Origin of the sequence: Bradyrhizobium oligotrophicum, assembly GCF_051168495.1 — a bacterium.
GTDB lineage: Bacteria > Pseudomonadota > Alphaproteobacteria > Rhizobiales > Xanthobacteraceae > Bradyrhizobium > Bradyrhizobium oligotrophicum_A.
The window spans coordinates 112,339-227,681 of the sequence record NZ_JBNPVB010000014.1; the positions used below are offsets into that span (position 1 = coordinate 112,339).

General features: G+C 65.7%; 103 protein-coding genes and 1 tRNA gene (2 of these 104 only partly in view). 54 read left to right on the forward strand and 50 right to left on the reverse strand.

Annotation, left to right across the window (positions count from 1 at the left end; translation table 11 throughout):
• From ACQR1B_RS24620 to ACQR1B_RS24645, 6 genes are all read right to left on the reverse strand, one after another.
• Positions 1-22: the start of a hypothetical protein gene (locus ACQR1B_RS24620; protein WP_434836372.1), read on the reverse strand. 1,034 nt of this gene lie to the left of the window's left edge; only the first 22 of its 1,056 coding nucleotides appear in the window; its start codon is at positions 20-22; the stop codon falls past the left edge of the window.
• Positions 23-207: 185 nt separating this feature from the next.
• On the reverse strand, positions 208-933 hold the full coding sequence (locus ACQR1B_RS24625) for an HAD family hydrolase (RefSeq protein ID WP_434836463.1): 726 nt from the start codon (positions 931-933) through the stop codon (positions 208-210).
• A gap of 32 nt (positions 934-965) precedes the next feature.
• Positions 966-1,853: an oxygen-dependent coproporphyrinogen oxidase gene (gene hemF / locus ACQR1B_RS24630; RefSeq protein ID WP_434836371.1), complete on the reverse strand. Its 888-nt coding sequence runs from the start codon at positions 1,851-1,853 to the stop codon at positions 966-968.
• 89 nt (positions 1,854-1,942) lie between these two features.
• Positions 1,943-2,311, reverse strand: coding sequence for a 6-pyruvoyl trahydropterin synthase family protein (locus ACQR1B_RS24635; RefSeq protein WP_434836462.1), 369 nt, complete (start codon positions 2,309-2,311; stop codon positions 1,943-1,945).
• 17 nt (positions 2,312-2,328) lie between these two features.
• Entirely contained in the window at positions 2,329-2,961 is a 633-nt protein-coding gene (queE, locus tag ACQR1B_RS24640; RefSeq protein WP_434836370.1) for a 7-carboxy-7-deazaguanine synthase, read from the reverse strand.
• Positions 2,958-3,443: a tRNA (cytidine(34)-2'-O)-methyltransferase gene (locus ACQR1B_RS24645; protein ID WP_434836369.1), complete on the reverse strand. Its 486-nt coding sequence runs from the start codon at positions 3,441-3,443 to the stop codon at positions 2,958-2,960. The genes queE and ACQR1B_RS24645 overlap by 4 nt, the downstream gene beginning before the upstream one ends.
• Before the next feature lie 287 nt (positions 3,444-3,730).
• Here ACQR1B_RS24645 and petA point away from each other — a divergent pair, with 287 nt between their 5' ends.
• From petA to ACQR1B_RS24665, 4 genes are all read left to right on the forward strand, one after another.
• The gene (gene petA, locus ACQR1B_RS24650) at positions 3,731-4,261 is read left to right on the forward strand and encodes a ubiquinol-cytochrome c reductase iron-sulfur subunit (RefSeq protein WP_434836461.1); all 531 of its coding nucleotides are present in this window, start codon (positions 3,731-3,733) and stop codon (positions 4,259-4,261) included.
• A 62-nt stretch (positions 4,262-4,323) separates the two neighbouring features.
• Positions 4,324-6,390 carry a cytochrome c1 gene (locus ACQR1B_RS24655; RefSeq protein WP_434836368.1) on the forward strand — a complete coding sequence of 689 codons (2,067 nt, stop codon included), beginning with the start codon at positions 4,324-4,326 and terminating at the stop codon, positions 6,388-6,390.
• 399 nt (positions 6,391-6,789) lie between these two features.
• Positions 6,790-7,122, forward strand: a complete 333-nt coding sequence (locus ACQR1B_RS24660; RefSeq protein WP_434836367.1) for a YnfA family protein — start codon at positions 6,790-6,792, stop codon at positions 7,120-7,122.
• Positions 7,123-7,283: 161 nt separating this feature from the next.
• Positions 7,284-7,958 (forward strand): dienelactone hydrolase family protein, encoded by a 675-nt coding sequence (locus tag ACQR1B_RS24665; RefSeq protein ID WP_434836366.1) that lies wholly within the window; start codon positions 7,284-7,286, stop codon positions 7,956-7,958.
• A 44-nt stretch (positions 7,959-8,002) separates the two neighbouring features.
• Here ACQR1B_RS24665 and ACQR1B_RS24670 read toward each other — a convergent pair whose 3' ends face one another.
• Entirely contained in the window at positions 8,003-8,221 is a 219-nt protein-coding gene (locus ACQR1B_RS24670) for a hypothetical protein (protein WP_434836365.1), read from the reverse strand.
• A gap of 378 nt (positions 8,222-8,599) precedes the next feature.
• Between ACQR1B_RS24670 and ACQR1B_RS24675 the strand changes: the two genes are divergently transcribed.
• The 5 genes from ACQR1B_RS24675 (at position 8,600) to ACQR1B_RS24695 (ending at position 15,013) form a co-directional block, all read left to right on the forward strand.
• Positions 8,600-9,652 (forward strand): hypothetical protein, encoded by a 1,053-nt coding sequence (locus tag ACQR1B_RS24675; protein WP_434836364.1) that lies wholly within the window; start codon positions 8,600-8,602, stop codon positions 9,650-9,652.
• Between the two features lie 367 nt (positions 9,653-10,019).
• The gene (locus ACQR1B_RS24680; protein WP_434836578.1) at positions 10,020-10,244 is read left to right on the forward strand and encodes a hypothetical protein; all 225 of its coding nucleotides are present in this window, start codon (positions 10,020-10,022) and stop codon (positions 10,242-10,244) included.
• Positions 10,245-10,264: 20 nt separating this feature from the next.
• Positions 10,265-11,386 carry a DUF3658 domain-containing protein gene (locus ACQR1B_RS24685; protein WP_434836579.1) on the forward strand — a complete coding sequence of 374 codons (1,122 nt, stop codon included), beginning with the start codon at positions 10,265-10,267 and terminating at the stop codon, positions 11,384-11,386.
• A gap of 771 nt (positions 11,387-12,157) precedes the next feature.
• Positions 12,158-14,320 carry an anthranilate synthase component I gene (locus ACQR1B_RS24690; RefSeq protein WP_434836580.1) on the forward strand — a complete coding sequence of 721 codons (2,163 nt, stop codon included), beginning with the start codon at positions 12,158-12,160 and terminating at the stop codon, positions 14,318-14,320.
• Positions 14,321-14,473: 153 nt separating this feature from the next.
• Entirely contained in the window at positions 14,474-15,013 is a 540-nt protein-coding gene (locus ACQR1B_RS24695; RefSeq protein ID WP_434836581.1) for an adenine phosphoribosyltransferase, read from the forward strand.
• A gap of 12 nt (positions 15,014-15,025) precedes the next feature.
• On the opposite strand, the gene ACQR1B_RS24700 is transcribed toward ACQR1B_RS24695, so the two are convergent.
• The 9 genes from ACQR1B_RS24700 to ACQR1B_RS24740 form a co-directional block, all read right to left on the reverse strand.
• Positions 15,026-15,694, reverse strand: a complete 669-nt coding sequence (locus tag ACQR1B_RS24700) for a hypothetical protein (RefSeq protein ID WP_434836582.1) — start codon at positions 15,692-15,694, stop codon at positions 15,026-15,028.
• A 56-nt stretch (positions 15,695-15,750) separates the two neighbouring features.
• A complete protein-coding gene (locus ACQR1B_RS24705; protein ID WP_434836583.1) occupies positions 15,751-16,512 on the reverse strand; it encodes a hypothetical protein in 762 nt (253 codons plus the stop codon).
• 255 nt (positions 16,513-16,767) lie between these two features.
• The gene (locus ACQR1B_RS24710; RefSeq protein ID WP_434836584.1) at positions 16,768-17,967 is read right to left on the reverse strand and encodes a M48 family metallopeptidase; all 1,200 of its coding nucleotides are present in this window, start codon (positions 17,965-17,967) and stop codon (positions 16,768-16,770) included.
• A 33-nt stretch (positions 17,968-18,000) separates the two neighbouring features.
• Positions 18,001-18,558 (reverse strand): LemA family protein, encoded by a 558-nt coding sequence (locus ACQR1B_RS24715; RefSeq protein WP_434836585.1) that lies wholly within the window; start codon positions 18,556-18,558, stop codon positions 18,001-18,003.
• A gap of 177 nt (positions 18,559-18,735) precedes the next feature.
• On the reverse strand, positions 18,736-19,161 hold the full coding sequence (locus ACQR1B_RS24720) for a COG4315 family predicted lipoprotein (protein WP_434836586.1): 426 nt from the start codon (positions 19,159-19,161) through the stop codon (positions 18,736-18,738).
• Between the two features lie 144 nt (positions 19,162-19,305).
• Entirely contained in the window at positions 19,306-20,292 is a 987-nt protein-coding gene (locus ACQR1B_RS24725) for a small ribosomal subunit Rsm22 family protein (protein ID WP_434836587.1), read from the reverse strand.
• Positions 20,293-20,355: 63 nt separating this feature from the next.
• Positions 20,356-23,820 carry a chromosome segregation protein SMC gene (smc, locus tag ACQR1B_RS24730; protein WP_434836588.1) on the reverse strand — a complete coding sequence of 1,155 codons (3,465 nt, stop codon included), beginning with the start codon at positions 23,818-23,820 and terminating at the stop codon, positions 20,356-20,358.
• Between the two features lie 254 nt (positions 23,821-24,074).
• Positions 24,075-24,731: a DsbA family protein gene (locus tag ACQR1B_RS24735; RefSeq protein WP_434836589.1), complete on the reverse strand. Its 657-nt coding sequence runs from the start codon at positions 24,729-24,731 to the stop codon at positions 24,075-24,077.
• 118 nt (positions 24,732-24,849) lie between these two features.
• Positions 24,850-25,329 (reverse strand): DUF721 domain-containing protein, encoded by a 480-nt coding sequence (locus tag ACQR1B_RS24740; protein ID WP_434836590.1) that lies wholly within the window; start codon positions 25,327-25,329, stop codon positions 24,850-24,852.
• 125 nt (positions 25,330-25,454) lie between these two features.
• Here ACQR1B_RS24740 and mutY point away from each other — a divergent pair, with 125 nt between their 5' ends.
• Complete coding sequence (gene mutY / locus ACQR1B_RS24745) at positions 25,455-26,558, forward strand: A/G-specific adenine glycosylase (protein WP_434836591.1); 1,104 nt, start codon at positions 25,455-25,457, stop codon at positions 26,556-26,558.
• A gap of 430 nt (positions 26,559-26,988) precedes the next feature.
• Here mutY and ACQR1B_RS24750 read toward each other — a convergent pair whose 3' ends face one another.
• On the reverse strand, positions 26,989-27,921 hold the full coding sequence (locus ACQR1B_RS24750) for a LysR family transcriptional regulator (RefSeq protein ID WP_434836592.1): 933 nt from the start codon (positions 27,919-27,921) through the stop codon (positions 26,989-26,991).
• 95 nt (positions 27,922-28,016) lie between these two features.
• Between ACQR1B_RS24750 and ACQR1B_RS24755 the strand changes: the two genes are divergently transcribed.
• Both ACQR1B_RS24755 and ACQR1B_RS24760 read left to right on the forward strand, forming a co-directional pair.
• Positions 28,017-28,442, forward strand: coding sequence for a nuclear transport factor 2 family protein (locus ACQR1B_RS24755; RefSeq protein WP_434836593.1), 426 nt, complete (start codon positions 28,017-28,019; stop codon positions 28,440-28,442).
• Between the two features lie 34 nt (positions 28,443-28,476).
• Positions 28,477-28,902 carry a nuclear transport factor 2 family protein gene (locus tag ACQR1B_RS24760; RefSeq protein ID WP_434836594.1) on the forward strand — a complete coding sequence of 142 codons (426 nt, stop codon included), beginning with the start codon at positions 28,477-28,479 and terminating at the stop codon, positions 28,900-28,902.
• A gap of 265 nt (positions 28,903-29,167) precedes the next feature.
• Here ACQR1B_RS24760 and ACQR1B_RS24765 read toward each other — a convergent pair whose 3' ends face one another.
• Positions 29,168-30,289 (reverse strand): hypothetical protein, encoded by a 1,122-nt coding sequence (locus tag ACQR1B_RS24765; RefSeq protein ID WP_434836595.1) that lies wholly within the window; start codon positions 30,287-30,289, stop codon positions 29,168-29,170.
• Positions 30,290-31,637: 1,348 nt separating this feature from the next.
• Here ACQR1B_RS24765 and ACQR1B_RS24770 point away from each other — a divergent pair.
• From ACQR1B_RS24770 to ACQR1B_RS24795, 6 genes are all read left to right on the forward strand, one after another.
• Positions 31,638-32,633: an MBL fold metallo-hydrolase gene (locus tag ACQR1B_RS24770; RefSeq protein ID WP_434836596.1), complete on the forward strand. Its 996-nt coding sequence runs from the start codon at positions 31,638-31,640 to the stop codon at positions 32,631-32,633.
• Between the two features lie 81 nt (positions 32,634-32,714).
• Positions 32,715-33,332 (forward strand): glutathione S-transferase family protein, encoded by a 618-nt coding sequence (locus tag ACQR1B_RS24775; RefSeq protein ID WP_434836597.1) that lies wholly within the window; start codon positions 32,715-32,717, stop codon positions 33,330-33,332.
• Positions 33,333-33,511: 179 nt separating this feature from the next.
• Entirely contained in the window at positions 33,512-34,105 is a 594-nt protein-coding gene (locus ACQR1B_RS24780; RefSeq protein ID WP_434836664.1) for a biliverdin-producing heme oxygenase, read from the forward strand.
• Complete coding sequence (locus ACQR1B_RS24785) at positions 34,102-36,672, forward strand: HWE histidine kinase domain-containing protein (RefSeq protein ID WP_434836598.1); 2,571 nt, start codon at positions 34,102-34,104, stop codon at positions 36,670-36,672. The genes ACQR1B_RS24780 and ACQR1B_RS24785 overlap by 4 nt, the downstream gene beginning before the upstream one ends.
• Before the next feature lie 59 nt (positions 36,673-36,731).
• Complete coding sequence (locus ACQR1B_RS24790) at positions 36,732-37,061, forward strand: hypothetical protein (protein WP_434836599.1); 330 nt, start codon at positions 36,732-36,734, stop codon at positions 37,059-37,061.
• Positions 37,062-37,858: 797 nt separating this feature from the next.
• Positions 37,859-38,200 (forward strand): hypothetical protein, encoded by a 342-nt coding sequence (locus ACQR1B_RS24795; protein WP_434836600.1) that lies wholly within the window; start codon positions 37,859-37,861, stop codon positions 38,198-38,200.
• Positions 38,201-38,202: 2 nt separating this feature from the next.
• On the opposite strand, the gene ACQR1B_RS24800 is transcribed toward ACQR1B_RS24795, so the two are convergent.
• Positions 38,203-39,336 (reverse strand): site-specific DNA-methyltransferase, encoded by a 1,134-nt coding sequence (locus ACQR1B_RS24800; RefSeq protein WP_434836601.1) that lies wholly within the window; start codon positions 39,334-39,336, stop codon positions 38,203-38,205.
• Positions 39,337-39,722: 386 nt separating this feature from the next.
• Here ACQR1B_RS24800 and ypfJ point away from each other — a divergent pair, with 386 nt between their 5' ends.
• Positions 39,723-40,643 (forward strand): KPN_02809 family neutral zinc metallopeptidase, encoded by a 921-nt coding sequence (ypfJ, locus tag ACQR1B_RS24805; protein WP_434836602.1) that lies wholly within the window; start codon positions 39,723-39,725, stop codon positions 40,641-40,643.
• A gap of 11 nt (positions 40,644-40,654) precedes the next feature.
• Entirely contained in the window at positions 40,655-41,215 is a 561-nt protein-coding gene (moaB, locus tag ACQR1B_RS24810) for a molybdenum cofactor biosynthesis protein B (RefSeq protein ID WP_434836603.1), read from the forward strand.
• Between the two features lie 31 nt (positions 41,216-41,246).
• Here moaB and ACQR1B_RS24815 read toward each other — a convergent pair whose 3' ends face one another.
• From ACQR1B_RS24815 to ACQR1B_RS24845, 7 genes are all read right to left on the reverse strand, one after another.
• Positions 41,247-41,597: a hypothetical protein gene (locus ACQR1B_RS24815; protein WP_434836604.1), complete on the reverse strand. Its 351-nt coding sequence runs from the start codon at positions 41,595-41,597 to the stop codon at positions 41,247-41,249.
• Between the two features lie 230 nt (positions 41,598-41,827).
• On the reverse strand, positions 41,828-42,757 hold the full coding sequence (locus ACQR1B_RS24820) for a bifunctional helix-turn-helix transcriptional regulator/GNAT family N-acetyltransferase (protein ID WP_434836605.1): 930 nt from the start codon (positions 42,755-42,757) through the stop codon (positions 41,828-41,830).
• Between the two features lie 66 nt (positions 42,758-42,823).
• Positions 42,824-43,396 carry a glycosyl transferase gene (locus ACQR1B_RS24825; RefSeq protein ID WP_434836606.1) on the reverse strand — a complete coding sequence of 191 codons (573 nt, stop codon included), beginning with the start codon at positions 43,394-43,396 and terminating at the stop codon, positions 42,824-42,826.
• Between the two features lie 116 nt (positions 43,397-43,512).
• A complete protein-coding gene (locus tag ACQR1B_RS24830) occupies positions 43,513-45,111 on the reverse strand; it encodes a PEP/pyruvate-binding domain-containing protein (RefSeq protein ID WP_434836607.1) in 1,599 nt (532 codons plus the stop codon).
• A gap of 9 nt (positions 45,112-45,120) precedes the next feature.
• On the reverse strand, positions 45,121-46,596 hold the full coding sequence (locus ACQR1B_RS24835) for a hypothetical protein (protein WP_434836608.1): 1,476 nt from the start codon (positions 46,594-46,596) through the stop codon (positions 45,121-45,123).
• 59 nt (positions 46,597-46,655) lie between these two features.
• Positions 46,656-47,045: a hypothetical protein gene (locus ACQR1B_RS24840; protein WP_434836609.1), complete on the reverse strand. Its 390-nt coding sequence runs from the start codon at positions 47,043-47,045 to the stop codon at positions 46,656-46,658.
• A 73-nt stretch (positions 47,046-47,118) separates the two neighbouring features.
• Entirely contained in the window at positions 47,119-49,530 is a 2,412-nt protein-coding gene (locus tag ACQR1B_RS24845) for a phosphoketolase family protein (protein ID WP_434836610.1), read from the reverse strand.
• Between the two features lie 190 nt (positions 49,531-49,720).
• On the opposite strand from ACQR1B_RS24845, the gene ACQR1B_RS24850 reads away from it, so the two are divergent.
• From ACQR1B_RS24850 to ACQR1B_RS24865, 4 genes are all read left to right on the forward strand, one after another.
• A complete protein-coding gene (locus ACQR1B_RS24850; RefSeq protein ID WP_434836611.1) occupies positions 49,721-50,914 on the forward strand; it encodes a PA0069 family radical SAM protein in 1,194 nt (397 codons plus the stop codon).
• Between the two features lie 30 nt (positions 50,915-50,944).
• Entirely contained in the window at positions 50,945-51,394 is a 450-nt protein-coding gene (locus ACQR1B_RS24855) for a VOC family protein (protein WP_434836612.1), read from the forward strand.
• A gap of 71 nt (positions 51,395-51,465) precedes the next feature.
• Entirely contained in the window at positions 51,466-52,326 is an 861-nt protein-coding gene (locus tag ACQR1B_RS24860; protein ID WP_434836613.1) for a ribonuclease HII, read from the forward strand.
• A 196-nt stretch (positions 52,327-52,522) separates the two neighbouring features.
• Entirely contained in the window at positions 52,523-54,031 is a 1,509-nt protein-coding gene (locus tag ACQR1B_RS24865; RefSeq protein ID WP_434836614.1) for a glycosyltransferase family 39 protein, read from the forward strand.
• A 108-nt stretch (positions 54,032-54,139) separates the two neighbouring features.
• Here ACQR1B_RS24865 and ACQR1B_RS24870 read toward each other — a convergent pair whose 3' ends face one another.
• Positions 54,140-54,961: a uracil-DNA glycosylase gene (locus tag ACQR1B_RS24870; RefSeq protein WP_434836615.1), complete on the reverse strand. Its 822-nt coding sequence runs from the start codon at positions 54,959-54,961 to the stop codon at positions 54,140-54,142.
• A 303-nt stretch (positions 54,962-55,264) separates the two neighbouring features.
• Here ACQR1B_RS24870 and ACQR1B_RS24875 point away from each other — a divergent pair, with 303 nt between their 5' ends.
• From ACQR1B_RS24875 to ACQR1B_RS24885, 3 genes are all read left to right on the forward strand, one after another.
• Complete coding sequence (locus ACQR1B_RS24875; RefSeq protein ID WP_434836616.1) at positions 55,265-56,923, forward strand: electron transfer flavoprotein-ubiquinone oxidoreductase; 1,659 nt, start codon at positions 55,265-55,267, stop codon at positions 56,921-56,923.
• A 244-nt stretch (positions 56,924-57,167) separates the two neighbouring features.
• Positions 57,168-58,964 (forward strand): tetratricopeptide repeat protein, encoded by a 1,797-nt coding sequence (locus tag ACQR1B_RS24880; RefSeq protein WP_434836665.1) that lies wholly within the window; start codon positions 57,168-57,170, stop codon positions 58,962-58,964.
• A gap of 163 nt (positions 58,965-59,127) precedes the next feature.
• Positions 59,128-60,030 (forward strand): 4-(cytidine 5'-diphospho)-2-C-methyl-D-erythritol kinase, encoded by a 903-nt coding sequence (locus ACQR1B_RS24885; RefSeq protein ID WP_434836617.1) that lies wholly within the window; start codon positions 59,128-59,130, stop codon positions 60,028-60,030.
• A gap of 256 nt (positions 60,031-60,286) precedes the next feature.
• Here the strand turns inward: ACQR1B_RS24885 and ACQR1B_RS24890 are convergent, their stop codons facing one another.
• Positions 60,287-61,297 carry a polyprenyl synthetase family protein gene (locus ACQR1B_RS24890; RefSeq protein ID WP_434836618.1) on the reverse strand — a complete coding sequence of 337 codons (1,011 nt, stop codon included), beginning with the start codon at positions 61,295-61,297 and terminating at the stop codon, positions 60,287-60,289.
• Positions 61,298-61,424: 127 nt separating this feature from the next.
• Here ACQR1B_RS24890 and ACQR1B_RS24895 point away from each other — a divergent pair, with 127 nt between their 5' ends.
• From ACQR1B_RS24895 to glyS, 6 genes are all read left to right on the forward strand, one after another.
• Positions 61,425-61,652 (forward strand): DUF2007 domain-containing protein, encoded by a 228-nt coding sequence (locus ACQR1B_RS24895; RefSeq protein WP_434836619.1) that lies wholly within the window; start codon positions 61,425-61,427, stop codon positions 61,650-61,652.
• Positions 61,645-62,409, forward strand: coding sequence for a tRNA1(Val) (adenine(37)-N6)-methyltransferase (locus ACQR1B_RS24900; RefSeq protein WP_434836620.1), 765 nt, complete (start codon positions 61,645-61,647; stop codon positions 62,407-62,409). Before ACQR1B_RS24895 ends, ACQR1B_RS24900 begins: the two co-directional genes overlap by 8 nt.
• A 243-nt stretch (positions 62,410-62,652) precedes the next feature.
• Positions 62,653-63,555, forward strand: a complete 903-nt coding sequence (locus ACQR1B_RS24905) for a S49 family peptidase (RefSeq protein ID WP_434836621.1) — start codon at positions 62,653-62,655, stop codon at positions 63,553-63,555.
• A 104-nt stretch (positions 63,556-63,659) separates the two neighbouring features.
• Complete coding sequence (locus tag ACQR1B_RS24910; RefSeq protein WP_434836622.1) at positions 63,660-63,851, forward strand: hypothetical protein; 192 nt, start codon at positions 63,660-63,662, stop codon at positions 63,849-63,851.
• 126 nt (positions 63,852-63,977) lie between these two features.
• Entirely contained in the window at positions 63,978-64,928 is a 951-nt protein-coding gene (locus tag ACQR1B_RS24915; protein ID WP_434836623.1) for a glycine--tRNA ligase subunit alpha, read from the forward strand.
• A 228-nt stretch (positions 64,929-65,156) separates the two neighbouring features.
• A complete protein-coding gene (gene glyS / locus ACQR1B_RS24920; RefSeq protein ID WP_434836624.1) occupies positions 65,157-67,262 on the forward strand; it encodes a glycine--tRNA ligase subunit beta in 2,106 nt (701 codons plus the stop codon).
• 550 nt (positions 67,263-67,812) lie between these two features.
• Here the strand turns inward: glyS and ACQR1B_RS24925 are convergent.
• On the reverse strand, positions 67,813-68,166 hold the full coding sequence (locus ACQR1B_RS24925) for a DUF1236 domain-containing protein (protein ID WP_434836666.1): 354 nt from the start codon (positions 68,164-68,166) through the stop codon (positions 67,813-67,815).
• Positions 68,167-68,408: 242 nt separating this feature from the next.
• Here ACQR1B_RS24925 and ACQR1B_RS24930 point away from each other — a divergent pair, with 242 nt between their 5' ends.
• From ACQR1B_RS24930 to ACQR1B_RS24945, 4 genes are all read left to right on the forward strand, one after another.
• Positions 68,409-68,564, forward strand: a complete 156-nt coding sequence (locus ACQR1B_RS24930; RefSeq protein WP_434836625.1) for a DUF3096 domain-containing protein — start codon at positions 68,409-68,411, stop codon at positions 68,562-68,564.
• 93 nt (positions 68,565-68,657) lie between these two features.
• Entirely contained in the window at positions 68,658-71,633 is a 2,976-nt protein-coding gene (ppdK, locus tag ACQR1B_RS24935; RefSeq protein ID WP_434836626.1) for a pyruvate, phosphate dikinase, read from the forward strand.
• 238 nt (positions 71,634-71,871) lie between these two features.
• Entirely contained in the window at positions 71,872-72,120 is a 249-nt protein-coding gene (locus tag ACQR1B_RS24940) for a hypothetical protein (protein ID WP_434836627.1), read from the forward strand.
• 99 nt (positions 72,121-72,219) lie between these two features.
• Positions 72,220-73,704, forward strand: coding sequence for a cell wall hydrolase (locus ACQR1B_RS24945; protein WP_434836628.1), 1,485 nt, complete (start codon positions 72,220-72,222; stop codon positions 73,702-73,704).
• A gap of 6 nt (positions 73,705-73,710) precedes the next feature.
• On the opposite strand, the gene ACQR1B_RS24950 is transcribed toward ACQR1B_RS24945, so the two are convergent.
• Entirely contained in the window at positions 73,711-75,309 is a 1,599-nt protein-coding gene (locus ACQR1B_RS24950) for an L-aspartate oxidase (RefSeq protein ID WP_434836629.1), read from the reverse strand.
• Positions 75,310-75,880: 571 nt separating this feature from the next.
• Between ACQR1B_RS24950 and ACQR1B_RS24955 the strand changes: the two genes are divergently transcribed.
• The 8 genes from ACQR1B_RS24955 (at position 75,881) to ACQR1B_RS24990 (ending at position 87,433) form a co-directional block, all read left to right on the forward strand.
• A complete protein-coding gene (locus ACQR1B_RS24955; protein WP_434836630.1) occupies positions 75,881-77,167 on the forward strand; it encodes a PepSY-associated TM helix domain-containing protein in 1,287 nt (428 codons plus the stop codon).
• Positions 77,168-77,568: 401 nt separating this feature from the next.
• Entirely contained in the window at positions 77,569-79,551 is a 1,983-nt protein-coding gene (locus tag ACQR1B_RS24960) for a TonB-dependent siderophore receptor (RefSeq protein ID WP_434836631.1), read from the forward strand.
• Between the two features lie 334 nt (positions 79,552-79,885).
• Positions 79,886-81,133 carry an MFS transporter gene (locus ACQR1B_RS24965; protein WP_434836632.1) on the forward strand — a complete coding sequence of 416 codons (1,248 nt, stop codon included), beginning with the start codon at positions 79,886-79,888 and terminating at the stop codon, positions 81,131-81,133.
• Between the two features lie 66 nt (positions 81,134-81,199).
• Positions 81,200-82,186, forward strand: a complete 987-nt coding sequence (acuI, locus tag ACQR1B_RS24970; RefSeq protein WP_434836633.1) for an acrylyl-CoA reductase (NADPH) — start codon at positions 81,200-81,202, stop codon at positions 82,184-82,186.
• 114 nt (positions 82,187-82,300) lie between these two features.
• Entirely contained in the window at positions 82,301-82,915 is a 615-nt protein-coding gene (locus tag ACQR1B_RS24975) for a hypothetical protein (RefSeq protein ID WP_434836634.1), read from the forward strand.
• A gap of 179 nt (positions 82,916-83,094) precedes the next feature.
• The gene (locus tag ACQR1B_RS24980; RefSeq protein WP_434836635.1) at positions 83,095-83,328 is read left to right on the forward strand and encodes a DUF6894 family protein; all 234 of its coding nucleotides are present in this window, start codon (positions 83,095-83,097) and stop codon (positions 83,326-83,328) included.
• 536 nt (positions 83,329-83,864) lie between these two features.
• Positions 83,865-85,553 (forward strand): methyl-accepting chemotaxis protein, encoded by a 1,689-nt coding sequence (locus ACQR1B_RS24985; protein ID WP_434836636.1) that lies wholly within the window; start codon positions 83,865-83,867, stop codon positions 85,551-85,553.
• Positions 85,554-85,747: 194 nt separating this feature from the next.
• Complete coding sequence (locus ACQR1B_RS24990) at positions 85,748-87,433, forward strand: methyl-accepting chemotaxis protein (protein ID WP_434836637.1); 1,686 nt, start codon at positions 85,748-85,750, stop codon at positions 87,431-87,433.
• Positions 87,434-87,436: 3 nt separating this feature from the next.
• Here ACQR1B_RS24990 and ACQR1B_RS24995 read toward each other — a convergent pair whose 3' ends face one another.
• The 8 genes from ACQR1B_RS24995 to ACQR1B_RS25030 form a co-directional block, all read right to left on the reverse strand.
• Entirely contained in the window at positions 87,437-90,124 is a 2,688-nt protein-coding gene (locus ACQR1B_RS24995; RefSeq protein WP_434836638.1) for a DUF2339 domain-containing protein, read from the reverse strand.
• A 179-nt stretch (positions 90,125-90,303) separates the two neighbouring features.
• On the reverse strand, positions 90,304-90,810 hold the full coding sequence (locus ACQR1B_RS25000) for a tyrosine phosphatase family protein (RefSeq protein ID WP_434836639.1): 507 nt from the start codon (positions 90,808-90,810) through the stop codon (positions 90,304-90,306).
• Positions 90,811-90,898: 88 nt separating this feature from the next.
• Entirely contained in the window at positions 90,899-91,123 is a 225-nt protein-coding gene (locus ACQR1B_RS25005; RefSeq protein ID WP_434836640.1) for a hypothetical protein, read from the reverse strand.
• Complete coding sequence (locus tag ACQR1B_RS25010; RefSeq protein WP_434836641.1) at positions 91,120-91,431, reverse strand: hypothetical protein; 312 nt, start codon at positions 91,429-91,431, stop codon at positions 91,120-91,122. The genes ACQR1B_RS25005 and ACQR1B_RS25010 overlap by 4 nt, the downstream gene beginning before the upstream one ends.
• On the reverse strand, positions 91,406-92,740 hold the full coding sequence (locus ACQR1B_RS25015; protein WP_434836642.1) for a hypothetical protein: 1,335 nt from the start codon (positions 92,738-92,740) through the stop codon (positions 91,406-91,408). The genes ACQR1B_RS25010 and ACQR1B_RS25015 overlap by 26 nt, the downstream gene beginning before the upstream one ends.
• A 168-nt stretch (positions 92,741-92,908) precedes the next feature.
• Positions 92,909-93,520, reverse strand: a complete 612-nt coding sequence (locus ACQR1B_RS25020) for a YfbR-like 5'-deoxynucleotidase (RefSeq protein WP_434836643.1) — start codon at positions 93,518-93,520, stop codon at positions 92,909-92,911.
• Positions 93,517-94,143, reverse strand: coding sequence for a DNA-3-methyladenine glycosylase I (locus tag ACQR1B_RS25025; protein ID WP_434836644.1), 627 nt, complete (start codon positions 94,141-94,143; stop codon positions 93,517-93,519). Before ACQR1B_RS25025 ends, ACQR1B_RS25020 begins: the two co-directional genes overlap by 4 nt.
• Before the next feature lie 10 nt (positions 94,144-94,153).
• A complete protein-coding gene (locus ACQR1B_RS25030) occupies positions 94,154-95,041 on the reverse strand; it encodes a YgfZ/GcvT domain-containing protein (RefSeq protein WP_434836645.1) in 888 nt (295 codons plus the stop codon).
• Between the two features lie 198 nt (positions 95,042-95,239).
• Here ACQR1B_RS25030 and ACQR1B_RS25035 point away from each other — a divergent pair, with 198 nt between their 5' ends.
• Complete coding sequence (locus ACQR1B_RS25035; protein WP_434836646.1) at positions 95,240-96,574, forward strand: dihydroorotase; 1,335 nt, start codon at positions 95,240-95,242, stop codon at positions 96,572-96,574.
• Positions 96,575-97,937: 1,363 nt separating this feature from the next.
• Here the strand turns inward: ACQR1B_RS25035 and ACQR1B_RS25040 are convergent.
• From ACQR1B_RS25040 to ACQR1B_RS25055, 4 genes are all read right to left on the reverse strand, one after another.
• Entirely contained in the window at positions 97,938-98,204 is a 267-nt protein-coding gene (locus tag ACQR1B_RS25040) for a hypothetical protein (RefSeq protein WP_284419599.1), read from the reverse strand.
• A 170-nt stretch (positions 98,205-98,374) separates the two neighbouring features.
• The gene (locus ACQR1B_RS25045; protein WP_434836647.1) at positions 98,375-98,785 is read right to left on the reverse strand and encodes a TIGR02301 family protein; all 411 of its coding nucleotides are present in this window, start codon (positions 98,783-98,785) and stop codon (positions 98,375-98,377) included.
• 33 nt (positions 98,786-98,818) lie between these two features.
• The gene (locus ACQR1B_RS25050; protein WP_434836648.1) at positions 98,819-99,250 is read right to left on the reverse strand and encodes an NUDIX hydrolase; all 432 of its coding nucleotides are present in this window, start codon (positions 99,248-99,250) and stop codon (positions 98,819-98,821) included.
• Positions 99,251-99,322: 72 nt separating this feature from the next.
• Positions 99,323-99,844: a hypothetical protein gene (locus tag ACQR1B_RS25055; protein WP_434836667.1), complete on the reverse strand. Its 522-nt coding sequence runs from the start codon at positions 99,842-99,844 to the stop codon at positions 99,323-99,325.
• Between the two features lie 86 nt (positions 99,845-99,930).
• On the opposite strand from ACQR1B_RS25055, the gene ACQR1B_RS25060 reads away from it, so the two are divergent.
• Positions 99,931-100,701: an SOS response-associated peptidase gene (locus tag ACQR1B_RS25060; protein WP_434836649.1), complete on the forward strand. Its 771-nt coding sequence runs from the start codon at positions 99,931-99,933 to the stop codon at positions 100,699-100,701.
• A 157-nt stretch (positions 100,702-100,858) separates the two neighbouring features.
• Here ACQR1B_RS25060 and ACQR1B_RS25065 read toward each other — a convergent pair whose 3' ends face one another.
• The 4 genes from ACQR1B_RS25065 to ACQR1B_RS25080 are packed head-to-tail and all read right to left on the reverse strand — an operon-like array spanning position 100,859 to position 104,368.
• Positions 100,859-101,440 (reverse strand): NUDIX domain-containing protein, encoded by a 582-nt coding sequence (locus ACQR1B_RS25065; protein WP_434836650.1) that lies wholly within the window; start codon positions 101,438-101,440, stop codon positions 100,859-100,861.
• A 9-nt stretch (positions 101,441-101,449) separates the two neighbouring features.
• Positions 101,450-101,905, reverse strand: a complete 456-nt coding sequence (locus ACQR1B_RS25070) for a GNAT family acetyltransferase (RefSeq protein WP_434836651.1) — start codon at positions 101,903-101,905, stop codon at positions 101,450-101,452.
• A 15-nt stretch (positions 101,906-101,920) separates the two neighbouring features.
• Entirely contained in the window at positions 101,921-103,348 is a 1,428-nt protein-coding gene (locus tag ACQR1B_RS25075; protein WP_434836652.1) for an FAD-binding oxidoreductase, read from the reverse strand.
• An 18-nt stretch (positions 103,349-103,366) separates the two neighbouring features.
• Positions 103,367-104,368: an L-threonylcarbamoyladenylate synthase gene (locus ACQR1B_RS25080; RefSeq protein ID WP_434836653.1), complete on the reverse strand. Its 1,002-nt coding sequence runs from the start codon at positions 104,366-104,368 to the stop codon at positions 103,367-103,369.
• Between the two features lie 230 nt (positions 104,369-104,598).
• On the opposite strand from ACQR1B_RS25080, the gene ACQR1B_RS25085 reads away from it, so the two are divergent.
• Together ACQR1B_RS25085 and ACQR1B_RS25090 are read left to right on the forward strand one after the other, a co-directional pair.
• A tRNA-Pro gene (locus tag ACQR1B_RS25085) sits at positions 104,599-104,675 on the forward strand.
• A 310-nt stretch (positions 104,676-104,985) separates the two neighbouring features.
• A complete protein-coding gene (locus tag ACQR1B_RS25090) occupies positions 104,986-105,873 on the forward strand; it encodes a LysR family transcriptional regulator (protein ID WP_434836654.1) in 888 nt (295 codons plus the stop codon).
• 35 nt (positions 105,874-105,908) lie between these two features.
• Here ACQR1B_RS25090 and rfbA read toward each other — a convergent pair whose 3' ends face one another.
• From rfbA to rfbC, 4 genes are read right to left on the reverse strand one after another with little or no spacing between them, the layout of a single operon-like run.
• On the reverse strand, positions 105,909-106,778 hold the full coding sequence (rfbA, locus tag ACQR1B_RS25095; RefSeq protein WP_434836655.1) for a glucose-1-phosphate thymidylyltransferase RfbA: 870 nt from the start codon (positions 106,776-106,778) through the stop codon (positions 105,909-105,911).
• 3 nt (positions 106,779-106,781) lie between these two features.
• Complete coding sequence (rfbD, locus tag ACQR1B_RS25100) at positions 106,782-107,687, reverse strand: dTDP-4-dehydrorhamnose reductase (RefSeq protein WP_434836656.1); 906 nt, start codon at positions 107,685-107,687, stop codon at positions 106,782-106,784.
• A gap of 8 nt (positions 107,688-107,695) precedes the next feature.
• A complete protein-coding gene (rfbB, locus tag ACQR1B_RS25105) occupies positions 107,696-108,745 on the reverse strand; it encodes a dTDP-glucose 4,6-dehydratase (RefSeq protein WP_434836657.1) in 1,050 nt (349 codons plus the stop codon).
• 2 nt (positions 108,746-108,747) lie between these two features.
• Positions 108,748-109,335 carry a dTDP-4-dehydrorhamnose 3,5-epimerase gene (gene rfbC / locus ACQR1B_RS25110; protein ID WP_434836658.1) on the reverse strand — a complete coding sequence of 196 codons (588 nt, stop codon included), beginning with the start codon at positions 109,333-109,335 and terminating at the stop codon, positions 108,748-108,750.
• A gap of 637 nt (positions 109,336-109,972) precedes the next feature.
• Here rfbC and ACQR1B_RS25115 point away from each other — a divergent pair.
• The 5 genes from ACQR1B_RS25115 to ACQR1B_RS25135 form a co-directional block, all read left to right on the forward strand.
• Positions 109,973-110,698: a helix-turn-helix transcriptional regulator gene (locus ACQR1B_RS25115; protein WP_434836659.1), complete on the forward strand. Its 726-nt coding sequence runs from the start codon at positions 109,973-109,975 to the stop codon at positions 110,696-110,698.
• An 841-nt stretch (positions 110,699-111,539) separates the two neighbouring features.
• Positions 111,540-112,292: a helix-turn-helix transcriptional regulator gene (locus ACQR1B_RS25120; RefSeq protein ID WP_434836660.1), complete on the forward strand. Its 753-nt coding sequence runs from the start codon at positions 111,540-111,542 to the stop codon at positions 112,290-112,292.
• Positions 112,293-112,616: 324 nt separating this feature from the next.
• Positions 112,617-113,219, forward strand: a complete 603-nt coding sequence (locus tag ACQR1B_RS25125) for an acyl-homoserine-lactone synthase (protein WP_434836661.1) — start codon at positions 112,617-112,619, stop codon at positions 113,217-113,219.
• Between the two features lie 51 nt (positions 113,220-113,270).
• Positions 113,271-113,480 carry an MbtH family protein gene (locus ACQR1B_RS25130; protein WP_434836662.1) on the forward strand — a complete coding sequence of 70 codons (210 nt, stop codon included), beginning with the start codon at positions 113,271-113,273 and terminating at the stop codon, positions 113,478-113,480.
• A gap of 67 nt (positions 113,481-113,547) precedes the next feature.
• On the forward strand, positions 113,548-115,343 hold part of the coding region annotated (locus ACQR1B_RS25135) for an AMP-binding protein (protein WP_434875136.1) (this coding region is incomplete at its 3' end). 616 nt of the annotated region lie beyond the right edge of the window; 1,796 of 2,412 annotated nt are visible.

Genomic DNA, 115,343 nt, shown 5'->3' on the forward strand with positions numbered 1-115,343 from the left:
CGACGGAGGTCGGGTGTGACATGATCCGTGAGCCTTCGCTCGCCTGAGCGTGGCTGACGGATATCACAATCTTCGGATGTGATCCACGAGGTCGCGCGCGTCTGCCGGTGTCGCGGGCGCAGAGTCGTCGTGGAAATGATCGCGGCGGAGCTTGGCCTCGCTCGCGCCGCGAGCATGGACATGGCCGAGCCGCAGCGCTCCGCCGCTTCAGTCCGGCACCAGCTCCGTCAGCGAGCGGATGATACGGTCGGGCTTGACATGGGTGCCTTCGGGCAGGCCGTCGCCGTGGACGTCGATCCAGATCGAATAGATACCGAGCCGCTGCGGCGCCTCGATCTCCCATTCCAGATTGTCGCCGATCATCCAGGTGTCCTCAGGGCCGACGCCGAGCCGCTCCATTGCGTGCCAATAGGCGCGCTCCTCCGGCTTGCCGAAGCCGTGCTCGCCCTCGATCTGGATGTGGTCGAAACGGTGCGCCAGCGCGAAGCGCTCGATCTTGGCGCGCTGTTGTCCGGCCTCGCCGTTGGTGACCAGCGCGAGCCGGACGCCGCGCGCCTTGAACGCGTCGATCGCCTCATGCGCGCCCGGGAAGACGAACATCTGCTCGTCGCGATAGCGGGTGAAGCGGTCGGCGATGCGGAGCGCGAGTTCGGTCGGCAGCGCCGGCCCTGTGTCGCTCAACGCCGCGAAGCCGCCCTTGACCACTTCCTGACGCGCCTGGATCAGTTTCATCCGCCATTCGGCGCCGGCCACCGACCAGAAGCGGCGGGCCGAGGCGAGGATCGCTGCGGCCACTGCCTGCGACGTATGCGGTGCGAGTTCATCGGCGAATTCGGTCGTGACGATGTTCCAGGCGATCTCGGGCCGGCCGTAGGCCGACAGGATGGTGTCGTCCATGTCGATCAACATGGCGCGGGGCAGGGGGGCGGTCATCTCCTGGGTACGCGGCAGCGTGGCTGAGGGTTTCAGGGCCATTTCACCTCGGGCGGCATCGATGACAGGATGGAGTCGACATTGCCGCCGGTTTTCAGCCCAAATGTGGTGCCGCGGTCATAAAGCAGATTGAATTCGACATAGCGGCCGCGGCGGATCAACTGCTCCTCGCGGTCGGCCTCGGTCCAGGGCGCGCTGAAATTGCGCCGGACCAGCTCCGGATAGACCTTCAGGAAAGCGCGGCCGACATCCTGGGTGAAGGCGAGATCGGCGTCCCAGTCGCCGGAATCGTGATGGTCGTAGAAGATGCCGCCGATGCCGCGCGACTCCTTGCGATGGGGCAGATAGAAGTACTCGTCGCACCAGCGCTTGTATTTGTCGTACGACGCCACGGCCGCGTGCGCGTCGCAGGCGCTCTTCATTGCCGCGTGGAAGGCGAGAGTATCCGGGTCCTCCTGGGTTCGGCGGCGGTCGAGCACCGGCGTCAGGTCGGCGCCGCCGCCGAACCAGGCCTTGGTGGTGACGACGAAGCGGGTGTTCATGTGCACCGCCGGCACGTGCGGCGACCACAGATGCGCGATCAGCGAGATGCCGGAGGCCCAGAACCGCGGGTCCTCGGCGGCGCCGGGAATCTGGCTGCGGAATTCGGGCGCGAACTCGCCATGCACGGTCGAGCAGTGCACGCCGACCTTCTCGAACAGCCGGCCGTGCATCATGCTCATCACGCCGCCGCCGCCATGCCCGCCACCATGGTCGGTGCGCTCCCAGGGCGTGCGCACGAAGCGGCCGGCGTCGCGCGGATAGAGCGCAGGCGGCGCCTCGTCCTCGAGCCGCTCGAACGCCGTGCAGATCTGGTCGCGCAGGTTCTCGAACCAGGCGCGGGCGCGGGCCTTGCGATCCTCGATGGCGGCAGTGGTCATGGACGTTCCCCGGGGCTGGTTTTCTTTCACCCTCCCCTGGAGAGGGAGGGATCGCTCATGGCGCTACACCTGGCTACTACCATATGCGATCAGCCCTGCGGGCCAAAATAGGTGCAGGTCTCGCGGCAGCTGTCGCGGTGGACGCTGACCTTGGTGACGTGGCCGATGTGGCGGACGCGCTCGTAGATGAAGCGCGACAGGTTCTCCAAGGTCGGCAGCCCGATCGCCTCGATCCTGTTCAGAAACTTATGGTCGAGCATGGCCTGGATCTCGCCCAGGCGCTGCGTCAGCACGCCGAAATCCACCACCATGCCGGTCTCGGGATTGGTGGTGTCGCCGCGCACCGTCACCTCGGCGCGGAAGGAATGGCCGTGGATCTCCTGGCTGGCTTCGCCGAGCGTCGTGATCGGCAGCGTGTGCGCGGCCTCGAAGGTGAACGATTTCGTCAATTCCCACATCGGTTCAGTCACAATCCCTATCTGATGCCGATCATCTTGTGCGTCTGCAGGCTGAGCCGCCATTGCGGATGATGCTGGCAGTAATCAATCGCGCGTGCCGTGTTCGCGGCCGCATCGGGCCCGTCCATCGGCTGCAGCGAGAAGCGGCTGAAGGCCAATCCTGCGAACCGCTCCGGCTCGGCACCCGCCTGCGGATAGACCAGCTTCAACTCATGGCCCTGCCGGAGCTTCAGCTCGGCGCCGGCCTTCGGGCTGACGCAGATCCAGTCGATGCCGTCGGGCGGAACGAGCGTGCCGTTGGTCTCGATCCCGACCGCGAAGCCGCGGGCGTGGAGTGCGGCGATCAGGTCCGCATCGACCTGCAGCAGCGGCTCGCCGCCGGTGAGGATCGTATAGCGGTCCGCGGCGCCGCCTGTCCATTGTCCGGCGATGGTCTCGGCCAACGCCGCGGCGCTGTCGTAACGCGCGCCCAGCGTGCCGTCGGTGCCGACGAAATCGGTGTCACAGAACCGGCAGGTCGCGCTGGCGCGGTCGGCCTCGCGGCCGCTCCACAGGTTGCAGCCGGCGAAGCGGCAGAACACGGCGGCACGGCCCGCCTGGGCGCCTTCGCCCTGCAGGGTCATGAAGATTTCCTTGACCGCGTAACTCACTGTTGGGCTCCTTGCGCCGATTGCAATTGGACGAAATGTCCAGTCTGGCGCAGCGCCTCGCCCGCGGCGATCGCCGCGGCCATGGCGACGTTGAGCGAGCGCAGGCCCGGCTGCAGCGGAATCCGCAGTCGTGCGTCGGCGGCCTCGGCCACCGTCTCAGGTACACCCGCGCTCTCGCGCCCGAGCAGCAGGATGTCGCCCGGCCTGTAGCTGAAATCCAGATGCGACGTCGCGGCCTTGGTCGTCAACAGCAGCAGCCGGTGGTCCTGCGCCGCCCGCCAGCTTTCGAAGGCGTCCCAGGAATCATGCCGCCGCCAGTCGAGCCGATCGAGATAATCCATGCCAGCGCGCCGGAAGTGCCGGTCCGACACCGGAAAGCCGGCCGGTTCGATGATGTGGGCTGCGAGTCCGAGGCAGGCGCACAGGCGCAGAATCGTTCCGGTGTTTTGCGGAATGTCGGGTTGGTAGAGTGCGATCTGCATGCGAATTGGTCTTAAGGCTGATGCGGAAAGTCCGCTTGCCGAGCGGGAATTGGTGCATGGCGTGCTGCGGGGCCGATAGCGGGCTTGCGCTCGTATCGCAAGGGTGCCAATAGAACGATTCTGGACGGCTTGTTCCCACCGGGGCGGTGGAATGAGTTGTTTTCTGCCGCCGCGGGGGACGCGGGCGCCGGCAGGCATCTCCCGGTCACGTGATCTCCAACGAAAGAGATCCCAGGACGTCGAGCGGGACGGTTCCTCCGGCTGCAACGAAGGAAGAAAGGGTTGGAATCGTGACAGCGTCTACTGCGGATCATCCGACACGCCGGGATTTTCTCTTCGTCGCCACGGGCGCGACCGCAGCGGTCGGTGGTGTCGTCGCCCTGTGGCCCTTCATCTCCCAGATGAATCCCGATGCCTCGACCATCGCGGCCGGTGCGCCGATCGAGGTCGATCTCACGCCGGTCGCCGAAGGACAGGACATCAAGGTGTTCTGGCGCGGCAAGCCGATCTACATCTCCCACCGCACCAAGAAGCAGGTCGAGGAAGTCCGCGCGGTTCCGGTATCGAGCCTGCCGGATCCGGCGACCGACCAGTCCCGCACCAAGGATGGCCACGAGCAGTGGCTGGTGGTGATCGGCATCTGCACCCATCTCGGCTGCATCCCGATCGCGCACGAAGGCAACTATGACGGCTTCTTCTGCCCGTGCCACGGCTCGCAATACGACGCCTCCGGGCGCGTCCGCCAGGGGCCGGCGCCGCTCAACCTTCCCGTCCCGCCCTATCAGTTCGTTTCCGACACCAAGATCCAGATCGGCTGAGCGGACGTTCTGTCCGCAAGCTCACGCTCGATCATGCAAGATAATTTCTTCAGGAACGCATCATGAGTGGACCTTCCAACTACCAGCCGAGCCACCCCGCCTTGCAGTGGCTCGAGCAACGACTTCCGATCATCGGCCTGGTCCATTCGTCCTTCATCGCCTATCCGACGCCTCGGAACCTGAACTACTGGTGGACCTTCGGCGCCATCCTCTCGATGATGCTGGGCGTGCAGATCGTCACCGGCGTCATCCTGGCGATGCACTACACGCCGCATGCCGACCTCGCCTTCAAGTCGGTCGAGCTGATCGTGCGCGACGTGAACTACGGCTGGCTGCTGCGCAACATGCACGCCTGCGGCGCGTCGATGTTCTTCCTCGCGGTCTACATCCACATGTTCCGCGGTCTCTATTACGGGTCGTACAAGGCGCCGCGCGAGGTGCTCTGGATCCTCGGTGTCATCATCTATCTCCTGATGATGGCGACGGGCTTCATGGGCTACGTGCTGCCGTGGGGCCAGATGAGCTTCTGGGGCGCCACCGTCATCACCAACCTGTTCTCGGCCGTGCCTTATTTCGGCGAGAGCATCGTCACCCTGCTGTGGGGCGGCTATTCCGTCGGTAATCCCACGCTGAACCGCTTCTTCGCGCTGCATTACCTGCTGCCGTTCCTGATCGCGGGCGTGGTCGTGCTGCACGTCTGGGCGCTGCACGTCGCCGGCCAGAACAACCCGGCCGGCGTCGAGCCGAAGACCGAAAAGGACATGGTGCCGTTCACGCCCTATGCCACCATCAAGGACTTCTTCGGCGTCACCTGCTTCCTGATCTTCTATTCCTGGTTCATCTTCTACATGCCGAACTATCTCGGCGACGCCGACAACTACATCCCGGCGAATCCGGCCGTGACGCCGGCGCACATCGTGCCCGAATGGTACTACCTGCCGTTCTACGCGATCCTGCGCTCGGTGCCGAACAAGCTCGCCGGCGTCATCGCGATGTTCTCGGCGATCATCGTGCTGGTGTTCCTGCCCTGGCTCGATGCGGCCAAGACCCGCTCGAACAAGTACCGCCCGCTCGGCAAGCAGTTCTTCTGGATCTTCTTCGTGGTCTGCGTGCTGCTCGGCTATCTCGGCGCGCAGCCGCCGGAGGGCATCTACGTCATCGCCGGCCGCATCCTGACGGTGCTGTACTTCGCCTACTTCCTGATCGTGCTGCCGCTGCTCGCCCGCATCGAGCGGCCGCGCCCGCTGCCGAACTCGATCGCCGACGACGTGCTGGCCAAGAGCGGCAGGAAGGCCGTTGCGACGGCTGTCATTGCGCTGGTGGCCGGCGCAGCCCTGCTCGGCGCCGGCATGGGCGAGGCCCGTGCCAGCGAGGGCCAGGAGAACCCGCCGTCGGCCAGCTGGTCGTTCGCCGGTCCGTTCGGCAAGTTCGATCGCGGCGCCGTGCAGCGCGGCCTGAAGGTCTACAAGGAGGTCTGCGCCAACTGCCACGGCCTGTCCTATGTCGCGTTCCGCAATCTGTCGGAGCCCGGCGGCCCCGGCTACTCGCCGGCGCAGGCGGCCGCGTTCGCGTCGGAGTACAAGATCAAGGACGGTCCGAACGACGCCGGCGACATGTTCGAGCGTCCGGGCCGGCCGGCCGACTACTTCCCGTCGCCGTTCCCGAACGAGCAGGCGGCGCGTGCGGCCAATGGCGGCGCGGCTCCTCCCGATCTGTCGCTGATCGCCAAGGCGCGCTCCTACAAGCGCGGCTTCCCGTGGTTCCTGATCGACTTCTTCACCCAGTTCCAGGAGCAGGGCCCGAACTACGTCAACGCGCTGCTGCAGGGCTATGAAGAAACCCCGCCGCACGGCGTGACCATTCCGGACGGCTCGTACTACAACAAGTACTTCCCCGGCCATGCGATCAAGATGCCGCCGCCGCTGTCCGATGGCCAGGTGACCTTCGACGACGGCTCGCCGGCCACCGTGAAGCAGTATGCCCACGACGTCGCGACCTTCCTGATGTGGACCGCCGAGCCGCATATGGAAGCCCGCAAGCGTCTCGGCTACCAGGTGTTCATCTTCCTGATCATCTTCGCCGGCCTGATGTACTTCACCAAGAAGCGGGTCTGGGCCGCCGCGCATTGAGCGCAGCGATCGAACACAGCCGAATTTGAAAAAGCCCCTCCGGGGGCTTTTTTGTTGGCTATCGATTGAACTCGGGCCTTCGCCGCACGGTTGCTGCGCTCCCTCTCCCCGTTCTTCACGGGGAGAGGGTCGGGGTGAGGGGCAGCCGCACGAGCGGTGCGTGTGGTGAAAGCTGTGAGTCAGGGGCAGACGCGCGAGACGTGTGCGCGGAGAGACCTGTACCCGCTCACTCGGATTGCATCTGACGATGCAATCCGACCTCTCCCCGCCCTAGCGAAGCGTCGCTTCGCCCTGGCGGGGCGAGGTGCACCGAGCGAGCTATGGAGATCGGGCCAACATGTAACGCCGATCGCCGGCCGCGTGCGCTAGCCTCGCCAGCGGGAACCCGGAGTCCATCCCATGCCCTCACTCCTCGCCTTCGCCGGCGCCGCCGTGCTCGAGATCGGCGGCTGCTTCGCCTTCTGGGCCTGGCTGCGCCTCGGCCAGTCGCCGCTGTGGCTGCTGCCGGGACTGGCCGCGCTGGCCGGCTTCGCGGCGCTGCTCACCGTGGCCGACAGCCCGCTCGCCGGCCGCGCCTATGCCGCCTATGGCGGCATCTACATCGCGGCCGCGCTGCTGTGGGGCTGGCTGGTCGAAGGCCATCGCCCCGATCTCTGGGACGTCGCCGGCGCGCTGATCTGCCTGATCGGGATGGCCGTGATCCTGTTCGCGCCGCGCTCGCTGCCGGTGTAGCGCGCGACGCTGGCGATGATCCCGGATGCCGCTTTCGCTCATCCGGGCGATGCGTCCGCCCTCACGTTCAAGAGAAAGCCGGCCGCCTGCCGTCGCGCCACGACCGGATTTGCGGTAAACCGCGCTTCTGAGCATCCCAACAAAAACTGCGGAGGACCACCATGGGCACACTCATCGGCTTCAAGCGCCCCGACGGCCAGGAGGCCAAGGGCTATCTCGCCAAGGCCGCAGCAGCCGACGCGCCGGGCGTCGTGGTGATCCAGGAATGGTGGGGCCTGCAGGACCAGATCAAGGGCATGGCCGACCGCTTCGCGCTCGCCGGCTTCAACGCGCTGGCGCCCGATCTCTACAAGGGCACGGTGGTGCCGTATCACGACACGGATGCCGCCGGGCGCGAGATGAACTCGCTCGACTTCATGGACGCGACCACGCAGACCGTGCGCGGCGCCGCGCAATTTCTCGCGCGCAACGGCGCCAAGGTCGGCCTCACCGGCTTCTGCCTCGGCGGCGCGGTGACGATCATCGGCGCCACCAAGATCGACGAACTCTCCGCCGGCGTCGTGTTCTATGGCATCCCGCCGGAGCAGGCGGCCAAGCCTGCGGACGTCAGGATCCCGCTGCAAGCGCATTTCGCCAACACCGACGATTGGTGCACGCCGGCGCTGGTGGACGGCTTCGAGGCGGCGATGAAGGCGGCAGGCAAGTCGCTGGAGCTCTATCGCTACGATGCCGAGCATGCCTTCGTGAACGAGCAGCGCATGACCGTGCACGACCGTGCCGCAGCCGAGCTTGCCTGGGGCCGCGCCACCGCGTTCTTCCGTAAGCATCTCGGCTGAGGCGGGGCGGCGGCGGGCCGGCCCGGAGACCGCGCCGCGCGGAGTCAAACCGCGCGGGCGGTCGTGATCTCGGTCGGCGGCTGGCCGGCCTCGTCGAGGTCCGGAGCGTCATTCGCGGAAGAAAGGGGATCTGCGCTGGTCGGCCCGTCGGCGGAGCGCCGTCGGCGCTTCATCCTCTTCGCCTGCGCTTCGAGAAAGCAATCGAGCAGCGTCTGCTGCTTCGGGAGCGCATGCGACACGGAAGGCTGTTTGCCGCGGGCCATGGTAACCAAGGTAATTCAATATGGTTAACCAATCATTGCCACACTATTGCAGATAGACAACAGTGTTGCCCTCGCGCCCGGCCAAGTTATGTAACTTTTTGGGATCTTGGCAACCTGTGGTAGGTGGATAGTGGGTGCTGCACGCGCGCAATATGAGGTTGTGACATTCGTCACACCCCTTGGCTGCAGCTTTTGGCAGGCCAGACGCGGTCATATGCCCGCGAATCACCTTTGATTTGCGGGCCTTTTGATCATCGATCGCGTTCGCGCACGACCTTGCCTGTTCGATCTGGGAACGCGACGCCTTGCTCTCTGTTGCGTTGCCGAAACAATCTGAGGTAGCATTCTCCGGCCCTTCTGCTAACGGAGAAGACAAGCGTGCGTGTAGCCTTTGCGCTCGCCGGGCTGGGCGGCTTGAACGCCCATGGCGCCGGCTTCCTCGATACCGCCCGTGCCTGGGGCGTCACGCCGGACCTGGTCACGGCGACGTCGGGGCAGATCCTGGTGCTGGCGGCCTGGCTGCAGGGCCTCGACCTGCGCCACCAACTGATTTCCTCCGACCGCATGGCCGATCCCGCGGCGCAGGTGCGCACCGTGATGTTCGGCTATCCCGGCGTGTTCCGTCCAGCCTATGCCGAAGCGCTGGCGCGCTTCGCCTCCTGGCCGGATTGGCGCGACGGCCCGTTCAACGTCTTCGCCGACCGGCTGCTGCCGGCGCAGCAATATGTCCCCGTGCGCAGCGACGCGGACTTCGACCAGGCTGCCGCGACGCTCAACGGAACATCGATCGGCGTCGTGTTTAACACCTACGATCCAGAGACCGGCACCGGCTGCCTCTATGGCAACGATGCAGCGCGCGCGCTGCTGCCGTCGGAGAAGTCGATCCGCAACGCCCACGCCGTCAAGGCGCGGCATTCGCCGGCCAAGCGCGACCTGCGCTACGCCTCCGACGTGCTGGCCGAGCGCGCCATCCGTCCGATCACGCCCGAGGCGATCAAGGCCGCGCTGTGGCTGTCGCTGTATGGCTTCACCAAGCTGCCCGATGGCCAGATGGACGGCGCCTATCACCGCGCCAGCATCATCTCCGAGCTGCACGGCTTCGACCGCGTCTTCGCCGTCCGCCCGCTCGCCCAGGGATGGCAGGGCCATGCGCCGCAGAACTGGTTCGAGGTCCAGGACTGGACCACTGAGATGTGGTTCTCGGTCGGCTACAAGGCCGAGGTCGACGCGCTCAAGCGCATCAACGACCTGATCGAGGCGGGCGTGATCACCGACCCGAAATACAAGCGCGTCGAGCTCGTCGAGATCCAGCCGGAGACGCCGGCCGGCTACTTCAACTACTTCGTCGAGCGCGGCGAGGTGTACGAGAATGCGGTGGTCGCGACGGAGCAGAAGTTCGGGGAATTGGGGCTGGTGAAGCCGGGAGGCTGATGTGACGGTGCGCTCCGCGCGCGGGGGCATCTTCGCAAGCTTGAATGCGAACATCAGTGGGCTCACCGCAAGGGCAGGGCTATCGCATATGACCAATCTGAGTTTTTCGCGAAACCGTTTCCACATCGTCATGCCCGGGCTCCGTCCCGGGCATCCACGTCGTTCCCAGTATGCCGGACGACGTGGATGGCCGGGACAAGCCCGGCCATGACGATGTGGGGACAGACGAGCGCCACACTTCGATCGTGAAATGCGATAGCCCTGACCGCAACGGGGAGGGGAGCCCACCGCCATCTTGGCGGCACGGTGGCTCTCACGACATCTCGATATCTGCTAACCTGGTCTATCAGCCGATCCAGGATCCCGCATGACCATCGACCCGATCAGGTTCGCAGACACGGCCTCCGGCGACGAGGCATGCGTGCTGGTTCGCGTCGTCGGCGACAGCATCGGTTTGGCGCTGTCGTTGAGGACTGAAGGCGACATCGAGGTCTTCCTGGCGGCCGAAGAGCTCGATCGAGTCATCGGTGCGCTTCAGCAAGCTTGCATGGCGATGAGGCGCGAGGGAAACGGCTGGACCAGTCCCAGCTGAACGCACCGCTGGCAAAGGAGATGACGATTTCCCACTCCATCCTTCATGTCGTCTTCAACATGTCCGCCGCCGCCACGTTGCGCGCTGCGCTCCAGCACGCCGGCCGCGACGACCGCGTCATTGGACTTGCCGACAGCCTGAGCTTCGGCCCGATCGATCCTCCCGATCCGGCGTTGCAAACCGCCTGGGTGGACCAGGAATTGGAAGTGTCCGGCTGGGATGAGGTCGGCGGACAGGCCACATCATTTTGGGACGAGGCGCTCTCGCGCACCCACGGCAGGGTTGCCTGGCTCACGCGGCGGTCGACCCAGGAATATGCCGGCTTCCTCGAACTCCTGTGGCGGCTCGGCGATGCGCCGGTCGAGATCGTCGATCTCGCTGACGCTGTCGCGAGGGCAGGGGATCCTGGCGCGCCCAATCTGCACCGGGTGTTCAGCCTGGGCGAGCTGAAGCCCTCCATCGTCAGCGACAATCAACTCTGGAGTTTTGGGCAGCACCTCACATCGGACATGCGCGCTGCGTGCCGCGAACAGTGGGCGCACCTCAAGGCGGAAAACGCGCCTTTGCGGATTCTCCGCGATGGCGCGCTCGTCTCGGCCCCGATGACGTATTTCGATCCCGTGCTGCTGTCCTGCGCCACCGCCGAATGGACGAAGACGGCGAGGATCATCGGCGAGGCGCTCTGCGAGAGCTGGACCGAGGGGATGCAGATCGGTGATATCGAGCTGTTCGCGCGTGTCCGCGCACTGGTCGCGGCAGGTCGCCTGCAGTGTCGTGGCGATCTGCTCGATATGCATCGCGGCGCGTTGCGGTTGCCCGCTGAGGCTGGAGATGATGTGCCGGGCGCGTGTGTTTGGTGGATGCGCGCAGCGGCGAAAATCGCAAGCCATCTCAAGCTGATTTGGCCTGTCCAGTCCTTTGCCTTAAAAGATTTGTGTTTCTTTTTTACAGAAATCATGCTCTTATCCACGCGTCCCACCCCGGCACGAGGGGCGTATCGCGATCGTCACGAGACGCGGGGTGGAGATGCGGTGGGCGCTCGATGTCGCAGCATGGCCTTTGGCAGTGCGGACGAACGGCTTGGGCGCACGGTGAAGTCGCATGGTCCTGGCCTCCCGACGCTGAGGCTACGCTGGTGGTGATGATGATCCGCCGGTCACGGGGGCAAGACAGCCCGGTCCCCGGGGAGAATGCGTATAATCCGTCAAACCATCGCGCAGGGAAGGCCGGTCGTCCGGCTGACCTGTGGTGACTGCCGCCTGCTTTTTTTGCTGCAGGCGGGCCACGGGCATCAGCCGATGCCCGGCCTTCCCTGCGCCCTCGACTCAGAGAGGGCGGTGTTGGTGATCATGACTCGGGCCGATGTGTCGCGAGAATGCAGCTGCATGTTCCGCTTTCGCCCAGCCAAGGCTCTCGCCGTCGCCTCACCGCTGGTCGTGACTGCGCCCTCGCCCCTTGTGGGCCCCCTTGTGGGAGAGGGCATGTAGGACAGTCCGACAAACGCGGTTGGGTGAGGGGTCTCTCTCCGCGAGTGACGCTCGGAGAGGCATACCCCTCACCCAACCGCATTCGCGGACGGGCCGCACATGCCCTCTCCCACAAAGGGGCGAGGGCGCTGTATTGGGCAGCCGACTCGCGGCGCCTCCGTTGATCGGCTGCCGCATCCCAGGCCCAAGCTCACTCTCCCTTGTGGCCCCGCCGCCCTTGACCCCGGCCGTTCCCCGTGGTCATTTCCGCCCCATGAGCACCCTCGTCCGCCCAGCCCGTCTCTGGTGGCGCACCTCCTAAGAGGTGGCCGGTGCGATTTGTCTGACATCCAATCGCAGAGGGGCCGCCACGCAGCGGCGGCTTCCGGTTGGTCCTGTGTGGCGTTTCCTCGGCAAATTCCGTAAGAGGACGCCCGAGAGGACCCCATGAACAGGACCGTTTTCGCCCTTCCGGCCCGCAGCGACTACCGCACCTCCAGCGGGCTCGCGATCACGCGCGCCGTCGAGCAGTTTTCCGGCGGCGCCAGCCGGCTCGACGATCTGATCGACCTGCTCGACCGCCGCCGCGGCGTGGTGCTGTCCTCGGGCACCACCGTGCCCGGCCGTTATGACAGCTTCGACCTCGGTTTTGCCGATCCGCCGCTGGTGCTGGAGACCAAGGGCACCGACTTCGCCCTGCAGGCGCTGAACCGGCGCGGCGAGGTGCTGATCGCGTTCCTCAAGGACACCTTGCGCGAGCCCTGCGTGGTCATCACCGAGGCCTCGCCGGCGCGGCTGGCCGGCCACATCGTCCGCGGGCCGGCCCCGGTCGAGGAGGACCAGCGCACCCGCCGTGCGAGCGTGATGTCGCTGGTGCGGGCGATGATCGCGGCGCTGTCGGCCAATGACGACCCGCTGCTCGGCCTGTTCGGCGCCTTCGCCTACGACCTCGTGTTCCAGATCGAGGACCTCGTGCAGAAGCGGATGCGCGAGAAAGACCAGCGCGACATCGTGCTCTACGTGCCGGATCGCCTCTTGGCCTATGACCGCGCCACCGGCCGCGGCGTCGTGCTGTCCTATGATTTTTCCTGGAACGGCCAGTCGACCTCCGGCCTGCCGCGCGACACCGATGCCAGCATCTACCTGAAGGAGCCGCGCCAGGGTTTTGCCGACCATGGCCCCGGCGAGTACCAGGCGACGGTCGAGAAGGCCCGCGCGGCGTTCGCCCGCGGCGATCTGTTCGAGGCGGTGCCCGGCCAGCTGTTCGCCGAGCCCTGCGAGCGCTCGCCGGCAGAAGTGTTCCAGCGGCTCTGCCGCATCAACCCGTCGCCCTATGGCGCGCTGATGAATCTCGGCGACGGCGAGTTTCTCGTGTCGGCCTCGCCGGAGATGTTCGTGCGCTCCGACGGCCGCCGGGTCGAGACCTGCCCGATCTCCGGCACCATCGCGCGCGGCCGCGACGCCATCGGCGACGCCGAGCAGATCCGCCAGCTCCTGAACTCGGAGAAGGACGAGTTCGAGCTCAACATGTGCACCGACGTCGACCGCAACGACAAGGCGCGCATCTGCGTGCCCGGCACCATCAAGGTGCTGGCGCGCCGCCAGATCGAGACCTATTCGAAGCTGTTCCACACGGTGGATCACGTCGAGGGCATGCTGCGGCCGGGCTTCGACGCGCTCGATGCGTTTTTGACCCATGCCTGGGCGGTGACCGTGACCGGCGCGCCAAAACTGTGGGCGATGCAGTTCGTCGAGGACAATGAGCGCTCGCCGCGGCGCTGGTACGCCGGTGCGATCGGCGCCGTGAACTTCGACGGCTCGATCAATACCGGGCTGACCATCCGCACCATCCGCATGAAGGACGGTCTCGCCGAGGTCCGCGTCGGCGCCACCTGCCTGTTCGATTCCGATCCTGCGGCCGAGGATCGCGAGTGCCAGGTCAAGGCGGCGGCCTTGTTCCAGGCGCTGCGCGGCGATCCGCCGCCGCCGCTGTCCTCGACCGCGCCGGATGCCACCGGCTCGGGCAAGAACGTGCTCTTGATCGACCATGACGACAGCTTCGTGCACATGCTGGCCGACTATTTCCGCCAGGTCGGCGCCAACGTCACCGTGGTGCGCTATATTCATGCGCTGACGATGCTGGCCGAGCGCAGCTGGGACCTGATCGTGCTGTCGCCGGGGCCGGGCCGCCCCGAAGACTTCAAGATCTCGACGACCATCGATGCCGCGCTCGAAAAGAAGCTGCCGATCTTCGGCGTCTGCCTCGGCGTGCAGGCGATGGGTGAGTATTTCGGCGGCCGTCTCGGTCAGCTCGGCCAGCCCGCGCATGGCCGGCCGTCGCGGGTCCAGGTGCGCGGCGGGCGGCTGATGCAGGGGCTGCCGAACGAGATCGTCATCGGCCGCTACCATTCGCTGTTCGTCGAGCGCGACAGCATGCCCGAGGTGCTGACGGTGACGGCGGCGACCGAGGATGGCGTGGCGATGGCGATCGAGCACAAGACGCTGCCGGTCGGCGGCGTGCAGTTCCACCCGGAATCGCTGATGTCGCTCGGCGATGCCGTCGGGTTGAGGATCGTGGAGAATGCGTTCCGGCTCAATCGGCCGGGGTAAAGGTGGTCGCCGTCATCGCGAGGAGCGTGAGCGACGAAGCGGTCCAGGGTTGTTTGCGAGACCCTGGATTGCTTCCGCCTTGCCCGAGTGGGCTTCGGCGGACACGTCGCTTCGTTCGCAATGACGCCAAACAGTAGAGTGGATGAGAGCACGATGACGTTCGATCTGGACATCAAGAACACGGTCCGCACCATCAAGGACTATCCGAAGCCCGGCATCCTGTTCCGGGACATCACGACGCTGCTGGCGGACGCGCGCGCGTTCCGCCGCGCGGTGGACGAACTGGTGCACCCCTGGGCCGGCTCGAAAATCGACAAGGTCGCCGGCATCGAGGCGCGCGGCTTCATCCTCGGCGGCGCGGTGGCGCATCAGCTCTCGGCCGGCTTCGTGCCGATCCGCAAGAAAGGCAAGCTGCCGCACAAGACGGTTAGCATGTCCTACGCACTGGAATACGGCACCGACGAGATGGAGATGCATGTCGACGCGGTCGAGCCCGGAGAGCGGGTCATCCTGGTCGACGACCTCATCGCCACCGGCGGCACGGCCGAAGGCGCGGTGAAGCTGCTGCGGCAGATCGGCGCCACCGTGGTGGCGGCCTGCTTCATCATCGATCTGCCGGATCTCGGCGGCGCCGCCAAGCTGCGCGCGCTCGACGTGCCCGTGCGCACGCTGATCGCGTTCGAGGGCCACTGACGCGAAGCGGCGTCAGGAGCGCTGCATCAGAAGCTCGGTCTCGATCTCGCGCAGCGCGTAATAGTTGCGCCGGATCCATTGATAGAGCTCCGTCGACGGATCCCGTTCCTGGCGCAGATAGCCGGTGAAGGAGAACGAGTAACGCTCGATATAGGTCTTCAGGAACGCCGGCAGGGCCGCGATCTTGAGATGCTTGCTGCGGCTGTACAGCTGGGGCAGCTCCTCGCGCAGAACGTGGTCGTTTTCGACCACGATCAGCTGGGACCGCGGAATCTGCCGCCGCAGGGCGTCATAGGACCGTATCGACACCCGGTCGCCCTCGGCGCAGTACAGCACGATCGGGACCACGTTCCGCCGCGCGGCCTCCTTCAAAAAGCCGATCTGTTCGGACATCTTGAAGAACTCGTCGAACGAGTAGTAGCCGAGATCGATCACCTTGGGGATGCCGTCGTTGAGGATCACCCGGTCCATCAGCTGGATCTTGCCGTAGGTGTCCTCGATCGTCGCCGTTTCCGTCACCTGCGGCAGGAAGTCGAGCAGCGACGGCTCGCGCAGGGTCACGTCGAAGGCGAGCACCTGGCCGTTCTTCAACAGCAGGAACTCGCTCAGGACCCGCGCAAGCAGCGTCTTCCCGGACTGCGGCCGGGGCGAGCAGACGATGTAGACGGGCGTCGTGGGCATCAGACCTATATCAGGTCAAATGCGGTTGCGATAAAGTCCCATGATCCACGGACGCGCTATTTTTCCCCGGCCGGCCGCGGCGCCGGCGGCTTGGTCGAGCCGACGATGTCGGTCAGCTTGATGCGGTCGTACTCGCTCCAGACGTTGGCGAGCCAGTGCCGGACATAGCCGCGCAGCACGAAGGAGTAGTTGGCGGCCTCGTCGCGCGGACCCTTGTTGGCGACGAATTTCAGGAACGGCACCGAGGCGACCTCGACCTGCTCGAACGCCATCTCGTTGAGCTTGGGGATGGTCAGCTCGGTCGCATCCTTGATGCGGTGGAAGTAGGAATTGTAGGTCGACTGGTCCCACTCGAAGAAGCTGGTGTTGTTGATGAAGTTCTTCACCAGGAAATATTTCGCGCCGATCATGTAGCTCGCGGTCTCGGCGATCTCGTCGAGCGAGGCAATCGACGAGCCCAGGATGTGGAACACCGCGAAGGTGATCTGGCCGGAGCGGGCGGCGTCGAGGAAGCCGATGTCGCGGAGCGCCGCCAGCGTCGGCGACATCAGGCCGGCGCGGACGTCGATCACGGTCACCGAGGGCGCCACCGCGCTCAAGGTGTCGAAGATCTTCATCTGGTCCGGCGTCGAGTTCATGTCGACGATCTCGGTGATCTCGGGATGGAAGCGTTTGAGCGTGCCGCGCGGATGCTCGGTGTCGAACGCCCGGGTCGGGACGTTGTTGGCGCTGAAATAATCGAGCAACGTCCGCGACACCGTGGTCTTGCCGACCCCGCCCTTGTCCGCGCCCACCACAACCACTGCCGGTTTCGCCATGGAAAGTCCTTCAGCCCTTGAGGCCGGCCAGGGGGGCCGGCGCATTCATCCTGCTTTGGGCGCGAACATGGCAGAAACGCTGGAGAATTCAAATTCATTGCAGCACGGGATCGGTGAATTCTCCACCTCCGCGACAACGGTCCGAAGCAATCAGCCCGAAACGTCCCGCTTTGGTACGCATGAAGCTGAGAGCGAGTGGCAGGACGACGTTCGCGGTGCGGGCGCGCGTCCCGAATCGAGACGTGGCGATGGCGCCTAGTGCCGGCCCCAGGGGCCTGCGGCGGGCGTCGTCCAGGGGCCGCCTTGCGCGGCCGGACCGGGCGATGGGGTCTGGCCGCCGGGATCGCTCCACGGGCCGGCCGGGGGCAGCGGCGGCGGAGCGTTGCCGTCGGCGGCTTCGGTCGCGGTCGTGTCCGACTGTGCCTCGTCCGACGGCAGCGCCAGCGGGCCGGGGTCGTGGCCGCCGGCGAACTTGATCAGCGCCTGGATGCGGGCATCGACGGAGGGGTGGGTGGCGAACAGGTCGGCAAACCCCTCGCGCGGATTGTCGACGCACAACTCCATGACCGCCGAGGTGGCGCCGGGCAGCTCGCCGCGGCCCTCGATCTTGCGCAGCGCGCTGATCATGGCGTCCGGGTTCTTGGTCAGCTCGACGGCGCCGGCATCGGCGAGATATTCGCGGGTGCGCGACAGGGCCAGCTTGACGACCTGGGACAGCAGCCAGGCCAACACGATCAGCACGACCGCAATGATCACGACGATGATGGCGCCGCCGCCGGAGCCCTTGCGGTCGGAATCCGACGACGATGACGAGGAGGAGGACGACGATCGCCCCCAGCCACCACCCCAGCTCATGTTGGTGAACAGGCGGAAGAACAATTCGCCGAAGAACCCGACCACGCCGGCGATGATCACCGCCACCACCATCAGTTGCACGTCGCCGTTGCGGATATGGGTGAGCTCGTGGCCGAGCACCGCCTCGATCTCCCGGTCGTCGAGCGCGTCGAGCAGGCCGGTGGTGACGGTGACCGAATATTGCCGCGGGTTCAGGCCGGTCGCGAAGGCGTTCAGCGCCGGGCTATCCATGATCTTCAGCTTCGGCATGGTGATGCCGCGCGAGATGCAGAGATTCTCGAGCAGATTGTACAGCCGCGGCTGCTCCTGGCGGGTCACGGCCTCGCCGCCGGTCACGGCGTCGATCATCTTCTGATGGAAGAAATAGGCGATCACGATCCAGGCCGCCGCGCCGATCGTGGCCCAGGGCAGCGCCTTGATCAGGTCGCGCGTGGCGGCGTTCATGTAATAGGCGACGCTGCCATTGCCGTTGGCCATGACTTCCGCGATCAGCGCGCCGGCGAACACCAGCACGTAGATCAGCAGGAACAGGCCGCCGAGCAGCAGCACCGAGCGGGTCTTGTTCGATGCGATGTGGGTGTAGAGACCGTAGGCGGCCATGGCGTCGGGCCCTTCAGCCGAGAGGGCGCGGGCTCAGAACTTGACGCTGGGGGCGGCCTCGACCTCGGTCCGGCTCGCGCCGAGATCGAAGAATTCCTTGCGGGTGAAGCCGAAGGTGCCGGCGAACAGCGCCGCCGGCATCTGCTGGATGCCGGTATTGTATTCCTGCACGGCGTTGTTGAAGAAGCGGCGGCTGGCGGCGATCTTGTTCTCGATGTCGGACAGCTCGCTGGCGAGCTGCTGGAAATTGGCGTTGGCCTTGAGGTCCGGATAGGCCTCCGACAGCGCGATCAGGCGTCCGAGCGCGCCGGACAGCTGGCCCTCGGCGGCGGACACTTGGGAGGGGCCCTGGGCCGACATGGCGGCGTTGCGCGCCTTGATCACCTCGTCCAGGGTGCCGCGCTCATGCGCGGCGTAGCCCTTCACGGTCTCGACCAGGTTCGGGATCAGGTCATGGCGCTGCTTGAGCTGGACGTCGATGTCGGCAAAGGCCTGGCCGACCCGCTGGCTGAGGGCCACCAGCCGGTTGTAGGCGCTGAAGGCGAACAGCACGAGAACGACGATGACGCCGAGGACGATCCAGCCGGACATGACGGGCTCCGAGGGAGAGGGCGGGAGAACGAGGCGGCCGGCACGCGGCGTCGCCGCCGGTCCGCAGGTCGACCGGCGTGCATTGGTCGCATCAGAGGGGAGACCCGTTCAAGCCGCCTCGCGCCGACGAGCCCGTTCGGTGGCCGGTCGGGCGGGCCTGGCAACGATGCGGAGGGCTCAATAGGGCCGGGCGACGCGCCATTGCTGGGTCGGATCGTTACCCTTCATATCGCCGGGCGCGCTATCGAGCTGCGAGGTGTAGAGCGGCCGGTAGCGATAGGCCCACATCTTCTTGCCGTCGCTGCGGGTTATGACGGTGAAGTCGCCGCTGGCGGTCGCGTTGTCGGGCGCGATCAGCGGCGGACGCTTCTGGGCGCAGTCGCCGTCGCAGGTCGACTTGGTGCCGGTGGTGTCGCGCTCGAAATAATACAGCGTCATGCCCTTGGGATCGACCAGGCGCGGGCCGTTCGTGCCGATGATCGCCTTGGCCGGCGGACCCTCCTGCTTCGGCGGGGGCGGCGCGGATTCACCACCGTGGCCGTTTGCCAGGGCCGTTCCTGCCGAAGCCAGCAAGGTGGCGGTGATCATCATCGTCCTGAACATCGAAACGCATTCCCATGTGAGCGGCGCATTCAGCGCCCGTTGCAGCTCACCGTAGCAAACGCCGATTTCTCGCGGGTTTCGCGAAGTCGCAAAAACGAGCGGCAGCGATGACCCACCATTAACCATGGGCCGCCGGCAGCACCGTCACGAACCGGGCGGCTCCACGCCGTCGCCCCAGTCCCAGCGCCGTGCGGCGGCAAAGGCCGGCTTGTTGCGGCGGGGGATGTCGATGGTCCGGGCAACGCCGTCGGCCTCGCACAGCTTCGCCGTCACGGCGACCTTGTTGAGCAGCGGCGGAGCCAGCACGCGCGCGGCCGGTCGCCGCGTCACCGGCGCCCGGGCGAGGGCGATGAAGCTGAACTTCTCGTCCTCGAACGGCACGTCCGCGCCCTTCAATTCGCGATGCGCCCGCGACCGCGCCAGCCGCTGGACGAAGTGGCACCAGTCCGGCGCGATCAAGGGGCATGCGGCCGCGTGCGGGCAGGGCGCTGCGACATGGGCTCCGGCGGCGATGAGGCGGTCGCGCGCGGCGATGATGCGCTGGTAGCCGGCGGGCGTGCCGGGCTCGACGATCAAGAGGGTGTCGTCGGCCTTGGCCCACAGCGCATCGACGACCGCCGAGCGCTCGGAATCGGTCAGCTCGCCGATCATATAGCTGGCGATGACGAGATCGGCGCTTCCGGCTCGATCGAGCTGTACCCGCGCCGGTCCGAGCGTATAGGCGAGATCGCGCAGGCGCATCGTCTCGTCAGCGAGCGCAAGCGCCAGCATGCGCAAGGCGGGATTTGCGTCGATGGCGTTGAACGACGCCAACGACGAAAAGGCTTCAGTCGCTGCAAAGCTCGCGGTGCCCGGCCCGGCGCCGACATCGAGCAGCGAGGCGGGGGCGAAGTCCGGACTTGCCTGCATCAGGGCATTCAGGCTTGCGGCAACGGCCGCGTAGGTCGCCGGCATCCGCACGGTGGCATAGGCGACGGCGTCGGCTTCACTCGTGATCGTTGCGGAATTGCCGCCGCCGCGATAGGTGGCCGAGATGCGGCCTGCGCGCTGTCCGGCGTCCCGTCGCGACCGCCCGTGCATCCGTTCTTCCAAGGCGGCCTTGAGCGCGGCGGGCAGATCGGGAGAGATCATCGATCCTCTCCGCACGTCATTCCGGGCGCCGCGTTAGCGGCGATCCGGAATGAGGGCGCACAATCACGCCACCTGCTGATCGAGGATCTTCACGGCCTCGTCGAGCGCGACCGAGACGAGCTGCGACACGCCGCGCTCGGCCATGGTGACGCCGAACAGCCGGTTCATGCGCGCCATGGTGATCGGGTTGTGGGTGATGATGATGAAGCGGGTCTCGGTCGAGCCCTTCATCTCGTGCAGCAGGTTGCAGAAGCGTTCGACGTTGTGGTCGTCGAGCGGCGCGTCGACCTCGTCCAGCACGCAGATCGGCGAGGGGTTGGTCAGGAACACCGCGAAGATCAGCGCCATCGCCGTCAGCGCCTGCTCGCCGCCCGACAGCAGCGACAGCGTCTGCGGCTTCTTGCCCGGCGGCTTGGCGATGATCTCGAGGCCGGCCTCGAGCGGATCGTCGCTCTCGATCAGATGCAGCGCGGCCTCGCCGCCGCCGAATAACTCTGTGAACAGCCGCTTGAAGTGGTCGTTGACGGTCTCGAACGAGGACTGCAGCCGTTCGCGCGCCTCCTTGTTGAGGCTCTGGATGCCCTGGCGCAGCCGCTTGATGGCTTCGACGAGATCGTCGCGCTCGGTGGTCAGCGCGGTGTGCGAGCCCTCGACCTCGGTGAGTTCTTCTTCGGCGCGCAGGTTGACGGCGCCGAGCCGCTCGCGGTCACGGCGCAGCTTCTCCAGGCTCTCTTCGATCTCGTGCAGCGGCGGCAGCTGGGTGTCCGGGCCGATCTCGGCCATCGCGGCAACCGCATTCGGCTCGCATTCGAGCATGTCGTGGATCTCGCGCTCGACATCGGCGACGCGGCGCTTGGCGCTCTCCAGCCGCTCCTCGGCGCGGGCGGCGGCCTCGCGCGACTTCGACAGCGCTTCCAGCGAGGCCTTGGCGGCGCGGTCGGTGTCGCCCATCGCGGTCTCGGCTTCGGCCAGCGCGTCGGCCGCGACCTGGCGCTCCTCCTCGGCGATGGCGAGCTCGTCGATCAGCGCGCTGCGCTTCTCGGCGAAGATCTCCGGCGCATTCTCCAACTCGGCGCGCTCGTCCTTCACCTCGGCGATGCGCGCCTCGATGGTGGCGATCTGCGAGCCGGCGCCGCGGATGCGGTTGAACCAGTCGTTGCGCTCGTTGATGATCGCCTGGACGCGGCGATCGGCGAGCTCGGCCTCGCGGGCGAGCGCCTGCGCCTCGGCGCGAACCTGGGCTGCGGCGCGGCGCTTGGTCTCGATGTCGGCGCGCACGGCTGCCAGCCGGCCATCGGCCTCGGTGGTCGCCGGCAGCTCCTCGATCGCCTCCAGCGCATTCTGGTGCAGCTCGGCGATCTCGGCGCGGTCATGGGCGAGGCGGGTCGAGGCCTCGACCAGCGCGGACTTGCGCGCCGAATGGCGGTTGATCTCGCGCTCGGCATTGGCGTGGCGCTCGCGCGCCGAATTGACCTCGCGCTGCGCGGCGCGCCAGGCTTCGCGTGCAGCACTCTCGGCTGATGTGGCGGCCCTGACCTCGGCCTCGGCGCTCTCCAGCGCCTGGCGCTTGCTGGTCGCATCGATGCGCGCCTGCTCCAGCTCGGCCTCGATGTCGATCAGGCGGGCGCGCTCGGCGAGACGCCGGGCGGCGCCGGTCGGCGCGTGCGCCGCGGCGATGAAGCCGTCCCAGCGCCAGACGTCGCCTTCCGGCGACACCAGCCGCTGGCCGGTCTTGAGCTGCGCCACCAGCTGGGCGCCGCGATCGCGTGTGACCACGCCGATCTGGGCGAGGCGGCGCGACAGCTCCGGCGGCGCCTGGACATAGGCCGCGAGCGGCTCGACGCCGTCGGGCAGCGCGGGGTCGGTGACCTCGGCGCCGGCAACGGTCCAGTGCATCGGCGCGGAGGCATCGACCGGCGCATCGAGATCGTCGCCGAGCACGGCGCCGAGCGCCTTCTCATAGCCCTTCGCAACCGTGACGCCGTCGATGATCGGCGGCCACAGATTCTTGGTCTCGCTGTTGACCATCTTGGAGATGGTGCGCGCCTCGGTCTCGAGCCGCTGCGCCCGCTTCTCGGCGTCGGCCAGCGGCGCGCGTGAGGCTTCGAGCCTCTGCCGCGCGGCGGCCTGCGCCTGCTCGTTGGTCTGCACGGCGGCCTCGGCCTGCGCCTCGGCCTCTTCAGCAGCTTCGAGCGCGGCGGCGAGCGTATCGAGATCGCCGAGATGGGCGGTCTCCTGCGCCAGCCGCTCCTCATCGGCGCGGACATTGGCGATGTCCTGGTCGAGACGGGCGAGACGCTCGCGGTGGCTGCGGACGTTGGCCTCGAGCTGGTTGCGGCGCGCCGTGAGATCGGCGAGCTGCGTCGTCAGTTCGGTGAACTGACGCTCGGTCTCGGTGAGAAGGGCTTCGGCCTCGGCGACGCGCTCGTCGACGCCGCTGCGCATCTCGACGCGCGCCTTGATCTCTTCCTTCAGCTCCGCGTCTTCAGTTTCAAGACGTTGCAGCGCGACCTGCGCGTCCTGGTTCTGCTGCTGCTCGCGGGCGACGTCGGCGGTGAGCTGCATCAGGCGGCGGTCGAGCTCGCCGGTGCGCTCCTTGGCGCGCACCTCCTCGCGGTCGAGCAGGTCACGGGCGTTCTTCAGCCGCTGCATCGTCGCCGCCGCACGGGCCTCGGCCTCGCGCAGCGCCGGCAGATGCGCGGAGCGGATCGCCTGGATGCGGGCCGATTCGGCCTGCTCGCGGGTCCGCTCGGCCATCTCACGGACGCTGACATCGTGCGTATGCGCGGCGTCGTTGAGATCGGCATGCGCGCCCATCCAGCGCATGTGATAGAGCGTCGCTTCCGCCTTGCGCACCTTGGCCGCGACCTCGCGGTAGCGGATCGCCTGGCGCGCCTGCTTGCGCAGGCCTTCCATCTGGCCGGAGAGCTGGCCGATCACGTCCTCGACGCGCAACAGATTCGTCTCGGCCGCCTTCAGCCGCAGCTCGGCCTCGTGGCGGCGCGCATGCAGGCCGGCGACGCCGGCGGCGTCTTCCAGCACGCGGCGGCGCTGTTCAGGCTTCGCTTGAATGATCTCGCCGATCTTGCCCTGGTGGACGAGCGCGGGCGAGCGCGCGCCGGTGGCGGCGTCGGCGAACAGGATCTGCACGTCGCGGGCGCGCACGTCGCGGCCGTTGATGCGGTAGACCGAGCCGGCCTCGCGCTCGATGCGGCGCGAGATTTCGAGAATGTCGCGGTCGTTCACGGCCGCAGGCGCGGTGCGATCGCTGTTGTCGATCGTCATCACCACTTCGGCGTGGTTGCGCGACGGGCGCGTGTTCGAGCCGGAGAAGATCACCGCGTCCATGTCGGCCGCGCGCAGCGATTTGTGTGAGGTCTCGCCCATCGCCCAGCGCAGCGCCTCGACCAGATTCGACTTGCCGCAACCATTCGGTCCGACGACGCCGGTGAGGCCGGGTTCGATCACGAAGTCAGTCGGTTCGACGAACGTCTTGAAACCGTGGAGACGAAGACGCGTGAGTTTCATGCACAGATTCTCTGTTGGCGGGAGACGAATCTCGCAGTCCCGACAATACCATGGAAGGCAATGTCAATGTGGACTGAATAGCCGTGGCGCCCCATTCTGAGGGCGGGACAATGGCGAGACCGGTCCTTGAGGGCAACCCGCCGGCCCTGCTTTTCCAAGGCTTTCTCATGGCCATCGGCCCTTCAAACAGAAACGGCCCCACGAAGGGGCCGCGCTGTGTCTCATAAGACTCAGTGGTTTTGAGTTGATTCGAATCAGCTCTTGAGAAGCGGGTTGATCCGCTTCTGAAACTCCTCGATCGAAGATTCGCCCTTGATCTTCTCGCCGTTGATGAAGAACGTCGGCGTCGAATCCACTTTAAGAACGTCGCTCGCGTATTTCTGGTCGGCGGCGATCTTGTCGAGCAGCGCCTGGTCCTTCAGGCAGGCCTCGACCTGCTGCTGGCTGAGGCCGGCCTGCTTGCCGATCCGCGTCAGGGTTTCGGTGGTGTTCTTCACCACCCAGTCGTTCTGCGAACGGAACAGCATGTCGGTGACCGCGAAATACTTCTGCGCGTCGTCCTTGGCGATGCAGCGCGTCAGCATCGAGCCGGCGGCGGCTTTGATGTCGAGCGGGAACTCGCGGAAGATGTAGCGCACCTTGCCGGTATCGATGTATTCGGCCTTCAGCTTCGGGAACACGGTGGCGTTGAACGCCGCGCAATGCGGGCAGGTCATCGAGGCGTATTCGATGATGGTGACAGTGGCGTCCGCCGGGCCGATTCCCATGTCGGGCAGCGACTGCGGCTTGGCCACATCGGCGGCGCTCTGCGCCATGGCGTCCGAGATCAGCCGCAGCGGGGACAAGCCGGCGAGCGCGGCGAGGCCGGTCAGCGACAGGGCAGCGGTGAAGGCGCGGCGGGTGATGATCAAGGGTCTGCTCCGGAATGGGCGCATCTCGCGCCTGAAACACTCGTAACGTGGCTTTTCGCTAGCTGGAAACCCACCCTGAGGCAATGCCGGGCCGCAACGCGGGATCAATCGGAAAGCGTCAATTTCGCTTGATGGCGACACCCAGGCGCGCCAGCGCGTCGCGCAGGGCGTCGTCCTCGATTGCGGTCAGGCTCTCGGCGACCTTCGCCACCGCCTTGGGATCGGGCGGGACGGGGCGGCGCTTCGCCGGCGGCCGCGTCAACGGGCCCTGGCGCAGCGCCAGCTTGCCGACCGCGTGCCAGCCGAAGAAGCGGTTGACCCGCTCCAGGATCACGTCCGACGAATGCTGGATCTCCAGCGCCATCGGCCCCTCGACACGCAGAATCAGCGTCGCCGGCTCCTGCGGCTGGCCCTCGACCGGCCGCGGCCATTGCATCTTCAGCGGCTGCGCGTGCTCGGCGATGTCGCGCCCGGCGATCTCCGGCCAGCGCGTCACCAGCTCCCGCGCCGCAAACCCCTGCTTGGCATAGGCAGCCGTCAGCACGTCGCCCATCATCAGCGACAGCGGTTTCGCGGTGAGGCGGCCGGGCTTTGCCATGGGTGCAGGCTTCTCGTGGTCTGCCGCCCGTTCGAGCCGCCGGGGCTCGAAGAAAGCCGTGGATGCCGCAGACGAGACGGCGGTCCAGCGGGCGACGATGGCTCCTGACGTACTAGATTAAGCCAATGGTGTCATCAGCCCTTCCTTCCAAGCGCAAGAGCCAGCCAGAGACTCGCGGCTCCGCCGAGCGCCCCGCGCAACTGCTCGCCTGGTACGACCGCCACCGTCGGCGGCTGCCGTGGCGGGCGCCGGCGGGGCAGCGCTCCAATCCGTACCGGGTGTGGCTGTCGGAGATCATGCTGCAGCAGACCACGGTGAAGGCGGTCGGGCCGTATTTCGAAAAATTCCTGGCGCGCTGGCCGGATGTCTCGGCGCTCGGCAGGGCCGACCTCGAGGACGTGCTGCGGATGTGGGCCGGGCTCGGCTATTACTCGCGGGCGCGCAACCTGCACGCCTGCGCGGTGACCGTGCTGCGCGAGCACCGCGGCGTATTCCCGGACACGGAAGAGGGCCTGCGCAAGCTGCCCGGCATCGGCCCGTACACGGCGGCCGCGATCGCGGCGATCGCGTTCGATCGCCAGACCATGCCGGTCGACGGCAACATCGAACGCGTGACGACGCGGCTGTTTCGGATCGAGGAGGCGCTGCCGCAGGCCAAGCCGCAGATCCAGGCGCTCGCCGCGACCCTGCTCGGCCCCTCGCGGGCCGGCGACAGCGCCCAGGCGCTGATGGACCTCGGCGCCACCATCTGCACGCCGAAGAAGCCGGCCTGCGCGCTATGTCCATTCAACGAGGACTGCGCCGCACGCGACCGCGGCGACCAGGACACGTTCCCGCGCAAGGCCGCCAAGAAGACCGGTACGCTCCGCCGCGGCGCCGCCTTCGTCGTGGTGAGAGGCGACGAACTGCTGGTGCGCTCCCGCCCCGCCAAAGGCCTGCTCGGCGGCATGACCGAGGTCCCCGTCTCGGACTGGCTCGCCGGCCAGGACGATTCCGACGCGCTGGCGCAGGCGCCGGAACTCACGAGCGTGAAACGCTGGCACCGCAAGCTCGGTGTCGTCACCCACGTCTTCACGCATTTCCCGTTGGAGCTCGTGGTCTACACCGCGAAGGTGCCGCCGCGGACACGCGCCCTGGACGGCATGCGCTGGGTCCCGATCGCGACGCTCGACGGCGAGGCGCTGCCCAACGTGATGCGCAAGGTCGTCGCGCATGGGCTGGGGGAATGAGGCCACGCCACGCTGCCGGCGTTCGTTGCAACTCTCTCACGCGCCGTGCCCACCATTGGCGCCGTCATGCGCGGATGCACGGTGGGCACGCCACCGCCTTCGGCGGCCGCTTTGCCCACCCTACGGCAGCTGTCTCGATCAACTCCACTGTCGTCCCGGCCTTGAGCCGGGACCCATACCCACAGGGAGCCGTTTGAGGCACGCCGGTCATTGGCCTTTTGCCCATCACGACCGCCGCAGCGTATGGGTCCCGGATCGGCGCCGCGCCGCGCTGCTGCGCGTCACGGCTTGTCCGGGACGACAGCGGTGGATGAGGCGGGGTCACGGTGCCCGAGGTCGCACTCGACGGCTTCGCATAATACGAGCCTCAGTTGTATCAACGCATGTCGCTGCTGCCGGCCTGCCAGAGCACGACGAGCGGGCGCGGACTCTACCTTGGCTTCGTCGCACGTCCCGGCGTCCCGCCGAGTTCGCGGCCGGTTTCCAGCATCAAGGTGCGTAGCCAGATCGAGCCCGGCTCGACCTGCGCCCTGGTCGGATAGAACATGTATTGGTTGTCGATGCCGGGATCGAGCGGTGGCGCGACGGTCGACAGCGACAGGGGCTGCGCCAGCGTGGCGATCAGGCGGCGCGGCACGAAGGCGACGAGATCGGTGCGGGCAGTGACATGCAGCGCCTCGATGTAGCTCGGCACGACCAGCGCGATCCGCCGCTCCCAGCCCTTGCTGCGCAGCCAGCCGTCGATCAGGTCCTCAGCTTGGCCGCGCAAGACTACCGCGACATGCCGGGCGGCCAGGAAACCGTCCCGCCGGTTCAGCCGCCGGCCGATCGGGTGACCGCGCCGCACCGCCAGCGCATCGCTGTCGGTGTAGAGCAGCTGGCGATGGAAGCCCTTGAAGGCGTTGCCGATCGAGATCACCATGTCGATAGTGCGGGCGAACTCGGCGTGGAAGATCGCTGGTCCCCGCCACGGCACGACGTCGATGCGGACGTTGGGCGCGGCACGCGTCACCTTGGCCATCAAGGACGGCATCAGCAGCTCGACCGCGAGATCGGGCATCATCAGGCGGAACTGACGCTCGCTGCTGATGGCGTCGAAGACGTCCGGCGTGAACAGGCCGCGCACCTGATCGAGCGCCAGCGCCAGCGGGGCCTGCAGCGCAAGTGCGCGCGGGGTCAGCTCCATCCGCGCGCCGGTACGGACCAGCAGCGGATCGCCGAGCAGGTCGCGCAGCCGCTGCAACGCGTGGCTTGTGGCCGGCTGGGACAGCCCGATCCGCAGCGCGGCCCGGCTGACGCTGCTCTCGCGGAGCAGCGCGTCGAGCGCCACCAGCAGATTGAGGTCGAGCGCGGCCAAATTCATAGGATGAATTAATATCATATCCGATATCGATTGGAAGAATGCACCGCCACCCGTCATGCTTCGTCCATTGCAGAAGAGATCGGGAGACGGATGTCATGACCTTAAGCGCCAACAAGCAATTGATGCAGGACCTCCTCGCCAAGGCCGTTGCCGGCGACCGCTCGGCCTATGTCGCGGCCATCGCCGACGACGTCACGATGGTGATCACGGGGCAATATTCGTGGTCGCAGACGATCAGGGGCAAGGAGGCGCTGCTGCGCAATCTCCATGGTCATCTCGCCAGCCTGCTGACGGAGGGACGCCGCGCCGTTCCGCTGCGCTTCATCGCGGAGGATGATCTCGTCGTGGTCGAGGCCAAGGGCGAGATGCGCACCCGGGCCGGCAATCCCTACAACAACGACTATTGCCTGATCTATCGGCTGCACGCGGGGCGCATCGTCGAGATCCGCGAATATTGCGATTCGGCGCTGACGGAAGCGGTGCTGGGACCGTTTCCGGCCGCGCTCAGGCAGACGGGTTGATTCGACCATGACCGAATTAAAGGAGGGTTTGCCGATGAGCGCCGCAGAAGTCACGGGTTCTGACAACAAGCGGATCGTGCAGTACGTGTTCGACGAACTGGCGAGGAGCAATCCGCAGCCGCTGCTCGATCGTCTCGCGGATGATTTCCGCTTCGTCATCATGGGCAGCGGATCCTGGTCGCGCAGCTATGACGGCAAGGCGATCGTTCTCGCCGAGTTGTTCGCGCCGCTGCGGGCGCGGCTCGGCCGCATCACCACCATCCCGATCCGGCTGACGGCCGAGGACGACCGCGTCGTCGTCGAGGCGCGCGGCAACAACACGACGAGCGACGGCAAGGTCTACAACAACAGCTATTGCAACGTCCTTCGCCTCAGGGACGGTTGCATCGTCGAATGGATCGAATATTGCGACACGCTGCTGATCGAGACCACACTCGGTCCGCCGGCGCCGACGGCATGAGACGGTCAGGCCTGTGACGTGGTACGACGTCCGGGACACACTCGGGCGGTCCGTAGGGTGGGCAAAGGCGCGCCCAACACTACGTGAGTCATCCCGCCCTCTCGCGCGCCGTGCCCACCATCTCGAGCGCGAGGGCGTGGATCGACGGTGGGCACGAGCCGCCTCGCGGCGGCTCTTTGCCCACCCTACGATTTGCGTCGTTCATTCCATCGCGGTGTTGCTGCGCGCGAAGTATCAACGGCTTCATCTGGGCTTGTCGGTCGATCTATTTTATGCAGCGTCGCAACAGCCGGACGAGGACGCGTGCGAGCTTTTGCCCAAAGATCTTGAGCGATAATGGTCTATTCGCGAAATCGTCTTCACGGAATTTCCCGTCCGCTTGTGCTGAAACTTCTCTGCAGGCGAAGAGCCCGCGCGGAAATGGACGCTCAGCCCAATAGTTGTGGACTATAAGGGGGGCGCCGTCGTTCCGGACATAAAGCACAGCGCTGGTCGTCCGGTTCTTGTCTGGATTCCAAGCGCCATCTTTGTCCATTATTAGCTTGCCGTCCCCGAGGTTATCGCCGGAAAAGGAGAATTTCAGATCGCCGTAAAGCGCGCTTTTGATGATGGTATCGTCCGGCACGTCCAAGCCTTCGTGGAAGATTGCCAGCAGGCAAGGAGCCTTCCTATAGCGTAATCCGTTTTTGAATTGACCGTTTGCATCATTGAGCACGTCCCTAATGCGTTCCGGATTGCGAAGCCGCTTGATCGGTCCTGCGCGTGCAGCGGTCATTAGTGTAAATTTTTCAGAGCGTTTCTGAGCAACGATGGCGACTAGAAAATTCTGTCCAGGCGCAACCACGCTGCCAGCAATGAATGACTTCTCCACTTCTGTTGAAAAACGCAGGGTCGTTTTCTGCTCGTAGGGCTCGGCGTGAATACCGTCCGGACTGCCGTAAATTCCGGTCGGTGCGGTACAGCTGTGAAATTCAACGGTGCCGTGCGTCTTCGTGGAGATTGCAAACCGGACAAATTCTTTTCGATGGGGATTCATCGGTACGAGCGCGACGACCGTATCCGGAGCGTCGCAATCGGTAAAACGCTTCAGCGCCCGTTTTAGAAGGTGGACAACGTTCTTTGCGTCGCGATTCGAAAAGTCTTCGTGAATATAGGCAAAGCCTTGGCCGGTCAGATCAAGATTGCCGGTTCGAGCACTTAGTTCATTGAAGGATTTACTGAGACGCTGTGAGTCTTCTAGGCGTTCGAGGTCCTTTACCTCGCACCAGAAAGGGGATCTGCCGCTGCAGTAAAAGTCCGGCTTTCGACCTTTCGCAATCCAGTCGGGCTCGTGTTCGAACGGAATGCCGGCCTTCCTGAAAAGAGTTTCGGCTCTTGAGTGGCTCAAATCTCAGCTCCCGAGACTAGGGCATACAAAAATTTGAATCTGATAAACGTGCACAAAACTTGCTGCTTGAACAGTGCCGATGAGGCAGTTGCCTCCATTGCCACGTATCGTGGTTTCCTGAATTGACCAACTTTCTCAGTAACCCTGACCCGCCACCAAGTATCGTAGTTGGAAAAAATATTCGATTTTTCAGAATTCTCCTTGACTCTCCTCCCAAATCAGGTGTCTTATCAGCCCCGTTCCGTCCCGGCAGGAGGGGCGTACGCGTCGTCACGACACGCGGGGCGGGATGCGGTGGCTGCGACGGCGTCGTCAGGACGAGCGATGTCGACCGGTCTCGTGCAGGGCTGCGGCGGCTTGCCGTCGTGGTGCGGGTGCGGGGTCTTTCGCGGACGTTGAAATCGTGCGGTCCTGGCATCCCGATGCTGATGTCAACTCGCGTCGAGGCTTTCGCTTCGCGCGGGGATGGTGGCCAGAAAGCCCGGCGCACCAGGGAGACCACGTATAAGACGGAAGCCCATCGCGCAGGGAATGCCGGATGTCCGGCTGGACCTGTGGTGACTGCCGCCTGCTTTTCTTGTCGCAGGCGGGCCATGGGTTGCGGCCAGCGCCCGGCATTCCCTGCGCCCTCTTCTCTGTGAGGGTCCTTCTCGGCATCAACTCGGGCGCGTCGCGCCGCGAGAGCGGTGAGGTCATGTCTGACGTCATCTCGCGATCGATCTCTTGGGCGAGCATCCGTTTCCGCGCTGGTCTCGCCTGCGACATGAACCGTCCAGCATCTGAAGATGCTGCCTGCGCGGCGACGGTTGCGGCCATCGACATTGCGGCCGGTCACGGGCGATGCACGGAGCTTCGCGACTGCAGCGCTGAATCCTTTCGCTCGGCCTGTCTTTTACGTTGCGACTGCCTTGCGGATGTAGATAATCTAAGATTGTGGTTGAAGGTCATGCTCCTGGAGCGAGCGGATCGGTTCCGAGCTGGCGATCCTCTGTTGACCCTCACCCTGAGGAGCCCGCCGCAGGCGGGCGTCTCGAAGGGCGAGGCCTACGCTGGGGCCTCATGGTTCGAGACGCGCCGCGCCCGAGTTGGTCTCGCTTCGCATCCGGCTGCGTGCGGCGCGGCGCTCCTCACCATGAAGGGCAAAAGCCGAGGCACTGCACACCGGACCATGAACACGCCGAGAGGCGTGTTCATGGAGAGAGGGGTGAGCGCCGAGGTTGGAGTTGCAGATTGACCGTGGGCAGCGCGCTCATGGAGAGAAGTGAGGCATCGGCAACTCGGTGAAGTCACGACAACGTTCTCAATAGCTCGGACCAACGCGAGCGTAGATCGGTTTGGGGAGGTGGTGATGACGAAGATTGAGGGATTTTCACGTCGTTCGATGCTAGGCCTGGGTGCCGCGGCCGGGCTTTACGGGCTGTCCGGGATGACGAGCCCGATGCTGGCGAAGGGGCCGTTCCTCAACACCCAGGCGCCGACCTTCTTCCGTTTCAAGCTCGGCTCGGCCGAGGCCACCATCATCTCCGACGGCGTGCTGCCGCTCGGCGATCCTCATGCGGCGTTTCTCGGCATCTCGCCCGGTGACCTCGATGCGATGCTGACGAACAACTTTCTGCCGGTCGGCGCCGCGACGCTGGAGCAGAACATCCTCGTGCTCAACACCGGCGACAAGATCATCATCTTCGACAACGGCATGGGCGTCTCGAAGCTGTTCGGCGACACCACCGGCAAGATGCTGATGACATTGAAGCAGGCCGGCATCGACGCCAAGGACGTCGATGCGCTGGTCATGACGCATGCGCATATCGATCATTGCGGCGGCGTCATCGGGCCGGACGGCAAGCCGAGCTTCCCCAATGCCGAGCTGTTCATCTCCGAGGCCGACTTCACCTATTGGACCGACGAGGCGAAGGTCGGCCCCAACTACAAGGCGTTCTACGAGCAGGCGGTGCGCAATCTCGTCCCCCTGAAGGACCGCATCACCTTCTTCAAGGACGGCCAGGAGTTCCTGCCGGGCGTGCAGGCGATGTTCACGCCGGGCCATACGGTCGGGCATACGATCTTTCTGATCCAGTCCGGCAAGGATCAGCTCGCCTATATCGGCGACATCTCGCATCATCCGGTGCTGCTGATCGAAAAGCCGCTGATCGAGTTCGCCTACGACACCGACCCGAAGCAGGCCGCCAAGACCCGCGTCCGCGTGCTCGACATGCTCGCGACGAACCGGACGCGCATCCTCGGCTATCACTTCTCGTGGCCGGGTATCGGCTACATCGGCAAGCTCGGCGACGGCTTCCGTTATTTTCCGACCGCGGTGCATACGATGGACGTGGCGCCGATCTAGCCCGAGGCGAAGGGGGAGGCGCGGGGGTGGACGGCCGACGGCGCCGCGGCTAGTTTGGCCTCGCCTCATTCAGGGATCATCATGCTCAAGCTCTATGTCGCGCCAGGCACCTGCGCGCTCGCCACGCACATCACGCTCGCCGAAACCGGCGCCGATTACGTCGCCGAAAAGATCAGCTTCAAGACCAACCAGCAGAACAGCCCCGACTATCTCGCCATCAATCCCAAGGGGCGGGTGCCGGCGCTGGTGACCGAGCAGGGCGTGCTGACCGAGACGCCGGCGATGCTCGCCTATCTCGCGCAACGCTTTCCGGCGGCGCGCCTCGCTCCGCTCGACGATCCCTTCGCCTTTGCGCAGGTGCAGTCCTTCACCAGCTATCTCTGCTCGACCGTCCACATCGCCCACGCCCACAAGATGCGCGGCTATCGCTGGGCCAACGAGGAGTCGTCCTTCGCCGACATGAAGCGGAAAGTGCCGGAGACGATGGGCGCCTGCTTTGCGCTGATCGAGCAGACGATGCTGCGCGGGCCCTGGGTGATGGGCGAGCAGTACACGATCTGCGATCCCTATCTGTTCACCATCGCGCAATGGCTCGACGGCGACGGCGTCGACATCAACGCCTTCCCGAAGGTGGCCGAGCACGTTCGGCGGATGTCCGAGCGGCCGGCCGTCAAGCAGGCGCTCGCCGAACTGGGCTGACGAACGTTCGGCCGCGGCGCCGCATCGTACCGATAAGGTATGCGGCGGCGTGCGCCCGGCGATGGCCGCGACATCGCGTCGGAAAAATGGGGGTGGAGCGGGAACTCGGCTCATTTGGCAACGTTGCGTTAAGTCGCGGCATGCCTGCGTCCGATCACTCCCTCGTTCGAGCTCCTTTGATGTCGCTGGCTGCCATTTCCGATGACCGACTTCACGCTGGCGTCGACCAAGGCCTGCGGTACAGATTGAAAGCAGCGACCGAGGCCGCCCACCATGCGCTGGACGAGCGGCTCAGCCAATTCGACCTCACCACGACCGCGCATTATCGCCGCTTTCTGCAGGCCAGCGCCGCAGCCCTGTTACCCCTGGAGCAGGCGCTCGATCAGGCCGGCGTTGGCGAGGTGCTCGGCGACTGGGCGCGCCGGCGCCGCGCCGAGGCGATCAGGGCCGACCTGGCCGACCTCGGCGGCACCATCGTTCCGATCGACCTGCGAGGGCAGCCGCTCGATCGTCCCTCGGTGTTCGGAACGCTCTATGTCCTGGAAGGATCGCGGCTCGGGGCGGCCTATCTGCTCCGCGTCGTGACCGCCTCGGCAGACCCGATCGTGAGACGCGCGACGCGTTATCTGCGTCACGGCGCGGGCGAACGTCTGTGGCCCAGCTTCCTGTCTGAGCTTGCACGAGAGCCGCTGACGCCGGACGACGAAGTCAGGATGATTGCGAGTGCGCGCGCCGCGTTCGCGGTGTTTGCGAAGGCGATGGCATCAGCATGAACGAGCCGGTCAATCTCACCAATTGCGATCGCGAGCCGATCCATGTTCCCGGCAGCGTCCAGCCTTTCGGCTTCCTGCTGGTGCTGGTGTCGGACTTCACCATTTGCATGGCCTCGGAGAACGCACCCCGCTATCTCGGGGTCGAGATCGATCGGCTGCTGCAGCAGCCGGTCGAGGCCGTGCTCTCGGAGGAGGCCGTCACGGCGATCCGCGCGCGCGTCGACTATCTGAGCGGCCCGGACGCCGTCGAGCGCGTGTTCGGCGTCGACCTTCAGGGCGAGGGCCGGCTGTTCGATCTCGCCATCCACTTCTCGGGCGCGTATCTCGTCGTCGAGGCGGAGCCCAGCCTGATCGAGACCGGCGTCAATTCCGGCGAACTGGTGCGCCTGATGCTCGGCCGCATCCGCAAGACGACGGGCACGCTGGACCTCGCGCAGGAGGCGGCGCGCCAGCTCAAGCTGCTGACCGGCTTCGACCGCATCATGGTGTATCGCTTTCATCCGGACGGCTCCGGCGAGGTGATCGCGGAAGTCGCCAGTTCCGGCCTGGAGCCATTCCTCGGGCTGCATTATCCGGCGTCCGACATTCCGCGGCAGGCGCGGCAGCTCTATCAGCGCAACTGGCTGCGCATCATCGCGGACATCAATGCGGTGCCGGCGCCGCTGACGTCGACGCCGGCGCACAATGCAGGGTTGCTCGATCTGTCGATGAGCGTGCTGCGTTCGGTCTCGCCGATTCATATCGAGTACCTGCGCAACATGGGCGTGGCCGCGTCGATGTCGGTCTCGATCCTGCGCGACGGCAAGCTGTGGGGGCTGTTCGCCTGCCATCACTATGCGCCGCATCATCTGTCGTTCGAGAAGCGCACCGCGGCCGAGCTGTTCGGCCAGATGTATTCCTGGCTGCTGGAGTCGCGCGAGCGCGAGACCGACGTCGCCTACGAGACGCGCGCGCATCAGGTCCAGGAGCGACTGATCGAGCGCGCGGCCGCGCAGGCCCACAGCAAGCGCGCCATCCTCGATTTCGTCGCCGACTATCGTCAGATGATCGCATGCGACGGCATCGCCGTGTGGTCGGACGAGGAGATCACGCTCGATGGCGAGACGCCGACCGAGGAGGAGGTCCACGATCTCATCGGCTTCATCAACCGCACCTCGCCGGGACGCATCTGCGCCAGCGCCGAGATCGCCAAGGTCTATGCGGCCGGCGAATCGTTCCGCGACCGCGCCGCCGGCTTTCTGGCGATTCCGATCTCGCGGGCGCCGCGTGACTGCCTGATCTTCTTCCGCCGCGAGGTGCTGCGATCGGTCAATTGGGCCGGCGATCCCAACAAGACCTATTCGGAGGGCCCGCTCGGCCCGCGGCTCACGCCGCGCAAGAGCTTCGAGTTGTGGCGGCAGACCGTGGAGGGGCAGTCGAAGCCGTGGACCGCGGCCGACCTGCGCATCGCCGAGAGCCTGCGCGTCACCTTGCTCGAGGTCATCCTGCAACTGGCGGAGCTTGCCGCTCGCGAGCGCCGCGGTGCGCAGGAGCGACAGGAACTGATGATTGCCGAACTCAATCACCGCGTCCGTAACATCCTGAGCCTCGTGCGCGGCCTGGTCGCGCAGAGCAAGGATACGGCGACGTCGATCGAGGAGTTCGCCTCCGTGCTCGGCGGCCGCATCCAGGCGCTGGCGCGGGCGCACGACCAGATCACGAACCTGAACTGGGCGCCGGTGGCGCTGCGCTCGCTGCTCGAGTCGGAGGCCGGCGCCTATCTCGGCGTGCGGGCAGGGCGGGTGCGGATGGAGGGGCCGGATGTCGCGCTCGACCCGAAGGCGTTCGCGACGCTTGCCCTCGTCGTGCACGAGATGATGACCAACTCGGCGAAATACGGCGCGCTCGCCGATTCGACCGGCCAGGTCCAGGTGATCTGGCGGCTCGATCCCGGTGCGAGCCTCGTCATCGACTGGAAGGAAACCGGCGGGCCGCCGGTGCAGCCGCCGTCGCGGCGCGGCTTCGGCACCACCATCATCGAGCGCTCGGTGCCGTTCGATCTCCGGGGCGACGCCGAGATTCGCTTCGATCTGCTCGGCGTTCAGGCGCGCTTCGTGATTCCCGCCAATTTCGTGCAGATGGTGCCGGCGATGGCGGGGGCTCCGTCGCATCATCAAGCGAAGCATGAGCAGACGCCGCGTCTTTCGGGCACGGCGCTGATCGTCGAGGACAATCTGATCATCGCGATGGGCGCCGAAGTGATCCTGCTCGAACTCGGCGCGCGGCACGTCGACACGGCGGCGTCCGTCAACCAGGCGCTGAAGTCGATCGAGCGCGCGGTGCCGAGCTTCGGGCTGCTCGACATCAACCTCGGCGCCGAGAGCAGTCTCGCGGTGGGACACAGGTTGAAGGAGCTTGGTGTCCCCTTCATTTTCGCCACCGGCTACGGCGAACGCGCGCCGATTCCTCCCGAGCTGTCCGACACGCCGGTGATCCAGAAGCCGTATACCCGCGAGCTGGTCGAGAAGGCGCTGTCGAAGATGATCAAGCAGGCCGAATCTGCCGGGCACGACGGACCGGGCGATTGAAGCCGGTAGATCGATCATTGCCCGGACCTCGAGGAGACGGGCGACCGTCGGGGCGGTTGTTGTCGATCGCGCTGATCGACAACCGACACGGCGGCATCCGCGAATCGATCGTGCTGCGACATCAACCTCTGCGCGGAGGAGATTCTTTGCGTAGGACGCAAGTTGAAGAATCACTGCGCGACTTTTCATGTTCGCCGGCCGATTGCGAGCAGCGCGCGCGGTCGGCCGTGATTGGCATGCAAAATTTCATACTAGCTCGATTCACATCCCCGTGTTGTCGCAAGCGCAACGATACGCTGATGAGCAGCACATCGGCGCTTATCCATCTGTTGCTGCGACAAAACAGCCCGGAAAAATTAGAACGCATCCAAAGGACACCGCTGTTCTAACATTGTTTCGACAAATGGAACTTCAGCAGCCTTATTCCGAACGAAGTCATCGCCGAAACGGCGCAGCGGGGGCGCGTTGAATCGTCGGAGGTCTGATGACGAATCGAACGACGAGTTTGTTGCCGTGTGTTGCGGCCGCCATGCTGGCGGGAGCGGCTGCGGTGACGATCGAGTTTACACCGGCATCGGCCGCTGACGAATGCCTGACGAAGCCGAAGGAGACACCCGCGGGGAAGCATTGGTTCTATCGCGTCGACCGGACGACGAAGAAACAGTGCTGGTATCTCCGCGAGGACGATCGCGCCGCTCAGGGCGCGTCTCTCGTCACACGAAAATTGGCATCGCATCGGGATCGCGCGACGCTGTCGTCGGCGGCGGCCGATGCGCGCGCGGAAATTCAATCACCGCCCACGCAGGCTGGTGACGAGACGAAGGTCGCACCGTCGAGCCCTGCTGCTCGGTCCTCTGCGACGTTCCCCCCGGTCGCCGCGTTTCCGACCGCGGCTGCGCCAGTGGCCGCGCCGTCCCCCGCAACGGCGGATGCAACGCATAGTCCGGCGACCTCGGGGCCTGCGGCTTCTGAGCCGGTGGCCGATGTTGCCGCGAGCGATTCTGCGGTTGCGACGCGTTGGCCTGATTCGTCTGGCACGCTGCAGGCGCAGCCCGCGCCAGCGCCACGGGCGTCATCCTACACACTCGCGGCGGCGTCGAGCGATGCTGCGCCGGCTGAGACCGCCGCTCCCGTTGCCACCTCACAGGCGGTGGTCGAGGCGACTCCAGCGACGTCCGTCGGCGGCATGAACGATGAGGCAGCGCGGACCCGGCTGTTTGCGTTTCTTGGAGCGGTCGCCGTTGCAGGCTTCTCGACCAGCGTCCTGCTCGCCCGCGCCCGTGCCAAGCGCCAGCTTCGCATCGAGCCGGTCGCGGCGCGCCGTGTGACCCGCTGGCCTGCCGAACCCGAGCTCGATCGGATGCATCTGCCGCCGGTGGGCGGCATCCGTCCCGGAGCGGCGCGTCCTCAGCCGCAGCGCGCGGCGCGGATCTCGGTCGTGCCGCGCGACGACGCTCGCTACGACGAGCAGTACGAGGTCGAAGACCTGCTGGCGCGCTATTCCGGGCCGGGCCGCCGGACGTCCTGACGTCAGGCGGCGCTCATCTCGGAGCGGATTTCGGCGCGCAGTTCGTCGATCAGCCTGAGGCCGCTCTTGGTCTCCACGTGCCAGAACGTCCAGCCGTTGCAGGCCGGCAGTCCCTGGGCGACCGCGCCGATGCGGTGGATCGAGCCGACCTTGTCGCCGAGCATGATGGCGCCATCGGCGCGCACCAGCGCGCCGTAGCGCCGCTTGGAGTCGACGAGCTTGGCGCCGGGCACGATCATGCCGCGCTCGATCAACTCGGAAAATGCCACCCGCGGCGCTTCGCGCGCCGTCATGAACGGCGCGAGCGTGGCTTCCGGCAACGGTTCCACCGCGGCGATGCGGCGCTCGGCCGCGTCGGCATAGGTCCTGTCGCGCTCGAAGCCGAGGTAGCGGCGGCCGAGGCGTTTCGCCACTGCGCCCGTCGTGCCGGTGCCGTTGAACGGGTCGATCACGAGATCGCCGGGCTTCGACGATGACAGCAGCACGCGCGCCAGCAGGCCCTCCGGCTTCTGCGTCGGATGAATCTTCTTGCCGTCGCCGTCCTTGAGCCGCTCCTCGCCGGTGCACAGCGGTATCAGCCAGTCCGAGCGCGCCTGGACGTCCTCGTTCGAGGCCTTCAGCGCCTCGTAGTTGAACGTGTAGCCCTTCGCCTTCTCGTCGCGCGCGGCCCAGATCATGGTCTCGTGCGCGTTGGTGAATCGGCGGCCGCGGAAATTCGGCATCGGGTTGGACTTGCGCCAGACGATGTCGTTCAGGATCCAGAAGCCGAGATCCTGCATGATCGCGCCGACGCGGAAGATGTTGTGATAGGAGCCGATGACCCAGATCGTCGCGCTCGGCTTCATTGCGCGGCGCGCGGCGAGCAGCCATGCGCGGGTGAAGTCGTCATAGGCGGCGAACGAGGAGAACTTGTCCCAATCGTCATTGACGGCATCGACCTGCGATTCGTCGGGACGCTTGAGCTCACCCTTGAGCTGCAGATTGTACGGCGGATCCGCAAACACGAGGTCGACGGATGCGGCCTGCAGTTTCGACATCTCGGCGACGCAGTCGCCGACGATGACTTGATGCTGCTCAAGGGGCTGAAATTTAGTGCGGGGCGCCTTTGCAGACGCCCCGCGACGCGACTCTACCATGACTCAAGAACTCTGACTCAGGCGACGCTGTCGGCGACGCGGGACCTAACAACCGACTGGCCACACATTGACGTGGCAAAGTAAAAATGGACTTAACCCGGAAAATTTTTCGCATTCCCGCACACGTATTGATCACGCGCAACGCCGGTCAATCGCGCATCGTCGATGCACGGTGGGGTTCGCGCAAGATGACGATTACGATGGACTTTTTCGTGCCGTTGCGCGCAGGCGCAGCCGTCGGCGCTGCAAGCTGCGTGCGGGTTTCTCGGACGGCGCTAGGCAAAATTTGCCGGCCGGGTTATTGATTAACACAGTGGAAATTTTACCTGTTTGCCGCGTTAGGCATATCGCGCAGAGCCGCGCAGGATCATGAGGAAAAGGCCGCCATGCGTTACGATGATTTCCGTCGCAGCGACGACATCGACGACCGTCGCGACGAAGGCGGCGGGATGGGCGGTGGTATGGGTCTGCCGATCGGCGGCGGCGGGCTCGGCATCGGCACCATCATCGTGCTCGGCCTGATCGGCTACGCCTTCGGCATCGATCCGCGCATCCTGATCGGCGGCGCGGAGATGCTCGGCCACGGCGGCGCGCCGACCCAGCAGGCGGACCGCCGTTCGCCGGGCAAGACCGGGGCGCCGAAGGACGAGATGGGCGACATGATCTCCGGCGTCCTCGGCGAGATCGACGACCGCTGGACGGAGATCTTCCAGGCCAGCGGCCAGAATTATACCGGACCCAAGATCGTACTGTTTCGCAACAGCACCAATGGCGGCCGCTGCGGCATGGCGCAGTCGGCGATGGGGCCGTTCTACTGTCCGCCGGACCGGCAGATCTTTCTCGACACCGGCTTCTTCCGCGAAGTCGAGACGCGCTTCCGGGGATGCTCGGGCAGCGCCTGCAAGTTCACGGCAGCCTACATCATCGCGCATGAGGCCGGACACCACATCCAGAATCTGCTCGGTATCCTGCCTCGCGTGACGCGGCTGCAGCAACAGTCGGGCAGCAAGGCCGAAGCCAACGCATTGCAGGTCAAGGTCGAGTTGCAAGCCGACTGCCTGTCCGGCGTCTGGGTCAATCGCGAGGCCAAGAAGCGCCCCGGGTTCCTCGAGGATGGCGACATCGACGCCGCACTCACGACGGCGTCGGCGATCGGTGACGACACGTTGCAGCGCCAGGCGACGGGACGCGTCGTGCCGGATTCGTTCACCCACGGCTCGGCCGCGCAGCGCAAGCGCTGGTTCATGATCGGCTATCAGCAGGGTACGGTGCAGGCCTGCAATACGTTCGCGGCCAATTCACTGTAAGGAATCCTGAGATGGCGATCGACGAAAGCAAGCACTTCATCCCCCTCAATATCGCCGTGCTGACGATGTCCGACACGCGGTCGCTCGCCGACGACAAGTCGGGGACCACCCTGAGCGATCGCCTGACGGCGGCCGGGCACAGGCTGGCGGCGCGCGAGATCGTCACCGACGACGTCGAGAAGATTCGTGCGGTCGTGAAGGCGTGGATTGCCGATTCGGGCGTCGACGTCGTGATCACCACCGGCGGTACCGGTTTCACCGGCCGCGACGTCACGCCCGAGGCGATCGAGCCGCTGTTCGAGAAACGCATGGACGGGTTTTCGATCGCCTTCCACATGCTGAGCCACGCCAAGATCGGCACGTCGACGATCCAGAGCCGCGCCACCGCCGGCGTCGCCGGCGCGACCTACATCTTCTGCCTGCCGGGATCGCCCGGTGCCTGCCGCGACGCCTGGGACGGCATCCTTGCCGCCCAGCTCGACTACCGCACCCGTCCCTGCAATTTCGTCGAGATCATGCCGAGGCTGGACGAGCATCTGCGCCGGCCCAAGGCGATGGGCGCGACGGCCTGACGCAGCACGTTGGCGAGCCGCTTCACGCGGCTCACTTGGCTGGAACGATCTCGAAGGCGCCGCCTCCTTCGATCGCTGCGCCGATCAGGCCGCCCATCATGTTGGCTGCAAAATTCTGGCCGCGCGGGCCGACCAGCATCCGATAGGTCTTGCCGGGAACGGCGGTGAAACGGATGTTGGATGAGCCCGGCGAGGACCATGTCGAGACGGTGATCGTCGTGGGGCCCGGCGCAAGCGGGCCGCCATAGCTCTCGCCGCGGCCAAGGCTCGCCACCTTGGCGCCATTGATCTCAATCGCGGCAGGCGCCGCGAGATACAGAAAATCCGTCGTGCGTGTGATCGCGACCGTCGCGCGGCCCTTTGGCGCAGCCTGAGCCGCCATGCCTTGCGCTGCTTCAAACCCGCACATGCCCGCCAGCGCAAGACACGCGGCAAGCTTCGATCGACTCGCCAAACTGATCACTGGTGACACCCCACGCTCTGTCTCGGCGGGATACTACCGAAGAATGGGAACGCCGCAATCAGCCGGTGCAGGGTGTTGAAGCGCTCGAGCGACTCTACGGCCGGTTGCCATCGCGTTGGGCGACCGGCATCGGTGCGCGCCTGCGTGGGCTACAGATCCAGCCGCCACGTCTCGCCCATGAGCTGGACGCCAAACGAGGCGTGCGGCTCCTCTGCGACCTTGCGAAAGCCGGCGCGCGCGTAGATGTCGCGCGCCGCGGTCAGAATACTCTGCGTCCACAGCTCGACCGTCTTGTAGTTTTTCTCCCGGGCAAAGCGGATGCATTGTTCGGTCAGGGCCCGGCCGACGCCGAGCCCGCGGGCCTTCTTCTCGACCAGCAGCAGCCGCAGCTTGCCGACATCGTCGCTGCCCTTGACCAGGAAGATCGAGCCGACCGGCTCGCCGGCGAGCTCCGCGATCCAGCAATGCTCGCGGGCCGGATCGTAGCGCTTGATGAACTGCGCGCCGATCTCCGCGACCAGCGCCTCGAACGAGATGTCCCAGCCATATTCCTCGGCATAGACGGCGCCATGCCGTGAGATGATCCAGCCGATGTCGCCGGGCCGGTGGCTGCGCAGCAGGATCGGCGAGCGGTCCGGCTGCCGCGGCTCCAGCGCGGTCGCGATGGTGCTCATCGCACCCACCAGTCGCTCGCGGACGGCCGGCGCCAGCGGTGCGAGCATGGCCGCGATTTCCTTCTGAGAGCTGCGATCGAGCCTGGCATAGGCCTGCCGCCCTTTCGCGGTGAGGCCGAGCTGCTGCTGCCTTCGATCCGACGGCAGCGGTGTGCGGCTGATCAGGCCGTTCTCGTCGAAGCTCTGTACGATGCGGCTGAGATAGCCGGCGTCGATCCCGAGCAAAAGGCCGATCTCCTTGGCCGACACCGCGTCGCGGTGGGCGAGTTCGTAGAGCACGCGGGCCTCGGCCAGCGAAAACGGGCTGTCGAGCAGATGCTGGTCGAGCGCCCCGAGCTTTCGCGTGTAGAAGCGGTTGAAGGCGCGGACGGCGGCGACCTCGCTGTCGGAGGGGAAAGTCGTCATGGGTCGAATCTCCAATATTTGCCATTGTCAATCAATTGGTTGACTTTAGCAAGTATCGGCCCGGCGCTAGACCATGACGATCCGGCTGCGCAGCACGGTCCGAGAGGACCGGCCGAGCTGACGCAGCAGCCGCGTTTCGGCCCGTTTGGCGTCCGGCTCGTAGCCGCCGATCTGCCGGTAGTGCTCGCGGGCGATCAGGAGGCCCTGATCCCCGAGCGGCCCGGCCACGGCGCGCGCGACCGAGCGGAGACGGTCGCGCAGGCTGACGGTGGCGTAGGGCGATCGGGCGTAGCGAAACACGCCGGCGCGCGGCCGGCCGCCGGCCGCGACGCTCTGGGCGAATTGCATCGTCTCGTCGATCCAGCCTGCATCGAGCACGGCGCCCGCGGGCAGAAACATCAGCCAGGGCGCACGCGCCTTCGCCGCTCCCGCGGCCAGCGCAGCGGCATGGGAGCCCTCGAATTTCATGAAATGGCAGCCGGCGACGTCGGCGACCCGCTCGATCACGCTGGAGTCGTTGGAGCGGTCGATCAGCAGCACCTCGCTGACGACCCCGGCCGCAGCGCCCGGCACCAGCGCGGACAAGGTGGCCACGGCGGTCTGCTCGACTCCTGTGGTCGGGATGATCACGCTCAGCATGAACCGGGCATCGTTGTTCGTAGCGCCTCCGGCAGGATTGTTATCACCTTGTCATATCCGAATCAGCCCGCTGCGCTGCGGAATTTTGCGGCAGGCCGATCCGGCGCGAGGGGCCGTCAGGCGGTCAGCCGCGTGGCAGGCCGTATCTTGCCGCTTCGCCAAGCCCGGACCTCCGCGAGCTCCGCGTCCGGCCGCGCGGTCACGATCTCCAGCCGTCCCGGATAGACATGGCCCCCGTCGCCGTCGATGGTCACCCAGTCGCCGCTTCCGATCGGCGTCGCGCCGAGCATCGCGCTGCCGGACGCAATGGCGAGCCCGTCACAGCCGACGACACAGGGCTTGCCAAGCTGCCGGGCGACCAGCGCCGCGTGTGCGGTGCGTGCACCAACCGACGTCACGATGCCGGATGCGACCGCGAAGCCCGCAACATCGGCCGTGGACGTGTCCGGGCGCATCAGGATGACGGGCTCGCCGCTCGCCGCCAGCCGCTTCGCGCTGTCGGAATCGAACGCCGCGCGGCCGGCCGCAATGCCGCCGGAGGCGGCGATGCCGGTCACGGCCGGCGCGCCGGCCCCGACCAGCGAGGTCTCGACCAGCCGGTCCAGATCGATGTCGGCCAGACGCTCCAGGGCCTGCTGCGGCGAGATCAGACCCTCCCGAACGAGGTCGACTGCGATCCTGAGCGCCGCGCGTGGCGTGCGCTTGGCGGCGCGGGTCTGGAGGATCCACAAGCGGCGCTCTTCGACCGTGAACTCGATGTCCTGCACGTCGGCGAACTCCGTCTCGAGTTGCCGCAGCACGGCGCCGAGTTCATGCGCCAGCCCTGGAAGGGCGCGTGCGATGGTCTCGGCGCTATCCGGCGTGCGGCGGCCGGACACGACGTCTTCACCTTGCGCATCGAGCACGAGGTCGATCATCGGGTGCGGCGCGCCGGTCGAGGGATCGCGCGAGAACGCGACGCCCGCGCCCGATGCGAGCCCGCCATTGCCGAACACCATGGCCTGCACGGTGACCGCGGTGCCGCGCAAGTGCTCCAGGTTCTGCAGCCTGCGGTAGGTCTGCGCACGCTCGCTGCTCCACGACTGATAGACGGCGCAGGCTGCGGCCGTGAGCTGCGCCTCGGCGTCCTCAAGCCAGTCGTCATGTCCAACCTCGACGAGGGCCTGCTCGTCGGCTGCAAGCCGCGCAATGGCCTCGCTGTCCAGTTCCCGGTCGTTGGCGACGCCTTCGCTCGCCGCCAGCGCATCGCGCTGCGCTGCGAGCGCGGCAGCGTCGAAGCCGAGCACGGTTTCGGAAAAGCTCTCGATGAAGCGGCGGCGGCAGTCGAAGGCGAGCCGCGGCCGTCCGGTGCTGCGGATCAGTCCGCGCACCGCACCCGACGTGCAGCCGACATTGAGCACGGTGTCGAGCATGCCCGGCGTCGAGCGCGCCGCACCGGAGCGGACCGATACCAGCAGAGGACGGCGATGATCGCCGAACACCTTGCCGGTCGCCTGTTCGAGGAAACGGATGCCGCCGCGCAGGCCATCGCGCAGCCGCTGCTCGGCGTCAGCCCGGTGGGCGATGATGTCGGCGCAGAGCTCGACGGGAAGCACAAAGGCCGGCGGCACGGGCAATCCGAGCGCGGCCATGCGTGCCAGATTGGCGGCCTTGGCGCCGACGGTCTCCGCCGGGCACGGTGCGGTGTCTTTGCCGAAGATGCGAACGATGGACATGGCAATTTCCTAGCCTGCGAGATCGATCATGACGTATTGGCGCAGCAGATGTCCGAAGCTCGCCAGCCGGTCGGTCGCGCGCTCGATGGCGCGCGCCAGTTCGAGCGTCGACAGCGAGGTGGCGACATCGAAGCCGCTGGTGAACACCAGAGCGGTGATGGTCCGCTCGTGCGCGTCCGCTGCGTGCTCGCTGTCCATCAGACTGAGCAAAGCGGCGAGCGCATCGTCGGAATCCGCCCGTCGTCCTTCGGGGATGTCGGCCGCGGCCGACAGTCCGCTCGCTGCGGCCTCGATGCCGCCGATCGCCACCTTGCAAAGCTCGATCAACGCCAAAGACAGCGCCGGCGGCATCGCCGCGGGCACCAGAGATGCAATGAAGGCCGCCTGCTCGAGTTCGTCGATGGTCTCCTCGACCCGGTCGACCAGCTGTGCGATCAGCGGCTCGGCGTTGAGCCGGGCGATCTCCTGGCGGGCCTCGATGGCGATGCGATCGGCCTTCTGTTCAATTCTGGCTGCGCGAGCGGCCAGCAGTTGGCGATCAGCCAGCAGTCCGGACGGCAGCGTGGTGAGGTCGCGGCTCAACGCCGCGGCGAGGTCATGGGCAAGGCCGAGCTGGCGCATCACGATCGCGAGCAGGCCGCCATCGACGCGATCGAGGTGCCGCACCAGGTCGGCTTCGATCTGGTCGCGGACCAGGCGGACCGAACGTCCGGCGAGCAGGCCCTCGGTCGCGGCGCGCAACGCCGCCTTGAGAAATTCGATCGCAGCGGTGCGGCCCAAGGCGCGATCCAGACGCTCGCCGAAGCCGATGCGGTTGGGGGCCGCATTGCGGACGGCTGCGCCCAACAGCTCGTTGCCGCCGAGCTCGAGGAAGGCGCGGTGGCCGATGCGGCTGCGTGCCGCCCAATCCAGAATCCCGACGGCGTCATCCTTGGCAACCCAGGTTCGCAGCAGCTTGCGCGCCTTGTTCCAGTCGATCAGGAACACCAGCGCAGCGCCCAGAGCCGCGAGAAATTGGTCGCGCGCCTCCGCGCTGTCGCCGTGAAACTGGCCGGTGACCAGAAAGAACGCGTTGTCGTCGGCGAGGTTCGCCCCGGTGTGGCGATCGAGGCCGCTCCAGGCGGCTGCGAAGCCATCGAACAGGCGGATGAAGAACTTCGCGCGCGCCAGATGGACGTCGGTGTAGGTGATCGTGACGGAGAGCCCGTTGACCGCGATCACCATGACATGGGCATCGGTGGTGCCGATGTCGTTCTGGATCAGCAGGCGCTCGCCCGTGCGCGTCGCCATCGTGTCGAGGCCGGGATGGTCGAATTTGAGCGCGCGGGTCGCGTTGAGGCCGCGCATGAAGGCTGAGATGACGGGACGGTCGTCATTCGCGAGTCCGAAGGCATGGGCGCCGTCGATTGTTTCCTCGGCGCAGCCGGCGGCGATGCGGTTGATCGCCTTGTGCAGGTCCATCACCAGGCGGTGGAGGCTGTCCAAATCCTCCCGGGCGCCGGTCAGGCGCGCGACGTGGTCGACGTCGATGTCTTCGGCCGCAGTCAGCGGCCAGCCTGGCGAATCGTCTCCAGCCGCCGTTCGGCCGACTGTCCCTCGGCTGGCCGTCCGGCGTCGACGGCGCGGATCATCGCGCGTGTATCATCTTCGATCGCTGCGATGAGCCTGGCGAGGCCGGGAGCGGCGAGGCGTCCGGTCGCGGTGCGATGCGCGCCGGCGATCAGGCTCGCGAGGTCGGCCGCAGAGATCCCCGCTGCGCGGCACTCGGTCGAGAGATCGGTGGGCCGTTGCTCTGGCGTCAGAGCATGCTGGGCAGCGGCCTGAAGCGCGCTCATGCGCACCTTGACCCGGTCGTTTGCGGCGAGGCCGTCGGCGATCAGCGACGGCAGCAGGATGTCGGCTTGGCCGAGCTCCTTGATGATCTGTGATTTCATGACGGCACGATCTGGTTTCGATGCCGTCAATGTGCCGCAGCGCCGCGACGACGTAGTTGCGTTAGATCATTCATCAAACCGTCACATCACGGCGCTCGCCGCTGCCGTAGGGCCAGACCCAGTCGCGGATCTCCGGCATGTCCTCGCCATGGGCGCGGATGTAGCGACGATGCTCGATCAGCGCGTCGCGGAATTTCTGCGTCACATGTGCCGCTGAGACGCCGAGCCCCGGCACGCGTTCGATCGCCTCGATCGCAAGATGAAAGCGGTCGAGCTCGTTCAGCACCACCATGTCGAACGGCGTCGTCGTCGTGCCTTCCTCGATGAAGCCGCGCACATGCAGGCCGGCGTGGTTGGTGCGGTTATAGGTCAGGCGATGGATCAGGTGAGGATAGCCATGATAGGCGAAGATCACCGGCTTGTCGGTCGTGAACAGGCTGTCGAATGCGCGATCGCTCAAGCCGTGCGGATGCTCTTCCTTCGGCTGCAGGGTCATGAGGTCGACGACATTGATGACGCGGATCTTGAGGCCGGGCAATTCCTTGCGCAGCAGATCGACGGCCGCGAGCGTCTCCAGCGTCGGAACGTCGCCGGCGCACGCCATGACCACGTCGGGCGCCTCGTCGGCCGGCTCGGTGCCGGCCCACGACCAGATGCCGATGCCGGCGTCGCAATGCGTCGCGGCGTCCTGCATCGACAGCCATTGCGGCGCCGGCTGCTTGCCGGCGACGATGACGTTGATGCGGTCATAGGTGCGCAGGCAATGATCGGCGATCCACAGCAGGGTGTTGGCGTCCGGCGGGAAGTAGATGCGGACGATGTCGGCCTTCTTGTTGGCGACGAAGTCGACGAAGCCCGGGTCCTGATGGCTGAAGCCGTTATGGTCCTGGCGCCAGACATGCGAGGTCAGGAGATAGTTCAGCGACGCGATCGGGCGCCGCCACGGCAGCTCGCGCGAGACTTTCAGCCATTTGGCGTGCTGGTTGAACATCGAATCAACGATGTGGATGAAGGCCTCGTAGCAGGAGAACAAGCCGTGCCGGCCGGTGAGCAGATAGCCTTCGAGCCAGCCCTGGCAGAGATGCTCGCTCAGCACCTCCATGACGCGGCCATCCCGGGCGAGGTGGACGTCGTAGGGCTCGATGCCTTCCATCCAGACGCGTTCGGTAACATCGAACACCGCGTCGAGCCGGTTCGACGCGGTCTCGTCCGGACCCATGATGCGGAAGTTTCGGGTCTCCGCATTCAGCGTGATCACATCGCGCAGGAATTTTCCAAGCTCGCGCGTCGCCTCTGCGATGGTCTGGCCGGGAACGGGCACATTCACGGCGAAGGCGTGATAGTCCGGCAGTTTGAGCTCGCGCCTGAGCAGTCCGCCATTGGTATGCGGATTGGCGCCCATGCGCCGCGGCCCCTTCGGCGCCAGCGCCTGCAGCTCCGGCACCAGCCGGCCCTGCGCGTCGAACAGCGTCTCCGGTTCGTAGCTCTTCATCCAGGCTTCGAGCAGGGCGAGATGCTCGGGCTTGCCGCGCGGATTTGAGATCGGCACCTGATGCGCGCGCCAGAAGCCTTCGACCTCGAGGCCGTCGACCTCCTTCGGTCCGGTCCAGCCCTTGGGGCTGCGCAGCACGATCATCGGCCAGCGCGGCCGTTGGATCGTTGCATCCGGCTGACGCGCGTTCTGCTGGATCGAGCGGATGCTGGCGAGCGCGACGTCGAGTGCATCGGCCATCTGCCGATGCATCGCCTTCGGCTCGGTGCCTTCGACGAACAGCGGCTCGTAGCCGTAGCCCTCGAACAGGCTCTTGATCTCGGCGTCGCTCATCCGCCCGAGCACGGTCGGGTTGGCGATCTTGTAGCCGTTGAGATGCAGGATCGGCAGCACCGCGCCGTCATGCGCCGGGTTCAGGAATTTGTTCGAATGCCAGGATGCGGCGAGCGGACCGGTCTCGGCTTCGCCGTCGCCGACCACGCAGGCGACGATCAGGTCGGGATTGTCGAACGCCGCGCCGTAGGCGTGCACCAGCGCGTAACCGAGCTCGCCGCCCTCGTGGATCGAGCCGGGCGTCTCCGGCGCCGCATGGCTCGGGATGCCGCCGGGAAAGGAAAATTGCCGGAACAGCTTGCGCAGGCCGTCGGTATCGCGCGTGATGTCGGGATAGGTCTCGCTGTAGGAGCCTTCGAGATAGGTGTTGGCGACCATGCCCGGGCCGCCATGGCCGGGCCCGCAGACATAGATCATGTTGAGATCCTGGCTCCGAATGGCGCGGTTGAGATGAGCGTAGATGAAGTTCAGCCCGGGCGTCGTTCCCCAATGGCCGAGCAGGCGCGGTTTGATGTGCTCCGGCGTGAGCGGCGCGCGCAGCAGCGGGTTGTCCAGCAGGTAGATCTGCCCGACCGAGAGATAGTTGGCCGCGCGCCAATAGCGGTCGAGCAGGTCGAGTTCGTCGGCCAGGGCAGTCTGCTCGGGAGAAATCGTCTTCATGGGACCTCGCTTGCCATCCGCTTCGCGCCCGCAGGAGAGTACATGAGAGTACCGCCGCACCGTCCCGTTCCAGCGCTGTTGCAGCATAGAACAGCAATGTGATGGCTGGCCTTGCGCTCGCGCAGAGTTCTCGTACGCTTTTGTTCTATTTTGTTCTTGTAATGTTCTTTGTGCGTGCTATGTCTGGGCCATGAGCCGAGCATCTTCACATGCCCTCAAGCGCCCGCCGGTCAAGGTGCCCTCCGAGCCGGCGGGCGCGCCTTCAAGCGGTCCTGAAAAAAGCAGTCCTGAGAAGGACTTTCCCGAACTCGCGGTGGCCATCGAACGGGGCCGGCGCCGCGGCCGGGGTGCCCAATCCAACGCGAGCGGCCGTTACGAGGCTGAGGCCCGCGTCGTTTTCGATGATGGCTGGCAGAGCCTCGAAGAGCTGCCGCCGTTCAAGACCACGGTCGCGACCGACACCTCGCGCAAGGTCATCACCCGCAACGACTCGCCGGACATCGGCTTCGACCGTTCGATCAATCCGTATCGCGGCTGCGAGCATGGCTGCGTCTATTGCTTTGCGCGGCCGACGCACGCCTTTCTCGGCCTGTCGCCGGGCCTCGATTTCGAATCCAAGCTGTTCGTCAAACCGGACGCGCCGGCGTTGCTGGAGAAGGAGCTTGCCGCCAGCGGCTACGAGCCGCGGATGATCGCGATCGGCACCAACACCGATCCGTATCAGCCGATCGAGCGCGAGCGAAGGATCATGCGCGGCATCCTCGAGGTGCTGGAAAAGGTTGGCCATCCCGTCGGGATCGTCACGAAGTCGGCGCTGGTGATGCGTGATGCCGACATTCTGGCGCGGATGGCCAAGAAGAACCTGGCGAAGGTGGCGATCTCCGTGACCACGCTGGACCCGAAGCTGGCGCGCACCATGGAGCCGCGGGCGTCGACGCCGTCGAAACGCCTGGAAGCGCTTCAGGCGCTGTCGAAGGCGGGCATTCCGACCACGGTGATGGTGGCGCCGGTGATTCCGGCGCTCAATGACAGCGAGATCGAGCGCATCCTCGATGCCGCTGCGCATGCCGGGGTCAAGGAAGCTGCTTACGTTCTTCTGCGGCTGCCGCTGGAGGTGCGCGACCTGTTCCGCGAATGGCTGCTCGAGCATTATCCGGACCGCTATCGCCACGTCTTCACCCTGATCCGCGACATGCGTGGCGGCCGCGACTACGACTCGCAATGGGGCACGCGGATGAAGGGCACCGGACCGATGGCCTGGATGATCGGCCGCCGCTTCGAGATTGCCTGCGAGAAGCTGGGGTTGAACAAGCGCCGCACCAAGCTGACGACGGACCATTTCGTTCGCCCGAAGGGCGGCGGGCAGCAGCTGAGCCTGTTCTGATTTGGCAATCACCCTTGCAAGGAGTGGAAGATGGCGGACCGAGTCGTGATGCCGCGGTTCACCGTCGTGACGCTGGGCGTGGATGACATGCGCAGGAGCATCGCCTTCTACACGGCGCTCGGCTTTGCCCGGAGGATGCGGGCGACCGGCGAGCAGGTGGCGTTCTTCGACACCGGCGGCACCGTGCTGGCGCTGTATCCGTGGGAGACTCTCGGACATGAGGCGGGGCTGGTGGACGCGCCGCGACCTCAGGCTTTCCGGGGGACGACGCTGGCCTGGAATTGCCGGAGCGAAGCGGAGGTCGACGCCGCACTGGGCTGGGCGATCGAGAACGGCGCAACGCTGCTGAAGGCGGCGCAGCCGACCGATTACGGCGGCTATGCGGGCTACTTTGCCGATCCCGACGGTCATGTCTGGGAAGCGGTGGTTGCTCCGGGGATCGCGGTCGGCGACGACGGGCGGCTGCGCCTGCCGGATTGACGGCTGCGAATAGCGGGAATTGCCGGCGGTTATGGGTTGCGCCGATAGCGCCGCTTTCGCACCATGCCGCCATGATTCGGGATCGAGCGAACAAGCCGGGCAGAACGAAAGCGGCCAATGGCACGACGATGAAGGGCACTGCGACGAAGGGCGGTGCTGCGGGCCGTTCCGTCAAGGCAGGCGCTGGGATCGGCCGCGCCAATGCAGTCGCGAAGTCCGGCAAGGGGGTCATCGCCGTGGCGCCACCGAGTTTTCGCCGCGAGCGCGCGCTGCTCAAGCAGGGCGTCTGGCCGGTCGCGGGCTGCGACGAGGCGGGGCGGGGGCCGCTGGCCGGACCGGTGGTTGCGGCGGCCGTCATTCTCGATCCCGCCCGTATCCCGAAGGGCCTCGACGATTCCAAACGCCTGAGCGCCGAGCAGCGTGAAGTTCTGTTCGACAAGATCTGCAACACTGCGGCATTTGCGGTCGCCTTTGCCTCGCCGGCGCGAATCGACCGCGACAACATCCTGCGCGCCTCGCTATGGGCGCTGTCGCGTGCCGTGAGGGCGCTGCCGGAGGCGCCCAAGCACGTGTTCGTCGACGGCCGCGACCGCATCGACGTCGATTGTGGCTGCGAAGCGGTGATCGGCGGCGACGGGCTGGTGATGTCGATCGCCGCGGCTTCGATCGTCGCCAAGGTCACGCGCGACCGGCTGATGTGCGCGCTGGCGCAGGATTGCCCCGGTTACGGCTTCGAGCAGCACAAGGGCTATGGCGTGCCGGAGCATCTCGCGGCGCTCGACCGGCTCGGACCTTCGGCGCACCATCGCAGTCTGTTCGCGCCGGTCGTGGCCGCCCGCCGGAAGCATCAGCCTTCGACCGTGCAGCCGGAGCCGGACCTGTTCGCGGAGGTCACCGTCGTCACATCGGCCGAAATATCGCTCGGCCTGTGATGCCGGTTGCCTCGACGCCGCCGCGGTCTTAATAGCTTTAGGCAGCCAGCCAGCACGAATTGTCACTCCTCGCAGCGGGGGCGGTCTTGTGCGCCTCGATCAAGCGGTATTGATTGCGGGTGTCGGACAGCGAGGCTGCTGCGGGTGAGGGACGGTCCTGCGGGCCTCCTCGACGTTCCAAGCGATCCAGCCGTTCATGCGTTTCACGTCCCTGGTTGTCGAACTGATCCGCGCAAGGCCGCGGCTGGTCGTCGTCATCGTGGTGTTGTGCCAGGCCATGCTCTGGCTCGGCGTCGCCGTGCTGTTCTATCGCAGCCCGCCCGGCCAGCTCGCCACCGCCATCGCGTTCGGACGGGAATATCAGGTCGGCACCGACCTCGGGCCGCCGCTGTCGTTCTGGCTGTCGGACATCGCCTATCGCCTCGCCGGCAACCATCTGTTCGGCGTCTACGTTCTGGCCGTGCTGTGCACGGCCCTGACCTTCTGGGTCGTCTATCTCCTGGCGCGCGCGATCGTCGGTGGCCAGCAGGCGGTGATCGCCGTGCTGCTCACCATGACCATCACCGCTTTCGGCGCTCCGACGCTGGAGTTCGGCCCCGACGTGCTGGCGCGCCCGCTCTGGGTGCTGCTCCTGCTCCATAGCTGGCAGATTCTCGGCCAGGGCCTGCGCAACGCCTGGTTCGCCTGGTCGATCGAGGCCGGCCTGCTGCTGCTCACGACGCCGGCCGCCGCCGGCCTGCTACTGCTGATCGCCGGCTTCGTGGTCTCGACCGCGCAGGGCCGCCGCGTGCTGCGCTCGTTCGATCCGCTGTTCGCGCTACTGGTGGTGTTGGCGCTGGCGCTGCCCTATCTCATCTTCGTCCTGCGCTCCGACAGCGTCGGGCTGCCTGCACTGCCGGTGCTCGCCGAGCTCTCGGTGCGCGCCTGGCAATGGCTTGCGCTGGCCGGCGGGGTGCTGCTGGCGATCTCGGTGGTGCTGGTGCTGGTGCTGCTCGACGCCAGCTGGATCGGCGGCGGCGAGACCGACGCCCCGATCATCTATCGCCGGCCGGTCCCGCCGCTCGGGCGCGACTTCGTCTATTGCTTCGCGATCGCGCCCGCTCTGGCCGGCAGTCTGATCTCCGGTCTGTTCGGGCTGCCGACCGTGTTCGGCGGCACGGCGGTCGGCTTGACCATGGTCGGATTAGCCATGGTCGTGGCGTCCGGCGACCTGATCTATCTGCGCCGGCAGCGGCTGCTGCGCATGGTCTGGGCGGTGGCGGTTGCAGCCCCCGCCGTGCTCGTCGCCGGCAACGCTGTGGTCATGCCCGTGTTCGGCGACCGCGAGGTCGCAACGTCGATGCCGGCCCGCAACATCGCTCGCTTCTTCGTCGAGAGCTTCGAACGCCGCACCAATCAGCGGTTGCAGGCGGTTGCGGGTGATCCGCAGCTCGCCAGCCTGATCTCGCTCGGCCGCCGCCGCGCGCATCTGTTCCTCGATGCCACACCGCAGCGGACGCCCTGGCTCACCGCGGCCCAATTTGCCGAGAGCGGGGGCATCGTGGTGTGGCGTGCCTCCGACACGGCCGGCACGCCGCCGCCGGAGCTGGCCCGGAGGTTCCCCGGCCTGGTGCCCGAGGTGCCGCGCAGCTTCGACTGGCTGATCAACGGCCGTCAGCCGCTGCTGCGCATCGGCTGGGCCATCGTCCGGCCGAAGGGGTCGTAGCTTTCGCGCATACGCCGTCATAGCGAGGAACGAAGCGACGAAGCAATCCGGGGCGACGCGTGTCGCTCTGGATTGCTTCGCTCGCAATGACGCGGAGAGCAAATCACCTCAGACCGCGATCACCTTCGCGATCGCGCGCAGGTCCTGCCACGACAGCCGCTTATAGGACGGCGAGCGCAGCAGATAGGCCGGGTGGAAGGTCGCGATCCCGCGGATCGTCCGCTTGCCGGTGTCGTAGTCGCGCCATTTGCCACGTGCCCGCATGATGCCTTCGCTTGTTCCGAGCAGCGCCTGGCTGGAGGGGTTGCCGAGCGTCACCAGCACGTCGGGATCGACCAGCTCGATCTGGCGGCGGATGAAGGGCAGGCAGATCTGCGTCTCCTGCGGCGTCGGCGTGCGGTTGCCCGGCGGCCGCCACGGGATCACGTTGGCGATGTAGACCTTGCTGCGGTCGAGCGCGATCGCGGCCAGCATGCGGTCGAGCAGCTTGCCGGAGCGGCCGACGAACGGCAGCCCCTCGATGTCCTCGTCGCGGCCCGGCGCCTCGCCGACGAGCATGATGCGCGCCTGCGGATTGCCGTCGGCGAACACCAGTCGCGAGGCCGTCCGCTTCAGCGCGCAGCCGTCGAACGTCTCCAGGAGGTCGCGCAGGGCCTCCAGCGTCGGCGCAGTACGCGCGGCTTCGCGGGCGGAGGCGATCGCGGCGTCCGGAGGCGGCGGCGGTTCTCCGCGCGGCGGAATGATCGCCGGCGCCGACAGCCGGCCCGCCTGCGGCGCCGCCGCCTGGCGTGCCACGGAGGGGGCTGCCGCCGGCATCGGCTCGGGTTCGACCAAGCGGTTGATCGGCTCATCCGCGAGTGCGCAATCGACTCCGGCCTCCAGATAGAAGGCGAGCAGCTGCCGGACGTCGGGGAGGGGTTCGGGGGTCATCATGATCGTTCGTGCGACAGTCTACGCCGCCTCGGCGCATGGCGGAATGCATTTCCGTGGTTGTCCTGCCCCGAAAAATCGGAAACAAGTGCCTGGAATAACCCAAAAAAGGAACGGAACGCCCTAGTGTTCCGGCGCTGGTCTTCGCTCCCCCTTGCAGATCCGCCTCAGCGAACGCCGACGCCTCCAGGAACCCTAGTTAAGTCATTGTTGCTATTGCAGCTTGCGGGTTTGATCCTTGCTTGCGCCAGGGGGCGGCAAGGGCCACATCCACTGCACCGGCCGGGTCTGAGATCGAGAGACATGAGCACCGAAGAATTACCCGAGCGCGAATCCATGGAGTTCGACGTCGTCATCGTCGGCGCCGGCCCTTCGGGCCTGACCGCCGCGATCCGGCTGAAGCAGCTCAATGCCGACCTCAACATCGTCGTGGTCGAGAAGGGCTCCGAGGTCGGCGCGCACATCCTGTCCGGCGCCGTGATCGATCCGATCGCGCTGGACCAGTTGCTTCCCGACTGGCGCTCGGACGATGACTGCCCGCTCAAGACGCAGGTCAAGGATGACAAGTTCTTCTGGATGACCGAGACCGGCGCGATCAAGCTGCCCGGCTTCGCCATGCCGCCGTTCATGGACAATCATCATTGCTTCGTCGGCTCGCTCGGCAATGTCTGCCGCTGGCTGTCGCGCAAGGCCGAGGCGCTCGGCGTCGAGATCTATCCGGGCTTCGCTGCGACGGAAGTTCTGTATGACGCGCAGGGCGCGGTGCGCGGCATCGCCACCGGCGACATGGGCATCGGCAAGGACGGCAAGCCGAAAGCCTCGTTCACCCGCGGCATGGAGCTGCTCGGCAAGTATACGCTGTTCGCCGAAGGCGCGCGCGGCAGCCTGTCCAAGCAGCTGATCGCGAAATTCGCGCTGGACTCGAACTGCGAGCCGCCGAAATTCGGCATCGGCCTCAAGGAGGTCTGGCAGGTCGATCCGGCCAGGCACCAGAAGGGGCTGATCCAGCACTCGTTCGGCTGGCCGCTCGACATGAAGACCGGCGGCGGCTCGTTCCTGTATCACTACGACGACAACCTCGTCGCGGTCGGTTTCGTCGTGCACCTCAACTACGACGATCCCTATCTGTCGCCGTTCGACGAATTCCAGCGCTTCAAGACCCATCCCGCGATCAGGAGCGTGCTGGAGGGCGGCAAGCGTCTTGCCTATGGCGCGCGCGCCATCACCGAAGGCGGCTATCAGTCGGTGCCGCGGCTGTCGTTTCCGGGCGGCGTGCTGATCGGCTGTGCGGCCGGCTTCGTCAACGTGCCGCGCATCAAGGGCGTGCACAACGCGATGGGCAGCGCGATGCTCGCGGCCGAGCATTTGAACGCCGCGCTCGCGGCGGGCCGAGCCAATGACGAACTGGTCGCTTACGAAAATGCCTGGCGCGCCTCGCCGGTCGGCCAGGACCTGTTCAAGGTCCGCAACGTCAAGCCGCTGTGGTCGAAGTTCGGCACGCTGCTCGGCGTCGCGCTCGGCGGCTTCGACATGTGGTGCAACACGCTCGGCTTCTCGCTGTTCGGCACCCAGTCGCACGCCAAGCATGATCGCGCGACGCTCGATCCGGCCAAGGCGCACCAGCCGAAGCCTGCGATGAAGCCGGACGGCAAGCTCACCTTCGATCGCCTGTCCTCGGTGTTCCTGTCGAACACCAATCACGAGGAAGATCAGCCCGTGCATCTGAAGGTCGCCGACATGGCGCTGCAGAAGAGCTCGGAGCACGACGTCTATGCCGGTCCGTCCAACCGCTATTGTCCGGCGGGCGTCTACGAATGGGTCGAGGAGGGCACCAGCCCGCGCTTCGTGATCAACGCGCAGAACTGCGTCCACTGCAAGACCTGCGACGTCAAGGATCCCAACGGCAACATCACCTGGGTTCCTCCGGAGGGCGGCGGAGGCCCGAACTACGAGGCCATGTAGCGTAAAGATTAATGCACGATTGCGTGAGGCGGGCGCCCTGCACAGGGCGGCCGGTCACGATACGGCCATACTGGCGCGGTTTGACGCAGGTCACCTTTGCCAAAGGGGCGTCCGGCTGACCCGAATATCCTGCAGATCCTTGCGGTTGGCCGCCAAACGCGGCATTGTCGGCGCGTTGATGAGCTGCCGTCCGGGGTCGGGTCCGATACGACCAATCCATATCCAACAACCAGAGCGCACCGTGATGTTATCAATTCGCAATCGCTGGACCGCAATTGCCGTTGCTGCCTTGCTGCTTCCCGGTACCGTCCTGGCCCAGACGCCGGATCATCCGGCGGATAACACCGCGAAGTTTCCGAGCAGCGTCGATCTGAAGTCCCTCACCACGTCGGGCAGCTATCTGGCGGCCCGCCATGCCAGCGTCGAGCGCGACGCCGCGTCGGCGGCCGCCTTCTACCGCTCGGCGCTGCGCAGCGATCCCAAGAACAACGAACTGCTCGACCGCGCCTTCATCTCCTCGGTTGCTGACGGCGACATCGACGAGGCCGTCAAGCTCGCCGAGCGCGTGCTCGCGGTCGACAAGTCGAACCGCATCGCGCGCCTCGTCGTCGGCGTGCAGGACATCAAGCAGAAGAAATACGCGGCCGCGCAGACCAACATCAACCAGTCGGTGCGCGGGCCGATCACCGATCTCGTCGCGACCCTGCTGTCGGCGTGGGCCGCTGCGGGCGCGGGCGATTCGAAGACTGCCGTCGCCAACATCGACAAGCTGACCGGTCCGGAATGGTATCCGCTGTTCAAGGATCTGCATGCCGGCATGATCCTGGAGCTGGCCGGCAAGGAGAAGGACGCCGGCACGCGCTTCGAGCGCGCCTACAAGCTCGACGATTCGATGCTGCGCATCACCGAGGCCTATGCGCATTGGTTGTCGCGCAACAAGGATGCGGCGGCTGCCACCGCGATCTATGAGGCGTTCGACAAGAAGCTCGCGCGCCATCCGCTGGTGCAGGAGGGGCTGCGCGACACCAAGGCCGGCAAGAAGCTGCCGCCGCTGGTCGATTCGGCCCAGGCCGGCGCGGCCGAGGCGCTGTACGGCATCGGCGCCACGCTCAGCCGCCGCGGCGGCGAGGATCTCGCGCTGGTCTATCTGCAGCTCGCGCTGCATCTGCAGCCGAACCATCCGCTGGCGCTGCTGTCGCTGGCCGATCTCTACGAGACGGTGAAGAAGCCGCAGATGGCGATCAAGGTCTATGAGCGCGTACCGGCGAGCTCGCCGCTGAAGCGCAACGCCCAGATCCAGCTCGCGACCGATCTCGACAGCGCCGACCGCGGTGACGACGCGATCAAGATCCTCAAGGACGTCATCGCGCAGGATCCGAAGGATCTCGAGGCGATCATGGCGCTCGGCAACATCGAGCGCGGCCGCAAGAAGTTCGCCGATTGCGCCAAGACCTATTCGCTCGGCGTCGATTCGCTGCCGGCCAACAACGACAAGGCCAACAGCGTCTATTACTACTACCGCGGCATCTGCCTGGAGCGCTCCAAGCAGTGGCCGAAGGCCGAGGCCGACATGCGCAAGGCGCTCGAGCTGCAGGCCGACCAGCCGCACGTGCTGAACTATCTCGGCTATTCCTGGATCGACCAGGGCGTCAATCTCGACGAAGGCATGAAGATGATCAAGCGCGCCGTCGAGCAGCGGCCGGACGACGGTTACATCGTCGACTCGCTCGGCTGGGCCTATTACCGCATCGGCAATTACGAGGAGGCGGTGAAGAACCTCGAGCGTGCGATCGATCTGAAGCCCGAGGATCCGACCATCAACGACCATCTCGGCGACGCCTATTGGCGCATCGGGCGCAAGCTGGAGGCGAAATTCCAATGGGCCCACGCGCGCGATCTGAAGCCCGAACCCGAGGAGCTGCCGAAGATCGAGGCCAAGATCCAGAACGGTCTGACCGACGATCCCGCTCCGGCGGCGGCCAGCGCCGACAGCAAGGACACGCCCTCCAACGCCAAGAAGGACGACGGCAAGGGCGGCTAGATCGTCCGGATCACGATGTGAGACGGATGCGGGCTCCTCGGACTGCCGGGGAGCCCGGATGATTTTGAGGCATGGTGTGGCGGTGTCGGCCAAGTCGGTTTCGGCCTTCGGCCGAGACCGACACCGGATCTCCTTCACCGAAGATGTTGGGGGCATTGCGCCGATGTTGGCGTCCACGGTCACTGGCGCGCTGCGGGAGCAGGGGCGCGCCAAAGTCAATCTGACCCTGCGGGTCGTCGGCCGCCGGGTCGACGGCTATCATGATCTCGAAAGCGTCGTCGCGTTTGCCGACTGTGCGGACCAGCTCGGCCTGGAGCCGGGGCCCGAGCTGACCTTGACCACGACCGGTCCGCTCGCCGAAGCCTGCGGCGAGACTTCCGACAATCTGGTGTTGAAGGCGGCGCGCCTGCTCGCCGAGGCCGTTCCGGGCCTGAAGCTCGGCGCCTTCACCTTGGAGAAGGTGTTGCCGGTCGCCGCCGGCATCGGCGGCGGCTCGGCCGACGCGGCTGCCGCGCTACGGCTGCTGGCGAAGCTGAACGGCCTGTCGCTGGACGATCCGCGGCTCTCGGCCGTGGCGTTGAAGACCGGCGCCGACGTTCCGGTCTGCGTCCCCTCGCGCGCCTGCACCATGACCGGCGTCGGCGAAAACCTGCAGCCGCTTGCGCTTCCCGTCCTGCCCTGCGTGATGATCAATCCGCGCGTGCCGGTGGCGACCAAGGACGTGTTCCAGGCGCTGGGTCTGAAGCCGGGCGATCTGTTGGTCGGTGTGACCGATGTGCTCGCTGCGCCGGCGTGGCCGAAGGCGGGCGCCTCCGTCGGCGATTGGGTCGATGTGCTCGGCCAAGTGAAGAACGATCTCGAGCCCCCGGCGCTCAAGGTGCAGCCGATCATCGGCACCGTGCTCGACGCGCTGCGCGCGAGTACGGGCGTGATGCTCGCGCGCATGTCCGGCTCCGGCGCGACGTGCTTTGCGATCTACGGCAGCGAGGCGGATGCGAAGGCGGCCGGAGCTGCGATCGCGGCTGCGCACCCGGAATGGTGGGTGCATGCGGGGACACTGAGCTAACTAATCTGATCTATCAGCGAAACAACTGCACAATACAGCGCCCTCGCCCCTTGTGGGAGAGGGCATGTACAGCCCATCAGCGCACTCGGCTGGGTGAGGGGTCTCTCTCCGAGGACTGAACTCGCCGAGAGAAACCCCTCGCCCAACCGAGCTTGCTGCTCTGTCCTACATGCCCTCTCCCACAAGGGGCGAGGGCGCATTCATGAGCACCGCATTCGCGGGGCGTTACACCGGTCCCGGTCGGCCAGCCCTCGAACTAATGCGACCTTGCCAGGCAGAACGCCACGACCTGCTCCAGCGCGGTCTTCGTCGGCGAAGCCGGGAACAGCGCCAGTGCATCGACGGCCATGGCGCCGTAGTGATGCGCGCGGCTGATCGTGTCTTCCAGGGCGCGATGCTTGTTCATCAGCCCGATCGCGTGGTCGAGATCGTGGTCGCCGATTTCGCCGCGTTCCAGCGACTTGATCCAGAATGCGCGCTCGCTGTCGCTGCCGCGGCGGAAGGCGAGCACCACCGGCAGCGTGATCTTGCCCTCGCGGAAATCGTCGCCGACATTCTTGCCGAGCTTGGCGGCCTTGCCGCCATAGTCGAGCACGTCGTCGACGAGCTGAAACGCGATGCCGAGATTCATGCCGAAGGAGCGCGATGCGGCCTGTTCGGCCTTGGGGCGATCGGCGAGCACCGGGCCGACCTCGCAGGCGGCGGCGAACAGCTCGGCCGTCTTGCCGCGGATCACGGCGAGATATTCGTCCTCGGTGGTGGCGGTGTTCTTGGCGGCGGCGAGCTGCATCACCTCGCCCTCTGCGATGGTGGCGGCCGCGGCCGAGAGAATGTCGAGCGCGCGCAACGAGCCGACCTCGACCATCATGCGGAACGCCTGGCCGAGCAGGAAGTCGCCGACCAGCACGCTGGCCTCGTTGCCCCACAGCATCCGCGCGGACAATTTGCCGCGGCGCATTTCGCTCTCGTCGACCACGTCGTCGTGCAGCAGGGTCGCCGTGTGCATGAACTCGACGGCGGCCGCGAGCTTGACGTGGCCGTCTCCGGTGTAGTCGGTGAGATGGGCCATCGCCAGCGTCAGCATCGGCCGCAGCCGCTTGCCGCCGGAGGAGATCAGGTGGTTGGCGACCTCCGGGATCATCGTGACGTCGGAGCCGGTGCGCGACAGGATCGTGGCGTTGACCCGTTCCATGTCGGCTGTGACCAGCCCGACCAGCCCATCGATGGAGGCTCCCGATGGACTCTCGAAAGGTACGATAACCGCCACTCTGGTCTCCGATTTTGCTATGCTCGGGATGACAATAGAAACTGCGGCCGCAGGCGGCAAGGGCTGACACGGAACCTTGACCTGGCTCAGCCTTCCCTTGACCGAAGTCCGCACGGAGACATAACGATTGAAGGAATTGGTTCGGACCAACGACATCGTGCTGGTTTCGGCTGTTGGAGCGCTGCTCGACGGCGCCGACATTCATCACCTCGTCCTCGACCAGAACATGAGCATCATCGAGGGCTCGCTCGGCATCCTGCCGCGCCGAATCCTCGTGCATGAGGACGACAATCTCCTGGCCCGGCAGCTTCTCACCGACGCCGGGCTGGCGCATGAATTGCGTCCGGATGAGTGACGCTGCCGACATCTCCGAAGACACCGTTCTCGGCGGCCGCCTGCGGCTGCGGCAGCCGGCCTCGGGCCATCGCGCCGGCCACGATGCGATCCTGCTCGCGGCGGCGACGGCTGCGCGCCCGGGCGATCGCGCCGTCGATCTCGGAGCGGGCGTCGGCACGGCCGGGCTGGCCCTGGCGCGGCGCGTCGGCGGCATCGAACTGATGCTGGTCGAGCGCGAGCCATTGCTGGCGGCGCTCGCGCGCGGCAATGTCGATGCGAATGATCTGCAGGCCGATGTGGCCGTGCTGGACATCGCCGCTGATGCCGCCGCGTTTGCCGCAGCGGGGCTGGGGCCGGACAGCGTCGATGTCGTGCTGATGAATCCGCCGTTCCACGATGCCGCGCGGCACCGCGCATCGCCCGATCCCGGCCGCGCGACGGCGCATGTGGCGACGGGCGCCACGCTCGACCTGTGGACGCATGCCGCGCGCCGGATGCTGAAATCCGGTGGTGCGCTGACCTTGATCTGGCGTGCCGATGGACTGGGGGAGGTGCTGACGGCGCTGTCGCGCGGCTTCGGCAGCCTGGCGATTCAACCGGTTCACGGGCAGGCCGGCAAGCCGGCAATCCGGATCCTGGTGAGGGCCGTTAAGGGAGGGCGGGCGCCGACCCGAATTCTGCCGGCGGTTGTGTTGAATGAGGCGACAGGCGGGCCGAATGACGACGTGTTGCGTGTCTTGGAGGGGCAGGGGGCGCTGGCTTTGGGCACCCCCTGAACGGTTGATCAGGCTCGTGCGTTATTGCGTCTGCGCCTCGGATTGGCGTTCGGTTACCGTCGTGAAACGGATCGCCGTCAAGAGAGTACCGATCAGCAGCATCAACAAGTAGGCCTTCATGTATTCCTCCGCCGCACTCTGCACCTTGGCTCGCCGTGCCATTGCCCGGAGGCATAGCAAGGCTCGTTCCAGCCCTTTGAATGGCATCGGCGGGATAAAAAATGGTTAATCCGAGGTAACAGGATGGTGGACAATTTGACACAACCCAGCGATGCAGCGGGACCCTTCGACAGGTTGAAGGCGCTGCTCCCGGCGCGGCTGCGCGGCGGACCCGTGGTGCCCGTGGTGCGGCTGTCGGGCGTGATCGGCGCGGTGACGCCGCTGCGTCCGGGGCTGACGCTCGCCGGCATCGCCAAGATGCTGGAGCGCGCGTTCGCGATGCGCAACGCCAAGGCGGTGGCGCTGGTGATCAATTCGCCGGGCGGCTCGCCGGTGCAGTCGCGGCAGATCTATCTGCGCATCCGCCAGCTCGCGGCTGAAAAGAAGCTGCCGGTGCTGGTGTTCGTCGAGGATGTCGCGGCGTCCGGCGGCTACATGATCGCCTGCGCGGGCGACGAGATCTTCTGCGACCCATCTTCGATCCTGGGCTCGATCGGCGTGGTCGGCGGCTCGTTCGGGCTGCAGGACCTGATCAAGAAGATCGGCATCGAGCGCCGGCTGTATACGGCGGGCGAGCACAAGGCGATGCTCGATCCGTTCCTGCCGGAGAATCCCGACGACGTCGCGCGGCTGAAGAAGATCCAGCGCGAGATCCACGCGCTGTTCATCTCCCTGGTCAAGGAGAGCCGTGCCGCCCGCCTGAAGGGGGCCGACGACGAACTGTTCACCGGCGAGTACTGGGCCGGCGACACCGCCGTGACGCTCGGCCTCGCCGACGCCATCGGCGACCTCCGTGCGGTCCTGCGGGCCCGGTTCGGCGACAAGGTCGTGACGCCCGTGGTGGCGCCGGCCGCAGGGCTGTTGTCCGGCCTGCTCGGACGGCGGGCCGCCGGGGCCGGCAGCCTGGGGCTTGGCTGGTCCGGACTGGCCGAGGAGCTGATCTCCGCGGCCGAAACCCGGGCCATCTGGGCCAGATTCGGCTTCTGAACGCCCATCCGAGCCATTTCGCCCCTCGCAATCCGGATTGCGGGGGGAAACGGGATCGGCGACAATGGGAATCGGGGTGGCTCTCCTCTTGAAAGGATCGACCAATGCCGCCGTTCGTTGCTTTCGCGGGTATGCTGGGCGGGCTTGCTGCGGTTCGCTGGGTCTACAAGACCGCGCAGAAGATCAACCGGGAGCTCGAAGAGGCGCGGCTGTCGCGCGTCGCCGAAGCCGCGCAGGCCGCCGAGATCAAGACCCTGCGCCGCGATCCGGTCACGGGCGCCTACCGGCCGGGCTGATGCCGTCGGCGGTCGTCGCGACGGTGGTTTCGGGCGCCGTGTCCGCGACCCTATTGCCTTGATTCCTGGTGTCCCCGCCGATACGGTCCGCGCGCTTTTCCGACCCGCGAAAGACCGATATCGACGATGGACTCGCTGCCTCCGCACATGCGCCCCGAACGTTCGTTCCAGGGCTTCATCCTGGCCCTGCAACGGTTCTGGGCCGAGCAGGGCTGCGTCATCCTGCAGCCCTACGACATGGAGATGGGCGCCGGCACCTTCCATCCCGCGACGACTCTGCGCGCGCTCGGGCCGAAGCCGTGGAATGCCGCTTATGTGCAGCCGTCGCGGCGGCCGAAGGACGGCCGCTACGGCGAAAATCCGAACCGGATGCAGCACTACTACCAGTTCCAGGTGATCATGAAGCCGTCGCCGCCGAACCTTCAGGACCTGTACCTGAAGTCGCTCGGCGCGATCGGTATCGACGCCGCCGTGCACGACATCCGCTTTGTCGAGGACGATTGGGAAAGCCCGACGCTCGGGGCCTGGGGGCTGGGCTGGGAGTGCTGGTGCGACGGCATGGAGGTGTCGCAGTTCACCTATTTCCAGCAGGTCGCGGGCTTCGAATGCGCGCCGGTCGCGGGCGAGCTCACCTACGGTCTCGAACGGCTCGCGATGTACGTCCAGGGCGTCGACCGCGTCTACGATCTCAACTTCAACGGCCGCGACGGCGATCAGAAGGTCACCTATGGCGACGTCTTCCTGCAGGCCGAGCGCGAATATTCGCGGCACAATTTCGAGCACGCCGACACCGACATGCTGTTCGAGCAGTTCAAGATGGCCGAGGGCGCCTGCCAGAAATATCTGGCCGCCGGCTGGCAAGACAATTCAAAGCCAGGCAACCGCCGCGAACACCTGATGGCGCTGCCGGCCTACGACCAGTGCATCAAGGCCAGCCACGTCTTCAATTTGCTCGACGCCCGCGGCGTCATCTCCGTCACCGAGCGCCAAAGCTACATCCTGCGCGTCCGCGAGCTCGCCAAGGCCTGCGGCGAAGCCTGGCTGCACACGGAAGCGGGCGGGGCGGGGGCCGGCTAGAACGAAAGCGGCCGATGACGCGCCTCATGGTTCGAGACGCGCCGCGCGCGGCGCTCCTCACCATGAGGGTTTCGGATCTCGCCGCAGAATCAGACCTCGTCCTGAGGAGCCCGCCGGAGGCGGGCGTCTCGAAGGACGGTGGAAGGCACGCTGCCTTTCACAGTTAGAAATTCGCGATGGCCTCTCCCTCCGCGGGAAGGTGGTTCTTCGCGCAGAGAGACTTGAGACATGCCCGACCTTCTCCTCGAACTGTTCTCCGAAGAAATCCCTGCGCGCATGCAGGCCAAGGCGGCGGAGGATCTGCGCCGCATGGTGACCGACAAGCTGGTCGCCGAGGGCCTCGTCTATGAGGGCGCCAAGGCGTTCGCGACGCCGCGGCGGCTGGCGCTGACCGTGCACGGCATCCCGGCGCGGCAGGCCGACCTCAAGGAGGAGCGCAAGGGTCCGCGCGTCGGCGGTGCCGACGCCGCGATCCAGGGCTTTCTGAAAGCCACCGGCCTATCCTCGCTCGACGAGGCGACGATCCAGCGCGACCCGAAGAAGGGCGACTTCTACGTCGCGCTGATCGAGAAACCCGGCCGCGCCACGCTCGACGTGCTCGCCGAGATGCTGCCGGTGATCGTGCGCACGTTCCCCTGGCCGAAATCGATGCGCTGGGGCAAGCGCTCCGAGAAGCCGGGCGCGCTGAACTGGGTGCGGCCGCTGCACGCAATCACGGCGACGTTCGGTCTGGAGACCGAGGAGCCGGACGTGGTGACGTTCGCCGTCGACGGCATCGAGGCGGGACAGACGACCTATGGCCACCGCTTCATGGCGCCCTCCGCGTTCAATGTCCGCCGTTTCGAGGACTACGAGGCGAAGCTGCTCGACGCCAAGGTCGTGCTCGATCCCCAGCGCCGCAAGGACACCATCGTCACCGACGCCAAGCAGCTTGCGTTTGCGCAAGGCTATGAGCTGGTCGAGGACCAGACCCTGCTCGACGAGGTCTCGGGCCTCGTCGAATGGCCTGTCGTGCTGATGGGCTCGTTCGATCCGGAGTACCTCAAGGTCCCGGGCGAGGTGATCCGCGCCACCATCCGCAACAACCAGAAATGCTTCGTGGTGCGCGATCCCAAGACCGGGGGCTTGGCGCCAAAGTTCATCCTGACTGCCAACATCGAGGCGTCCGACGGCGGCAAGACCATCATCGCCGGCAACGAGCGCGTCATTCGCGCCCGCCTGTCGGACGCGAAGTTCTTCTACGAGACGGACCTGAAGACCAAGCTCGAGGACCGGCTGCCGAAGTTCGAGCAGATCGTGTTCCACGAGAAGCTCGGCACCCAGGCCGCGCGCATCGCGCGGATCGAGAAACTGGCCGCCGAGATCGCGCTGCTGGTCGGCGCCGACGCCGGCAAGACCGCGCGTGCCGCGAAGCTCGCCAAAGCCGACCTGCTGACCGAGGTCGTCGGCGAGTTTCCGGAAGTGCAGGGCCTGATGGGCAAGTACTACGCACTGGCGCAAGGCGAGGATGCGTCGGTCGCCGCAGCCTGCGAGGAGCACTACAAGCCACAGGGCCCTGGGGATCGCGTGCCGACCGATAAGGTCGCGGTGACCGTGGCGCTGGCCGACAAGCTCGACACGCTCGTCGGTTTCTGGGCGATCGACGAGAAGCCGACCGGCTCGAAGGATCCCTACGCGCTGCGACGTGCGGCGCTGGGCGTGATCAGACTGATCACCGAGAATTCGCTGCGAGTGTCGCTGTTGAAGGCGGCCGCCTCTGCGCTGGCTGGTCTGCAGGTCAAAAGCGCGCACGAGCCGGACAAGCTGGCGTCCGACCTTCTCGCCTTCTTCGCCGACCGCCTCAAGGTCCAGCTCCGGGAGCAGGGCGCACGCCACGATCTCGTCGATGCCGTGTTCGCGCTCGGCGGCCAGGATGATCTGCTGATGGTCGTGCGCCGCGTCGAAGCGCTCGGAAAGTTCCTCGAGACCGACGACGGCAAGAACCTGCTGGCGGGCACCAAGCGCGCCAGCAACATCCTGTCGATCGAGGAGAAGAAGGACAAGCGCAAGTTCGACGGCGCGCCGGATGCCGCGCTCTACAAGCTCGATGAGGAGAAGGTGCTGGCGAAGGCGATCGGCGAGGTCGCGTCGGACGCCGGCGCGGCCGTCGCCAAGGAGGACTTTGCCGCCGCGATGCGCGCCATGGCGAAGCTGCGTCCGGCGGTCGATGCGTTCTTCGACAAGGTGAAGGTCAACGACGATGATGCCAGCATCCGCGAGAACCGGCTCAAGCTGCTGAACGAGATCCGCAGCGCCACGCGCGCCGTCGCCGACTTCTCCAAGATCGAGGGCTGAGCTGATTGCCGTGTAGGGTGGGCAAAGCGGCCGCCGAAGGCGGCAGCGTGCCCACCATCGGGCGGCATGCTCCGGCGCGAGACGGTGGACACCGCGCTATTGCGATTGCGCGAGCGGAGAGGGCAGGGGCGCGCCTTTGCCGACCCTACGAACGACAAGCGATCGATCGACGCAGCCGCTGCCAGATACAGCGCCCTCGCCCCTTGTGGGAGAGGGCATGTATGGCCTGTCCGCGAGTGCGGTTGGGTGAGGGGTTTCTCTCCGCGATCGTCGCTCGTCGAGATAGACCCCTCACCCAACCGAACACGCTGCACTTTCCGACATGCCCTCTCCCACAAGGGGCGAGGGCGCATTCACGGGCACCGCGCTCGTTTCAACACTAAGCGTCGGAGCGTGCGGCGCGATGGTGGATACGCTGCCGCCTTTGGCGGCCGCTTTGCCCACCAATGACAGTCCAAAAAATTAGCCCCGCCCGGCGGGGGGGACCGGGCAGGGCCTTTTTACATCTGGCCGCTTGCGGGGGCGTTGGCGACCAAATGCATCTCGATAACTACTCAACGACCTGAATGATCCGTCGCGATCGCGGTTCGACCAACACGGTTTCGCCATTGACCACCGTATAGCGATAAGGTGTCGCACCGAAGCGCTGCGGAACGTCGTAATATGTAACACCGGACTCGGGAAGAACGGTGCCAACGACCACGCGATCGGGGATCACATAGTTGGGAACGCGCTCACGCACCACGTATTCGCGGAATTCGGGCCGGCGCTCCACCGTGATCAGGGGGGCGTCTTCTTCGACCACGACACTGCGTCCGACGCCGGTCGTATAGGATTGCGCCTGCGCGGCCACCGGGATCACGAGTGCGGCCACGATGGCGGCAACGGTGAGACGGTTTCGCATGGACGGAACTCCTCGCTGTTGATCCTGATGACACCAGACCGGCTTGCGCGGCCCATGCCTCCCAATGCAACGCGGTGAGCATCGTTCCGCATTGCCGGCCTTCGACGTCGCGGCATTTTGCGGCAGTTCCGGATGGATGGCGGAACCGGAACTCACGCCGTGCGTCTCCTATTCCGCCATGATGAGCCGGGATAGAGTCCGCTCAGTCGAATCGCCCGTCCTTCCATCATTCCGAGTTCGCGATGCACCTGACCATTGCCCACATCTCGCCGATCATGTCCGTGATCGCCGGCGTCCTGATCCTGATCATGCCGCGCCTGTTGAACCTGATCGTCGCGATCTTCCTTATCCTGAATGGCCTGATCGGCATGGGCCTGCTGAAATGGCTCCACTTCTAGTGCCGAGGTCCGGAACCCTTTTGCTTGCGCCGCAGCGCCCAAAGTGGTGTAAGGCGCGCGATTTCTCCTCTTGACTGCGGATCGAAGCACCTCATGGCCAAAGCGGTAGCGAAGTCTAAGAAAGTTACAGCGAAATCAAAGCCTTCGAAGCCAGGCAAGGCGAAGGCCGCCCCGCTCGCTCCGCCGCGCAAGGCGCTGAAGTCGGCGCCGAAGCCGGTCGCAAAGGCGCCGGCCAAGGCCGCGCCGAAATCCGCAGCCAAGGCGCCAGTGAAAACCGCTCCGAAGAAGCCCGCGAAGCCGGTCGCCAAGACTGCCAACAAGACTGCCAAGGTGGCTGCGAAGGCCACGGCCGCGAAAGCGCCGGCCAAGAGCACGGTCACCGCGATCAAGCCGAACAAGTGGGTCTACACGTTCGGTGACGGTAAGGCCGAAGGTAAAGCCGGCCTGCGCGATCTGCTCGGCGGCAAGGGCGCCAATCTGGCCGAGATGGCCAATCTCGGCCTGCCGGTGCCTCCCGGCTTCACGCTTCCGACCTCGGTCTGCACCTACTTCTACGCGCACGACAAGACCTATCCGAAGGAGCTGCAGTCGCAGGTCGACAAGGCGCTCGACTACATCGGCAAGCTCACCGGCAAGACCTTCGGCGATCCGGAAAACCCGCTGCTGGTGTCGGTGCGCTCCGGCGCCCGCGCCTCGATGCCCGGCATGATGGACACCGTGCTCAACCTCGGTCTCAACGACCGGACGGTGGAAGCGCTGGCGTCGTTGTCCGGCGACCGCCGCTTCGCCTTCGACAGCTATCGCCGCTTCATCACGATGTATTCCGATGTCGTGCTCGGCTTCGAGCACCATCATTTCGAGGACATCCTCGACAGCTTCAAGGACAGCCAGGGCTATCAGCTCGACACCGATCTCTCGTCCGAGGATTGGGAGATGCTGGTCGGGAAGTACAAGGATGCGGTCGCGCACGAGACCGGCAAGGATTTCCCGCAGGACCCGCATGACCAGCTGTGGGGCGCGATCGGCGCGGTGTTCTCGTCCTGGATGAACGCGCGCGCGGTGACCTACCGCAGGCTCCACGACATTCCGGAATCCTGGGGCACCGCCGTCAACGTCCAGGCGATGGTGTTCGGCAACATGGGCGAGACCTCGGCCACGGGCGTCGCCTTCACGCGCAATCCCTCGACCGGCGAGAGCAAGCTCTACGGCGAGTTCCTGATCAACGCGCAGGGCGAGGACGTCGTCGCCGGCATCCGCACCCCGCAGGACATCACCGAGGACGCGCGCCAGGAGTCCGGCTCGGACAAGCCGTCGATGGAAGTCGCGATGCCCGACGCCTTCAACGAGCTGACCCGCATCTACACGCTGCTCGAGAAGCACTATCGTGACATGCAGGACATGGAGTTCACCGTCGAGCGCGGCAAGCTGTGGATGCTGCAGACCCGCAGCGGCAAGCGCACCGCCAAGGCGGCGCTGCGCATCGCGGTCGAACTCGCCAATGAGGGGCTGATCTCGGAGAACGACGCCGTGCTGCGCGTCGATCCGGCCTCGCTCGATCAGCTCCTGCATCCGACCATCGACCCCTCCGCGCAGCGCGACGTGGTCGCCACCGGCCTGCCGGCCTCGCCCGGTGCGGCCTCCGGCGAGATCGTATTCTCCTCGGATGAAGCCACCAAGCTGCAGGCCGACGGCCGCAAGGTCATCCTGGTCCGCATCGAGACCTCGCCCGAAGACATCCACGGCATGCACGCCGCCGAAGGCATTCTCACCACCCGTGGCGGCATGACCTCGCACGCCGCCGTCGTCGCGCGCGGCATGGGCAAGCCCTGCGTCTCCGGTTGCGGCACCATCCGCGTCGACTATGGCCGCGGCACGATGAGCATCGGCGGGCGCACCTTCAAGACCGGCGACGTCATCACCATCGACGGCTCCGTCGGCCAGGTGCTTGCGGGGCGCATGCCGATGATCGAGCCGGAACTGTCCGGCGAGTTCGGCACCCTGATGGGCTGGGCCGACGCCGTGCGCGAGACCGGCGTGCGCGTCAATGCCGACACGCCGGAGGATGCGCGGACCGCCATCAAGTTCGGCGCCGAGGGCATCGGCCTGTGCCGCACCGAGCACATGTTCTTCGAGGAAACCCGCATCCGCACGGTGCGCGAGATGATCCTCTCCGAGGACGAGCAGGAGCGCCGCGCCGCGCTCGCCAAGCTGCTGCCGATGCAGCGCGCCGATTTCGTCGAACTGTTCGAGATCATGAAGGGCCTGCCGGTCACGATCCGGCTGCTCGACCCGCCGCTGCACGAGTTCCTGCCGCACACCCAGGCCGAAGTCGAGGAAGTCGCGCGGGCGATGAACACCGATCCGCGCCGCTTGGCTGACCGCGCCCGCGAGCTCTCGGAGTTCAACCCGATGCTCGGCTTCCGCGGCTGCCGTCTGGCGATCGCCTATCCGGAAATCGCCGAGATGCAGGCGCGCGCGATCTTCGAGGCCGCGGTCGAGGCAGAGAAGCGCACCGGCGAGGCCGTCGGCCTCGAAGTGATGGTGCCGCTGATCGCGACCAAGGCCGAGTTCGACCTGGTCAAGGCGCGCATCGATGCGATGGCGCAGGCCGTGATCCGCGAGACCGGCGCCAAGCTGGAATACCAGGTCGGCACCATGATCGAGCTGCCGCGCGCAGCGCTGATGGCCGGCCAGATCGCGGAAGCCGCCGAGTTCTTCTCGTTCGGCACCAACGACCTGACGCAGACCACCTACGGCATCAGCCGCGACGACGCCGGCAGCTTCCTCGGCGCCTACGTCGCCAAGGGCATTCTCGAAATCGATCCGTTCATCTCGATCGACCGCGACGGCGTCGGCGAGCTGGTCAAGATCGGCGTCGCGCGCGGCCGCGCCACGCGGCCCTCGCTCAAGGTCGGCATCTGCGGCGAGCATGGCGGCGATCCCGCCTCGGTCGCGTTCTGCCACAAGGTCGGCATGAACTACGTGTCGTGCTCGCCCTACCGCGTGCCGATCGCCCGCCTCGCCGCCGCGCAGTCCGCGCTCGGCAAGGAGATCGCCAGCCAGGCGTGAGCCTGCTGCGAACGATGATGGGATCAAGGCCGGCAGATGTTGCCGGCCTTTTTCTTTTGGCGATGAGCATTCATCGTGGTGCGAGCGCGTGAGCATCAGAGGCGAGCGCGTGCTTCACGAACAATGCGCTCCTCTCCCCCGTTCTTTACGGGGGAGTCCCTCACCCGGATTGCATCTGACGATGCAATCCGACCTTTCCCCGCAAGCGGGGCGAGGTGCATCGAGGAGGCGGCCCGACTTGTGGCACAAGCATTTGGGTATCGAAGACGCTGCCGATGCTGCCGCCCGCTGTTTCACCGACGACTGTTCCACCTACGAACATCTCGCATCATCGATTCGAATCAAACGTATTCGCAAAAATTCATTCACCGCGTCCGTTGACAGAATGTTCACCACTCTCGTCGGCGCGCTGTTTACCAAGCATGTCGATCGCGCGGCGCGCTGCAACCTCGCCGCTTGCATGTCTCGATCTTGCAACGCGGATTAACTCCTCGGCAACCTAAACCCGATACGAAGAGAACAGATCGAATTGCACGGAAGCACTGTTGTTCGATCTTCCCGTGTAAGCGTTGCGTTGAGCGTATCGATGTTAGTTCTGCGTCCCGGTCCGAAGGGCGCGCGGTTTGCGTCCTTCGGACTCGGTCTCTGCGTCTTCGCTCTGATGCCGACAGAGACCGGGTATCAAGACATCGCCTCACGGCTCGCCCGCCAGCCGGGCGTCGCCGAACGCTGGCAGAAGCGTGTGTCTTCGGCAGCGGCCTCCGTTCAGGTCGCCACCTATAGTTTTGGTCTTCCGATCGGCACCTCGGCACCGCAGGCTGTAGGCATTCGCCTGGCGAGCCTGAATGGGCGCGACGCCGACGACATCACCGGCAGCACCATGCCGCGCAATCCGGTGCTGCAGGTTCCGCCGCGCTACCAGGCCTCCGATTTTCCCAAGGTGGACCGCACGCTGAAAGGTGATCGCCTCGTGGTGCGTCCGTCCTCGCCCGCGCCATCGACCGAAGCGGCGGAGCCCGTCGAAGCCGCGCCGCCAGAGCCCGCGCCGGCAACGCCGGTCGCACCTGATTCGAACGCCTCGGTGTTCGGCGCCAAGACCACCGACGCGGCAGCCACCGCGGGGCCGCCGCGCGCTGCGCTCGATCCCGAATTGCAGGAAGCGCTGAGCGCGCCGCCGCTGGCACAGTATGATGGATCATCGAAGCCGGAGGTCCGGCCGTCCGGCGAGCTCAAGCCCGCGCCCGACGCGCAGCCCGCCGAAAGCGGTGTGACCTCCGACGGCCTGAACATCAAGACCGCGAATCTCTATTTCGGCACCGCCTCGCTCGGCGGAGCCGCCGCGACGATGGAAACCTGGCAGCCGGGCGAAGCGCCGCTGATCGTGATGCCCGATCCGGATCTCAAGCCGATGGCGGCGCTGTCGCCGCCGGCGGGCGAGCAGGCCAGGGCGGATGACGGCGGCGAGAGCATCGCGCCAAAAGGCGAGGTCAACACCGACAATCAGCGCGCGCGGACGCCGGCCGAGCGCCTCGGGCTCACCGACGAAAAAGTGCGCTTCAAGTCGGAGAAGTGCCTTGCGGAAGCGGTGTATTTCGAGGCGCGCGGCGAAGCGGTGCGAGGCCAGATCGCGGTGGCGCAGGTGGTGCTGAACCGCGCCTTCTCCGGCTATTATCCGACCACGGTGTGCGGCGTCGTCTATCAGAACAAATACCGCCACTTCGCCTGCCAGTTCACCTTTGCCTGCGACAACAATGCCGACGTGATCCGCGAGCCCGAGATGTGGGACCGCGCCAGGAAGATCGCCAAGGCGATGCTCGACGGCCTGATCTGGCTGCCCGAGGTCGGCAAGTCGACGCACTACCACGCCTATTGGGTGCGGCCGTCCTGGGTCGCCGAGATGAAGCGGATGTACAAGTTCGGCGTCCACACCTTCTATCGGCCGAAACGCTGGGGCGACGGCAGCGATGCGCCGAGCTGGGGCACGCCGCAGCAGACGGCGGCCATTTCGGCCGAGCTCACCGAAGCGGCCAAGAGCGAAGCCGAGATCAACCCGAACTGGACGCGCCGCTAGCGTCCGCTATGCGCTCAGAGAGCGCGGCAGCCGCGTCATCGGCCGCGAGGCGAGTTCGTCGGCGGTCTCGCGCGCAGCGGCAAGCGTGGTCATGGTTCGCTGCGCGAAGCTCGGATTCTCGGCCGGGCAATCGGCGCGGCAATGCGCGCCGCGGCTTTCGCGCCGGCTCCAGGCGGCGGTTGCGATCAGCAGTGCGGCGGTCGCCATGTTGCGCAAGCCCGGATCGAAGCTGTCCCGCTCGAGCGCGGCGATGATCGCGATGGCCTCGGCCAGCCCCTCCTCGTCGCGGATCACGCCGACGTGGCTGGTCATGATCTCGCGCAACCTCTTCCCGGCCAGCGTGGGATCGGCGCCGGCGGCGTCCGCCGCCGTGACGTCGCGCAGGGCAGGGGGCGCCGCCAGGCGCCGGCCCGAGATGTCCTCGGCGATCCGTTTGGCGAACACCAGTGCGGCCAGCAGCGCGTTGCCGGCAATGTGGTTGGCGCCATCCGTCGCCGTCGCCGCCGCTTCTCCGGCCGCCCACAGCCCATCGATGGAGCTGCGGCCGCGGGCATCGACCGCGATGCCGCCCATGTGGAAATGCGCCGCCGGCGCCACCGGAATCGGCTGCCGGGTCGGATCGAGCCCGGCGGCGGCGCAGGCCCGGTGCAGCATCGGATAGCGCTCCGCGACATCGTCGTCGAGCACGTCGCGCGCATCGAGAAACGCGCCGCGCCCAGCCGAGAGTTCCGCGGCGATGCCGCGGGCGACGGTGTCGCGCGGCGCCAAGTCGACCAGCGGATGGCGCGGCAGCATGAAGCGCTGGCCGCGCCGGTTGATCAGGATCGCGCCGGCGCCGCGCAGGCTTTCGCTGACCACCGGAGACGGATCACGTCCCGTCATCATCGCCGTCGGATGGAACTGGACGAATTCGGGGTCGGCGATGACGGCGCCCGCGCGCGCGGCGATCGCAAGGCCGATGCCGCTGGCGTGGTCCGGGTTGGTGGTCGCAGCGAACAGGTGTCCGACACCGCCGGTCGCGAGCACCACCGCAGAGGCGGCGATCAGCACCGGCGCGGCCGCGTTGTCACCGGCTCTGCGCAGCTGCAGCCCACGCACCGCGCCATCCTCGGTCAGCAGCGCGTCCGCGACGTGCCCCTCGATCACGCGGATCGAGGGGGTGGCGCGAACCGCCGCGGCGAGGGCGGCGACGATCGCCTGTCCGGTGAAATCGCCGCGGACACTCAGGATTCGCCGCGCGCCGTGCGCAGCGGCGCGCGACGTCGCCAACTCGCCCTTCTGGTCGCGATCGAACGCAACGCCGAGGCGCAGCAGATCCTCGATCCGCGCGGCAGCGTCGCGGGCGAGGTCGAGCGCAGCGCTCTCGTCCACGAGGCCGCCGCCCGCAGCGATCATGTCGGCGGCGTGGCCTTCGGGGCTGTCACCCGGCGAAACGGCTGCCGCGATGTCGGCCTGCATCGTGGCGCCGAACGAGTCCTCGCCGGTTGCCGTCGCCGAGATCAAGGTGACGGGCTGCGGAGCGAGCTCGAGCGCGCAGAACAATCCTGCAACGCCCGCGCCGACGATCACGACATCGCCCGACGTTTCGATCTGATTTCGGTTCATTGACGTTCAGTTCCACATTCCGTGCGCAAGCCTAGCGTGGACCCGTTAGTTCTTCTTCAGAGACATTCCTCGCTGTTTAGATGTGTTTCGATACAAATCGCGGCCGTTATGACGGTCGTTCGCGCAAGGGCTGTGCTGCGCGCCGGATCTCGCGCAATGAGAGTTGGATGCGCGCCGTCCGGGTTCCGCCGAGGAGCGTCGTTCCGAGCCGTGCGGGAAGAGTGAGTGGTCTGCGACGCTGGCCACAGACGCCAACCGCCTGTTCGCAGAGATCCGGCCGGTCTCTCGAAGACGGGTCGACGTTGCGACGCATTCGTTGCGGCCGGTGATCGGCCAAGCATGACCAGGCAGTGTTGCAGGATGTTGCTGATGTGATCATGAGGCAGCGACCGTCGTGATGCCCGACGCTGATGCTGCGGCATTACGTCTCGCGCGAGATCTCGATGATGATCATGCCACGTCTCCGATGCACTCGGCCGCACGCGGTCGTTCTTGCGATCGTGTGAACCCTGGGTTATGGCGCCACCACGGCGACGCGATCGCTGACGATCGAGCGTCCGAGGATGTCAGTATGAGAGCCGTATTTGGATTAGTTCACCGCTGGGCAGGTCTCGTCACCGCTGCGTTCCTGTTCTTCTCGGGTGTGACGGGGGCGGTGATTTCCTGGGACCATGCCCTCGACGACCGGCTCAACAGCCATCTCACCGAGGCGAAGACGCATGGTGGAGCCAGGCGTTCCACCGAACTGGCGGCGCTGATCGAGGCGAGGGATCGGCGGGCGCGCGTGACATATCTCGTCACCACACCCGAGGCCGGCGCGTCACTCGCATTCTTCGTCGAACCTAGAATCGATCCAGAAACCGGAAAGCGATTCGCCCTCGACTACAATCAGGTGTTTATCGATCCGGCCACCGGTGAGGAGCTCGGCCATCGCTACTGGGGCGCAGTCTGGCCCGTGACGCGGGAGAACTTCGTCTCGTTTCTCTACAAGCTGCACTATACGCTTCATATTCCCGAATTCTGGGGCAGCGATCGCTGGGGCATGCGGCTGCTCGGCGTCATCGCCATCATCTGGACGCTCGACTGCTTCGTCGGCTTCTATTTGACCTTGCCGGCACGCCGGAAAAGCGCCGCGGGAGCAGCTGATGTCGTGCGTCGGCGCGATCGGGGCTTCTGGGCCACGTGGAAGCCGGCCTGGAACATCAAGACGTCGGGCAGCGCCTACCGCATCAATTTCGACATTCACCGCGCCTTCGGTCTGTGGACATGGGGTGTGCTGTTCGTCATCGCCTTCACGGCCTTTTCCCTCAATCTCTATTTCGAGGTGTTCTCGCCGCTGATGAAGACCGTATCGAGCTACACGCCCACACCTTTCGAGCTGCGGACGGCCGCACCGCTCGATCAGCCGCACGTCCCCATTCTGTCGTTCGCCGATGTCATTGCGAAGGGCGAGGCGGATGGACGGGGGCGCGGCTGGCCGGAGCCCGTTGGGGCCGTGTACTACGCGCAGCAATATGACATCTACAGCCTCAGCTTCTTCCGGCCGGGAGAAGACCATGGCGCCGGAGGCGTCGGTCCCGCGCAGCTTTACTACGATGGTCAGGACGGACGATCGCTCGGCGAGCGAGTGCCATGGCGCGGCACCGCGGCCGACGTCTTCGTTCAAGCTCAATTCCCGATGCATTCGGGCCGAATTCTCGGACTGCCGGGACGAATCCTCATTTCGCTGATGGGCCTCGTCGTCGCCGCATTGTCGGTGACGGGCGTCGTGATCTGGGACCGCAAGCGTCGGGCGCGGCGCGCGGCGAGAAGGAGCCGAGGCGGCGCCGTCGTGCAGGCGATGGCTGCGGCGGAGTGACACATCGCGCGCCTGCGCGATGCCCGATCGGTCGAGAGCTTCTAAGTCGAGCACGTCGCAGAGCGCTTGCGGCACGTTGCCACCATTGTTAACCGGGCATCGAACTGTTCTTGTGCTCGTGGGGCAATGTGGTGGGAATGAAAAGCGCGCGATATCTCTTTGGGACTTCGACGATCGCGTTACTAACTCTGGCATTCGATGTTTCAGCTTTCGGGCAACCTGCCGAGTTGCCCCCGGTGGTCGTCGATCAAGCGAAGCCGAAGCCGCGACCTGCAGTCCGCACACAAGGCTCTCAAGCATCGAGATCGGCCACCCGAAGCGGCACGCCGCGCGCGGCCGATGCTTCGTCGGCTGCTCCGGCCGCCGCGTCCGCCGCGGCGGCCGAGACGGCGACAGGGCCCGTGCAAGGTTATCTGGCGACGCGGAGCGGCACAGGGACCAAGACCGACACGCCGCTGAATCAGACGGCGCAATCGATCTCGGTCGTCAGCGCCGAGCGGGTGCGGGATCAGGGCGTCAGCAGCATCCAGGAGACCCTGCGCTACGTGCCGGGCGTGTTTGCCGAGCCGGGCGGCGTCGATTCGCGCAACGACTATTTCAAGGTCCGCGGCCAGGATCCGAATGTCTATCTCGACGGCACGCGGATGAGCAACCGCAACAACTTCAACGAATGGCGTGCCGATCCCTATATGCTCGAACGGATCGAAGTATTCCGCGGACCGGCGTCGGTGCTGTATGGCGACACGTCGACGGCGGGTCTCGTCAACCTGATTTCCAAGCGGCCGCGGGCGGAGAGCCACAACGAAATCGGCACGTCGTTCGATAATTTCGGTCGCAAGCAGGTCCAGATGGATTCGACCGGCAAGCTGACCAAGGATGGCGAATGGCTCTATCGTTTCGTCGGCCTGTTCCGGGAGAGCGGAACTCAGGTCGATTTCGTCCCTGACAATCGCATGCTGCTGTCGCCGTCGCTGACCTGGCGACCGACGACCGATACGAGCTGGACCGTGCTCGGCACCTATCAGAAGGACCGCACCGGCACAACCAACGGCTTCCTGCCGCGCGAAGGCACGCTGACGGCGGGCGTCAACGGCTACATCCCGCGCAACCGGTTCGTCGGCGATCCCGCGACGGATCGGTATCAGACCGAAACCGGCGCCATCAGCAGCCTGTTCGAACACAGATTCAACGACGCCGTGAAGTTCACACAGAACCTGCGTTATGCGCATGTCGACGGCATCTATCGCAGCGTCTATGCGAATGTCTTCTCGTCCGATGTGTTCCTCGATCCCGTCACGCGGCGGACGGTGAACCGCTATTCCTCCAATCAGGCAACGTCGAACGACAATTTCACGGCCGACAACAACATCCAGGTCAAGGCGTTGACCGGTGCGCTGGCTCATACGGTGCTGTTCGGTGTCGACTACCGCAGTCTCTATGCGCGCTCGTCGGTCGGAAGCGGCTTCGATACGACGGCGTTCGATCTCTACGCACCGGCCTACACCAGCGTCGACCTGCCTGCGCTGACACGGCTCTCGGACGCAAAGCAGACCCAGACCGGCCTCTATGCCCAGGATCAGATGCGCCTGGGCTCCTGGCTGGCGACGATCGGCGTCCGGCAGGACTATGCCAGCACGCGCTATACCGGAGCGGACAGCGACAGGTCGGCGACGACGGGACGCGCAAGCCTGATGTATGAAACGGCATTCGGCTTCAATCCCTATGTCGTCTGGGCGCAGTCGTTCAATCCGGTGTCGTTCAGCCCGACCTATGGCGGCAGCACCTGTGTTGACGGTCCCTGCAAGGATCAGCGCGGCGAGACCTACGAGATCGGCTTCAAATACAATCCGACGCCCGTGCTCGCGATCAACGGCGCGATCTACGATACGGTCGAGAAGAACCGGCTGGCAGTGGCAGATCCCGTCACCTTCGCAACGAACCAGATCGGACAGGTCCGGATCCGCGGCGCGGAAATCGAGGTCGTCGGCAAGGTCACGGCGGATTTCGACGTGGTCGGCAGCTACTCCTACATCAGTGCGAAGGTCGAGCGCGGCGACAATGTCGGCAAGAGCGTCGAGGGCGTCCCCGCCAACCAGGCGTCGCTGTGGGGCAAGTATCGCTTGAGTGCGTTCGGCCTGCGCGACGTCACGGTCGGTGCGGGAGCGCGCTACATCGGCACGTCCTATGACGAGACCAACGTCATCACCATTCCGGACTACACGCTGTTCGACATGATGATCGCCTACGATCCCGGACGGTTCCGGCTTCAGCTCAACGTCAACAACATCGGCGACGAGCGCTATGTCGCCGCCTGCTACTCCCGCGGTGATTGCTATTACGGTCTCGGGCGCACGATTTTGGGAACGGCGACCTATCGGTTCTAGACGCAGGATCGATGCGCCCTGGGTTCGAGGCCATCCGGTCAGCTCCGCTGATGGTGCTGCTCCGACATCCGACCAGGCGGCGTGGCCTGTCCCGTTCGTCGTCGGTCCGCGCGACGGCGCCCAATGATGTCACCCCCGGCGCCTATCGCCGTACCGGGCGACCATGATTCCGGGCAGTCCCGGCGTCTCGGGCCGGGGGGCTGGTCGTTGTTGCGATGCGGCATCGCGGTTTTCATGGCTGCCGGTGCGCTTTTGAACTTGGGGTTTTGATGCAGATGCATTAATCCCTCCCGGTGCAGCCGGCCGACGCCGGCCGCATCGGGAGGACTCCACAATGTCGATTCAGGCAGGCGAGCTCGGCACGGCCTCCCGCGCACCGGGATGGCGCACGCCGCTCGTCATCATCGTCTGCGGCTGCGCCATTGCGCTCTTGAGCTTCGGTCCGCGCTCGACCATCGGCTTCTTCGTGCAGCCGATGAGCCGCGAATTCGCCTGGGGCCGCGACGTGTTCGGGCTGGCCATCGCCGTCCAGAACCTGCTGTGGGGACTCGGCCAGCCGCTCGCTGGCGCGATTGCCGACCGCTTCGGCGTCATGCGCGTGATCTGCGTCGGCGCGCTGCTCTATGCCGGTGGCCTGCTGATGATGCGCTATGCCGACTCGCCGCTGTCGCTGAACATCGGCGCCGGCGTGCTGGTCGGCTTCGGCCTGTCCGGCTGTTCGTTCAACCTGATCCTGTCCGCTTTCAGCAAGCTGCTGCCGCCGGAGCGGCGCGGCCTCGCGCTCGGCGCCGGCACGGCCGCGGGCTCACTCGGCCAGTTCCTGTTCGCGCCCTTCGGTGTCGCGCTGATCGATCAGTTCGGCTGGCAGAGCGCGCTGATGGTGTTCGCGACGTTGATGCTGTTCATCCTGCCGCTGTCGCTCGCGGTGGCGACGCCGCCGGCCGCCGAACCGAAGCCGTCCGATGCCGAGCAGCAATCGTTCACGACCGCGCTGATGGAGGCCTTCGGTCATCGCTCCTACGTGCTGCTGGTGCTGGGCTTCTTCACCTGCGGCTTCCAGCTTGCCTTCATCACGGTGCATCTGCCGGCGTTCCTGGTCGATCGCGGCCTGTCCGCCCATGTCGGCGGCTGGGTGATCGCGGCGATCGGCCTGTTCAACATCATCGGCTCGCTAAGCGTCGGCTGGCTGCAGAGCCGGCTGCCGAAGCGCTATATCCTGTCCTTCATCTATTTCACCCGCGCGCTGGCGACGCTCGCCTTCATCTCGTTCCCGATCACGCCGGCCTCCGCCATCGCCTTCGGCGCGGTGTCGGGTCTCGCCTGGCTCTCCACCGTGCCGCCGACCTCGTCGCTGGTCGCGATCATGTTCGGCACCCGTTGGCTCGCCACGCTCTATGGTTTTGCCTTCGTCAGCCATCAGGTCGGCGGCTTCCTCGGCGTCTGGCTCGGCGGCATCGTGTTCGAGCGCTATGGCTCCTATACGCCGATCTGGTGGCTCTCGATTCTGTTCGGCGTGCTCTCGGCGCTGATCAACCTGCCGATCGTCGAGAAGCCGGTGGCGCGCGCCGTGCCTGCCACCTGAGTTGCGCGGCCGACCCGATCGGCTAAATAGGGCCGCAGACGCAAAGAGAACGCAGGGAGTGCCGCTGTGGGAACGTTCAAGGCGATCCGGATCGACAAGGCCGACAAGGGAACGACGGCCGCGCTGACGCAGTTCGACGAGGCCGAGCTGATGGACGGCGACGTCACGGTGAAGGTCGAATGGTCGACCCTGAACTACAAGGACGGGCTGGCGCTGACCGGCAAGGCGCCGGTTGTCCGCCGCTTCCCGATGATCGCCGGCATCGATTTCGCCGGCACCGTCGAGCAGTCGAGCCACCCGCAGTGGAAGCCCGGCGACGCCGTGATCTGCACCGGCTGGGGCATGGGCGAGACCCATCTCGGCGCCTATGCCGAGAAAGCACGGGTCAAGGGTGACTGGCTGGTCGGCCTGCCGCAGGGCCTGTCGGCCCGCGACGCCATGGCGATCGGCACGGCAGGCTTCACGGCCATGCTGGCGGTCCTGGCTCTGGAGAAGCACGGGGTGACGCCGGCCAGCGGCCCGGTGGTGGTGACGGGCGCGGCGGGCGGCGTCGGCTCGGTGGCGATCGCCGTGCTCGCCAGGTTCGGCCACCACGTCATCGCCTCGACCGGGCGTCTGGCCGAGACCGACTATCTCAAATCGCTCGGCGCCGCGGAGGTCATCGACCGCAACGACCTGTCCGGAGCGGCCAAGCCGCTGGCCAAGGAACGCTGGGCGGGGGGCGTCGACAGCGTCGGCTCCAACACGCTCGCCAATCTGCTGTCGATGACGAAGTACGGCGGCGCGATTGCGGCCTGCGGACTGGCCGCCGGCATGGACCTGCCGTCCTCGGTCGCTCCGTTCATTTTGCGCGGCGTGTGCCTTCTCGGCATCGATTCCGTGATGTGTCCGCTGCCGGCGCGCAATCTCGCCTGGGCCCGCCTCGCATCAGACCTGGACCGCTCAAAACTGTCTGAAATTACTCACGAAATCCCGTTGGACGAAGTCGCCTCGCTCGGCCCGAAGATTCTGGCCGGCCAGGTCCGCGGCCGCACGGTGGTAAGAATATCCTGAGGATGTTCAGACTTTTCAAACCATGCTGCTCCATTGTTGCCACGGTTGGTATGGTAAGCATGGCGTAAAGATACCGCCTTACCCGCTGTGTAGGGTTTAGTGGGAGTTGGATGCATGTTCGGGCGTTTTTTGCTGGGGACCGTGACGGCGGGCGCCGTGGTCGCTCCTGCGCTTGCGGGATCCATGACGGCCGACGAAGCGCGCAAATTCGTGGCCGGAAAGGTGTTCGCCTTCACCTGTGTCGACGGCACCCGCGGGGCCGGCCGCGTTCTCGATGACATGGGCGCCGCCGGTGCGGTGCAGTTCTCGGGTTCGGGTCCGGTTCGTCACATCCGTCTGCCCGGCAACACGCTGCAGATCCGAGGCCAGAACGTGTGCGCCTCGATCAAGGGCATGCCGTTCGAGCCCTGCTTCAACCTCGACAAGAAAGACGAGCGCAGCTTTCGCGGCTCGGTCTCCGGCCTCGGCGCCTTTGCCTATTGCGATTTCCAGCACCAGGGCGGTGCCACCATGCTGATGGCCCGCGCGGTGGCGCGGCCTCGGACAGCGCGTGCCGCCGCAGCGGCTGCGGATCCGTCACATACCGAAGTGGCCGCGCGGGTCGAGACGCCGCGGGTGGAGCGTAGCAAGGTGGAGCCCGTGAAGGCCGAACCTGCGAAGGCCGACAGCACCAAGTCGGAAAGCGCGAAGGCCGATGCTGCCTCGGAACTGCGCCGTTCGACCGACTAGTTGTTAGTTCGCGCATCATCGAAAAGCGGCTCCGTATCAACATACGGAAACATTTTTCCTTCGACCGCACGCTGCTGGTCATTGCGCCGTAGTCGTACGGACGGCTAAATTCATGCCTCGGTAGCGACTCGCGATGCAGTTTGCGAGCCGGGGGGTGGGCCCAATAGAAAGGGTCGTAAATGTCGCTCTATTTCTTCCGGATCAGCCAGGGTCGCTATTCCGGCGCTGCTGATCAGCCTTACGAATTCGCCAACCGGGAATCCGCCTGGAACGAACTGACGGCCGTCTGCTCGGATCTGATCGGTGGAATCTCGAAGACGTTGCAGCAGGGGGCCGAGTGGCAGATGGAACTGCTCGACGAGGCCAAGCAGCCGGTGTTCCGTATCCGCCTGCTTTCGGAGGCGGTCGGCTGAGTTCGCGGATCATCGGGGATGATCCGAACCGCCGGCCGGTGGGATTGCGGGCGCTATGGCGTCACAAATGGTCTCCGTCCAAACCGGTCCTCTGAGCCCAAACTCCCCGTCTGGTTCGCTGAAGCCGAAGTCCGTCGGTGCCCCTGCCGCGCCGAGCGTTGCCATCGCCTCGGCTTCATGCGCCCATTTGCGCGGGGCCTGCATGCCAGGGGAGCTGCCGGCTCCACGGCCAACGGACTCCCCGGAAAGATCCTCTTTGACGCATCGTGAGCTGCAAGGCGTCTATGGCGGTTTTCTAAGCACCGCTCATGCGTCCGCGGTGAATATTTTACATGATCTCTCGGTAGTCCTACGGGTTCCGATTAATCTTCGGTAAGTCGGTTTGGTTCCCAATGACGTCGTCAGAGCGGAACGGAGACTCCGGACCGATCGGGGCCTCGTGATCCTCTGACCTCGACGCCGCACAGCGCAGACCTGTTTGCTCAGGCCATCTCGCTTGAAGAGAGCGGCGAGTTGCTCAGTCAACTGGGGTCATAGTGTCCACAATGTCCATCCGGAAGAAGATCATCTCCGTCATCGCGTTCATGCTCGTCGCGATGTGCGGCCTCGGCGCGCTCGCCGTTACCAGCATGCAGTCGATCAACGCGAACACGGTCGACATTGCCACCAATTGGTTGCCCAGCGTGCGCGCGATCGGAGAATTGCGCGCCGACATCAACCTGCTGCGGATCGCACTCCGTGCGCATGTGATGGCGGAGGCGGCCGAGGCCAAGCAGGCTGCCGACAAGCGGGTCTCGGGCATCCTCGACACCATCAACAAGGACCGCAAGACCTACGAGCCGATGATCGCGTCGGCCGAGGAACGCGCGATCTACGACAACTGGGTGCAGGCCTGGGAGAAGTACGTCGTCGTCGTCAGGCAGGTCATGGACGAATCGAACAAGAGCGTCGGGCGGGCTCCGCGCGAGGCCACCGAGCTGCTGGAAAAGTCGGCCGCGGCGATCGCGCGCGACGCCGACAAGTACTTCATCCAGGACATCGACTATAATAACAAGGGTGCCGACGCCGCGACGCGCCAGGCCGCCGAGAGCTTCTCGCGTGCGATCTGGCTCGTCGTGTCGATCATCGCCGCAGCCGTCATCACCGGCGTCGCGGTCGGTTTCTATCTGGTGCACAACGTTTCGTCCGGCATCGGCTCGATCATCAAGCCGATGCAGGAACTGGCCAAGGGAGACCTGAGCGCCGAGGTGACGCATCGCGGCGAACCGACCGAAATCGGTGCGATGGCCGACACCCTGCAGGTCTTCAAGGAAGCGCTGATCGCCAAGAAGGAGGCCGACCAGCTCGCGGCTGTCGATGCCGAGGCGAAGATCGAACGCGGCCTCCGCGTCGACAGCATCACGCGCCAGTTCGAGGCGACGATCGGCGAGATCGTGCAGACCGTGTCGTCAGCCTCGACCGAGCTCGAGCATTCCGCCGGCTCGCTGTCCTCGACTGCAACCCGTTCGCAGGAAATCTCGACCGCGGTCGCGGCAGCCTCGGAGGAGGCTTCGACCAACGTGCAGTCGGTCGCGTCGGCGACCGAGGAGCTGTCCTCGTCGATCACCGAAATCAGCCGCCAGGTGCAGGAATCCGCCCGCATGGCCACCGAGGCCGTGGACCAGGCGCGCATGACCAACGATCGCGTCAGCGAGCTGAGCAAGGCCGCGGCGCGCATCGGCGACGTGGTCGAGCTGATCAACACGATCGCGGGCCAGACCAACCTGCTGGCGCTGAACGCGACCATCGAGGCGGCGCGCGCCGGCGAGGCCGGCCGCGGCTTTGCCGTCGTGGCGTCCGAGGTGAAGGCGCTCGCCGAGCAGACCGCCAAGGCGACCGACGAGATCGGTCAGCAGGTCTCGGGCATCCAGGCCGCGACGCAGGAATCGGTCGGCGCCATCCGGGCGATCTCCACGACCATCGAGCGGCTGTCGGAGATTTCCTCGGCCATCGCCGCGGCCGTGGAAGAGCAGGGCGCCGCGACGCAGGAGATCTCGCGCAACGTTCAGCAGGCCTCGGAGGGCACGCAGCAGGTCTCGGCCAATGTCGTCAACGTCCAGCGCGGCGCGACGGAAACCGGCACGGCGTCCACGCATGTGCTCTCCGCGGCGCAGTCGCTCGCCACGGACAGCGACCGCTTGAAGCGCGAAGTCGCATCATTCCTGGAATCGGTGCGCGCGGCCTAGGTGATTGCACCGTTCTCCGGGCGGGCTCCGTATTAGTACGAAGTTCAGCATTAACGGAGATTTACGGACGAGGCGGCAAACTGCGCTCTCAGCAGTTGCCGCCTTTTTCGTTCCGCAACGGTGAGCAGGCCATCGCGATGGTCGCGGATGGACATACCGGCGTGCGGGACGTTTTTCTTTCGGAGGATCAGGACGTGTCCAAGCTTTCCATTCGCTTCAAGGTCATCGCCGTCATCGCCTTCATGCTGGTGGTGATGTCGTGCATGGGCGTACTGGCGTTGCAAAGCATGCGGGACATCAATGCGCGGACGGTCGATATCGCCAGCAACTGGCTGCCGAGCGTGCGGGTGCTTGGCGCGCTCCGCGCCGACATCAACGTCTACCGCCTGACGCTCCGGGCCCATGTGATGGCGCTGACGGCCGAAGCCAAGGCCAACAACGACAAGCGCATGGCCGATACGCTTGAGAAGGTGAAGAAGGACATCAAGGCCTATCAGCCGCTGATCTCGAACGCCGAGGAGCGCGGCATCTACGAGGCCTGGACGCGCGCCTGGGACAAATACACGGCCGAGGCCGACAAGGTGCTCGAGGTGTCGCGCAAGAGCATCGGGAAACTGCCCGACGACGTCGATGCCCTGTTCAAGCCCGCCGGCGCGGCGGCGACCGCGTCGGAGGACATTCTGACCAAAGCGATCGACTACAACGACAGGGGGGCGGAAGCGGCCACGCGCGGCGCCGCCGACGCCTACAACAACACGTTCTGGGTCGTGACGTCCATCATTCTCGCCGCAGTCGCCGCCGGCGTCGCCGTGGGCTTCTACGTCGTTCGGGACGTCTCATCGGGCATCGCCTCGATCATCGCGCCGATGCAGGCGCTCGGGCATGGCGATCTCAGCGCCGCGGTGCCGTATCGCGGCGAGCCGACCGAAATCGGCGCGATGGCCGATACCCTGCAGGTGTTTAAGGAGGCCCTGATCGCCAAGAGGGATGCCGACGAGCGCGCGGCACAGGACGCCCAAGCCAAGATCGAACGCGGCCGCCGCGTCGATGGCATCACGCGCCAGTTCGAGGCGACGATCGGCGAGATCGTGCAGACGGTGTCGTCGGCCTCGACCGAGCTCGAACATTCCGCCGGCTCGCTGTCGTCGACTGCGTCACGGTCGCAGAAGATCTCGACCCAGGTCGCAGCGGCATCGGAAGAAGCCTCGACCAACGTGCAGTCGGTCGCCTCGGCCACCGAGGAACTGTCATCCTCGATCACCGAGATCAGCCGGCAGGTGCAGGAATCGGCGCGCATGGCCTCGGAAGCCGTCTCGCAGGCGCGCCAGACCAATGACCGCGTGGGCGAATTGTCGAAGGCGGCAGCGCGCATCGGCGACGTCGTCGAGCTGATCAATTCGATCGCCGGCCAGACCAACCTGCTGGCACTGAACGCCACCATCGAGGCGGCGCGCGCCGGCGAGGCCGGCCGCGGCTTTGCGGTGGTCGCCTCCGAGGTGAAGGCGCTGGCCGAGCAGACCGCAAAGGCCACCGGCGAGATCGGCCAGCAGATCGGCAGCATCCAGGCGGCGACGCAGGAATCCGTGGGCGCCATCCGCGACATCTCCGGCACCATCGAGCGGCTGTCGGAAATCTCCTCGGCGATCGCGGCCGCAGTCGAGGAGCAGGGCGCGGCGACGCAGGAGATTTCGCGCAACGTCCAGCAGGCGGCGCATGGCACGCAACAAGTGTCGTCGAACGTCGTCGACGTCCAGCGCGGCGCAACCGAGACCGGCACGGCGTCGTCGCACGTGCTGAGTGCGGCCAAGTCGCTGGCGACCGACAGCGACCGGCTGAAGCGCGAGGTGGCCTCGTTCCTGCAGTCGGTCAGGGCTGCCTGATCATCACGCTGCAGGCTGAGCCGGCGGCGCCTGCTGCTGCCGTCGGAACAGCACCTTCTGGTACAGCCAGCCGATCGCGACCAGCACGAGGCCGAGGCCGATGAACGACAGCGCGCGCCAGACGCCGGTCAGCGCGGACATGTCGACCAGGAAGGCCTTGAGGATCGTCAGCGCGATCACGATCGCGGAGGCGAGGCGGGCGCGCTGCGACTGCACGACGATGCCGATGCCGAGCAGCAGCACGCCGAACGCAAGCCAGGCGATCGAGTAGGTGTACTGCTCGGCGGCGCTGGTCACCCCCGACATCAGGTCGGGGCCGTGATAGAGGCGGCGGATCTCCAGGCTCACATAGGACAGCGCCAGGATCAGCGCGCCCGCGGCCAGCGTGTTGCCGTAGGCCGGCGGACGGCGTCCTGCGACCGCGTAGGACAGCAGCAGCATCAGCACCGCTGGAAACGCGTAGGCCAGGATCAGGATGTTGAGCAGGCCGCCCTTGATCGCGACGTCCGAGACCATCGGATTCTCCAGCACGAGCAGCCCGACCACGGTGGCGCCGCCGGCGAAGCCGGTCAGGATCACCGCGCCGATGTCGTGCATGATGCTGTGGCTGCGCATCCGCAGCCGCTCCAGCCCGATCGCGAGCGCCAGCGCGACGCAGACGTCGAGCCCGATCTCGGCGAGCGAGGGCACCGCCAGCATGTCGCCGTCGTTGACGGCGTGGCGGATCTCCAGGAACGCCAGCAGGGTTGTGAACAGGATCGCGGCGCCTTCGACCGCGCGCAGCGGCGCGTCGTCGCCATGGCGGCGCATCAAGGTGCTCGCGCCCCAGAACGACGCGGCCGGCACGCCATAGCCCCACAGCAGCCAGTTGAAGATCGGTGTGGTACCGACATCGGCGCCGACGATGCGCGGATCGTGGCCGATGCGCAGCACCACGAGGCCGGCGAAGGCAGCCGCCAGCGTGCGCAGGAACGGGATCGGCCGGCTCTCGAAGACCCAGGCGGTGCCGAGCGACATCAGCGCCAGAGCGATCGTCAGCCAGCCCTTCTCCAGCGCAAAGGTCAGCGCCAGCGCCAGTGCCGCCAGCGTGCCGGTGGCGAACAGCGCGATCGAGGCATTGAGGCCCGGGCGCTCCTCGCGCCGGCTCAGCGCCTCGGTCGCGGCGGCAAAGCCGGCGGCGAGCACGACCGCGAGGATCGCGAACGGAATCGAGCGGTCGAGATGGGCGATGCGCGCGTACAGCGCGACCAGCAGAGCAATCGGCGTGAACACGCCGGCCGCCGACCACACCACCGGCACGATCACATTGTTCGAGCGTCCCTGCGCCAGGAAGCCGGCGCCGCCGAAGCCTGCCGCGAAGATCGCGGCCGTCACCAGATGCCACGACACCGACGCGCCGAGCGGGTTCGGCCCCATGCCGGGCAGCGCGCCGCCGGGCAGCACCAGCAGGTCCGGATTGTCGCGCAGCGCCCATTCGGCGAACACGAGAAACACCGCGGCCGCCGCGGCGGCGACCGCTCCGGTCGCGCTCGGCGCCCGCCAGGCGACCGCGAGCGTCGCCGCGATCAGCACCGTGAAGCCGATCAGCGCCAGCCCGTCGTGGAAGCTCGCCAGCACGATCAGCATCGCGCCGAGCAGATAGGCGGCGAGCCCGACCGAGGAGATCGGCTCGACCTCGTCATTGCCGGTGTCGGGACCGAACAGGAAGCCGCAGACCACGATCAGCGCGGCGAGACCGAAGCCAGCCGTCACGTGGAAGACGTGCGGCGCGACGGTCTCGACGCCGATGTCGAGGCCGGGCAGGGTCCACAGGAACGACAGCCCGATCGTGGTCATGGCGAGCCAGCGCCACAGCCGCACGCGCGCCAGCGCGAACGCGGCGGCGGTGACGATGGCGAGATAGATGTAGAGCGCCCAGTAGTTCGGCTCGCCCGTCGAGACCAGCACCGGTGTGGTGAAGGCGGCGACGAGGCCGAGGCCGGCCAGCGCCGGGCCATGCAGCAGCGCGGCCGCCAGCGTGCCCAGCGCGACCACGCCGAGCAGCACGAAGGCGATCGCGGGCGGCAGGAAGTCATAGAGCGCGTAGGACGCGTAGACGGTGGCGAACGCGACCGCCGTGCCGGCCGCGGTCAGGATCGCCGGGATGTTGGCGATCGGCAGCGCCGCGATCTGCGAGATGCTCTCCTTGCGCCGCGTCCATTCGCCGGCCGCGAGCAGCGCGGCCGCGAACAGCGCGCCGAGCGCGACGCGCACCTCGGGGCCGACGAGGCCAGCCTCGATCGAATAGCGCACCATGAAGAAGCCGCCGAGCGCCAAGGTCAGCCCGCCGATCCACACCACCCAGCTCGTACCGATCCGTTCCTCGAAGCTGGCCGCGGGCTGCGGCATCGGCGGCGGTACGAACGGTGGCGGCTGATCGGCGGTCTCGTCGGCCGTCATGGCCGCCGGCTGCGAGACGGGCTCTGCCATCTCCGGCAAGGGTGGCGGCATCGGCGGAGTCGCGGCGGGCTCCTCGAACGGGCTGAGCGGCGGCGCTGCCGGCACCACCGGCGCGACGGCTATCGGGCGGGCCGCCTCGAGCGTGGCCAGCCGGGCCTGCACCTCGGCCAATCGGTTGGAGATCCGGCGCGCGAAGGCGAGCGCTGCGAACGCGACCAGCAGCGCGATCCAATCGAGAGGCCAATAGAACATCACGCGGAGATATCCTGAAAACGGACGGCGCCGGGCGGCGTCGCGGAGGGGAGGGACGGGGGCGGCCCCGAATCGGCCGACGGCATCGGTGGGCCAATCGATGGCCGTCGTCCCTCTGTGTCAAACCGCGGAACAAAAGTTCATGCCGCACTGGTATGCGGCTACGCTGCCACCGCAGCTCAGTCCAACTCGATCCGGAACGGCGTGCCGTCGACCATCATCGTGCCGGGCCCGATGGCGTCCAGCGCACGAACCATGCGGCCTTCGCGCCCCAGCGCCCTGTCGGCGAGGCTGACGATGAGGCGGTTGGGCGAGGCGATCGGCGAGGCGGCGCGGATCGCCCGGGCGATGTCGAACTCGTCGCGGTGCGGATTGAGCGCGCAGGCGGTCGCGAAGGCGCTCGCGGTGGAGCGGCTGATGCCGGCATAGCAGTGGATCACCAGCGGCGCCGCACGGTCCCAGCCGCGCACGAAGTCCAGCACCTGCGTGACGTGGTCCTCGTTCGGCGCCATGAAGCCCGGGAGCTGCTCGGTGATGTCGTCGACCGAGACCCGCAGATGGTTCTCGGGCCGGATGGTGGGCGGCCGCTGCACCTGCTCGACATTGGCCATGATGGTGAGCACGTGACTGGCGCCGGAGAGGCGCACGGTCTCGTGCAGGGCGGCGAGCGAGCAGACGTGGATCATGGCAGGCCTTTTCACGCCCGATTATACGCGTGCCCGCGTGAGGGCAAAAGCGGATTGGACAGGCCCGGTCTGCGTCGGCCGCAGGGCGTCAGCGGGTGTTCTTGAGCTGCCGCAGCTCCTGGCGGGCCAGATGCGCCTTGCCCTCGATCTCGGCGTTCAGGCGCTCGAGATGGTCGAGCACACGTTCACGGTTGGGCGAGGAGACCTCGACCGGCTTCTCGGACCACGGACGGCGCACGAACAGGGCCACCATGGCGACGGCCAAGGCGGTCAGGAGCGGAAAGCTCATGGCAACGAGCTGGTGCGTGGTCATCGAAGACCTCCCAGGATCCACTGACCCAGCAAATGTATGAGCACTCCGGTGACAATGCAAACGACGCCTGAGCCATAAATCAGGCCGGCCGGGGTATTCGGCGGCAGCACCCCGTAGACGAACTGGGCCAGCGGCACGAAGGTGCCTGCGGTGACGATGGCCGTGGCCAGCGTATTGACCCAGTTGGCGGCCAACTTCAGCCGCTCATTGCGGCGCTCTTCCGGCGTCAGCGGCATGGCGTCAATCTCGATCTGGCGGAAACCACGAGAGGCAGACAACGGGTCATCGATCCCGGCGAGGCTGGTCATCCTTTTTCGGCTTTCGTTCCTTTCGACCGGCATTTATGGCTTCGAGAAATGCCTTTTTCCCCAGGAACGCCGCCACAGTCGCGGTGTAAACCGCGGTCGCCGGCCAACCGACCAGTCCCACGACGGCTCCGACGAGGCCCGCGACGACGACCTCCGCGCCACGGCGTGAGTCCAGTAGCTCTGCAAGCTTGCCAATGATAGGGATTGCCTTGAAGGCTGTTTTTCGCAACTGGGGTTCGGAAACCTGACTGCCGCTCAGCTCCGCGCGCGCGGTGATGTCGATAGCCTCGGACGCAAGGTGTCGCAGTTCGCCGACGATCTCGGATGCAGAGTTGATGCGTAGCGTCGCAAGAGTCTCGGCGACAAACTCAAGGCGTTCTGCCAGCCGCTTCAGCTCATCGGTGCAGGATGTCCGCAATCGGCTTCTGGGCTCGTCTAAGCTGCCACCGGCGCGTTGGTCGAGTTCGCGCGACTCCCGTCGGCCTTTGGTACTGTTCCTCGTCTTGACAGATCGACGGAGGTCGATGATGGCACTGTGCAAGGTGGTCTTACCGCCGCTCCAGGTCTGATCGGGGAGGAGAGCAATCTCCGTCTCCAGCCTCGTCCGCGCCGCAAAAGACAAATCATCCCAGATCGTGCGGCCATGCATCCAGGCATCATACCATTCGATCCAGCCGTCACTTGGATCGCGGTCGCAACCGATCGTCTCGGATTTTGCCCGGTCCCACGATCTGAAAAAATGCTCCCGGATCGGCTCATGCGTTCTGGCTTCGCCCCAAAGCGGCATGGCGGTAACGCTTGCCCGCTCCGTCGCCTCTTCCAACAGACCTACGTCTTCCGAAACCGCTGAATAGAAAAATTCATCAGCCTTGAACGGGGCGTATGTTGTTATTGCTGCATGTGCTCTCTCGACGCACGCTGCATTGGAAGAGGCGTCCGCGAGCGCGGCAGCAGCTGCTCGCGCCGACGACGCAGCGTCGGCAAGGCTTGGCAACTGATTGCCTAAAGTAACTTCACGGATAGCCGCCCGCGCTCTCTGTGAAGCCTGTGAAAACTCAATGCTCTTGGCGCGGGATGGGTACTGTGCCGAAACGCGCGCCAGCATCAGACATCTGACGGCAGCCAAACAAATCTGCGGTGCTTTCTCGTCGGCTCCGTAATTGCTGACAAGAACCGTAAAAGCCCGGCCAGCAGCACGCGCCGCCAAAATGGCACCATCCTGCATTCGGTGGCTGGGATGGCGGGTCGCAACCCAAGATTCGACGTCGGCACCGCTCGCAATCTGCAAAGTATCCCCCACCGCGAGCAAATTATTCTGTGTCTCCGATTTTGGATCGAGGAGTCAAGATTTGCAAGCATCAGAGCAGTCGATCCGTTCCAGGCGCCGCGTAGCGGAGCCGTCAGCTAGCAATGCCGTGAGCTGCATGAGCAGTCGCAGCGTGGTCTTCGGCCGATATGAACTTGCTCGAATACTTCTTCAAGCGTGAACGGCGTTGAAGCGGGCCAGGAACTGCTTCTCGGCCTTGGCTGCGCTCCACGGCGTCAGATACTCCGTCACCGTCGCATCCGCCAGGCCGGGATCGCGGCCGAACAGGCGTTTCGCCTCGCTTTCGGAAAAGCCCGCGAGCCGGGTCGCCTCGAGATAAGCGGCGCCGCGGTCGGCGGCCTTGATCTGGCGCTCGATCTCGGGCGCGAGCTCCGCCGGCAGGCCGAAGCGGATGTGGATCGCGCCGAGCAGCCGCTTCTCGACGCTCTTGTAGCCGTCGCCGAGCACCGCCTTGAACGGCGAGATCATGTCGCCGATGACGTATTCCGGCGCGTCGTGCAGCAGGGCGGCGAGCCGCAGCCTGGCATCGATGTTGGGTTTGCGCGCGCGCATCACCGTCTCGACCAGCAGCGTGTGCTGGGCGACGGAGAAGATGTGCGCGCCGGACGTCTGGCCGTTCCAGCGCGCGACGCGCGCCAGCCCATGGGCGATGTCGGCAACCTCGACGTCGAGCGGCGAGGGATCGATCAGGTTGAGCCGCCGGCCGGACAGCATGCGCTGCCAGACGCGGTCGTGCCCGCTCGGGGCCGTCTTGGTGGTCATTTGATCTTGAGGCGCGGGGTGCGGCGCTGGCCGCTGCAGGTTTCGTGGCAGAAGCAGGTGACGAGATGGTCATTGACCATGCCGGTCGCCTGCATGAAGGCGTAGACGATCGTGGGGCCGACGAACTTGAAGCCGCGCGCGGCCAGCTCCTTGGACATCTTGATCGACAGTGGCGTCGAGGCCGGCACGCTCGCGGTGGTCTTGAATGCATTGACCTTCGGCGCGCCGTCCATGAAGTCCCACAGCAGCTTCGAGAAACCGGGACCCTTGTCCTGAATATCGAGCCAGGACTTTGCGCTCAAAATCGCGCCCTCGATCTTGGCGCGGTTGCGCACGATGCCGGCATCGTTCATCAGCGCATGAATCTTCTTGTCGGAGTAGCGCGCGATCTTCGCCGGCTGGAAGTCATCGAAGGCGCGGCGGAAATTCTCGCGCTTGCGTAAAATCGTGATCCACGACAGTCCGGCCTGGAAGCCGTCGAGGATCAGCTTCTCGTACAGGGCGCGATCGTCATATTCCGGCACGCCCCACTCGGTGTCGTGATAGGCGACATAGAGCGGATCGCTGCCCGGCCAGGGGCAGCGCGTCAGACCATCGGGATGGACGACCGCGGCGCGGCTCATGTGAACCTGCTCAGGCGACCGTCTGTTTCGGCGCGCCCTGCAGCGCATCGGGATCGGCGACGCGCAACGTCAGACCGCCGGCGGTGAGCGCGGTGCCGGCCTCCATCGCCTCGGCGGCGCGGTCGATGCGCAGCAGCGCCATGCCCTTCCGCTGCGCGGCCGAGCCCATCGTGCCGACCGTCTTGTCGCCGGCCAGAATTGGCGTGCCCGGCTCGGGACTTTCCCCGTCGAGCAGCACTTGCGCCGCGCGCGTGCGCGTGGTGCCGCGATGATGCATGCGGCTGACGACCTCCTGGCCGACATAGCAGCCCTTGCCGATGTCGACGCCGTGCAGCCGGTCCATGTTGGTCTCGTGCGGGAAGGCGTCGCCATACATGAAGTCGAGCCCGCCGCGCGGCACGCTGCAATCGATGCGATGCGCCTCATAGGCGTCGGCTGCGACGACCTCGGCGCCCAGCGCTGCGGCAACGTCCTGGAGCGAACTCTGTGACGCAATGACGCGCGCGCCGAGGGTCTCGTGACGCGGATCGATGAAGCTCGGTTCCGGCGTGGCGCCGACGGCGCCATCCCAGACCGCGATCACGCCGACCTGGTCGGAGAGGTTGCCGACCGCGACCTTGGCCCTGAGCTTGTAGACGTTGAGCTTGTCGCTCAGCGCCTGCGCCAGCGCGCGCGGACAGTCGAGCAGGAAGCGCTCGCCGCCCTCGCTCGACGACGACACCTGCGTCACCAGGAAATCGACGATGATCTTGCCCTGCGGCGTCAGCAGCGCGCCGAACCGGGCCTCGCCCGGGTGGAGCTTGCCGACGTCGGTGGTGAAGAGCCCGTTGAGGAACTTGCGTGCATCGTCGCCGCTGACCTGGACCACGCCCCGGTCGTCGAGAAACGTCGCTTTCATTCGAAAAACCTCTTGCGACAGGCCGCACTGAAACGTAAGCCGCCCTGGCATAAACCACAAGGCTGAAACGCCCCCGCGCGGTGGCTTCATTCTAAAGATCGAGACGTCGCCGTCCTGAGGGACCAGCAAATGGGCAGGCGCGCAGCATGATCGATCTGCCTTGAGGTGATCAGGAGAATGAAATCCTATGAGGGGTTCATGAGCCAACGCTTCCAAGTCATTCTGAAATCCGGCACCGTGGTCAATCAGGACGGCGAAGGCGTCCGCGACATCGGTATTTCAGATGGACGCATCGTGGAGATCGGCGATCTCGGCACAGCCTCCGCGGCCGAGATCATCGACTGCAACGGCCTGCACGTGCTGCCCGGCGTGATCGACACCCAGGTGCATTTCCGCGAGCCCGGCCTGACCCACAAGGAGGATCTCGAAACCGGCTCGCGCAGCGCCGTGATGGGCGGCGTCACCGCCGTGTTCGAGATGCCCAACACCAATCCGCTGACGGTGACCGAAGAGGCGTTCACGGCCAAGGTCGCCGCCGGCCGCCATCGCATGCATTGCGACTTCGCCTTCTTCATCGGCGGCACCCGGGAGAACGTCGACCAGCTGCCGGTGCTGGAGCGCGCCGAAGGCTGCGCCGGCGTCAAGGTGTTCGTCGGCTCGTCGACCGGCTCATTGCTGGTCGAGGACGACGACTCGCTGCGCCGCATCTTCCAGGTGATTCGCCGCCGCGCCGCGTTCCACGCCGAGGACGAGTACCGCCTCAACGAGCGCAAGGGGCTTCGCGTCGAGAACGATCCGCGCTCGCACCCGGTGTGGCGCGACGAGGGGGCGGCGCTGCGCGCCACCCAGCGCCTCGTCAATCTCGCGCACGAGACCGGCAAGCGCATCCACGTGCTGCACATCTCGACCAAGGAAGAGATCGTCTATCTGCGCGACCACAAGGACGTCGCCACCGTCGAGGCGACGCCGCATCATCTCACCTTGGCGGCGCCCGAGTGCTACGAGCGGCTCGGCACCTATGCGCAGATGAATCCGCCGGTGCGATCAGTCGACCATCGCGACGTCATCTGGTGGGGCGTCCATCAGGGCATCGTCGACATCCTCGGCTCCGACCACGCGCCGCATACGGCCGAGGAAAAGGCCAAGACCTATCCCGCCTCGCCCTCCGGCATGACCGGCGTGCAGACACTGGTCCCGATCATGCTCGACCACGTCAACGCCGGCCGCCTGTCGCTGCAACGTTTCGTCGACCTCACCAGCGCCGGCCCCGCCCGCATCTACAACATCGCCCGCAAGGGCCGCATCGCCGCCGGCTACGACGCCGACCTCACCATCGTCGACCTCAAGCGCAGCGAGACCATCACCAACAAATGGGTCGCCTCCAAAGCCGGCTGGACACCCTATGACGGCGTCCGCGTGACCGGCTGGCCGGTCGGCACCTTCGTGCGTGGAAAGCGTGTGATGTGGCAGGGCGAACTGCTGACCCCGGCTGCGGGTGAGCCGGTGCGGTTCATGGAGACGCTGAAGGCGTAGGTCCAGCTATACCCACCGCTGTCATCCCCGCGAAGGCGGGGATCCAGTACTCACCGGCAGGGGTGATTGACCGCGAGGTCACGGCGTACTGGATGCCCGCCGTCGCGGGCATGACTGAGAGTTTGTCGCGGTAGGGTGGGCAAAGGCGTGCGTCGCGAAGCGGCGTGCCGTGCCCACCATGCCTCTCCGACGTCGCGGCTCGACGGTGGGCACGCTTCGCTTTGCCCACCCTACGATTCATTTGCCAATGGTGCTCGTCGGGCAAATCAGTTGTGCGATTTGTTTGTCCAGCTTGGCGTTCATGCCAAACGATTCGTGCGGGTCCCATGTGTTGAAAAAGCGAATTTCGCGTACCGTCTCAACACGATCGCGCCTACGACATCGTCTGCACCGAAAATTTCGCTTTCGTTTTTTCGGAATCCGTGTCACTTCTCCTTGCATCCCGCCTCAACGAGAGGGGCGTACGCGCGGTCGTCACGAGACGCGAGGCGGGGAGGCGGTGGACGTGTCGGGTTGCAGCGCGGCTTCGGCTGGCGCGGACGAACAATCTCGATGCGGACGTGAAGTCGTGTGGTCCTGGCCTCCCGATGCCGAGGTCAAGCCTGCGATTGGTGCGAGAGCGCCAGCGCGGGTGATGGGGGCAAGACAGCCGGTCCCCAGGGAGAGCACGAGATAAGCGTTAAACCCATCGCGCAGGGAAGGCTGGGCTCATCCGGCTGCACCTGTGGTTCCTGCCCCGTGCTTCTTGTTCGCACGGGGGCCATGGGCGTCAGCCGACGCTCAGCCTTCCCTGCGCCCTCGACCTTGCGAGGGACGTCGATCGGTCATCGCTCGGACGCAAATTGCGCCGCGAGGACGACGTTGTGTGCCCAACGCTGTTTGTCATCTGTGCAGACGATTGCCGATGTCGGCAAAGCTAATGCTGTTGCGACCACGGCACGATTGAGCGTTCGAGCGGTAGGATGAGCAAAGCAGCCGCCCGCAGGGCGGTCGCGTGCCCACCGGAGGCAGGCTCGGAGCGCGATGGTGGGCACGGCGCGCGCGAGAGCGTCGCATCAAACAAGCAATATGGGCGCGCCTTTGACCACCCCTACAAGCTGCGACTAATTGTGAGCGCTGCAGCCAAGGCCGCAAGTGTTGCGACACCCACCGCTGTCATCCCCGCGAAGGCGGGGATCCAGTCCTCACCGGCAGTCGTGATCAACCGAGACGTCACGGCGTACTGGATGCCCGCCTGCGCGGGCATGACACCGAGAATGTTGCGCTTGAGTACGTCTACAATTCGGGTGTCTACCGCGGCTCGTCGTCGGCTCGCCGGAGGCGAGACCCGGTGGCGGGCATGACGGCCGCGTTCGCGGCTCGCCTACTGCGTCGCCCGCGACAGCGAGAATTCGCCGTTGCGCACGCGCTCCGGCATGCCCTCGACGAAGGCCGCGACCGCGTCTTCGCCATAGGTGCCGACGAGCTCGGCGAGCGCCGCGAACAGGCTGGCCTGCGCCAGGCAGTCGCCGTCGACGCCGTCATGGCGCGCTTCCGCCCAGGCTTCGTTGAGATAGCTGAGCGCGGCCTGCTTCTGCTCGTGGTCGGGCAGGACGGCGGGGAGGGCGCTGAATGTGACGGGAAAGCTCATTGAATGCAGTCTGGCGGGGCCGCGAGGCGCGTTGACGTCCGAACGCGGGCGCGTCCGACCCGCCGAGGTTTAGCACGCAAGGCACGGGCGCCTAGGCCAGTTCTTTAGGAAAGGTTAACAGGGTTAATGCAAACGTGGATAACGCCCGTGAGCCGTCAACCATTCGGCCGTCAGTTGGCGTAGCGCGCGGTGAGATCGCGCGAGATCTTGGAGCCCTCGTCGATGTAGCGGCGGATCGCCACCATCGCCGCGGGCGTGCAGGTCCGGTAGGTCTGCTGGAAGCCGTTATAGCCGCGGTTGAAGCCGGCGATCATGCGGGCGCGGCGCTCGCCGGCGGGGGTCTCGGCATCGATCAGCGCCTGCATCTGGTTGCGCCATTTGGCGCCTTCATTGCTGCCGCAGATGCCGCGGAGGTAATGCAGGGTGCCGAGAATCTCGGCGAGCCGCTGCAGATCGCCATCGAACGGCGCAGCCGCATCCTGCGCCCGCGCGGGAGTGGCGGCGCAGGCCAGCACGAGCATGACGACGGCCAGGAGGCGCGTGGCGAGGCGGATGGGGGTGATCGGACGCACGGACGTCATATGCCTTTGCCGGGCGGCGGACGCAAGGCGGGCCTACAGCAGCGCCTTCGCGGCGGCGATGATGTCCGGCAGCCCGTCGGTCAGCGTCAGGCCGTCCAGGGCGTCCGGAACGCGCCATTGGACGTCGTCCAGCTCGTCGTTCAGCGTAGGCTCGCCGGCCCGCCAGCGCGCCGCGAACGGCAGGATCAGGTAATGGCCGCCGCCGCCCTTGCCCCCGTGGCTGGCGGGCAGCACCTCGCGCCAGCCGGCCAGCCCGATGATGGCGATCGTGAGTCCGGTCTCCTCCATCACCTCGCGCGCGACGGCGTCGTGCAGGCTCTCGCCGAACTCGACCCGGCCGCCCGGCAGGGTATAGACGCCCTTGGCAGGCGACCGCGCCCGGCGCACCAGCATGATCTCGCCATCGCGGAAGATCGCGGCGCTGACGGCGAGCTGGGGATGGCGGGGCGGGGCGGGTTCGGTCATGGCAGGGACGGTTCCAGGAAGGGCCTGCTGCACCCTAGCGTGAAAGCCGCCGCGCCGGCAGCTTCATGCGGCTCAGAAGCTTGCCATGATGGCGTCGACGGCGTCGACCTCGTCGACCGGGTCGGGGTCGACCTCGACGTCGCCGTTGATGATGCCGCCGGCCTGCGTCACCAGCGGTTTGACCCAGGCGGCGGCCTGCTCGGCGAGCTTGGCCTTGGTGGTGTCCTGCTTGGCGTCGCGCATCGCGGCGCCGACCGCGAGCAGGATATCCGTCATGGTCTTGGTGAGATGGTCGAATTTGATGCGAATCGACGGCTCGGCCTGTTCGTAGGCCTCGATGACGAGATCGCGGGCCTTGAAATTGGTGTGTGTGAAATGTTCTGGATAGGTCAGCGGCGACCACGCCAGGAAATCTTCGGCGCATTCCGGAATGTCGGGAATCATTTCGAGCAGCATCACGGCTTCGTTGAAATGATTCAGATAGTCGGTGGCGAGCCCGGTGCGCGGATTGATGTTGGCGGCGCGCAGGATCGCGGCGCGCGCCGGATCAATAGCACTGCCAGCCGGTCGTTGGGGCGTGCGATCGGGAGGCACGGAATGGGTCGCCGCTGCGGTCATCCGCTGCAGTGTTGGCAACCCAAGTTAAAAGGTGCTGAACACAGGACGATTTGAGTGAGATTATGTGTGGACGCTTCGTGATCACTTCACCACCTGCAGCACTTCGGCAGATGTTCGGCTACGAGGAACAGCCGAACTTTCCGCCGCGCCACAACATTGCACCGACGCAGCCGATTCCCGTAGTTTTCCTGGATCATGACATCAGGCATTTCCGGCTGATGCGCTGGGGCTTCATGCCGGCCTGGGTCAAGGATCCCCGCAATTTTACGCTGCTGATCAATGCGCGTTCGGAGACCGTGCGCGAGAAGCCCGCGTTCAAGAATGCGATCCGGCGTCGCCGCGTTCTTGTGCCCGCTGATGGGTATTACGAGTGGCAACTCATCGAGGGCCGCAAGCGCCCGTTCTTCATCCATCGCAGCGACCGTGCGCCGTTCGGCTTCGCTGCCCTGGCCGAGACCTGGATGGGACCGAACGGCGAGGAGGTCGACACGGTCGCGATCGTGACGGCAGCCGCGAGCGCGGATCTCGCGACCCTGCATCACCGGGTTCCCGTGACGATCAGGCCGGATGATTTCTCGCTGTGGCTCGACTGCCGCAACGACGACGCCGGCGACGTGATGCACCTGATGGTTGCTCCGGCGGAGGGCGAGTTCGCGTGGTACGAGGTGTCGACGCGCGTCAACGCCGTTGCCAATGACGACGAGCAGCTGCTGCTGCCGATCACCGAGGACATGCGCGCCGCCGAGGATGCACAGCGCAAGCCGGCGAAGAAGGTTGTATCGCGCAAAAATTCAACCAAGCCCGCGGATGATGGGCAGGGGAGCTTGTTCTGAGGCGAGGTGCATCAACGAGAAAGACTGTCATACCCGCGAAGGCGGGTATCCAGTACGCCGCGACCCCTCGTGTTGAAACGGCTGCTGGTGGAATACTGGTCCCCCGCTTTCGCGGAGGACGACAGCGGAGAACGTCCGATTCAGAGGCGTGCGTGACTTACGCGAAGATCCTCAGCGCCGCGTGCTGCAGCAGCATGATGGTCTTGGCGTCCTGGATGCGGCCATCGCCGATCATCGCCAGCGCCTCGTCGATGGAGAGTTCGAGCACCTCGATCTCCTCGCCTTCATGGGCGAGCCCGCCGCCGGCGCTGACGCGCATGTCGGGCTCGTAGGCGGCGACGAAGAAGTGGATCTTCTCGGTGACGACGCCCGGGCTCATGAACGCCTCGAACACGAACGTCACGTCGTGCAGCCGGAAGCCGGTTTCCTCCTCGGCCTCGAGCTTGATGCGCTCTTCCGGCGAGGCGTCGTCGAGCAGGCCGGCGGCGGCCTCGACCAGCAGGTCGTCGTAGCCGTTCAGGAAGGCGGGATAGCGGAACTGCTTGACCAGGATGACGCTGCGCTGCGCGAGGTTGTAGGGCAGGATCGCCGCCGCATTGCCGCGGTCGAACACGTCGCGGCTCTGCATCTGCCAGGTGCCGTCGTCGCGCCGCCACTCGAACCTGGTCGAACTCAGCGTGCCGTAATGGTCGGACAGCACGCGCCGCTCATGGACGCGGATGCGGTCGGAGATGCTCATCGCTCGCCTCTATTTCATTCCGGGCGTCGGCGGGCGGCCGTCGAGCCATTTCGAGAACACGACGTTGTCCTGCACGGCATAGTCGAGTGCCTGGTAGAATTCCTGCACCTTGGTGTTGTCGCCGCGCACCATCAGCATGAGTTTGGCGATGCCGCGAGCGCGCAGCCAGTCCTCGGCGGCGGCCATGATGGCGCGGCCGTAGTCGCGGCCGCGATGCTCGGGGTCGACGCTGACATAATAGACCCAGCCGCGGTGGCCCTCATGGCCGACCATGGCGGAGGCGGCAATGGCGCCGCCGCTGCGGCCGACCAGGACGGTCGCGTTGTCGCCACGGCGGGCGAGCGCGATGTCGGCGGCCGGATCGTTCCACGGCCGCGTCAGGCCGCAGCGCTGCCACAGCGCCACGACGGCGGGCACGTCGGCATCGGTGATGTCGGAGATTGTCAGCGTCACAGCAGTGTCCATGGGGAAGTCGCGAACCTAGAGAACCTTGCCGGGATTCATGATCCCCAGCGGATCGAACTGCGCCTTGATCGCGCGCATCAGCGCGATCGCGGTCGGATCCTTCACGTCCGGCAGCTCGTCGCGCTTGAGCACGCCGATGCCGTGTTCGGCCGAGATCGAGCCGCCCATGCGCAGGACGATCTCGAACACGACCGCATTCACCTCATGCCAGCGCGCGAGATAGTCGGCCGTATCGGCGCCGACCGGCTGGCTGACATTGTAGTGGATGTTGCCGTCGCCGAGATGACCGAACGGCACGGGACGCGCGCCGGGCACTTGTCTGACGACGGCCTCATTGGCCTCGGCGATGAAGGCCGGCACTGCGGCGACCGGCACCGAGATGTCGTGCTTGATCGAGCCGCCCTCAGGCTTCTGCGCCCAGGAGATGTCCTCGCGCAGCTTCCAGAACGCCATGCGCTGGGCGAGGTTTTCGGCGATCACGGCGTCGTCGACGATGCCGGCTTCGAGGCCCTGCTCGAGGATGGTCTCGAGCGTGGCGCGGGCATCGTCGCGCGACGACGACAGCTCCATCAGGACGAACCACGGATGCGGGCCGGTCAGCGGCGCGCGGTTGCCAGCGACATGGCGTATCGAGAAGTCGAGCGCGATATGGGCGATCAGCTCGAAGCTCGTGAGACTGCCGGCGGCCTCGCGCTGCGCGATCGCGAGCAGCTTCAGCGCATCCTCGGGGGACTTCAGTCCGACGAACGCGGTCTCGATCGCGCGCGGCTTCGGAAACAGCTTCAGACTCGCCGCGGTGATGATGCCGAGCGTGCCCTCGGCACCGATGAACAGGTTGCGCAGGTCGTAGCCGGTGTTGTCCTTCTTGAGCTTCGACAGTGCATTCAGCACCCGCCCGTCGGCCAGCACCACCTCGACCCCGAGCGCCATCTCGCGCGCGACGCCATAGGCAAGCGCAGCCGTGCCGCCCGCATTGGTCGAGAGATTGCCGCCGATGGTGCAGCTGCCCTCAGCGCCCAGCGACAGCGGGAACAGGCGATCGACCTCGGCGGCCTTCTGCTGCGCCACCTGCAGCACGACGCCGGCCTCGGCGATCATGGTGTTGGAGGCAGTGTCGACGTCGCGGATCTTGTCCATGCGCTTCAGCGACACCACGACCTCGCCATTGTGCGGCGTCTGGCCGCCGACGAGGCCGGTGTTGCCGCCCTGCGGCGTCAGCGCGATGCGGTGCTGGCTGGCGAGCTTGCAGATGGCGGCGACCTCGGCGGTCGAGCCCGGGCGCAGCACCAGCGGCGAGCGGCCGTGGAACAAATTGCGCTCCTCGGTGACGTAAGGCGCGACGTCGGTCTCTGCGGTCAGCGCGTGGCGCTCGCCGACGATGGCGGCGAATTGCGCGATCAGCTCGGGGGACAGCGGCGGCAGAGCAGGCGGGCTGATGTTCATGGTCGGTCGCTTCCAGTGTTATCTCGGCGCGGCGGCGCGGCGCAGCCGGTCGTTGATGGCCTCGCCCAGTCCGTCGTTCGGGATCGGCATCACCGCGATGCTGTGCGCTCCCTTGGCATCGAGGCTGCGAAGATAGCCGAAAAGATGCGTCGCCGCCTCTGCCGGATCGGCCGAGGGCGACAGGTTGAGGATCGCGGCGGCCTGTTCGGCCCCGGGCAAGGTCGCGGGTCCGAAGGCGAGCAGCGCCTCGCCAGGGCCGACCTCGGTCGCCTCCAGGCGCACGGCGGCGCGCGGGGCATAGTGCGAGGCCAGCATGCCCGGCGCCAGCGGCTGCTCGGCCGCGTGGGCCTCGGCGATGCCGGGCCGGGCCAGGGGGCGGCCGAGCAACGCCTCGATCGCTTCGCTGGGAACGCCGCCCGGGCGCAGCAAGGTGGGCACGTCGAAGCAGCCGATGATGGTCGATTCGACCCCGACATCGACCGCGCCGCCGTCCAGGATCAGGTCGATTCGCCCCGCGAGATCAGTCGCGACATGTGCGGCCGTCGTCGGCGACACGTGCCCCGAGACGTTGGCCGATGGCGCCACCACGGCGCCGCCGAACGCCGCCAGCAGCGCCCGCGCGACCGGATGCGAGGGAATGCGGATCGCCACGGTATCGAGGCCAGCAGTGGCGAGATCGGCGACGGGACATCCGTCCGCCTGCGCGACGACGAGGGTCAGGGGGCCCGGCCAGAACGCCGCTGCCAAGCGCTCGGCCGCGTCATCGAACCGGCCGATCCGCCGCGCGGCGGCGAGGTCAGCGACGTGGGCGATCAGCGGATTGAAGGCCGGCCGGCCCTTGGCCTGGTAGAGCCGGGCGATCGCTGCGGCATTGCTCGCATCGGCGCCGAGGCCGTAGACGGTCTCGGTCGGGAACGCCACCAGGCCGCCGCGCGCGAACATGGCAGCCGCCGCCGCGAGTCCCGTCGCGTCGGCGGGCAGGATCCTGGTCTCGATGGCGATGGTGTCTGGCGTGGGCATCAAGGGTACGGAGCGACGGAGGCTTTGCGCGCCCGCTATAGCGGGCGGGGGCGTTCGAATGAAGCGCGCAAATCGAGCGCTGAATTGCGCTGGCGCCATAGCCGCCGGACAAAGTCCCATCGCCTCAACCAGTTAACCCACCCGCCGGTGCCCTGCGATTTCGATGCGATTTCCTGCATGCTGCGCTTGCGGAGACGCAGACCCGAGGCTATAAGCCGGCTTCCCAAAGTCGGAGCGTGGCTCAGCCCGGTAGAGCACTGCGTTCGGGACGCAGGGGTCGCAGGTTCGAATCCTGCCGCTCCGACCATTTTCCCTAGGGTTTTCTCCTGCGTTCGACCCTCGGTGAGGCTGGCCGCCGTTTTTGGCCACCGAAACAATGATGCCCTTCGTCACCGATGCGACTGGCTTGCCGTCGAACACGACGAAGCACGTGGCGATCAGCTTGCGATCCTTTGACCGACTCAGATGCGCGGGCGCTGGAGTTCGGCGCTTCGTGGTGGCACGCTTGCCGATCGGCCTTCGGTAGAATATCCCGCGCTCGAGGTCGATGCGCGAGCGGCCCGGCTCTGGATGACATCTTTTACTCAACTGCGAGAATTCGACGACGGTCTACCTGCATGGATTGGGACGACATCCGCTTCTTTCTCAGCGTGGCACGCGCCGGACAATTTTCGTCCGCGGCCGTACGCATGGGTGTCGATATGGCGACGATCGCTCGACGGATCAACTCGCTCGAAAAGTCCCTCAAGGTTCGGCTGTTCGACAGGCTGCGAACCGGATGCGTGCTGACGCAGGCGGGGGAGCGCTTCCTGCCGACCGCCGAGGCGTTGGAATCGCAGTTGTTGCAAGCGCAAGGAGAGATCTCAGGATCCGATGTCGAGGTGAGCGGCACGGTCCGGATTGCCTCTCCCGACGGCTTCGGTACGCTGTTCCTGTGTTCGCGCGTCGGGACACTCAAGGCAAAATTCCCGTCTCTGACGATCCAGCTGGTGCCGATCACGCGCGCACTGTCGCTTTCAAAACGCGAAGCCGATCTCGCCGTGACGGTCGATCGCCCCTCCGAGGGCAGGCTCGTCGCCCGCAAGCTCGTCGACTACTCGCTCCATCTCTACGCGTCGACGGGCTACATCAGCGCGCACGGCGTCCCCGGGTCGCTCGAGGAGCTTTCGAGACATTGCCTGGTGACATATGTCCCGGACCTGATCTTCGATGACCAGCTCAGGTTCATGCCTGAAATCTTCGGGCCCATGTTCAGTCGACTGGAGTGTTCGACGGCAGTCGGCCAGTTGGAGGCCGTCAGGAGTGGAGCAGGGATCGGGATCTTGCACGACTACGCCGCGTACCAGGATTCACGGCTAGAGATCGTCTTGCCGGAGGTCAGGTTCGATCGGACTTATTGGATCGTCACCCATGCCGACCTTCAGGGCCTCGCTCGCGTCCGTGCCGCGGTGGACCACCTCGTCCTTCAGGTCAAGGAAAACAAGCACATCTTCAAACGGCAATAGCGGATGCCGTACCCCGATTGCGCTGTGGCGACCGCTTATGTCGTCTTGGCGAGAGCCTGTACATATCTGGCATAGTCGCTCTTGCCGAGCGCAGCTCCCAGCCGCTCCAGCTGGCTCTGCTCGATGAACCCCTGCTTGAACGCGACCTCCTCGGGCGAGGCGATGCGAAAGCCTTGCCGCTTCTCCAGGGTCGCCACGAAGTCCGCGGCGGCCAGGAGGCTGTCGGGTGTTCCCGTATCCAACCAGGCGAAGCCGCGACCCATTTGCTCGACGGCGAGCTGTCCTCGTTGCAAATAGACCTGGTTGACGTCGGTGATCTCGAGCTCCCCTCGCGCGGATGGAACGATGCCGGCGGCAATGTCGACCACCTGGGAATCATAAAAATACAGCCCCGTCACCGCAAAGTTCGATTTTGGCGTCGTGGGCTTTTCCTCGATCGACGTTGCTCGTCCCGTGCTGTCGAAGCCAACCACGCCGTACCGCTCCGGGTCGGCGACATGATAGGCGAAGACCGTCGCTCCGACCCGGCGGCTGGCGGCCCTGGCAAGCATGTCCGGCAGACCATGGCCGAAATAGATGTTGTCGCCCAAGATCAGAGCCGACGATTCGCCGCGCACGAAGTCGGCTCCGATAACGTAGGCTTGAGCCAGGCCTTCGGGCTTGGGTTGCACGGCATAGGACAGGTTCAATCCCCATTGCGCGCCGTCGCCCAGCAGGGCTTGAAACAGCGGAAGGTCGCCCGGTGTCGATATGATCAGGATGTCCCTGATACCCGCCAGCATCAACGTCGTGAGCGGGTAGTAGATCATGGGCTTGTCGTAGATCGGCAGCAGCTGTTTGGACACCACCAACGTCATGGGATAGAGGCGGGTGCCGCTTCCGCCAGCCAGAATGATGCCTTTCAAGGTCTACTCCACATTGACGTGAGCGGGATCGCACAGGCGATCGAGGCAGATTTGCAGGGATTGCGACGAGGGGGGGAGACGCAGCCCGAAGACGGAGTTCAGCCTGTCGCAGTTCAGACGGGAATTCGCCGGCCTGACCGCGGCCGTCGGATAGTCCGTGGTCGAGATCGCCTCGACACGGGCATGACAGTTCCGTCTCGTTGCGAGGTCGAGGACGATGCGTCTGGCGAACTCGAACCAGCTCATGTCGTCCGGCCCCGCCAGATGCGTGACGCCGCCATGAGAAGACTGCCAGCCCGCCCCCGCGATCTGCCGAGCGATGGCAATGATCGCATCGGCGATGTCGGGCGCGTAAGTGGGGCAGCCGATCTGGTCGCTGACGATACCCAGCCGCTCCCGTTGCGAGGCGAGCCGCATGACCGTCCTTACGAAATTGCTGCCATAGGGCGCATAGACCCATGAGGTTCGCAAAATCACGTGCCGATCGGCGGCGGACGCCACCGCCACTTCGCCGGCGAGCTTCGATCGACCATACACGTTCTGCGGCGAAGTCGCGTCGGTCTCGACATAGGGATCGGGCTTCTTGCCGTCGAACACGTAATCCGTCGACAGGTGAATGACGGGGGCATCCAGTCGGCCTGCTGCCGACGCGACCGCACCAGCTGCCTTGGCATTGATCGCGTAAGCCAGATCCGGTTCCGTCTCGGCACTATCGACAGCGGTATAGGCGGCGGGATTTACCACGACGTCAGGCGAGAACTCCGCCAAGGCCCGTTCGATCTGTTCGGTGTGCAAGAGGTCGAGGTCGGAGCGTGTGGAGCATCTGATCGTGACGTCGGGGTTCGCTGCGGCGGCTTCCCGCAACGACCGGGCGACCTGACCTTCGCTCCCAATGACATATAGACGCATCGTTCAGCTCAATGTCGACCAAGACCCAGTCGCTCGCCGCGGTAGACGTTTTCGCGCAGCGGTCTCCACCAAGCGGGATGCTCGAGATACCAGCTGACCGTCTTCTTGATGCCGCTTTCCAGAGTCTCTTCCGCGCGCCACCCCAGGGCCGTTTCGAGCTTCGTTGCGTCGATGGCGTAGCGCTGATCGTGACCTGGACGATCCTTGGTATAGGTGATCAAGCCGTCATGCGAATGTGCTGGCCCACGCAACTCGTCGAGGCATGCGCAGATTTGTCTGACCACCTCGATGTTGGAGCGTTCGTTGCGACCGCCGACATTGTAGGTCTCGCCTGGAACTCCCTTCTGGAGGATCAGGCCCAGTGCGCGCGCATGATCCTCGACGAACAGCCAATCCCGGACATTGAGACCATTTCCATACACCGGCAACGGTTCCCCGTGCAGGGCATTGAGGACCATCAGCGGAATGAGCTTTTCAGGAAATTGGTAGGGCCCGTAATTGTTTGAGCAATTGGATACAATGACGGGCAGCCCATAGGTTCTGTGCCATGCCTTCGCAAGGTGGTCGGATGCGGCCTTTGTCGCCGAGTAGGGGGAACTCGGATCATACCGGGTCAGCTCGGTGAAAAGTCCGGTCTCTCCCAACGAACCGTAAACTTCATCGGTCGAAACGTGGATGAACCGAAATCGATCGGCGAGCGGGGGATTGTTGTCGAGATGGCGGCGCGTGGCCTCCAGCAGGGCGAAGGTGCCGACGACGTTTGTTTGGACGAATGCATTTGCCCCGGTGATCGACCTGTCGACGTGGCTTTCTGCTGCGAGATGAACGACTGCGGTCGGTCTATGCTTGATGAAGATCTGCCGCAGGGCATCGGCATCGCAGATGTCGGCCCTCTCGAATGCATAGTCGGGATGCTCGGCAATCGCCGCAAGCGAGGCCAAGTTGCCGGCATAGGTCAATTTGTCGACGACAACGACCTTGAAGCCAAGCTCAAGAACAAAGTGCCGACAGACCGCCGAACCGATAAATCCTGCGCCGCCCGTGACGAGAATGGTCATGTTCAGTAGCTCCCGGGCGCGTTCTCGGAGGGAGAAACAATGGAGAAGGGAGAGACAAAGGAACCAAGTCGCGGGTTCCGCTGATCCTTCTCAGACAAGATTGGCTTGCCTGCCAATCGCCAATCGATTGCAAGGTCCGGATCGTCCCAGGCGATCCCTCGCTCGAAATCCGGAGCCCAATAGTCGGTCACTTTATAGATGACTTCAACCGGTGCTTCCAAGGTCACGTAGCCATGAGCGAAGCCTGCGGGAACCCACAATTGCTTCCAGTTCGCCGCAGACAGCTCGATTGCTACATGGCGTCCGTAGCTCGGAGATCCTCGCCGGATATCCACGGCCACATCCAAGATAGATCCTCTGACGCAGCGCACGAGCTTGCCCTGGGCTTTGGGCGGCAGTTGAAAATGAAGTCCGCGCAGCACCCCGCGTTCGGCGGAGAAGACATGGTTCTCCTGGACCAGATCGTCCGTCACGCCGTGTGCCTTCAGATCATCCTTGCGGAAGGTCTCCGAAAAAAAGCCCCGATTGTCGCCACGTCTTGAAGGGACGATGAGAACGAGGCCATCGATTGCGAGATGCTGAAAGTCCATTACACCAAGCTCATTAGATGCCAGCACCGGGCAGCTTCCGTTCGATCGCGCGACAATAGCGGGAAGCCGCATCTTTGCAAGGCGCGTCCCGTCGCGAGTGAATCCATGTGCTGAAGGCCGAGCTCGCGCGCGGCACTGTTAGCTTCGACAGCAACGCCTCCAAGCCGATGCCTGATCTGCTCATGAAAAGGAAAATTGGATTATCATTAGCTCGATTGGGCTGCGGCTTTGCGACGCGGCTACGAACTTGCAGCTATGCTTTTCCAAATGTGCTTGTCGTGCAATTTTCATTTGCAACCTCTGAATGCGTCAAGCTACTATCAACTTCAGGGCATCGTCCTGTGAGTTCGGCTGAATCCTTGGCCTCGGATTCGTCTGATGGCGTGGGTGTGAAGCTTGGAGATTCGTTCTGCAACCTATCCTGGCTCATTTCTCGTTATGAACGTTGCGGTGGCAGGCCGGGGTGGCACGAATTCGGTAAGTAACCAACGGTCAGTAGTCACGATGATCTTGAGCGCCAATGCAATGGTCCGACGGCAACATCACCAACAGGGACCAGAAGGGTCGCCGCATCCTGCAGACGGGTTATGGATCAGCTCGAAGAAAGGCGTGGTTGTCGTGAGTAAGGGGGAGCGACATGAGGATATTTGAACAATTCGTTCAGAACCTCCCGGCATGCGACAACGCGCATGACATCGAGCGTCTATTGCAACAGACCTTGGATCAGTACGGCTTTCCATGCTTCGCGTATCTCAGCTTCACGCCGCGAGGTGACGAAGACGACACGCTGGCCATGACGACGTATCCGAGTTCCTGGGTGGAGCGGTACTGTGCAAACCGGTACGACAGGATCGACCCGGTAATTGCCCGTTCGGTTGCAACGACGCTTCCCTTCGCGTGGTCGGTAGATCGATTCGATGCGGGGCTGACCAACAGACAAAAGTGGCTTTTGGAAGAGGCCAGCGAGTTCAACATACGGCGTGGTGTCACGATTCCGATCCACGACCGCCAGGGCAAAGTGGCGACGCTCACGCTCGCGGCTGGCAATTCCCGTCCGGCGTTCGAAGCCCAGGTCGAGAAATACCGCCATCAGCTGCATCTCATTGCGATCTACCTCTATGCGCAATTGCGGCACGTCACGCCGGCGCCCGCGTCACCGCCTCGCCCATGCCTGACACAGCGCGAGAGGGTCTGCCTGCAATGGGCAGCTCGCGGAAAGAGCGCTTTGGATACGGCGGAAATCATAAACGTCAGCCGTCGAACGGTTGTCTTTCACACCCAGAATGCCAAGCGCAAACTTGGCGTTGCGACCGTGCAACAGGCGGTTGCCAAGGGGCTCGCATACGACATCATCGGCTTGTAGCCGTTCGTCGAGCAGCCGTTCGTCCGGCAGCCAGAGATGCTGCGACGCTTGAGTGGCAACGTTTGAGTGGCGGCGCCTGAGCTTACCGATGCGCGTCTGACAGCGTCGTCGCTCTCCGAAGAACTGGTCTCAGTTCACCTGGTGTCCCATCCGTCTGTCGTATCGGCATCGCCTGTCGTGGGTGGCCACGTCGGCGCATGGCGCAATGTCCTCGCGCACCAACGAGTTCAGACGGGAATTCGTCGGCCCCGCAAGATGGGTGACGCCGTCCGCTGCCTTGGAATTGATCGAATAGGCCAGCGTCGACAGCGGCATAGGGATCTACAACGATGTTTGGCGAGAACGTCTCCGAAGGCTGTTCGATCTGTTTGTGCGCAACAGCTGCGAAGTCGCAGCGCGTGGAGTATTCGATTGTGATGTCGGGGTTGGCTGCGGCAGCTTCCCACAGTGATGGAGCGATCCGACCTTCGTCTCCATGACACATGACGTATCGTTCTACTCAACGTCGATCAAGATCAAGTCGCTCGCCACGGCAAACGTTTGCGTACGGAGTCTCCAGCAAGTGGGATGCTCAGGATACCATCTGACCGTCTTTTTGATGCCGTTTTGATGGTGTGGATGTGAATCCTGGAGATTCGTTCCGCAACTATCCTGGCCACAAAGTGTCGTGGATGCTGCGGCAGTACATCAGGACGACTCACGACTTCAGCAAGTCACCAACGGTCAGTAGTCACAATGATCTTCACCGACAGTACGATGATCCGACGGCAGCATCACCAACAGGGATCGGAAATGTCGCCGTGTCTCCCAAATCGGTTATGGATCAGCTCGAAGAGGGGCGATGCTGCTGCGGGGTGCGGAGGCCAATATGAGGCTGTTTGAACAATTCGTTCAGAACCTCCCGGCCTGCGACAACGCGCAGGACATCGAGCGTCTATTGCGTCAGACCTTGGATCAGTACGGCTTTCCATGCTTTGCTTACCTCAGCTTCACGCCGCGCGGCGACGAAGACGACACACTGGCCATGACGACGTATCCGAGTGCATGGGTGGAGCGGTACTGTGCAAACCGGTACGACAGGATCGATCCGGTAATCGCCCGCTCGGTTACAACGACGCTTCCCTTCGCATGGTCGGCGGATCGATTCGATGCTGGGCTGACCAACCGGCAGAAGTTGCTCTTGGAAGAAGCCAGCGAGTTCAACATTCGACATGGCGTTACGATTCCGATCCATGATCGCCAAGGTAAAGTCGCGACGCTCACGCTCGCTGCTGGCGATTCCCGTCCGGCGTTCGAGGCTCAAGTCGAGAAATACCGCCATCAGCTGCATCTCATCGCGATCTACCTGCATGCGAAATTGCGTGATGTGACGCCGTCGCCGACGTCGCCGCTTCGCCCATGCCTGACACAACGCGAGAGGGTCTGCCTGCAGTGGGCAGCTCGCGGAAAGAGCGCTTTGGATACGGCGGAAATCATAAACGTCAGCCGTCGAACGGTTGTCTTTCATACCCAGAATGCCAAGCGCAAGCTTGGTGTCGCGACCGTACAACAGGCGGTCGCCAAGGGACTGGCGTACGACATCATCGGCATGTAGCCGTTTCGTCGAGCAGCGTGCGTCCAGCAGCCTGAGGTGCCGTGCCTTTTGAGGGGGGCAGCACCTGGGCTCGCCGATCCGCGTCCTGATGACGTTGTACTTCCTAGATCCGCTCTCAGGTCGCTTCGTGTTCCATCCGCTTGTCGCCTCGGCATCCCCCGTCGTGTGTCGTCGTCGCGTCGCTGCATGGCGCGACGTGTTCGTGAGTAACCGGCATCGACTCTAGGGCAGTCTCATAACGCAGCATACCTGCAAAGGTAGACAGCTCGAGCTGACGTCACCGCCGGGGCATACTCCGCCCCGACGGACGAGACGAGGACGCCGATGATTCGAGTTGTCACGAAGGACAATGCAGGACGCCACATCAGCAGTTTGTATCAAATGCATCGCCTTCGGAAGATTGTCTTCAAGGACCGGCTCGGTTGGGATGTCATCGTAAGCGGCGAGCTCGAGGTCGACGAATACGACGCCTTGCGGCCCCGCTATCTGCTTTCGATGGACAGGCACGGCATCCTGGACGGTTGCGTCCGTCTTCTGCCGACGACCGGTCCGAATATGCTTCGCGATATCTTTCCGTTTCTCGTGACCAAGGCGGCCGTGCCTCGCGGAGATCGCGTGTGGGAAGCCAGCCGATTTGCCGTGAGCGGAAACACCGTCGGGACCGAGTCGGGCCTTTCACGAACGACCTACGATCTGCTGATCGGAGTTCTGAAATTCGGCGTGTCCAACGGCATCAACACGATCGCCTGTGTCGTCGACGTGCGCATGGAGCGAGTCCTGCGGCGGGCTGGCTGGCGGCTCGATCGCCTCGGCCCCGCGAGCCGAATCGGAAACACCATCGCCATGGCCGGACAGCTCGAGGTGTCGACACGGATCCTTCGACAGCTTGAAGCGCGCGTGGGCCTCGCGCACGCAGTCGCAGCCTGATCATAAGCGTATAACTGAACTCATCCCCCAGTCGAGATCGGAGCACGAGACGTGAGTAATCCTTTCGATGACCAGAGCGGCGCCTTCGTCGTCCTGATCAATGACCAAGGCCAACATTCGCTCTGGCCCGCCGCCTTGGAGACTCCGGCCGGTTGGTCCGCGGTCCATGCGCAGAGCAGCCGCCAGGCCTGCGTCGAATACATCGATGCGAATTGGACGGACATGCTTCCGCAGGCCCGCGCCGATAGCCGTCCGTCATAGCCGCAGAGTCGATCATCGATCATACGCCTAAGTAGATGCGCCTAAGTAGACATGGGTTGGGGAAGCCGTGAACGCGATCAACGAATCTTCAGAGGTATTGCCACTCTCCGCGGCCCAGACGGGCATGTGGTTTGCGCAGAAATTCAGCTCGCAGGATTCGATATTCAATCTTGCGGAGTCCATAGAAATCCACGGACCGATCGATCCCGCGCTGTTCGAGGCGGCCTTGCGGCAGGCCGGGATGGAAGCGGAAACCGTGCGCGTGCGGTTCATCGAGCGAAGCGATGGAATTCGCCAGATGATTTCCCGCACATTGGACACGACCTTTCCGTTCATCGACGTCAGCTCCGAACCCGACCCGCGAGCGGCGGCAGAAAGCTGGATGATGGCGGAGTTGACCCGGCCGGTCGATCTGCTGACAGGTCCGCTATGGACCTGCGCCTTGTTCAAGGCCGCGGCCGATCGCTATTTCTGGTACCATCGCAGCCATCACATCGTCATGGACGGTTTCACCGGCGGGCTGTTCGCCCGGCGCGTCGCCGAGATCTACACGGCGCTCGCCGAGGGACGCCCTCCCGAACAAGCGACGTTCGGTCCCTTGGCGCTTCTGCTCGAAGAGGAGACCGCGTATCGGAGCTCCGAACGATTTGCACGCGACCGCGAGTATTGGCTGAAGAACTTCGCCGACCGCCCGGTTGCGTTCAGTCTCGCCGATCAGCGAAGGCAGAATGTCGGCGGTCTTCTCCGTCAGACGACCCATCTCTCTGCTGAAAGCGTGAAGGCGCTGCGCGCAACGGCGCAGGCCAGCGGTGCGAGTCTCCCACAGATCGTGATCGCCGCGATCGCGGCCTATCTCTATCGCGTGACGGGTGTTGACGATCTGGTCGTTGGCCTGCCGGTTGCCGCCCGGCCCAAGGGACGGCTGCGGCGTGTTCCCGGCATGGTTGCCAACGCTGTGCCGCTGCGTTTGGCCATGAGTCCCGGCATGAGCGCGGCGTCGCTCATTCGCGATGTGGGACGGCAAGTCCGCGAAGCGATTCGACACCAGTCCTACAGGTACGAGGACCTCAGGCGGGACCTCAACCTGCTCTCCACCAACGGCCACCTCTTCACGTCCGTCATCAATATCGAACCATTCGACTACGATCTCCGCTTTGGCGGCCATTCGGCGACGACGCACAACCTGTCCAATGGCTCCGCCGATGACCTCGCGATCTTCGTCTACGACCGCGGCGATGGGAAAGGGCTTCGAATTGATTTCGACGCCAATCCCGCTCTTTACACCGCAGAGAATCTCGCCTGTCACCAGCAACGTCTCGTGAGGTTGGTCGAGGCGATCGCGCACGATCCCAGTCGGCCGATTGGCGCCATCGACATGCTCGATGCGGCGGAGCGACGTCGGGTGCTGGCGGAGTGGAACGACACGGCGCACGCGGTGCCGCCGGCGACATTGCCGTCGCTGATCGAGGCGCAGGTCGCGCGGCGCGGTGACACCACAGCGCTGGTGTGCGAGGACGCCACGCTCAGCTACGCCGCCCTCAATGCGCGCGCCAACCGGCTCGCGCATCTGCTGATCGCACGAGGCGCCGGTCCCGATCGGATCGTCGCCCTCTCCTTGCCGCGCTCGGCCGACCTGATCGTCGGCCTGCTCGCCATCGTCAAGAGCGGCGCCGCCTATCTGCCGCTCGATCCGGAGTATCCTGCGGACCGTTTGGCTTTCATGCTTGCCGACGCCAGGCCGGTGTGCCTCGTCACCAGCAGCGCCGTTGCCGAGCGCCTGCCTGAGGCTGGCCCGCGCCTGGTGCTGGATGATGCCGACACCGCAGGCCTCCTTGCCCGCCAGCCCGACAGCAACCCGCGCGA

Coding starts and splice junctions, on each gene's coding strand:
- ACQR1B_RS24665 (WP_434836366.1), top strand. CDS start 7,284: ATGGGCACACTCATCGGCTTCAAGCGCCCCGACGGCCAGGAGGCCAAG.
- ACQR1B_RS24690 (WP_434836580.1), top strand. CDS start 12,158: ATGAACAGGACCGTTTTCGCCCTTCCGGCCCGCAGCGACTACCGCACC.
- ACQR1B_RS24680 (WP_434836578.1), top strand. CDS start 10,020: ATGACCATCGACCCGATCAGGTTCGCAGACACGGCCTCCGGCGACGAG.
- rfbC (WP_434836658.1), bottom strand. CDS start 109,335: ATGGACTTTCAGCATCTCGCAATCGATGGCCTCGTTCTCATCGTCCCT.
- ACQR1B_RS25010 (WP_434836641.1), bottom strand. CDS start 91,431: ATGACCAGCCTCGCCGGGATCGATGACCCGTTGTCTGCCTCTCGTGGT.
- ACQR1B_RS24945 (WP_434836628.1), top strand. CDS start 72,220: ATGTTAGTTCTGCGTCCCGGTCCGAAGGGCGCGCGGTTTGCGTCCTTC.
- ACQR1B_RS24845 (WP_434836610.1), bottom strand. CDS start 49,530: ATGAAGACGATTTCTCCCGAGCAGACTGCCCTGGCCGACGAACTCGAC.
- ACQR1B_RS24850 (WP_434836611.1), top strand. CDS start 49,721: ATGAGCCGAGCATCTTCACATGCCCTCAAGCGCCCGCCGGTCAAGGTG.
- ACQR1B_RS24625 (WP_434836463.1), bottom strand. CDS start 933: ATGACCGCCCCCCTGCCCCGCGCCATGTTGATCGACATGGACGACACC.
- ypfJ (WP_434836602.1), top strand. CDS start 39,723: ATGCGTTACGATGATTTCCGTCGCAGCGACGACATCGACGACCGTCGC.
- ACQR1B_RS24830 (WP_434836607.1), bottom strand. CDS start 45,111: ATGTCCATCGTTCGCATCTTCGGCAAAGACACCGCACCGTGCCCGGCG.
- ACQR1B_RS24860 (WP_434836613.1), top strand. CDS start 51,466: ATGATTCGGGATCGAGCGAACAAGCCGGGCAGAACGAAAGCGGCCAAT.
- ACQR1B_RS24880 (WP_434836665.1), top strand. CDS start 57,168: ATGTTATCAATTCGCAATCGCTGGACCGCAATTGCCGTTGCTGCCTTG.
- ACQR1B_RS24755 (WP_434836593.1), top strand. CDS start 28,017: ATGACCTTAAGCGCCAACAAGCAATTGATGCAGGACCTCCTCGCCAAG.
- ACQR1B_RS25050 (WP_434836648.1), bottom strand. CDS start 99,250: ATGACCGAACCCGCCCCGCCCCGCCATCCCCAGCTCGCCGTCAGCGCC.
- ACQR1B_RS24840 (WP_434836609.1), bottom strand. CDS start 47,045: ATGAAATCACAGATCATCAAGGAGCTCGGCCAAGCCGACATCCTGCTG.
- ACQR1B_RS25115 (WP_434836659.1), top strand. CDS start 109,973: ATGAGGATATTTGAACAATTCGTTCAGAACCTCCCGGCATGCGACAAC.
- ACQR1B_RS25090 (WP_434836654.1), top strand. CDS start 104,986: ATGGATTGGGACGACATCCGCTTCTTTCTCAGCGTGGCACGCGCCGGA.
- ACQR1B_RS25125 (WP_434836661.1), top strand. CDS start 112,617: ATGATTCGAGTTGTCACGAAGGACAATGCAGGACGCCACATCAGCAGT.
- ACQR1B_RS24670 (WP_434836365.1), bottom strand. CDS start 8,221: ATGGCCCGCGGCAAACAGCCTTCCGTGTCGCATGCGCTCCCGAAGCAG.
- ACQR1B_RS25005 (WP_434836640.1), bottom strand. CDS start 91,123: ATGACCACGCACCAGCTCGTTGCCATGAGCTTTCCGCTCCTGACCGCC.
- ACQR1B_RS25030 (WP_434836645.1), bottom strand. CDS start 95,041: ATGAAAGCGACGTTTCTCGACGACCGGGGCGTGGTCCAGGTCAGCGGC.
- ACQR1B_RS24975 (WP_434836634.1), top strand. CDS start 82,301: ATGTTCGGGCGTTTTTTGCTGGGGACCGTGACGGCGGGCGCCGTGGTC.
- ACQR1B_RS24660 (WP_434836367.1), top strand. CDS start 6,790: ATGCCCTCACTCCTCGCCTTCGCCGGCGCCGCCGTGCTCGAGATCGGC.
- ACQR1B_RS24775 (WP_434836597.1), top strand. CDS start 32,715: ATGCTCAAGCTCTATGTCGCGCCAGGCACCTGCGCGCTCGCCACGCAC.
- ACQR1B_RS24870 (WP_434836615.1), bottom strand. CDS start 54,961: ATGACCCCCGAACCCCTCCCCGACGTCCGGCAGCTGCTCGCCTTCTAT.
- ACQR1B_RS24725 (WP_434836587.1), bottom strand. CDS start 20,292: ATGATCTCTCCCGATCTGCCCGCCGCGCTCAAGGCCGCCTTGGAAGAA.
- ACQR1B_RS24800 (WP_434836601.1), bottom strand. CDS start 39,336: ATGGTAGAGTCGCGTCGCGGGGCGTCTGCAAAGGCGCCCCGCACTAAA.
- ACQR1B_RS24995 (WP_434836638.1), bottom strand. CDS start 90,124: ATGTTCTATTGGCCTCTCGATTGGATCGCGCTGCTGGTCGCGTTCGCA.
- ACQR1B_RS25070 (WP_434836651.1), bottom strand. CDS start 101,905: ATGGACACTGCTGTGACGCTGACAATCTCCGACATCACCGATGCCGAC.
- ACQR1B_RS24915 (WP_434836623.1), top strand. CDS start 63,978: ATGGACTCGCTGCCTCCGCACATGCGCCCCGAACGTTCGTTCCAGGGC.
- ACQR1B_RS25000 (WP_434836639.1), bottom strand. CDS start 90,810: ATGATCCACGTCTGCTCGCTCGCCGCCCTGCACGAGACCGTGCGCCTC.
- ACQR1B_RS24925 (WP_434836666.1), bottom strand. CDS start 68,166: ATGCGAAACCGTCTCACCGTTGCCGCCATCGTGGCCGCACTCGTGATC.
- rfbB (WP_434836657.1), bottom strand. CDS start 108,745: ATGACCATTCTCGTCACGGGCGGCGCAGGATTTATCGGTTCGGCGGTC.
- ACQR1B_RS24950 (WP_434836629.1), bottom strand. CDS start 75,309: ATGAACCGAAATCAGATCGAAACGTCGGGCGATGTCGTGATCGTCGGC.
- ACQR1B_RS25060 (WP_434836649.1), top strand. CDS start 99,931: ATGTGTGGACGCTTCGTGATCACTTCACCACCTGCAGCACTTCGGCAG.
- ACQR1B_RS24785 (WP_434836598.1), top strand. CDS start 34,102: ATGAACGAGCCGGTCAATCTCACCAATTGCGATCGCGAGCCGATCCAT.
- ACQR1B_RS24750 (WP_434836592.1), bottom strand. CDS start 27,921: ATGAATTTGGCCGCGCTCGACCTCAATCTGCTGGTGGCGCTCGACGCG.
- ACQR1B_RS25065 (WP_434836650.1), bottom strand. CDS start 101,440: ATGAGCATCTCCGACCGCATCCGCGTCCATGAGCGGCGCGTGCTGTCC.
- ACQR1B_RS24740 (WP_434836590.1), bottom strand. CDS start 25,329: ATGGCAAAGCCCGGCCGCCTCACCGCGAAACCGCTGTCGCTGATGATG.
- ACQR1B_RS24635 (WP_434836462.1), bottom strand. CDS start 2,311: ATGTGGGAATTGACGAAATCGTTCACCTTCGAGGCCGCGCACACGCTG.
- ACQR1B_RS24685 (WP_434836579.1), top strand. CDS start 10,265: ATGACGATTTCCCACTCCATCCTTCATGTCGTCTTCAACATGTCCGCC.
- ACQR1B_RS24900 (WP_434836620.1), top strand. CDS start 61,645: ATGAGTGACGCTGCCGACATCTCCGAAGACACCGTTCTCGGCGGCCGC.
- ACQR1B_RS25035 (WP_434836646.1), top strand. CDS start 95,240: ATGAGCCAACGCTTCCAAGTCATTCTGAAATCCGGCACCGTGGTCAAT.
- ACQR1B_RS24760 (WP_434836594.1), top strand. CDS start 28,477: ATGAGCGCCGCAGAAGTCACGGGTTCTGACAACAAGCGGATCGTGCAG.
- smc (WP_434836588.1), bottom strand. CDS start 23,820: ATGAAACTCACGCGTCTTCGTCTCCACGGTTTCAAGACGTTCGTCGAA.
- rfbD (WP_434836656.1), bottom strand. CDS start 107,687: ATGCGTCTATATGTCATTGGGAGCGAAGGTCAGGTCGCCCGGTCGTTG.
- ACQR1B_RS24705 (WP_434836583.1), bottom strand. CDS start 16,512: ATGGCGAAACCGGCAGTGGTTGTGGTGGGCGCGGACAAGGGCGGGGTC.
- ACQR1B_RS25020 (WP_434836643.1), bottom strand. CDS start 93,520: ATGACCACCAAGACGGCCCCGAGCGGGCACGACCGCGTCTGGCAGCGC.
- ACQR1B_RS24980 (WP_434836635.1), top strand. CDS start 83,095: ATGTCGCTCTATTTCTTCCGGATCAGCCAGGGTCGCTATTCCGGCGCT.
- ACQR1B_RS24710 (WP_434836584.1), bottom strand. CDS start 17,967: ATGGCCGCCTACGGTCTCTACACCCACATCGCATCGAACAAGACCCGC.
- ACQR1B_RS24910 (WP_434836622.1), top strand. CDS start 63,660: ATGCCGCCGTTCGTTGCTTTCGCGGGTATGCTGGGCGGGCTTGCTGCG.
- ACQR1B_RS24965 (WP_434836632.1), top strand. CDS start 79,886: ATGTCGATTCAGGCAGGCGAGCTCGGCACGGCCTCCCGCGCACCGGGA.
- ACQR1B_RS24820 (WP_434836605.1), bottom strand. CDS start 42,757: ATGACGACTTTCCCCTCCGACAGCGAGGTCGCCGCCGTCCGCGCCTTC.
- ACQR1B_RS25045 (WP_434836647.1), bottom strand. CDS start 98,785: ATGACGTCCGTGCGTCCGATCACCCCCATCCGCCTCGCCACGCGCCTC.
- ACQR1B_RS24815 (WP_434836604.1), bottom strand. CDS start 41,597: ATGGCGGCTCAGGCTGCGCCAAAGGGCCGCGCGACGGTCGCGATCACA.
- ACQR1B_RS25075 (WP_434836652.1), bottom strand. CDS start 103,348: ATGAACATCAGCCCGCCTGCTCTGCCGCCGCTGTCCCCCGAGCTGATC.
- ACQR1B_RS24720 (WP_434836586.1), bottom strand. CDS start 19,161: ATGTTCAGGACGATGATGATCACCGCCACCTTGCTGGCTTCGGCAGGA.
- ACQR1B_RS25120 (WP_434836660.1), top strand. CDS start 111,540: ATGCTGCTGCGGGGTGCGGAGGCCAATATGAGGCTGTTTGAACAATTC.
- moaB (WP_434836603.1), top strand. CDS start 40,655: ATGGCGATCGACGAAAGCAAGCACTTCATCCCCCTCAATATCGCCGTG.
- hemF (WP_434836371.1), bottom strand. CDS start 1,853: ATGACCACTGCCGCCATCGAGGATCGCAAGGCCCGCGCCCGCGCCTGG.
- ACQR1B_RS24695 (WP_434836581.1), top strand. CDS start 14,474: ATGACGTTCGATCTGGACATCAAGAACACGGTCCGCACCATCAAGGAC.
- ACQR1B_RS24875 (WP_434836616.1), top strand. CDS start 55,265: ATGAGCACCGAAGAATTACCCGAGCGCGAATCCATGGAGTTCGACGTC.
- ACQR1B_RS24855 (WP_434836612.1), top strand. CDS start 50,945: ATGGCGGACCGAGTCGTGATGCCGCGGTTCACCGTCGTGACGCTGGGC.
- mutY (WP_434836591.1), top strand. CDS start 25,455: ATGGTGTCATCAGCCCTTCCTTCCAAGCGCAAGAGCCAGCCAGAGACT.
- ACQR1B_RS24700 (WP_434836582.1), bottom strand. CDS start 15,694: ATGCCCACGACGCCCGTCTACATCGTCTGCTCGCCCCGGCCGCAGTCC.
- ACQR1B_RS24645 (WP_434836369.1), bottom strand. CDS start 3,443: ATGCAGATCGCACTCTACCAACCCGACATTCCGCAAAACACCGGAACG.
- ACQR1B_RS24655 (WP_434836368.1), top strand. CDS start 4,324: ATGAGTGGACCTTCCAACTACCAGCCGAGCCACCCCGCCTTGCAGTGG.
- ppdK (WP_434836626.1), top strand. CDS start 68,658: ATGGCCAAAGCGGTAGCGAAGTCTAAGAAAGTTACAGCGAAATCAAAG.
- ACQR1B_RS24715 (WP_434836585.1), bottom strand. CDS start 18,558: ATGTCCGGCTGGATCGTCCTCGGCGTCATCGTCGTTCTCGTGCTGTTC.
- ACQR1B_RS25080 (WP_434836653.1), bottom strand. CDS start 104,368: ATGCCCACGCCAGACACCATCGCCATCGAGACCAGGATCCTGCCCGCC.
- glyS (WP_434836624.1), top strand. CDS start 65,157: ATGCCCGACCTTCTCCTCGAACTGTTCTCCGAAGAAATCCCTGCGCGC.
- ACQR1B_RS24885 (WP_434836617.1), top strand. CDS start 59,128: ATGTTGGCGTCCACGGTCACTGGCGCGCTGCGGGAGCAGGGGCGCGCC.
- ACQR1B_RS24955 (WP_434836630.1), top strand. CDS start 75,881: ATGAGAGCCGTATTTGGATTAGTTCACCGCTGGGCAGGTCTCGTCACC.
- ACQR1B_RS24930 (WP_434836625.1), top strand. CDS start 68,409: ATGCACCTGACCATTGCCCACATCTCGCCGATCATGTCCGTGATCGCC.
- ACQR1B_RS24780 (WP_434836664.1), top strand. CDS start 33,512: ATGTCGCTGGCTGCCATTTCCGATGACCGACTTCACGCTGGCGTCGAC.
- ACQR1B_RS24905 (WP_434836621.1), top strand. CDS start 62,653: ATGGTGGACAATTTGACACAACCCAGCGATGCAGCGGGACCCTTCGAC.
- ACQR1B_RS25025 (WP_434836644.1), bottom strand. CDS start 94,143: ATGAGCCGCGCCGCGGTCGTCCATCCCGATGGTCTGACGCGCTGCCCC.
- ACQR1B_RS24825 (WP_434836606.1), bottom strand. CDS start 43,396: ATGCTGAGCGTGATCATCCCGACCACAGGAGTCGAGCAGACCGCCGTG.
- ACQR1B_RS24795 (WP_434836600.1), top strand. CDS start 37,859: ATGAACGATGAGGCAGCGCGGACCCGGCTGTTTGCGTTTCTTGGAGCG.
- ACQR1B_RS24865 (WP_434836614.1), top strand. CDS start 52,523: ATGCGTTTCACGTCCCTGGTTGTCGAACTGATCCGCGCAAGGCCGCGG.
- ACQR1B_RS25040 (WP_284419599.1), bottom strand. CDS start 98,204: ATGAGCTTTCCCGTCACATTCAGCGCCCTCCCCGCCGTCCTGCCCGAC.
- ACQR1B_RS24770 (WP_434836596.1), top strand. CDS start 31,638: ATGACGAAGATTGAGGGATTTTCACGTCGTTCGATGCTAGGCCTGGGT.